Source organism: Sphingomonas cannabina (assembly GCF_021391395.1).
GTDB classification, from domain to species: Bacteria; Pseudomonadota; Alphaproteobacteria; order Sphingomonadales; family Sphingomonadaceae; genus Sphingomonas; species Sphingomonas cannabina.
This window is the reverse complement of the sequence record NZ_CP090059.1, coordinates 4,081,952-4,197,294: the sequence shown is the minus strand read 5'-3', so window position 1 is coordinate 4,197,294 and position 115,343 is coordinate 4,081,952. Positions and strand designations below refer to the sequence as shown.

Below are 115,343 nucleotides of genomic sequence, written 5' to 3'. Positions count from 1 at the left end.
CTGCGTCACGTCGCGGGGGCCGTAGGTGCGCCGGGGGTCGGGGTGCCAGTTGACGATATGGCGGATGCCGCGGACGCCGGGATGCTTGGCATGGGCCGCGAGCAGCGTGTCCACATCCGGGTCGTCGAGCGCAGCGAAGGCGACGATGCCGCTCGGCATCCCGCGCTCATCGCGCATCGCCTGGAGCCATTCGGTCTCGGCGAGCGCCGCTGCCGGTTCGGCGCCCGCATCGACATGCACCATGCCGACCACGTTCCAGCGCGCCGCGTCGGCGAGATAGTCGTCGAGCAGATAGTTCCGGGCGATCGGCTCGACGCTGCCGTTGGGGCCGTCGTCGGAGAAGGGGCCCGTCAGCCACGGATAATGGATGCGTGACAGGTCCCACAGATGGACATGGGCGTCGACGAACGGAATCTCCGGCACTCGATTCTCTCCCCAGATGGCGGGCGCCGCCTCTTGCGGGCGGCTGCCGCCTAAACGTCAGAAGGTGGTGCGCCCCCCGGAGGTGTCGAAGGTCGACGCGGTGGTGAAGCTGCACTCCTCGCTCGCCATGAAGCAGACCATGGCGGCCGATTCCTCGACCTCACCGAGCCGGCCCATCGGGATCTTCGAGCGCATATAGTCGACCTGGCTCTGCGGGAGCTGGGCGAGGATCGGGCTCTCGAAGGTGGCGGGCGTCAGGCTGTTGGCGATCACGCCCTTCCCGGCGAGCTCCTTGCCGAGGCTCTTGGTGAAGCCGATCACGCCCGCCTTGGACGCCGAATAGGCGGAGGCGTTGGGATTGCCTTCCTTGCCGGCGACCGAGGCGATGTTGACGATGCGGCCATAGCCGTTCGCCAGCATGAACGGCACCACGGCGCGGTTGCAGTAGAACAGGCCGTTCAGGTTGATGTCGATCACCCGCTGCCAGCTGTCGATCGGATATTCGTGGACGGTGGCGGTGGCGCCGGTGATGCCCGCCGAGCAGACCAGGATGTCGACCTTGCCGAGCGCGGCGGCGCTGGCCTTGGCCGCGGCCTCGACCGCGGCCGGATCGGAGACGTCGAGCGCCTGGATGTCGGCGGCGCCGACCTCCTCCTTCGCGGCGGCGAGCGCCTCGGGGTTGAGGTCCCACAGCGCGACGGTGCCGCCCTCGGCGACGATGCGCCGCGCCACCGCCTTGCCGAGGCCCGACGCGCCGCCGGTGACGATCGCGCTGCGCTGGAAGAAGCGGCCGGGATAGAGCGTCACGCGAACGCCCCCAGGTCGAACGCGACCACCTTCTGCCGCTGCTGCCCGAGCTTCTCGATGGTCAGCGCCATCTCGTCGCCGGGCTTGAGGAAGATCTTCTCGGGCTTCTTGCCCTCGCCGACACCCGGCGGGGTGCCGGTGATGATGAGGTCGCCCGGCAGCAGCGTGACATAGCGGCTGACGTAGGAGATGATCTCGGCGACGTTGAAGATCATCGTCTTCGTATTGCCGGTCTGCATCCGCTCGCCGTTGACGTCGAGGCTCATCGCCAGGTTCTGCGGGTCGCCAACCTCGTCGGGCGTCACCAGCCACGGGCCGACTGGGCAGAAGGTGTCGTGGCCCTTGCCCTTCGACCATTGCGAGCCGCGCTCCTTCTGGTTGAAGCGCTCCGACACGTCGTTCGCCAGCACATAGCCCGCGACATGGCCCAGCGCGTCGGCCTCCTCGACGTAGCGGCAGGTCTTGCCGATCACCACGCCCAGCTCGACCTCCCAGTCGCTGTGGGTCGAATCCTTGGGCAGCACGACGTCGTCGTTCGGGCCCGACAGGCTCGACAGCGCCTTCATGAACATGACCGGCTCGGTCGGGATCGGCAGGCCCGATTCATGCGCGTGGTCGGCATAGTTGAGGCCGATCGCGACGATCTTGCTGATGCCGGTCACCGGCACGCCGTAGCGCGGCTCGCCCTCGACCAGCGGCAGCGACGCCGGATCGACGCCCGCCAGCCCGGCGAGCGCATCGACGGTGATGTCGCTCACCTTGCCCGACAGGTCGCGGATGCGGCCGTCGGCGTCGATCAGACCGGGCTTCTCGGCGCCCTTCGCGCCATAGCGGCAAAACTTCATGGGGGTTCCTCAGTTCGGGTAGGGACGGTGGAGGGCGATATCGCGGTTGAGCTCGACGCCAAAGCCCGGCTTGTCGAGCGCCGACGCCCGGATGCGGCCGTTCTCGGGCACCGGCTCGCCGAGCAGCTGCGGCGCGAACATCGGCACCACCTCGGTCGGGCCGGGGTGCATCATCAGGAACTCGGCGAACGGCGAGTTGTGGCGGGTGATCACGAAATGATAGCTGTAGACCGACGAGCCGTGCGGCACGACCAGCTTGCCGCGCGCGTCCGCCAGCGCGGAGATCTTGAGCAGCTCGGTGACGCCGCCGCACCAGCCGACGTCCGGCTGGATGATGTCGCAGCACTCCATCTCCAGCAGCATCCGGAAGCCCCAGCGCGTCGCCTCATGCTCGCCGGTGGTGACCAGCATGCCCTTCGGCACGTTGCGGCGGAGCTCGGCATAGCCCCAGTAATCGTCGGGCGAGAGCGCCTCCTCGATCCACTTGAGGCCGAGCTCGTGACAGGCGATGGCGAGGCGCGTCGCATAGTCGACGTCGAGCGCCATCCAGCAATCGTACATCAGCCAGAAATCGTCGCCGACCTTGGACCGCATGTCGGCGAGCAGCGCGACGTTCTTCTTGAGTCCCTCGATCCCCTCAGCCGGCCCATGGTGGAGCGGGAGCTTGCCGCCGATGAAGCCGAGCTGTTTCGCGACGTCCGGCCGCGCGCCGGTCGCATAGAACTGGAGCTCGTCGCGCACCGCGCCGCCGAGCAGCTGGTACACCGGCTCGCCGCGCAGCTTGCCGAGCAGGTCCCAGAGGGCAAGGTCGACCCCGGAGATGGCGTTCACCACCAGCCCCTTGCGCCCGTAATATTGCGTCGAGAAGTACATCTGGTCCCAGATCTTCTCATATTCGGCCGGATCGCGGCCGATCAGGAAGCGGGAGAGGTGCTTCTCGACGATGAACGCCGCCGGCTCGCCGCCGGTCGTCACCGCGAAGCCGACGGTGCCATCCTCGGCCTCCAGCTCGACCACCAGCGTGCCGAGCACGTTGATGCCGAAGCTCTGCCGTGAGCTGCGATATTCGGGATAACGCGCCATCGGGGTGGCGATATGGTCGTCGATCCAATGGCCCGCGCCCTGGTCGTGATAATCGGCGCCTCCGCCGCGCACCGTGAAGGCGCGAACATGCTTGATCCTCGATAGCGCCACCGCCGAACCTCCCCTCTCAACCATATGGATATAATATTAGTATTACGTTTTGGTCGTTCGGTCCATATGTTGAAACGCTGCGTGGATCCAATTTCCGATGAAGCGAGCCTTAGCCTCATTCGGGCCAGCCTGTCTATAATAGTAATATTATATCGAACTGGAAATCAGTCTCTAGCCCCTCCCCTTCAGGGGAGGGGTTGGGGGTGGGGCAGTGCGGCAGGCCATATCGCTTGGGGCCAGGCCCCACCCCAACCCCTCCCCTGAAGGGGAGGGGCTTCGTTCCGGCTCAGCGCTCCGCCAGAATCGACCGGTCGATCTTGGCAACCGCATTGACCCCGGTCAGCGTCATCGCGACGCGCATCTCCTTCTCGATCAGTTCGAGCAGCTGCACGACGCCGGCCTCGCCCCGTGCCGCCAGCGCATAGAGCCAGGCGCGGCCGAGCAGCACGCCGTGCGCGCCGAGCGCCAGCATCCGCACCACGTCGAGCCCCGAACGGATGCCCGAATCGGCCAGCACCGTCACCCGGTCGCGCACAGCGTCGGCGATCGCCGGCAGCGCCCGCGCGCTCGACAGCACCCCGTCGAGCTGACGGCCGCCGTGGTTGGAGACGACGATCCCGTTCGCGCCGATGTCGGCGGCGGCGAGCGCGTCCTCGGGGTCGAGGATGCCCTTGATGATCAGCGGGCCGTCCCACGCCGCGCGGATCCAGTCGAGGTCGCGCCAGGTGATCGACGGATCGAAGTTGGCGCCGAGCCAGCCCATATAGTCGTTCATCCCGCTGGCGTTGCCGAGCACCGGCTCGAGGTTGCCGAGCCGGTGCGGCCGCCCGCGGATGCCGACGTCCCACGCCCAGCCGGGCTTGCCGATCGCCTGCAGCACGCGGCGCAGCGGCGCGTTCGGCCCCGACATGCCCGAATGCGCGTCGCGATAGCGCGCGCCGGGCACCGGCATGTCGACGGTGAACACCAGCGCCTCCGCTCCGGCTTCCTTCGCAGCGGCGATCAGGTCGCCCATGAAGCCGCGGTCGCGGATCACGTAGAGCTGGAACCACAAAGGTCCGCGGCTGGCCCGCGCGATCTCGCCGATCGAGCAGAGCGCGACGGTCGAGACGGTGAACGGCAGCCCGCGCGCATTGGCGGCGCGCGCCGCCTGCGTCTCGCCGCGGCGGCGGTACATGCCGCCGATGCCGATCGGCCCCAGCGCGACCGGCAGCGGCTGCGCGCGTCCGAATAAGGTCGTCGACAGGTCGATCTCGGCGACATCGCCCAGCACGCGCTGGCGCAGCGCCACCGCCTGGAGGTCGGCGACGTTGCTCGCCAGCGTCGCCTCGGCATAGGCGCCGCCGTCGGCGTAATCGAACAGGAACCGCGGCAGCCGCCGCTTCGCCGCCGTGCGGAAGTCGAGCGTCGAGGCGATCGTCGTCACTGCAGGTTCACGAACATGCCGCCGTCGACCAGCAGCGCCGCGCCGGTGACGTATTGCGCGAGATCGGAGGCGAGGAAGACGGTCGGCCCGACCATGTCCTCGGGCTGGCCCAGGCGGCCGAGCGGCACGCGGCTTTCCATGTACCGGCGCTTCTCCACGTCGGCGAGGTCGTCCTTGTTGATGTCGGTCAGGATGGTGCCGGGCAGCAGCGCGTTGCAGCGGATGCCGTGCTTGCCGAGCGCGATCGCGGTCGACTGCATCAGCGACAGCACGCCCGCCTTGGTCGGGGTATAGTGCGTCTGATATTCGCCGCCGACCAGCGCGGAGATCGAAGACATGGCGATGATCGAGCCGCCGTCGCCCTGCGCCACCATCTGCCTGGCCGCCGCCTGCACCATGAAATAGGCGCCGTGCAGGTTGACCCGCATCGTGCGCTCCAGCGTCTCCACCGGCATGTCGAGGAAGGCATGGAACGGGCAGATGCCGGCATTGTTGACGAACACGTCGACGCGGCCCAGCGCCGCGGTCGCGCGCGCGACGAAGTCGGTCGCGGTCTGCGGATCGGCGACGTCGCCCTGGATCGCGACGCCCTTGCGGCCCAGCGCCTCGATCTCGGCCACCGCCGCCTCGGCGCCCGCGGTGTCGCGCGCGAAGTTGATCGCGACGTTCGCGCCATGCTTCGCGCAGCCCACCGCCACCGCGCGGCCGATCCCCGCCGAGGCGCCCGTCACCAGAACCGTCTTGTTCTCCAGCAGCATGTCACAATCCCTTAGTGTCGAGTTCAGATCAGTTGAAGCGAGCCTGTACCCCGGCGAAGGCCGGGGCCCAGCATCGGGCCGGCCAAAGCGGCGCGAACCATCGCCACCGCCCGGCGACTGGGCCCCGGCCTCCGCCGGGGAACGGAGTCGGTTTCACTGAAGACCATCCTAGTTCAAACGATCCTGGAGCACGGCGACGCCCTCGGGCTCGAGCGCGACGCTGCCGACCTTGCCCCCTGCCAGCACATCGCCCATCGCGCGCGGCAATGCCACGGTGCGGCGCTCGCGGCCATGGTTGATGAGGATGACGATCCTGCGGCCGCCGCCCTCGCGGGTCATCAGCTCGACGTCCTCGGGCACCGCGAAGTCGCGGATGACGCCGGCACTGGCGAGCGCCCGGTCGATCAGCCCCTTCATCACCGCGTCGTCGACCAATGCGCCGACATAGGTAATCGTGCCCTTGCCGACCTTCCGCGTGATCGCGGCGGGGTGGCCGTCGAGCCAGCCGTTGGCCTTGCCGTAGCGCAGCAGCACCTCGGTATCGGGCGCCTTGGTCGACAGGTCCTCGGCCCAGATCGTCGCCTTGCCGCCTTCCACCGCGACCGTCTCGTCGAGCGCGTAGAATTGCTCGACCTGCCCGCCGAGCAACTCGGCGAGCGCTCCCGGCTGGCGAACCGGCTCGAGACGATTGAACTCGTCCTTCATCCCCGATCGCGGACCGAGGATCAGGTGGCCGCCGCCCTTCACATAGGCGGCGAGCTTCGCCGCCGTCTCGTCGGTGATGATGTTGAGACTAGGCGCCACCACCAGCCTGTAGTCGCCCAGCGGCCCCGCCGCCTCGACGATGTCGACCGCGCCGAGGGCATCCTTGAGCGGCCGGTAATAGTCGAGCAGCACCGCGATCTGGTCATAGTCCTTGTGGTGCAGCTGGAAGTCGATCGCCCAGCGGCTCGGATAGTCCTGCAGGATGGCGACCGGCGACACCGGATGCGTGCCGGCGATCACCGGCGAAGCCTTCGCCATCTCGCGCCCGATCCGCGTCACCTCGGGGTAGATCGGCAGCGGCTTGCCGTCAGGGCCGATGATCGATCCGTGCATCGTCTCCTGGCCGTTCAGCGCGTTGCGCCATTGCCAGTAGAGCACGCCGTCGGCGCCGTGCCCGACCGCCTGCCACGCCATCGCCCGCGTCTCGCCAGGGTAGAGCATGTTGCTGACCGGCGCCCAGTTCACGAAGCCGGGCTGGATTTCCATCACCCAGAAATTCCTGCGCTTCCATCCGCGCACCAGGTCGTGCGTCGCGCCGTTGCGATAGGGCTGGAGATGGCCGGTACCGACGTAATTGTCCCACGACGCGAAATCGAGGTCGCGATTGATCGCATAGCGGTCGAACTTGTTCGCCCAGCCGAGCCCGCCCAAGTTGGTGGTGATGAACTGCGCCGGCACTGCCTTGGCCCGGATCGCGTCGAGCTGGTTCTTCTGGAACTCGACCCACTGGCTGGTGATGAAGCGCTTCTGCTCCAGCATCAGCCCGGGATTGCCCTTCTCGGTGTTGAACGGCACCTGATCCCAGCCGGTATAGGTCTGCGACCAATAGGCGGTCGTCCACACCTCGTTCAATTTGTCGAGCGTGCCGTAGCGCTGCTTCAGCCACGCGACCCACGCCGCCTTGGCATCGGGATCGTAGCTCTCGTCGGTATATTCGTTGCCGATCTGCCAGCCGATGACGTTGGGCTCGTGCCCCAGCGCCTCGGCCATACGACCCACGATGTCACGGCAGAACGCGCGGTAACGCTGCGACGAGATCGAGAACTGCCGCCGCCCACCGTGGCCCAGCCTTTTGCCCTCGCCGTCGATGCGCAGCACCTCGGGATATTTCTGCGTGAGCCAGGCCGGCGGCGTGTCGGTCGGCGTGCCGATCACGACCTTGATGTCGTACCTGGCGGCGAGCCGGACGGCGCGGACCAGCCAGCTCATGTCGTATGCGCCTTCGGTCGGCTCCATCCGGCTCCAGGCGAACTCGCCGATCCGCACGACGTTGGCGCCGTGCGCCTTCATCAGGCGCAGGTCCTCTTCCCAGCGCTCCTCGGGCCATTGTTCGGGATACCAGGCGGAGCCGAGCCACAGCTTGTCGAACTGCTGCTGCCCGGCGGGTGCGACCGTATCGGCCGCCGCCGGCAACGGCGTCGCAAGCAAGGCCGCCGCAGCCAGCGCGATCTTGAGCCGAACCGATCCGCCAGTGTTCCCCGGCGAAGGCCGGGGCCCAGTTTCGAGCCGCTCGTTGGAGAGCGATGCGCGCTGCTTCGACGGCGTCGCGACTGGGCCCCGGCCTTCGCCGGGGAAGCGATTCATCGCGTATCGCTCCGGAACCAATCGCCTCATATCGACCAGCCGCCGTCGATGTTGTGGATCTGCCCGGTCGTGTAGGTCGCCCCGGCGAGATAGACGACCAGGTCGGCGATCTCCTCCGGCGTGCCGATGCGCCCGATCGGCTGGCGCGCGACGAAGGCGGCGCGGGTGGTCTCATAATCGCCCTGCGCGGACAGGCGCTGCTGCAGCGACGGTGTCTCGACCGTGCCCGGGCAGATCGCGTTGCAGCGGACGCCCTGGCCGACATAGTCGGCGGCGAGCGCCTTGGTGAGGCCGATCACCGCCGCCTTGGTCGTGCCGTAGACGAAGCGGTTGGGCACGCCCTTCACGCTCGAGGCGACCGACGACATGTTGATGATCGCCCCGTCGCCCTTGGCCAGCATCCCCGGCAGCACCGCGCGGCATGTCCGCACCATCGCCTTGACGTTGAGCTCATAGGCGAAGTCGAGGTCGGCGTCGGTCGACTCGAGCAGCGCGCCGCCGTGAACGACGCCCGCACAGTTGAACAGGATGTCGACCGTGCCCGCGCCGCCGACCACCGCCGCGATGTCGTTCGGGTCGAGCACGTCCAGCCGGGTGGCGGTGATGCGCTCGCCGGCCAGGCCCTCCAGCGCCGCCTCGTTGATATCGGTCGCGATTACGCGCGCGCCGGCCGCGGCGAGCGCAAGCACCGAGGCGCGGCCGATGCCCTGCGCAGCGGCGGTGACGAGGGCGGTCTTGCCGGAAAGATCGGTCACGGGAGGTCCTTCTTCATTCTGTGGGAATCGGAAACGCGGGTGCGGCGGCGGCGCGATAGCAGGCTTCGACCAATGCCATGGTTCTCCACGCGTCCTCGACATTGGTGGCGAGATGGTCGTCCTCGCCCGCCGCGAAGCGCTGGAGATTGGCCATCGGGCCGATGAATGCGTCAGGGAACCATGCGCCTTCAAGCGCGATCTGCTGCCACGGCCCGCCCTTGCGCGCGAACCAGAGCTCGTCGGGCTCGCCGGTCGGATAGTCGAGCAGCAGCCCGAGCTTCACCATCGCCGCGCCCTCGGTCCCCTCGATGCGGAATGAGGCGTCCTGGAAGCGGCGGCCGAAATCATGGTGATGGTTGATCGACAGCGTCGCGCGCAGCGTCCCGCCATAGTCGAGGATCGCGGTGGTGCGCGTGTCGGCGAGCCGGCTCGACGGATGCGCGTAGCTGCGCGCGAACACGCCCGCGGGATCGCCGGCGAGCGCGCGGATCGTGTCGAGATAGTGGATCGAATGCGACACGATCTCGACCCGCGGATTGGGGATGAGATGCGGGAACAGCTGCCAGGGCGTGACGAGGTTGAGGTGCACCTCGATCTCGACCAGCTCGCCGAGCCGCCCCTGCGCGATCGCGTCCGCCACCGCCAGCATCATCGCCGAATAACGCAGCTGGAAGTTGACCGACGCCGTCAGCCGGCGCTCCCGGCACACCTGCCGGATCGCGGTGGCGGCGGCGAGGTCGAGCCCCATCGGCTTCTGCAGCAGCACCGCCGCGCCCTCGGACAGTGCGGACAGGATCGCGGCATGGGCGACCGGCGGCGCGGCGACGTCGAACACCGCATCGGCGGCCGCCGCCTCCTCCAGCGAGCCGAACACGGTGGCGATGCCCCATTCCGCCGCCAGCGCCTCGGCCCGCGCGCGGTCGGTGTCGTAGAGCCCGGCGACGGTGAAGCCCGCCTTGCGATAGGCGGGCAGATGCGCGTCCTTCACGATCCCGCCGGTGCCGACGATCACGATCGGCCGCGGGTCGGACGGCATCGGCCAGTGCTGCCGGAGCGCGCTCACAGGACCGCCTCCGCCCTGGCCTGGGCGGCGGCGAGCAGCTCGCCGGTCGGCACGTCGCTCGTCACCGCCGCGGCCATCAGGTCGTCGACGACGTGCGAGATGTCGGCCAGCTTCGGCGTCAGCGGCATCTGCCGGGCATGCTCGTGCAGCCAGTCGAGCCGGTGGTAATAGGGGATCAGCGCGTTGACCTGCGGGTCGGCCCAGGTCGACCGGCGCACGCCGATCGCGCCTTCGGTGGTGGTGAGCTTGTCCATCGGCGCGGTGGCGCAGTGGCGGAGGAATTCCCAGGCGAGATCCTTGCGGGCCGATCCGCTGCCGATCGTCAGCACCCAGAACACGTTGAGCGATACGCTGCGCCCGCCCGGCCCGGCGGGCAGGGGAGCGATGTCGACCAGCCCCTTCACCCGGCTGTCGGCGGCGGTGTCGGCATAGGCGGCGAAGCCGAACCAATTGGCCATCAGCGCCACCTTGCCCTCGGCGAACAGCAGTCCCGCCTTGACGCTGTCGAGCTCCCGCGCACCCGGCGCCATCGCCTTCGCGTCCCCAGCGAGCGTACGCAGGAAATCGAGCGCCGCGTGGGCCTGGGGCGAGGTGAAGGCAGGACGGCCGGCCGTATCGAACGGCTCGCCGCCTCGCGACCAGATATGGATGCAGAAATCGTAGAAGCCGTTGTGCCCATCGGGGAACAACGCGAGCACCGTGCCATATTGCTCTTGGCTCGGCCGGTGCAGCGCCCGGGCGGCGGCGTGGAACGCGTCCCAGGTCGTCGGCACTGCGATGCCTGCGGCGGCGAGCAGGTCCTTGCGGTAGACGAGACACTCGGGACCGTCGTGGTACGGCATGCCCCAATAGCCACCGGCGAAGCGCTGCATCGTCGTCAGCGAAGGGCTCCAGGCATCGGGGAAATCGGCGATCGGCGCCCGCGCCATGTGCGGCGCCAAGTCCTCGAGCAGGCCGTCCGCCTGCGCCTCGGCCAGCCAGTCGGTCGCCATGAAGGCGATGTCCCATTCGCCGTTCGCGAGCCCGCGCTTGCCGATCACCGCCTCGTGCAGCGGATTGAGGTCCATCGCCACTGCCTCCAGTGAGACATCGGCACCCGTCGCGGAGACGAAATCGGCGAACTGCTTGGCGATGGCGCTTTCGAACGGGCCGAACTTGCGCACTGCGATGCGGAGCGTCTCGGTCATGCCGCAGCCTCCTCCGCGGCTGCGGGCCGCGCGCGGCGGCGGTCCGCGCCGATCGTGTAGATCGCGGCCGCCGCCACGACCACGATGCCCTCGATCAGTCCCTGATAGTTGGCGCCGAGATTGAGCACGTTGAACCCGTTGGTGAGCGTGAACAACAGCAGCGCGCCGACCACCGTCTTCACTACACTCCCCGCCCCGCCGAACAGCGACGTGCCGCCCAGGATCGCGGCGGCGATCACGGTCAGCTCGGCACCCTGCAGCGCGGTCGGGTTGATCGCGCCGAGACGGCAGCCGAACAATATGCCGGCGAAGCCCGCCGCCACGCTCGACAGCACGAAGGCGCCGAGCCGATAGACATGGACGTTGATGCCGGACAGCCGCGCCGCCTCGGCATTGCCGCCGACGGCATAGAGGCGGCGGCCGGCCACGGTGAAGCGGAGCACGAACCAGACCAGCGCGGTAAAGACCGCGAGATAGACCACCGGCGCCGCGACGGTGAAGCCGGTGCCGGCGAGCAGCGCCAGCGCGCCGACCACTACGCCGCCCGCGATCGTCAGCGGCAGCCGCCTGGCCGCCCCCAAGGCGATGAGCCCCGCCGCCAGCGCCAGCAGCGGCCAGAACAGCGGCACGCGCGCGCTCTCGAACGCCAGCATCTCGCTGAGCACCTGCGGCTGCTCGACCATCAGCGAGCGGCCGTCGGTGAGGATCAGCACCAGCCCGCGCACCGCCGTCAGCGTGCCGAGCGTCACGATGAAGGCGTTGATCCCGACGAACTGGACGATCGCGCCGTTGAGCAGCCCGATCGACGCAGCGACGCACAGCGCCGCGACCGCCGCCGGTACGAAGCCGACCTGCCCGGCCAGCCCGATCAGCACCGCCGCCGCCAGCGCTGCCACCGAGGCGACCGACAGGTCGAACGCGCCGGTGATCAGCATCACCGTCATCGCCACGCCCATGATCCCGACCAGCGATGCCTGATAGGCGATGTTGCCGAGGTTCTGGCTCGACAGATAGGGCGGCAGACCGCGCGACGCCGCCAGCGCCGCGAGCACGCCGAGCAGCAGGAGCAGCGCATAATAGACGCCCGCCTCCCTGAGCCCAAAGGTTCGTCGCCAGTCGATCATGCAGCGGCTCCCACGGGCGCGCGTCCGCCCCCGGCCATGAGGATGAGGTCGGATTCGGTGCTCGCCGCCGGATCGGCCTCGCCGACCATCGCGCCGTCGCGCAGCACCAGCAGGCGGTCGCATACCGCGAGCAGCTCCTCGAACTCGGAGGAGACCAGGATCACCGGCAGGCCCCCGTCGGCCAGCGCACGGATCAGCCGGAGGATGTCCGTGCGCGCGCCGATGTCGATGCCGGCGGTCGGCTCGTCGAGCAGCAGCACGCGCGTCGCGGGCGACAGCCATTTGGCGATCACCACCTTCTGCGCGTTGCCGCCCGACAGCTCGCCGGGAACGGCGTCGGGGCCGGGAGCCTTGATCGCCAGCCGCCGGATCGCATCGTCCGCGGCCGCGCGATCGGCATCGGCGTTCAGCAGCCATCGCTTGCCATGCGGAAGGGCGATGTTCTCGGCCAGCGTCAGCGCCGGGACATAGCCCTGCGCCGCGCGGTCCTCGGGCACCAGCGCGATGCCGGCGGCGACCGCCTCGTCCGGCCAGCGCCCGACCGGCGAACCGTCGAGCAGCACGGTCCCGCTCGCCCGCCGGTCGGCACCGAAGATCGCGTGGAGCAGCTCGCTCCGGCCCGAGCCGAGCGTGCCCGCCAGTCCCAGTATCTCGCCCGCCCGCAGCGTGAAGCTGGTCGGCGCGAGCTCGCCGGGCGAGGCGAGGTCGCGGACCTCCAGCACCAGCGCGCCCAGCGCACGCGGTTCGGCCGTGCGCTCGAGTGCAGTCACCGATCGCCCGGCGATGGCGGCGGCGATCGCGTGCGGCTGGAGCCCGGCGGTCTCCGCATGAAGCACGGTGCGGCCGTCGCGCAGCACCGTCACCTCGTCGGTCAGCGCCATGATCTCGTCGATGAAGTGCGACACGAACAGCACCGCCTTGCCCTCGCCGGCGAGGCGGCGGATCGTCTCGTAGACGCGCGTCCGCTCATGGCCGGCGAGCGAGGCGGTCGGCTCGTCCATCACCACCACCCCGGCGCCCGCGGCGAGTGCCTGCGCGATCGCTACCATCTGCCGCGCGCCGATCGGCAGGTCGGCGACGAGCGCATCGAGCGGGAAGGGATCGCCGAGCGATGCCACCAGCGTGGCGATGCGTGCGCGATCGGCCGGGCGGTCTCGCCGCCAGCCGCCCTCGTCGAGCAGGATGTTCTCGATCGCGCTCAAGGTCGGCACCAGCGGGATGTGCTGGTAGATGGTGGCGACGCCGGCCGCCTTGGCGCCGCGCGGGGTCGACCAGCGCACCGTCTCGCCGTCGCGGCGGATCGTGCCGGCGGTGGGCGCCAGCGCGCCGGCCAGGATCTTGATCAGCGTCGACTTGCCCGCGCCGTTGGCGCCGAGCAGGCCGTGCACCCTCCCCGGCGCCAGCGTCAGATCGACGCCGCGCAGGGCAACGGTGCCGTTGGGAAAAGTCTTGGCGATGCCTTCGAGGCTGAGCGTCACCATTGGCCGACGCACTCCCCGACGTTGGCGCGGGTGACGGCCGGAATCGGATAGGTGCGGAAGCGCGGACCCCCCGCCTGCGGATCGTGCAGCGCCTGGAAGGCGAGCGCGCCCAGCGCCTCGGGCTTGAAGCAGACCGTGCCGTCGACCGCCCCCGCCTTGATCGAGGCGACCGCGAGCTTCGACCCGCCGACGCCGACCAGCCGCGCCTCCGAGCCCGCAGCGCGCACCGCGCGGGCGCAGCCGATCACCATGTCGTCGGCCTCGTTGAAGAACAGGTCGATGCCCGGCTGCGCGGCGAGGATGTTCTGGCACGCCGCCTCGCCGCCTTCCGACGTCCAGTTGCCCGGCTGCGAGGCGACGATCGCGTAACGGACGCCTGCCTTGGCAAGGCCCTGGCGGAAGCCGCGGGCGCGCTGCTCGACCTCCGGGAAGCCGGCGGCGCCCTCGATCACCGCGATCCGCGCGATACGGTCCTTCGGCAGCAGCCGTGCCGCGAGCGTACCGGCCGCCTCGCCGGCGGCGACCTCGTCCTGGGAAGCGAGCGCGACCAGCCCGGGATAGACGTCCTCGATCCTGCGCGTCCGGGGATCGCCGACCAGCGCCGCGACCGCCGCCACCGGCACGCCGGCGCGGCCCGCGCGGTCGACCCAGCCCTGCGCCACCACCGAATCGAGCGGCATGATCGCGATGCCCTTCACGCGCTGGGCGATCAGGTCGTCGATGTCGTTGGCCTGTTTCTGCACCTCGCCCTGCGCGTCGAGCACCACCGCGGTGGCGCCGGCCCGCGCGGCGGCATCGCCGAAGCCCTTGGCGATGGCGGCGGCGAAGGGATAGCTCAGCCCCACCGTCGACAGCCCGTAGCGCGGGCCGCCGCCGACGGTCGCGGTCACGGGAGCGCTCGCCCGCGCCGCCTGCCGCAGCGACGCCAGCGATGCGATCGCGATCACTACGACGCACGCCCAGATCAGCAGCGGGACCGGACGCCAGCGCATGGCTCAGGCCAGCGGCTCGCGGCGCAGCACGAGGTAGAGGTGCTCGCACGCCAGCACCGTCTCGCCGCGCTGGTTGCGGATGTCGACCGCCTCGGTGACGACGCCGTGCGTGGTGCGCTTGGGATGGTCGCGCTTGTCGGCGATGCGGGTGACCGTCTTGATCGTGTCGCCGATGTGCACCGGGCGGATGAAGCGCAGCCGGTCGTAGCCGTAGGACATCGCGTGCGGGTTGATGGTGGTGGCGGTGAGCCCGATGCCCACCGAGAACACCAGCGTCCCGTGCGCGATGCGCTGGCCGAAATCCTGCGTCGCGCACCATTCCGCATCCATGTGGTGCGGGAAGAAGTCGCCGGTGTGGCCGGCGTGGACGACGAAGTCGGTCTCGGTGATCGTGCGGCCGAAGCTGGTGCGCTCGGTGCCGATCTCATAGTCCTCGAAATATTGCTCGACGATCATGGGGCGGTGTCCATCAATGCGGTGTCGGCGCCGAGCCGCGGTGCCGCCCGGCCGTTGGCGAGGATGCGGCCGTCGATGCGGATCGGGCAGCGGGTGAGGGTGAGCCTGTCCCCGTCCGGCGACGTCACCTGCTGCGTCGCCTCCAGCGCGGCGAAGGCGGGGTCGGCGGTGAAGCCCGGCCAGTCGTTGACCGGCGCCGCCCAGATGCCGGCCGGCTCCAGCCGGTCGAGCCAGTGCCTGCTCGGCCGGGCCGCGAGATGATCGCGCAGCACCGCCTTGATCGCATCGCGCTCGGCGAACCAGCGGTCGGCCGGGAAGGCCGCGAGCGCAAGGCAATCGATCACCTCGGCCAGCCGGTCGACCGGGCACATCGCGATGGCGAGATGGCCGTCGGCGGTGGCATAGATGCCGTAGGGCGCGGCGAGATAGAGGTTGGCGTTGGCGACCTTGCTCCGCGCGGGCATCGCGCCGCCGCGATTGAGGTAGACCGCGAGATGCTCGAACTGCAGGTCGATCGCCGCCTCGATCAGGCTGACGTCGACGCGCCCGCCCTTGCCGGTGACGCCGCGCCGTACCAGCAGCGCGAGGATGCCCTGCGCGAGCTGCGCGCCCGCCATCATGTCGGTGATCGCCAGCCCCGCCGGCACCGGCGGCCCATCCGCGTTGCCGGAGAGCCAGGCGATCCCCGACAGCGACTGGACGAGCAGGTCCTGCCCCGGCCGGTCGCGCCACGGCCCCGTCGGCCCATAGCCGCTGACGCCGGCATAGATCAGCCGCGGGTTGAGCGCCGCCACCGCCTCCCAGCCGAGCCCGAGCCGTTCCATGATGCCCGGCCGGAAATTGTGGATCAGCACGTCGGCGCGCGCGACCAGCGCCTTCACCTTGGCGAGGTCGCCGGCATCCTTGAGGTCCGCCGCGACCGAGAGCTTGCCGCGGTTGATCGCGTGGAACAGCGCGCTGTCCCGGTCGAAGGCGAGGTCGGCGAGATAGAGTTTGCGGCCGGCGTCGCCGCCGTCGGGCCGCTCGACCTTGATCACCCGCGCGCCGAGATCGCCGAGCCGCAGCGCTGCCGAGGGGCCGGCGAGGAACTGGCTGAAGTCGAGCACCGTCACGCCGTCCAGCGGCATGCCGAGGTCGCTGTCCTGCTGGGCGGCGGCCATGATGGTGTCGATCCCCTCGATTAGTATGTTTATATGATATTTCCTTCCCAAGCGCTATGCGGCGCGTTAGGAGGCGAGTCAACCGGGTTTTGGGCCGGGTCTCGGAAGCGAGGGGAGAGGGCAATGCGCGGAATGACGTGGGACCATCCACGCGGGTTCGATCCGCTGGTCACCGCAACGCGCGAATGGGTGGCGAACGGCGGCGACCCGATCGACTGGGACCGCCGCTCGCTCCAGGATTTCGAGAGCTTTTCCGTGGAGGAGCTGGCGCGCCGCTACGACCTCATCGTGATCGATCACCCGCACGTCGGCCAGGTCGCCGATACGGGCTGCCTGGCCCCTCTCGACGAGCTCTGCGACCCCGATGCGCTCCGGGGAATCGCGGCGGGATCGGTCGGCGGCTCTTACGAGAGCTACAACTGGTCCGGCCATCAATGGGCGCTGCCGATCGACGCGGCCGCGCAGGTGCAGGCCTGGGTGCCCGGCCGGATCGGCGCGCCGCTGCGCGACTGGGATGCGGTGATCGCGTTGGGGAAGGAGGGGCGGCTGACGATCCCGCTCCGCCCGCCGCATTCGCTGATGTCGCTGTTCTCGCTGTGCGGGCTCCTCGGCGTGACCCTGCCGGTAGAGGGCGAGGCGCTGTTCCCGGAAGAGGCGCGGGCCGCCTATGACCGGTTCGCCGAGCTGGCGACAGTCATCGATCCGGCAGCCTATGACCAAGACCCGATCGCCGTGCTCGAGGCGATGGCCGAGCCAGACGCCCGGATCGCGGCCGCGCCGCTGATTTACGGCTATGTGAGCTATGCCCAGCAGGGCTTCCGTCCGACGCGGATCGCCTTCGCCGACCTGCCCGCATCCGATCCGCGCGGATCGACCCTCGGCGGCACCGGCATCGCGGTGTCGGCGTTCGGCGCCGCGCCCGCCGAAGCCGCCCGCTTCGCGCAATGGGTCGCGAGCGGCGCGGTGCAGCGCACCCTCTACGCCACCGCCGGCGGACAGCCCGCCCATGCCGGCGCCTGGGGCGACGAAGCGGTCAACGCGCCGGTCGCCGGCTTCTATGCCCAGACGCGCGCCACGCTCGACCGCTCCTGGATCCGGCCGCGCCACGACGGCTACATGGCCTTCCAACAGGCCGCCTCCGATCGGCTCAACCAGGCGCTGCGCTCGGGCGAGGACGCCACTTCCGCGCTCGCCGCGCTCAACGCCCTCTACCGGGACAGCCGATGAGCGCCGCCCGCCCGCTCGACGGGCTGCTCGTCATCGACATGGCGCAGTTCCTGTCCGGCCCCTCGGCGGCGCTCCGGCTCGGCGACCTCGGCGCGCGCGTGATCAAGGTCGAGCGGCCGGGGGCGGGCGACATCTGCCGCACCCTCTATCTCTCCGACACCGACATCGGCGGCGCCTCGACGCTGTTCCACGCGATCAACCGCGGCAAGGAAAGCATCGCGCTCGACTACAAGCAGCCCGCCGACCGCGCCGCGCTGCTCCGCCTCGCGACCCGCGCGGACGTGGTGATCCAGAATTTCCGCCCCGGCGTCGCCGGACGGCTCGGCGTCGGCCCGGAGCAGCTCCGCGCCGCCAACCCGCGGCTCGTGGTCGGCTCGATCAGCGGCTACGGCGAGGACGGGCCCTGGGCCGACCTTCCCGGCCAGGACCTGCTCGCGCAGGCGCTGTCCGGCGTGACGTGGCTCAACGGCAGCGCCGCCGACGGGCCGGTGCCGGTCGGCCTGTCGATCGCCGACATGCTCGCGGGCCATGTGCTGGTCGAGGGCATCCTGGCGGCGCTCGTCCGCCGCGGCATCGGCGGCGAGGGCGCGCATGTCGCGACCAGCCTGCTCGAGGTGCTGGTCGACTTCCAGTTCGAGGTGCTGACTACGCACCTCGGCGACGGCGGCCGGCTGCCGCGGCGCGCGGCGGTCGACAACGCCCACGCCTACCTCGCCGCGCCCTACGGCGTGTACCGCACCGCCGACGGCTGGCTCGCATTGGCGATGACGCCGCTCGCCAGGCTCGCGCCGCTGCTCGATCTCGACCTCACGGGCGATCCCTTCGCCGACCGCGACGCGATCAAAGCCCGGATCGCCGGCCGCCTCGGCGAGGACACCACCGACGCCTGGATGGCCAGGCTGCGCCCGCACGACATCTGGTGCGCGCCGGTGCTCGACTGGCCGGCGCTGCTCGCCTCGGAGGCGTTCCGCCGTCTCGACCTGCTCCAGCAGGCCGGCGGGATCACGACCACCCGCGCCCCGCTCCGCATCGACGGCGCGCGCGCGAGCAACCCCGCGGGCGCGCCCGCGATCGACCAGCACGGCGCCGCGATCCGGCGCGAGTTCGGTCTGTAAGAAGCCAAAAGGAGAAGGACATGGCGGGCACGGCACGATGGGCGATGGGCAGCGCGCTGGCGGCGCTGGCCGCGGCGGCCGCGCCCGCGCAGGATCGCGCGCCCGACCCCGAGACCTTTCGCAACCCGCCGGCCGAGACGCGGCCCGACACGCTCTATTTCTGGATGAACGGCAACGTCACCCGCGAAGGCATCGACGCCGACCTGACGGCGATGCGCGACATCGGCCTCGGCGGCGCGATGATGTTCGACGGCAGCAGCGACGTGCCGAAGGGGCCGGTCGACTACATGAGCCCGCACTGGCTCGACCTGATGACGCACATGGCGGCGAAGGCCGACCAGCTCGGCCTCAAGGTCGGCCTGCACAACGCGCCGGGCTGGTCGTCGAGCGGCGGCCCGTGGATCACCCCGGCGCAGTCGATGCAGCAGATCGTGTGGACGGAGACCACCGTCCCCGGCGGCAAGCCGCTGACCGTCAAGCTCGCCCGCCCCTATGCCAAGCGCGACTATTACCGCGACGCCGCGGTGGTCGCCTTTCCCGCCTCGGACGGCGACGAGAGCCATTATCGCGACGCCGTCGCGGCGATGCGCACCGGCGCCGCGGTGCCGGCGTCGACGCTCACCGACCGCGACCTCGCTACCGGCGTCGAGGTCACGCCGGACGCGCCGCTGATCGTCACGATGAAGGCGCCGTTCACCGCGCAGGCGGTGACGCTCTACGGCGACAAGGACGCGGTGTTCTCCGCGACAATAGAGGCGTCCGACGACGGTAAGGACTGGACGCGGATCGGCAAGGTCTCGGTCGGTCCCGCGCGCGGGATCGAATCCCCGGGCACGCTCAACTTCGCCGGCGTCACCGCCCGGCAGTTCCGCATCACGCCCGCCGCCAAGACCCGGATCGCCGAAGCGCTGTTCTACGCGACCCCCCGCATCGACGATTGGGACATGAAGGGCGAGCACGACTTCCAGATGCAGGGCGCCGTCGAGCATCATCCGACCGACCTGCTCGCCCGCTACGCAATCGATCGGGCCAAGGTGATCGACATCACCGGCAAGCTCGATCCCGACGGCACGCTCAGGTGGACGCCCCCGAAAGGCCGCTGGACGGTGCTGCGCTTCGGCCACACCACCACCGGCCACCTCAACGTCGCCGCGTCGGATTCGGGCCGCGGGCTGGAGGTCGACAAGCTCAGCGCCGCCGCCGTCGACCATCAGTTCGACAGCAGCGTCGCCCGGTTGGTGAAGGCGGCCGGCCCGCTCGCCGGCAAGTCGTTCGACATGATCGAGATCGACAGCTTCGAGGCCGGCCTCCAGAACTGGACGCCCAACCTCCCCGCCGACTTCGCCAAACGCAACGGCTACGACATTCTGCCCTATCTGCCGGCGCTGACCGGCCGCATCGTCGGCGACCTCGACGCGTCGAACCGCTTCCTGTTCGACTTCCGCCGCACGCTCGCCGACCTGATGGCCGACAACTACTACGGCCGGATGCAGCAGCACGCCAACGCCGCCGGGCTGCGCTTCCACGTCGAGGGTTACGGCCCCGGCGCGTTCGATGCGCTCCAGGTCTCGGGACGCGCCCAGGTGCCGATGACCGAATTCTGGTCGCGCACGCCCTGGACCGACAACCGCACGGTCAAGATGGTCGCCTCCGCCGGCCACGTCTACGGCAAGGACGTCATCGCCGCCGAGGCCTTCACCGGCGAGGCGGAGACCAGTCGCTGGCAGGACTTCCCCTATGCGATGAAGACTTTGGGCGACCAGATGTTCGCGCAGGGGTTCAACCAGATCTACTTCCACCGCTACGCGCACCAGCCCAACCCGAATGCGGCGCCGGGCATGGTGATGGGGCCGTGGGGCATCAACCTCGACCGCTCGAACACCTGGTTCGCCCAGGCGAAGCCGTGGATGGATTACCTCGCCCGCGCCCAGTACCTGCTGCGCCAGGGCACCTATGTCGCCGACATCCTCTATTTCGTCGGCGAGGATAGCCCCAACCAGGCCGAATATGTCCGTCCCCAGGTGTCGCCGGACACCAACCCGAAGATCGGCCAGTATTTCGACCCGCAGGTGCCGCCCGGCTACCAGTACGACCTCGTCAACGCCGAGGTGCTGCTGACCCGCGCGCGGATCGAGGACGGCCGCATCGTGCTGCCCAACGGCGCCAGCTATCGCCTGCTCGTCCTGCCGGCGACCCTCTCCAGCATGACGCCCGCGCTCGCCGCCAAGCTCAAGGAGCTCGTCGAGCAGGGCATGACGATCCTCGGCCCGCGCCCGGTGCATCCGATGACGCTGGCGGGCAAGCAGGAGGGCGACGCCGGCTTCCGCGCCGCGACCGACGCGATCTGGGGCGACGGCGCCGCCGCCCGCCGGGTGGGCAAGGGGCGCGTGTTCGCCTCCGGCACCGTCGGCGACGCGCTGGCGGCGATCGGCGTCGCGCCCGACGCGCAGTGCCGCACCGCCGCGTCCGACGGGCAGGTGGTGTGGCTCCATCGCCGGCTGGCCGCGAGCGACATGTATTTCGTCGCCAACCGCCAGCGCCGGCCGGAGCAGGTCTCCTGCACCTTCCGCGTCGGCGGCGCGGCGCCCGCGCTGTGGGATGCGGAAACCGGCACCGTCACCCGGCCCGCGCTGTTCGAGAGCGGCCGCGACACGACGCGCGTGACGTTCGACCTGTCTCCGGCCGGCTCGACCTTCGTGATGCTGGATCCCGCGAGCAATGCTCGGGGCATCGACTGGGTGGCGAAGGACGGTACGCGCTTTGCCGACCTCGACGCCGCGCCGGCGAAAGCGCCCGCCTCACCGCAGGACAGCTTCACCATATCGCTCTGGGCCAAGCCCGACATCGACCTGCGCCTGATGCCGGAGGAGAAGGTCGAAGGCCGCATCAACGAGACCGGCAAGAACTATCTCATCCCCGCCCGCTCCGGCCGCGACATGCATGGCGAGGGAACCGCGGTGGCCGGCCTCGCGCTCGGCCGCAACGGCGCCTTCGTCATCGAGCGGGTGTCGCCGGACAGCGTGCCGGCCGTGCTGGTCAGCCATCAGCCGGTCGCCGGCTGGACGCATGTCGCACTGGTCTACGACAAGGGCACGCCGAGCCTCTACCTCAACGGCAAGCTCGTCCGCACCGGCCTCCGGAGCGGCCGCACCGTCTTCGCCGGCGGCGGCGATCCGCCCTCGCCCAACGGCGTCACCTATTTCTTCGAGGGCAATTTCACGCCCGCACACACCGTCGCCCGCGTGCTGACCCCGGCGGAGATCGCCGCTGAGGCGGCCGCCGGCCCGCCCGCGCCGACAATCTCGCCGACGCCCGCCGAGCTCAGCTGTACCGCGGACGGCGAGCTCCAGGCGCTGGCGTGGGAGAGCGGCCGCTACACCACCAGCGGCGGCGGCAAGTTCAAGGCCGATGTCCCCGCGCCGCTTGCGGTCGAAGGACCCTGGACGGTCCGCTTCCAGCCCGGCCGCGGCGCGCCGGACCAGACCGTGCTGCCGAAGCTCGAAAGCCTCAGCCGCAACGCCGACGACGGCATCCGCCACTTCTCCGGCACCGCCACCTACACCCGCACGATCGACGTGCCGGCGTCGCTGCTGCGCAGGGGCCGGCGCGTCTATCTCGACCTCGGCCGGGTCGAGGTGCTGTCGGGCGTCACCGTCAACGGCAAGGACCTGGGCGTCGCCTGGAAGGAACCCTATCGCGTCGACATCACCGACGTCGTCCGTCCCGGCGCCAACAGCGTGTCGCTGGCCGTCACCAACCTCTGGGCCAACCGCATGATCGCCGACGCGGCGCTGCCCGAGGAGGGCAGGTTCGTCGACGCCGAATGGCCGATCGGCGAGCGTTTCTCAGCCGAAGGCAGGAAGACCGGCGACATCATGGCCCGCAAGATCACCGAGCTTCCTGAGTGGTACCGGGACGGCAAGCCCAAGCCGCCGGGCGGCCGCGTCGCCTTCACGCCGTGGCTGTTCTACGCCAAGGACGAGCCGCTGCTCGATTCCGGCCTGCTCGGGCCGGTTCGGGTGGTGTTCGCGGACGAGGTGGCGGTGCAATAACAGATCCTCCCCGCTTGCGGGGAGGGGGACCGCCGAAGGCGGTGGAGGGGGCTCACCGCACGCGAATCGCCTGAGGCCTACCCCCTCCACCAGCTTCGCTGGTCCCCCTCCCCGTTCCGGAGAGGATTCATTGGACTCCTCTTGGTTCCGGCTTCGCAGCGGCATCCTGCTTGCAATGTAGGATTTCGCCTGCTTGGCTCGCGAGCACCCGGCGCTGCTGCGGTGCTGGTCAGCTCTTTGAATCCGTCCATCTCGTCCACGCCGCGTCGGTGTCGCGTCGGTGTTACCCTAGTGTCGCGTCGCCGTTACCTCGGTGTCGCGTCGGCGTTACCTTGGTGTTACCTCGATGTCGCCTCGGCGTTACCTCGGTGTCGCGTCGGTGTTACCTCCGTGTCTCGTCCCTCTCGTGTCGGCGCTACACCTGCTCGCAAACACGCGCCGCGCGTCAATTTAGTCAACCTTTCAACCAGTGCTCCTGCGAAGGCAGGAGCCCGGGCCGCAAGGCGCGACGTCCGTCAGGGTCTCCGTTTCACCGCGGCATCGTCCAGCACCAGCACCCAGTCGTTGCCGGGCCGCGGCGTCCCCGGCGGCGTGAAGCGGCGCTCGCCGGCATTGGCGACGACGCCGATCGCTTGGCTCTCCCCGGTGCGGGGCGAATACCATGCGGCCCGCACCCGCTTGCCCGCGATGACGCCGAGCCGCATCCGGAACGGCTCGCCGGTGTAGCTGTAGGCCATCGCATAGTCGCGACCGCGCGTCGCCAGCACGCGGTCATAGCGCTCGCCGTTGCCCGGGATCAGGCTCTGGTCCGGCACCCGCTCGAAGAACGGCCGCGACAGCATCAGCGCCTTGAGGTGCCGCATCTGCCCCGCCCCCGGCAGCTCGAGCGCCGCGTCCCAGCGCAGCGTCGCGCCATAGGCTGGCTTGTCGCGCCCCGGCACGTACATCTGCATCACGCTGTTCTCGCCATAGGTGTGGCCGAACGCGCCCGCGAACACCGCCCACCAGGCGTAGCGGCGCACATCGTCGGCGCCCCAGCGCGGCTGGGTGACGTCGTGGAGGCCGCGCGGAATGGTCTCGTAGGAGGGCTCGCCGTCGATGGTCGGCTTGGTCGGCGTGCGCGCCCAGTCCTCGGCGACGAATCGCCAATTGTCCTCGCTGCGCGCGCCCGGCTCCTCCTGGGCATAGCTGCGGTGGCCCGACTGGAACATGTTGAAGTCGAGCCACGCCGCCTGGTGGAAGGTCCAGGACGAATCGGTGCGGCCAAAGGGGTGGAAAGTCATCAGGTGGCGCCGGTCGACCGCCTTGATCGCCGTCCCCAGCGCCTGCCAGGTCGCCGTGTTCTTGTCTCCGGGCGTGTCGCCGCCGTTCAGCCAGACGATGTTGGGCTTGTCGCGATAGCGCTCCCCGAGGAAGCGGCCATAGGCGGCGGCGGTCTCCGGCGTCAGCTTGCCGGCGTCGGCGAGCGATCCCCAGGACGGCACCAGCGCGAGGTAGATGCCGTGCGCCGCGGCACGGTCGACCGCCCAGTCGAGATGGTCCCAATAGTCGTATTCGCCGGGCCTGGCCGGATCGGCGCCGGGGGTGGTCCGCGGCCGCGACGGATCGCCGTTCTCCAGCGCCGGCGCGTCATAGCGGCTGGTCATGGCGGGGCTGTGCAGCACCATCACCTGGATGACGTTGAACCCCTGCGCCGCGCGCTTGGCGAGATAGCGTTCAGTCTCCTCGCGGTTCAGGCGGCCGAGCATCAGCCAGCCGGTGTCGCCGAGCCAGAAGAAGGGCCTGCCGCTGGCTTCGAGGAAATGGCCGTTGGCGGAAACATGGAGCCACGGCGTCTTGTCCGCGGCCATCGCGGCGGGGGAAGCGATCAGGGCGGTTGCCAGCAGGAATCGACGGAGCATCGGCATCTCCATGGTCCTCAGAACGAAAAATTCCCCGCGGCCGAAGCCGCGGGGGAGTGGAGGAGAGTGGATGACGAAGCGGACACCGGCCGGAACCCGATGTCGTCGCCTCGGATCAGAGCTTGAACCGGACGCCGGCCATGATCTGGATGTCGTCGATCGAGTAGTTGCTGGGCCGCGTCTCGACGTCGTAGTAGGTGAATTCCTTGCGCCGCAGCAGGTTGCTGCCCTCCAGCGTGACGGTCACGTTCTTGGTGATGTCGTAGTTGATCGACGCGTCGAGCCAGCCGTAGCCCTTGGTGTAGACGGGCAGCAGCTCGCTGCCGCCGCCCGCGAGCGGGAGGCCGTAGATGCTGCCGAGATACTTGGTGCGGTAGTTGTAGGCGACGCGGACCGACAGGCCGTTCTTCTCGTAGAGGCCGCTCAGGTTGAAGCTGTGCTTCGACAGGTTGGTCAGCGGCGTGCGGTAGCCCGGGATCGCGCTCGGCGTGTTGCTGTCGACGAAGGTGTAGTTCGCCTGGATGCCGAAGCCGTCGAACGGCGCGGGCAGGAAGTCGAAGAAGGTCTGCCCGCCGACCTCGAGGCCCTTGATCTTGCCGTCCTCGCCGTTGGTCGGCTGGGTGATGACATAGTCGATGCCATCGATGATCTGACGGTTGGCCATGGTGAAGATGAAGCCCTTCACCTTGCGGTAGAAGCCGGCCAGATAGACCGAGCCGGTGCGCGAGAAATAATATTCGAGCGAGGCGTCGAGCTGGTCGGCGCGCAGCGGCTCCAGATTGGGATTGCCGCCCGAGCCCTGACCCTGCGCCGGAACCAGCGTCAGCGCGGGCGACAGCTGGCTGAACGACGGCCGCGTCAGCGTCTGCGAGGCCGCGAGGCGCAGCTGGAGCTGGTCGGTGAAGCGGAAGCGGACGTTCGCGCTCGGCAGCACGCTCGTATAGTTGTTGTTGACCACCGCCGGCGAAATCACGCCGTTGACGCGCTGGCGGCCGTCGACGTTGAGGTCGGTCGTCACCACGCGCACGCCGACGTTGCCGTCGATGCGGATCGGGCCGTCGACGTTGAACAGCATCTCGGCATAGCCGGCGATGGTCTTCTCCGAGATATCGAACACCGAAAGCTGATCGACCGCCGGCTGGGCGGTGATGCCGATCTGCTGCCGGATCGCGTCGAAGTCGCTGTGCAGCGGCGATGCGATCGCGGTCAGATAGTCATGCTCCAGGCCCGGATCGCCGCTGAAATAGTCGGTGAACGGCATCGGCTCGAACAGGTCGGCGAGCGCGCTGGCCGATGTGCCGGCCGGCGGGTTCTGGAAGAAGCGGATCGGCGTGAACTTGGTGCTCATCTTCTGATAGCGCACGCCGGTCTTGAAGCCCGACAGGAATGGGCTCTCGATCTTGAACTCCGCGTCGAGGCGGCCGGCGTACATGTCGCCGCGATAATGGTTCTCGCTCCGGGTCAGCGCGCCGACCTGGTAGCTGTTGATATCGGTCAGATCGACGCCCTCGAACAGCATCGACGGCCGGCTGCCGCTGAGGTCGAGCGTCGCCCGCGGCGCCACGGCCTTGAGATCGAGCTCCGAATAATAGAGGTCGTTGCGCGACTTCTGGTAGGTGAAGTCGCCCGAGAGGATGGCCTCGCCATTGTCCCAGCGGCCGCCGATCGAATATTGCTGGTTCTTGTCCTCGGTGTTGCGCTGGACGCCGTAGGTGGAGATCGGCAGGTTCACGAACGTGCCGCTCTGGAAATCGTCGGTCCCTTCGAAGGTGGTGACCGATCCGGGCACCACCGCGATTCCGTTGGTCGGGTTGTTGAGGCCGCGCTGCTGCTGGCGCGAGCGGAAGGCCTGGTAGCTCGCCTGGGCATAGAATTCGAGCTCCGCGCTCGGCTTCCACTGGAAGGTGCCGTCGAGGCCGATGCGGCGGCGCTTGCCGTTGATCAGCGGCTCATAATCGCCATTGGGCGTGTAGATGGTACGGCCGGCGATGACGTCGGTGCGCTTGTTGGGCGCGCCGGCCGAGATCAGGTCGGAGCGGAAGGCGCGCTCCTGGTACGAGCCGCTGAGCAGCAGGCCCATCTCGCCGATGCCGGTATCCCATTTCTTCGACACCAGCAGCGAGCCGAGCGGCGAGATCTTGTCGGCGAGGTCGGAATAGCGGCCGCGCAGCGTGCCGGTGACGGTGAAATCCTCGAGGTCGAGCGGCTTGCGCGTGCGCAGGTCGATGATGCCGCCGATGCCGCCCTCGATCAGGTCGGCGCTCGGCGTCTTGTAGACGTCGATGCCGGCGAGCAGCTCGGAGGGGAAGTCCTGCAGGTTGTAGTTGCGCCCGCCGTCGGCGGTGAAGACCGCGCGGCCGTTGAGCGTGGTCAGCACCTGGGTGAGGCCGCGGATGGCGACGCTGCCGCCTTCGCCGCGATCACGGGCGACCTGGATGCCCGACACGCGCTGCAGCGCTTCGGCGGTGTTGGCGTCGGGCAGCTTGCCGATGTCGTCGGCGACGATCGAATCGACGATGGCGTTTGCGTTGCGCTTGCGGCCCTGCGCCGACTCGAGACTGGCGCGGATGCCGGTGACGACGATGTCCTGCTCCGCTTCGGGCTGGCCCGTCGCCGTCTGGTCGGCAGGAGCCTGAGGCTGCGCGTCCTGCGCAAAGGCGGCGACAGGCAGGCCGACGATGGCCAGGGTCGCGACGCCGGTCAGGGCACGGGTGATCACTCGCATACAATCCTCCCCAGGAGTTTCTGGTTTCGCATATAATACTATTTAACCAGATATATAATACTATTTTTGTGATCAAGCCCTGTTTTGCGCTCGGCGATCTGGTTGAGTTGCAACGGAAAACGTCGACAGCGGCTGGCGTGGTTGCCCCTCTTGGACGGCGACTCGGCACCTTCATGACCGCGATGCGTTCCGCCGCCATCAGTCTGGAGTGGTCATGGCCAAGCCCCGTCCCCTTGCCGGCTTCGTTGCCGGGGCGTTTGCCGGAATCATCGCCTCGGCGGCGATGGCGTTCTTTCAGGTCAAGGCTTCTCCGCTAGTCGACGCCGGGGGCGATCCGGCCGACTCGACGACTGCCAGAGCAGCCGACAAGGCGGTATCGGCGGCAACGGACAAGCATCTCCCCAAGGCTTACCGCGCCGCCGGTGGGCACCTCGTTCACTACGCCGTCGGCGCGGTGTTGGGCGGGGTTTATGGCGTCGTTACCGAATATCGCCCCGATGCCAGCGCCGGCTTCGGTACCGCCTATGGCATTGCCACCGCGGCGCTGCTCGACGAGGCGGCGGTGCCGGCGCTCGGGTTGAGCGAGCCGGTCGATGAGACGCCGCTTGCCGTCCATGCCTACGGGCTCGCGTCGCATCTGGTCTACGGCGTGGTGCTGGAGGGCGCGCGGGTGATGCTGGTGGGAAGGCGTTAGTGGCCGCCTCCTCTGCCGGACCAGCTAAAGCCGCTCCGCCCCGCTCACCGCATCGGTCGCGCGCAGTGCTGCCAGCAGCTTGGTGAGGTGCGCGGCGTTGCGCACCTCGAGGTCGATCGTGTTGGTGTGGTAGGTGGTGTCGCGGTTGTCGAGGCGCAGGCCGAGGATGTTGGCCTTGTGGGCGCCGATCACCGTCGCGACCGCGCCGAGCGCACCGGGCTCGTTCTTGAGCGTGACGGCGATGCGCGCGACGCCGCCCTCGGCCTTGTCGCCCCAGGCGAGGTCGACCCAGTCGCCCTCCTCGCTCTTCTCGAGTTCCGGGCAGGCGATCGAGTGGACCAGGATGCCCTCGCCCGGCCGGCGGATGCCGACGATGCGGTCGCCCGGCACCGGCCGGCAGCATTCGGCGAGCTGATAGGCGACGCCGGGCGTCAGACCTGTGATCGAGATGGCATGATGCTGCGGCGGCGCGACATGCTCGTCGCCCGCCGACCCCGGCATCAGCGCCTCCATCACCTGCGCGTCGGAGAGCTTGCGGAGCGCGATCGCCTCCATCAGCGCGTCCTCGTCGGCGAGCTTCAGGCGCTTGACCGCCTCCTGCACCGCCTCCTCGTTCACTGGCGCGGGCAGGCGGGCGACGATGTCTTCGTAGAGCTTGCGGCCGAGCGCCTGCGTTTCCTCGCGCTGCTTGTGGCGCTGGTGGCGGCGGATCGCCGCGCGCGCCTTGCCGGTGATCGCGAAGTTGAGCCAGTTGGGCTGCGGCTCCTGGCCCTTGGAGCGCAGGATCTGCACCGAATCGCCATTGGCGATTTCGGTGCGCAGCGGCACGACGCGGCCGTTGATCTTGGCGCCGACCGCCTGGTCGCCGAGGTCGGTGTGCACCGCATAGGCGAAGTCGATCGGCGTCGCGCCCTTGGGCAGCTGGATCAGCTCGCCGCGCGGGGTGAAGGCGAAGATGCGGTCGGCGTACATCGCCATCCGCGTATGCTCCAGCAGCTCCTCGGGGCTGGCGGCGTTCTCCAGGATCTCGAGCAGGTCGCTGATCCACGGCACCTGCGTGTCCGGGCGGACCACGTCCTGCTTGTAGGCCCAGTGGGCGGCGATGCCGAACTCGGCCTGATGGTGCATCGCGTTCGTGCGGACCTGGATCTCGATGCGGGTATTGTCGCCGTAGAAGACGCTGGTGTGGAGCGAGCGATAGCCATTGCGCTTGGGCGTCGAGATGAAGTCCTTGAACCGCCCCGGCACCATCGGCCACTTGCGGTGGATCACGCCGAGCGCGCGGTAGCACTCCTCCTCATTCTCGACGATCGCGCGGAACGCCATCAGGTCGCTGAGCTGCTCCAGGCTGACGTGGCGCTCGCTCATCTTGCGCCAGATCGAATAGGGATGCTTCTCGCGGCCCGACACCTCCGCCTCGATCCCTGCGCGGGAGAGCTGGGTCTTGATGCCCTGGGCGATCTTGACGATGCGGTCGTCGCCGCCCTGCTTCAGCGCCTCCAGGCGCCGGGTGATCGACTCATAGGCCTCGGGCTCCAGCTCGCGGAAGGCGAGCGTCTGCATCTCCTTCATGAACTCGTACATGCCGATCCGCTCGGCGAGCGGGGCGTAGATGTCGAGCGTCTCGCGGGCGATGCGGCGGCGCTTCTCCTCCGACTTGATGTGGTGGAGCGTGCGCATGTTGTGGAGCCGGTCGGCGAGCTTGACCAGCAGCACGCGGATGTCGTCGGACATCGCGAGCAGGAACTTGCGCAGGTTCTCCGCCGCCCGCTCGTTCTCGGTCTGCGCCTCGATCTTGCTGAGCTTGGTGACGCCGTCGACCATGCGGGCGACGTTGGATCCGAACAGCTTGTGGATCTCGTCGGGCGTCGCGACCGTATCCTCGATCGTGTCGTGGAGGATCGCGGTCGCGATCGTCTCATCGTCGAGATGCAGGTCGGTGAGGATGCCCGCCACCTCGATCGGATGGCTGAAATAGGGGTCCCCGGATGCGCGCAGCTGGCTGCCGTGCGCTTTCATCGAGAAGACATAGGCGCGGTTCAGCAGAGCCTCGTCGGCTTGCGGGTCATAGCCCAGGACCCGGTCGACCAGTTCATACTGACGCAGCATGCTTCCTAGATGGGGCGGGCTGCTGCTGCTTTGCAATAAATTTCGGCGGTTTCGCGGACTTCTGCAGCCCGCCGGCCGTCCCTCCGCTCGTCAGCGGCGGAGGGACGGCGCGATGCGGGATCAGCTCAGCTCGCCGCGGCGTTGCACTTGTCGAGCGCCTCGGCGTCGAACGCGGTGCCGTTGACGGTGAAGGCCGAGAGCTGGCCGACGCGCTGAGCGACCATCACGCACAGGGTGGCGTCGCGGTCGGGCGCCTTGGCCGCGGTGCACACCGTGTCCTTGCACTTCCAGATGGTGTTGCGGGTGACGATGCTGGTCTTCTTCACCGCATTGGCGGCGGTGGCGCTGTAGTAGGCGCTCTGGGCAGCGGCCGGAACCGCGGCGACAAGCATCAGCGATGCGGCGGCAGCCGCCGTGGTGGACAGGAAACGAACCATCACTTCCTCCTGGGGATTGCAACTAGGTTGCGATTCGCTACCTATATGATTCGGTAGTAAGTTGCAACTGAAAACTTTTGCTGCATTGCGATAGCACGATCGGTTTCAATGAGAAGACTTTTTCGATAGGATGGCAGCCATGGGCACGAACCGCCTGAGAGAGCCGCTGCGGGACCTGGCATGCAGCCTGCCCGCCGCGCTCGAAGCGATGGGGGAACGCTGGTCGTTTCTGATCCTGCGGGCGTCGTTCAACGGCCTCTATCATTTCGAGGAGTTCCAGTCGGAGCTCGGCATCGCCCGCAACATCCTGGCCAACCGGCTGGCGCGGCTGGTGAGCCACGGCATCCTCGAGCGCCGCGCGCTGCCCGACGATCGCCGCAAGATCGAATACCGCCTGACCGAGAAGGGCATGGCGCTGCTGCCGACGATGGTGGCGCTCAGGCAATGGGGCGAGCGCTGGGAGACGGGGGTGCCCGCCTCGCCGATCCTGGTCGACGCGCGCGACCATCGCCCGATCCGCCAGGTGCATGTCCTGTCGCACGACGGGCGGGAGCTGGCGAAGACGGACCTGTTGTGGGCGTTGCCGGAGGAGATCGCCGGCGAGGACCCGCAGCTCAAGGCGGCGGAATAGGCGCCGGTCGCAGGGGTTCGGAACCCCGCGGAAATCCGTCGAAGGTCACGAAAGTCATAGGTAGAACGACCCTCATCCGGATGAGGCCTTCCGGTGTCGGCGTCCTCCGAAATGTTGACTAAATTGACGCGCCGCGCGTGTTTGCGGGTAGATATGGCACCGACACGAGAGAGACGCGGCGCCGACGCGGCAGGCGCGCGACACCGACGCGACACTGACGCGGCAGGATCGCGACACCAACGCGACACTGACGCGGCAGGATCGCGACGCTAACGCGACATCGGCGCATCACGGACGCGTCACCGCCGCGACACAGGCGCGACAGCGACGCGGCATGAGCGAGATCGACAGGATCAAAGAGCGGACCGGCGCTTGTGCTGCTCGGGACGGGCGAACCAAGCAGGCGAAATCCTACATTGCAAGGGCGGCGACGCGGCGAAGCGGAGATGAGAGGAGTTCAATAAGATCCTCCCCCGCCAGGGGGAGGTGTCAGCCGCAGGCTGACGGAGGGGGAGGAGGGCGACGCACTATCGATGTGCTTCCTCCCCCTCCGTCACGCTTCGCGTGCCACCTCCCCCTGGCGGGGGAGGATTGAAAGGCACCGCGACCTCGGGCCTATCCTGCTTGGAAGCCGTCTTAGGGCTCCTGCCTTCGCAGGAGCACGATGCCGCTTTGTCTGGGCGAGAACCCTAGAACAACAGCCGGATACCGACGATGCCGAGGATCGTCGCCAGCGCCGGGCCGAGCACGCGGTCCGACACGCGCGACGCGATCAGGCTGCCGACGATGATGCCCGGGATCGATCCGATCAGCAGCGATCCGAGCAGCCCGAAGTCGACCGATCCCAGCAGCCAGTGACCGATCCCTGCGAGCAGCGTCAGCGGCACGGCATGGGCGATGTCCGACCCGACCAGCCGGTTGATCGGCGCGCGCGGATAAAGGGCGAGCAGCGCGGTCATGCCGAGCGCGCCGGCGCCGACGGAGGTCAGCGAGACCAGCACGCCCAGCACGGCGCCGAGCAGGATCGTCAGGCGGGCGAGCCAGGCCTGCGAAAGCGTGCCGAAGCGCCGCTGCATCCGCTCGACCAGCGGCGCCCGGAACAATGTCGCGATCGCCGACAGGATCAGCGCGGCGCCCAGCACCACCGCGATGACATGGCCGGTGTCCTCGTCGCGGGCGCCGGCCAGGCTCAATGCCGCCAGCGTGACGAGCGTCGCGGGGACGCTGCCGCTGGCGAGACGGGCCACCACCCGCCAGTCGACCGTCCCGCGCCAGCCGTGGACGGCAGTCCCGACCGTCTTGGTCGCCGACGCATAGAGCAGGTCGGTGCCGACCGCCGTCACCGGATGGAAGCCGAACAGCAGCACCAGGAGCGGCGTCATCAGCGAGCCGCCGCCGACCCCGGTCAGGCCGACGGCCAGCCCGACCAGCACCCCGGCCAGCGGATAGAGCAGGTTCACGTCCACCGCAGTGGCGATCGGCGGCGTCAGCTCGCCTGCGCGTTGGGGACGTTGACGCCCATCGACTGGAGGTAGCGCTTCACGTTGCGCGCCGCCTGGCGTAGCCGCTGCTCGTTCTCGACCATCGCGATGCGCACGTAGCCTTCTCCCTTCTCGCCGTAGCCCACCCCTGGCGCAACCGCGACCTTGGCGTGAGTCAGCAATTGTTTGGAGAACTCAAGGCTGCCTAGATGCGCCAGCGCCGGCGGCAGCGGCGCCCAGGCGAACATGCTGGCGCGCGGAGCCGGGATGTCCCAGCCGGCACGCGCGAAGCTCTCGACCAGCACGTCGCGGCGCTTGTGGTAGAGCTGGCGGTTCTTCTCGACGATGTCCTGCGGCCCGTTGAGCGCGGCGCAGGCGGCCGCCTGGATCGGGGTGAAGGCGCCATAGTCGAGATAGGACTTCACCCGCGTCATCGCCGCGATCAGCTTCTTGTTGCCGACCGCGAAGCCGATGCGCCAGCCGGCCATCGAATAGGTCTTGCTGAGCGAGGTGAACTCGACCGCGACGTCCTTGGCGCCCTTGACCTGCAGGATCGAAGGCGTCGGCTTGCCGTCGTAGTAGAGCTCCGAATAGGCGAGGTCGCTGAGCACCCACACCTGGTTCTCGCGCGCCCAGGCGACGAGCCGCTCGTAGAAGGCGAGGTCGACGGTCTCCGCTGTCGGGTTCGACGGATAGTTGACGACCAGCACGCTCGGCCGCGGCACGGTGAAGTTCATCGCGCGCTCGAGGCTCTCGAAATAGGCGTCGTCCGGCGTCGTCGGCACTGCGCGGATGGTGGCGCCGGCGATGATGAACCCGAAGGTGTGGATCGGATAGCTGGGATTGGGCGCCAGCACCACGTCGCCCGGCGCGGTGATCGCGGTGGCGAGGCTGGCGAGTCCTTCCTTCGAGCCCATCGTCACGACGACCTCGCTCTCGGGGTCGAGATCGACCCCGAAACGGCGGGCGTAATAGTTCGCCTGGGCGCGGCGCAGGCCCGGAATGCCCTTCGACTGCGAATAGCCGTGCGCGGACGGCTTCTGCGCGACCTCGCACAGCTTGTCGATGACGTGCTGGGGCGGCGGCAAATCGGGGTTGCCCATGCCGAGGTCGATGATGTCCTCGCCCGCCGCACGCGCGGCTGCCCGCATCGCGTTGACTTCGGCGATGACATAGGGGGGCAGGCGGCGGATGCGGTAGAACTCTTCGGACACGATCATTCCTTTCGGCTGACGTCGCGCGTGGCGCGACGTTGCGCTATGATAGCGCGATATGCGGTGCACGAACACCGCGGAACGGAGGGGAAGATGTTGGAGATGTTGCTGATCGGGGCGTCGCTCGCCGCGGCCCCGGCCGATGTGCCCGTCTGCCGGCGCGAGACGCTGACCCGCGCGGTCGACCGCTATGCCAATGCCCAGCTCGTCCAGGATAATGCCAGCCTGGCGACGGTGTACGGCACCGACGGCGTGCTGGTCGCACCCGACAAGAGCCAGATCGTCGGCTCGGAGAAGGTGATGGCCTATTTCGACCGCTTCAACAATTGGCAGATCGACGACGCGACGATGACGGTCGCCAGCTCGACCAAGCAGGGCGATGCCTGGCAGGTCGACGGCCGCTTCACCCAGTCGGGCAAGGACGACAAGGGCAAGCCGTTCAAGACCGCCGGCCGCTTCACCTCGACCTGGGCATGCGTTACGGCTGGCGAGATCACGAGCTGGCGCATCAAACGCATGGAAACCATTCCGGGCGGTTGAGCGCTGATCCCGCGTCAGCCGCCGGAGACCCGAGCACGCATGAGCGATACCGAAACGTCCCCGACCGCGCCGAGCCTCGAGGACATGCAGCATTGGACATGGGTGCTCGGCCGTGCGCAGCAGATGATGCTGGAGGCGGGCGTCGCTGCGACCGAGCAGGCGCCAGCGCTGCCCGCGCCGTTCGATCCGACGCCGATGCTGCGCGCCTCCGCCGATTTCTGGGCGGACACGATGAAGCTGTGGCAGCGCTTCCTCGATCCCGCCCATGCCGAGCCGTTCCACGAAACGCCCGAGCAGGCGCGGGACAAGCGCTTCAAGGCGCCCGAATGGCGCGAGCAGCCGGTGTTCGACTTCATCCGCCAGAGCTATTTCACCATCGCCGAGCATCTGGTGAAGGGGGTGGATGCGCTCGAAGGCGTCGACGCCAGGCAGAAGGAGCAGATCCGTTTCGCGACCAGGGGCTTCATCGACGCGATGAGCCCGACCAACTTCCCGGCGACCAATCCGGAGGTGCTGAAGAAGATCGCTGAGACGCGCGGCGAAAGCCTGCTCAAGGGGCTGCAGAACATGCTGGCCGATCTCGGCAAGGGCCAGCTCACCCACACCGATCCGGAAGCGTTCGAGGTCGGACGCAACATCGCGGTGACGCCGGGCAAGGTGGTGAAGCGCACCCCGCTCTATGAGCTGATCCAATATTCGCCGACCACGGAGACGGTGCTGAAGACGCCGCTCGTCATCTTTCCGCCCTGGATCAACCGCTTCTACATCCTCGACCTCTCGCCCGAGAAGAGCTTCATCGCCTGGGCGGTGGCGCAGGGGCTCACCGTGTTCATGGTGTCGTGGAAGTCGGCCGACGCGTCGATGAAGGACGTGATCTGGGACAATTACGTCGAGGACGGCCAGATCGACGCGATCGACACGATCCGCGACCTGCTGGACGTGCCGAGCGTCCATGCGATCGGCTATTGCGTCGCCGGCACCACGCTGGCCGCGACCTTGGCGGTGCTCGCCGCGCGCGGACAGCTCGACAAGGTCAAGAGCGCGACCTTCTTCACCGCGCAGGTCGATTTCAGCGAGGCGGGCGACCTCAACCTGTTCGTCGACGACGACCAGATGGCGCTGATCAAGAGCCTCGCCAGCGACGGCTTTCTCGACGGGCGCTACATGGCGGCGACCTTCAACCTGCTGCGCGGCCGTGACCTCATCTGGAACTACGTCACCAACAATTATCTGATGGGGCAGGATTATCTGCCGTTCGACCTGCTCTACTGGAATGGCGACGTCACCAACCTGCCGGCGCTGTGGCACCAGAGCTATCTGACCGATCTCTATCGCGACAACCGGCTGGTGCTGCCGGGCAGCCTGTCGATCGCCGGCACGCCGATCGACCTCGGCAAGGTGACGGTGCCGACCTATGTCCAGGCCGGGCGCGAGGATCACATCGCGCCGGCCAGGAGCGTGTGGAAGATCACCCACCATTTCTCCGGCCCGCTGCGGTTCGTGCTTGCCGGGTCGGGCCATATCGCCGGGGTGGTGAACCCGCCCGCGGCGGGCAAGTACCAGTATTGGACCAACGACAGGCCCGCGGCGACTCTCGAGGAGTTCCTCGCTGGCGCCGCCGAGACCAAGGGAAGCTGGTGGCCCGACTGGATCGCGTGGCTGCGCGGACTCGAAAGCGACGAAGTGCCCGCAAAAGGCGCCAGGATACCGGGACGCGGCAAGCTCGAGCCGTTGGCCGATGCCCCCGGGGAGTATGTGCGAATCCGCTGAAATCCGTCACTTCCGGGCGGTCGTTACGGCTATGTTGCACTGCACAAAATCATCTTGATTTCTGGCCGGAAATGCGTATTTGTGCACCGCAGCAACAACCGGGACTCGGAAGAAGACGATGGCCAGCAAGGGTCCGAAGAGCGGCGTCAAGGCGCCGGCCGCTGACACCCCCAAGCCCCGAGCCACCCGTGCGAAGGCACCGGCTGCGAAGCCTGTCGCCAAGGCACCGGCGACCGTGATCGACGCTGTCCAGGCCCCGGTGGCCGAGCCGGCGCCGATCGAGGCCGCCAAGGTCGAAGAGACTATCGTCGAAGCCGCTCCCGTTATCGAAACGGCGCAAGCCGCCATCACCACCGCGGGGGAAACCGCGGAACCCGCGCAGAAGGAAACCACCGTAATGGCTACCCAGTTCGAAGCTCCGAAGGTGTTCGCCGACTTCAACGACCGCGCCAAGGCGGCCGTCGAGAAGGGCACCAAGCTCGTCGAGGAGTTCAACGACTTTGCCAAGGGCAACGTCGAGGCGCTCGTCGAGTCGAGCCGCATCACCGCCAAGGGCTTCGAGGCCTTGAGCCAGGATGCCGCCGAGTATGGCCGCAAGTCGTTCGAGGGCTTCACCGCGACCCTCAAGAGCCTCGCCGCCGCCAAGTCGCCCGCCGACTTCTTCAAGCTGCAGAGCGATTACCTCCGCACCTCGTTCGACTCGGCCGTCGCCGAGGCGTCGAAGGGCACCGAGGCCGTGATCAAGCTCGCCGGCGATGCCGCGCAGCCGATCTCCAACCGCTTCGCGGTCGCCGCCGAAAAGGTGAAGACCGCCGCCTGAGCGCCTGTGCGCCAGTAAGCGTACCGAAGGGGCGGCCGCCGCTGGGTGGCCGCCCTTTCTTTTTATCGGCGGATTGATCCCCACTTCCGTTCGCCCCGAGCTTGTCGACCCGAAGGGTGAGCGAAGCTCAGGGCGAACGGGGATGGTTAGTGGTCATCTCGAGTGTGTCGATCCGTCGCGATTCCCGATTTCGCCAGATCGACGGCGCGAGCGGACAGGCGTCGTCTCGCCCCTTGCCCTTGGACTGGCGAATGCCATATTTTTATGCCGTGACCCTGATCCCTGACATTCTGATGGCCGACGAGAGCGAAGGCGACGACGGCGACGCCGGCACGTCGCTGGGCGTCGCTACCCGCACGCGGACGCGGACCAAGAAGCCGACGCCCTATCGCGTGCTGATGCTCAACGACGATTACACCCCGATGGAATTCGTGGTGCTGGTGCTCCAGCGCTTCTTCCGCATGAGCATGGAGGAGGCGACGCAGGTGATGCTCCACGTCCACCAGAAGGGCGTCGGCGTGTGCGGCGTGTTCAGCTACGAGGTCGCCGAGACCAAGGTCGGTCAGGTGATGGACTTCGCCCGGCAGAACCAGCATCCGCTCCAGTGCACGCTGGAGAAGGCGTGATCCTCTGGAGTTTGATCCATCAGGCTTGAAACAGCTGTTCCCCGGCGAAGGCCGGGGCCCAGTATCTAAACCGCTCGCAACTGGGCCCCGGCCTTCGCCGGGGAACAGATTCAAACTAGCCGAATCCGACTCCGATCAGCGCGCCGGCGGCAGCCAGCCGAGCTCCAGTCCTTCGTAGCGGTTCACGTAATTGGCCGCGCGCGTCAGCGAGCGCTCGTCGAGGATGGTGACGCGGCCGAGCTCGCGCTTGATCAGCCCTTCCTCCTCGAGCTGGCGGAGCATGCGGTTGACATGGACGGCGGTGAGACCGGTCGCGTCGCCGATCTCCTCCTGGGTCAGCCCCAGCGTGAAGGTGGCGCCGACCGGCTTGTCGGTGATGGCGAGCCGGTTGCGGAGGTCGAGGATCAACGCCGCCACCCGTGCCTTGGCCGAGGTGCGGCCGAGCGCGGCAAGCCGGTCGGTAAGCGCGACGCGCTCGATCTGGTTGAACACCAGGATCAGCGCCGCCAATCGCGGATGATCGACGAAGATCTGGCTGAGCGCGTGCCGGTCGAACGGGCAGACCGTACAATCGCTGAGCGCCGCCAGCGTCTCGGGCGATTCGCGATAGATGACGCCGCCGACGCCGATCACGTCGCCGGGAAACAGGAAGCGCAGGATCTGCCGGCTGCCGTCGTCGAGCAGCACATAGCTCATCATCAGCCCGCGGCGGAGCACGTAGAGCTCACCGCCGGGCTCGTTCTCCCGCTGCAGCACGGCACCGCGGCGTACGTCGCGGCGACGCTCCTCCAACTTGGCGAGCGCTTCCCGCTCGGCCTCCGTCAGATCGACGTGCTCGCCCAATACGTCGGCGAAACAACTCGATAACACGTACGCTCCCCCCGTTCGGGTCATGCAAAGCAGCCCCGTGGAATCAATGCATTAAAGTCGATCAAGCGGAAGTTGGCGAGGGGTGCTTGCGCGGGGGGCCGCGCACGATAGAAGCTCCGGCATGGACCGTATCCTGATCCGCGGCGGCAACCGGCTCGAAGGCCGCATCTTCATCTCGGGCGCCAAGAACGCGGCGCTCACCTTGATGCCCTGCGCGCTGCTCACCGACGAGCCGCTGACGCTGCGCAACCTGCCGCGCCTCGCCGACGTCGACAGTTTCGGCCATCTGCTCAACCAACTCGGCGCGTCGACCGCGATCGAGGGATCGCGGCCCGAGGATTTCGGCCGGGTGATGACGATCCGCGCCGGCCGCCTCACCTCGAGCGAGGCGCCCTATGACATGGTCCGCAAGATGCGCGCCTCGATCCTGGTGCTCGGTCCGCTGGTCGGCCGCGCGGGCGTGGCGACGGTGTCGCAGCCCGGCGGCTGCTCGATCGGCAACCGCCCGATCGACCTCCACCTCAAGGCGCTGGAGGCGCTGGGCGCCGAGATCGAGCTCGCCGCCGGCTATGTGAAGGCGACGGCCCCGGGCGGGCGGCTGCCGGGCGGGCGCGTCACCTTCCCGATCGTGTCGGTGGGTGCGACCGAGAACGCGGTGATGGCGGCGGTGACCGCCAAGGGCGGCTCGATCATCGAGAACGCCGCGCGCGAGCCCGAGATCGTCGACCTCTGCAACTGCCTGGTTGCGATGGGCGCGAGCATCTCCGGCATCGGCACCGAGACGCTGGAGATCGAGGGCCGCGACCGGCTGCACGGCGCGACCTATGCGGTGATGCCCGACCGGATCGAGGCGGGCAGCTATGCCTGCGCCGCGGCGATCACCGGCGGCGCGGTCGAGCTGGTCGGCGCCAACCCGCACGACATGCGCGCGACCGTCGCCGCGCTGGTGGATGCGGGCGTGACGGTCGAGGAAACGCGCGAGGGATTGAAGGTCGAGGCGAAGAACGGCCTCCGCCCGCTGACGCTGTCGACCGCGCCGTTTCCGGGCTTCGCCACCGACATGCAGGCGCAGTTCATGGCGATGCTGTGCAAGGCCGATGGCGCCAGCGTGCTGACCGAGACGATCTTCGAGAACCGCTACATGCATGTGCCCGAGCTGGCGCGCATGGGGGCGGACATCACCGTCAAGGGCCGCTCGGCGGTGGTGCGCGGGGTCGATCGGCTGGTGGGTGCGCAGGTGATGGCGACGGACCTGCGCGCGTCGATGAGCCTGATCATCGCCGGCCTCGCCGCCGAGGGCGAGACGCAGGTGAACCGCGTCTATCACCTCGATCGGGGCTATGAGCGGCTGGAGGAGAAGCTGTCCGCGGTCGGCGCGGATATCGAGCGGGTGGGGGACGGCTGATCCTAAGCTCCTCCCCGGCACGGGGAGGGGGACCAGCCGAAGGCTGGTGGAGGGGGAGTGCGGCAGGCGAGTCGTTCGCGGTGAGCCCCCTCCACCACGCACTTCGTGCGCGGTCCCCCTCCCCGTGCCGGGGAGGAGCTGGGATCAGCTCAGCCGGTAGACCGCACCCGCGCCCGCATCGCGGTAGAGGTCGACCCGTTCGCCGTCCCAGTGGTAGTCGAGATGGCGCCCCTGCAGCGGGTGCTTCCCGAGATCGGGGTAGAACAGCGCCACGCATTCCCCGTCCGGATAGCGCACGCTCGGGTAGATGAGGCCGTCCGATCCATCTGCCCGCAGCGATCGCGCCAGTCGCTGCCCGGCCTCGTAGCAATCGGGATCGAGTTCCGCCGCATGACCGCCACCGCGTAGGTCATGCAGGTCGCCTGTCACGTCCAGCACGATCTCCCGGAATTGCGAGGTCCAGCCCGGCGCTTCCTGCGTCCGCGCCATGAAGCGGGCATGGTGGTGCATCGTCTCGAACAACGCCACCTCGAAGCTGTCGCCGGCATAGAGCACCCCCGGCACGCCGTCCGAAAAGCGGCTCGGCCGGTCGGGGCTGGCGTGGGTGAAGGGCGCCATCAGATAGCTCGCGCCGGGACCGCCGACGCGGCGCGCGGGCGGCACTAGGTCGAGATTGCCGATCGAGGTGGCGAGGCGCGGGTTGGTCTTCTGCTCGGCCGAGATCAGCAGCGGCCAGTCGGCGGGGTCGGCGATGTCCTCGAACAGGTCGATCGGCGGGAAGTGCGTGCGGATGATCCGGCGCGCGCCGCGCCAGGCGACCTCCGCCACCGGCGGCGTTGCGGCGCTCACCAGCCGCCGCGCTCGGCGTCGAGATAGCGGCGCACGCGCATCAGGTCGGTCAGCTCGCCGCCGAGCATCACGTCGAGCGCCGAGGCGCCGGCGAAGGCGTCGTTGCGCGCCTTGATCCAGCGATAGCCGCGCGCGGGATCGTTGAAGATCAGCCGCAGCGCCTTGTGGATGCCGACCAGGTTGGCGAGCCGCGCCTTGAGGTCGCGCCCGGCCTGGCCGAGCTGCCCCGCCTTCCAGCGGCGGAAGGTCCTGAGCGGCATGTCGAGCAGCGTCGCCGCCTGCGGATCGGTCACGCCCCACAATGCGAACAGCCGCACCGCCGCACGGAACAGCGCGCCCGCCTCCTCGTCGGTGATGGGCTCCGCGACGAAGGCGGGAGCGCGGGTATCGATGAGCTCGGCGTGGGCCATGTGGCATCAAATAGGCGATTCAGTGCCATAAGGCAAGGCTCCTAAGCCTCTCCCCTATAGGGGAGGGGCTTAGGGCGGAATGGAATTGATTGGAATCGACAGTCACCCTCACCCTTCCCACCGCCTTCGGCGTGTTCGAGCGAGATCGCGCCCCCAGCGCGATCTTGACCTGCCGGGGGCAGGTCAAAGCTCGAACACCCCTTCCCTCTCCCAACGGGAGAGGGAGGGAGCGGCGAAGCCGCGGAAGGGTGAGGGGTGACACGCGGTTCCGTTTGAATTCATCCCGCTCTAATTTGCGCCCCTACAGCGCCTGCCCCGCCGCCCAGCCGCTGGCCCAGGCCCATTGGAAATTATAGCCGCCGAGCCAGCCGGTGACGTCGACCGCCTCGCCGATCGCGTACAGGCCGGGCAGGTGGCGTGCCGCCATCGTCTTCGACGACAAGCCGTCGGTGGCGATCCCGCCGATGGTGACCTCGGCCTTGGCGAAGCCTTCGCTGCCGTTGGGATGGAACGTCCAGTGCGCGAGCTGCTGCTCGATACCGCCAAGGCGGGCATCGGTGAGCGTGCCCAGCTCGCCGTCGACGCCGAGTCGCTCCGTCAGCGCTTCGGCAAGACGGTCGGGCAGCGGCAGGATCGTCTTGAGCGACGCACGCGGGCGAGCCCGCTTGGCCTCGACCAGCCATCCTTTCGGGCGCCCGGGCAGGAAGTCGACCGCAATCGGCTGGCCGTGCCGCCAATAGCTCGATATCTGGAGGATCGCCGGCCCCGACAGCCCGCGATGGGTGAACAGCGCGGCTTCGGGGAAAGCTGCCTTTCCGCACCGTGCCACCACCGGCGCCGAGACGCCCGACAGCGACCGGAACAGCGCTTCCTCGCCCGACAACGTCAGCGGCACCAGCGCGGGGCGCGGTTCGACCACCTTGAGGGCGAACCTGCGCGCGAGATCATAGGCGAAGCCGGTCGCGCCGAGCTTGGGGATCGACGGGCCGCCGGTCGCGATCACCAGCGCCGGCGCGGTCGACGTGCGGTCGCCATGGGTGACGCGGAATCCGCCATCGCCATGCGCGACGTCGCGGATCGCCTCGCCGATCGCCAGCGTGACGCCGCCGGCACGACACTCGTCGAGCAGCATCGCCACGATCTGCCGCGCCGATCCGTCGCAGAACAGCTGGCCGAGCGTCTTCTCGTGCCAGGCGATGCCATGGCGCTCGACCAGCGCGAGGAAATCCTGCGCGCCGTATCGCCCCAGCGCCGATTTGGCGAAATGCGGGTTCGCCGACAGGTAGCGGTCGGGCGCGACGCCGAGATTGGTGAAGTTGCAGCGTCCGCCGCCTGAGATCAGGATCTTCTTGCCGGGCTCGTCGGCGTGATCGATCACCAGCACCCGCCGGCCGCGCTGACCGGCGACGGCCGCGGCCATCAGTCCTGCGCCGCCGGCACCGAGGATGATCGCGTCATAAGATCCGGCGGCCTTCATGGCGTTCCTCTACCCTGGCGTGGGCGGGGGTAAAGCCGTTGGGTGACGATCGGTGCTCAGCCCGTGAAACGCGGGCCCTCTTCAATCCTCCCCCGCCAGGGGGAGGTGTCAGCTGCAGGCTGACGGAGGGGAGGGCGGCGACTCATTATCGGCGTGCTTCCGCCCCCTCCGTCACGCTTCGCGTGCCACCTCCCCCTGGCGGGGGAGGATTTGAAGGTCGACCCGCTCTAAACCGCTTCCAGCGCCGCCTCGAAGTCGGCGATCAGGTCGTCGGCATCCTCGACGCCGATCGAGATGCGCACGAGATTGTCGGTGATGCCGAGCGCCGCCTTGCGCGCATCGGGCACCGACAGATGCGTCATCGCCGCCGGATGCGAGGCGAGCGTCTCGGTGCCGCCGAGGCTGACCGCGAGCTTGGCGATCCTGAGCGCGTCGAGGAAGGCGAACGCCTCCTTCTCGCCGCCCTTGAGGTACAGCGAGAAGGTCGAGCCGGCGCCGGTGCAGTGGCGCTTGTAGATGTCGGCCTGCCGCGCGTCGCTGCCGCGTTCGAGGAAGCCGAGATAGCCGACCTTCTCGACCTTGGGGTGCTGGGCGAGGAATTCGCAGACCTTGGCGGCGTTCTCGCCCGCCCGGCTCATGCGCAGCTCGAGCGTCTCCAGCGAGCGCAGCAGCATCCAGGCGGTGTTGGGATCGCAGATCGTGCCGATGGTGTTGCGCATCAGCCGGATGGTGTTGATGTGCGCCTTCGACCCGAGCACGCCGCCCGCGACCAGGTCCGAATGGCCGCCGGCATATTTGGTCAGCGAGTAGACGACGATGTCGGCGCCCTGCTTGAGCGGTTGCGCCCAGAGCGGGCCGAGGAAAGTGTTGTCAATCGCGATCGGCGGCTTCACGGCCGCATTGGCGAAGATCGCGTCGCGGCTCGCCGCCACCGCCTCGACGTCGACCAGCGCGTTGGTCGGGTTGGCGGGGCTTTCGAGATAGATGAGGGCGACGTTGCCGCTCGCCGCCTTGCCCAGCACCGCGTCGATCTCCTCGCGCGTCGCGCCGGCGGGGAAGTCGAGCCAATGCACCCCGAACCGGCCGAGGATGCGCGCGATCAGCGTCTCGGTCGCGGCATAGAGCGGGCCCGAGTGGACGATGGTGTCGCCGGGCTTGACCATCGACAGGAACAGCGTGGCGATCGCCGACATGCCCGAGGAGAAGGCGAGCGCGTCCTCGGCATCCTCCCACACGCCGAGGCGATCCTCCAGGATTTCCTGGTTGGGGCCGTTGAAGCGCGAATAGACCAGGCCCTCGGCGCCGCCCGGGCGCTTGCCGGTGACGCCCTCGAAATGGCGCTTGCCCGCCGCCGCATTGGGGAAGACGAAGGTGGAGGTGAGGAAGATCGGAGGCTTCAGCGATCCTTCCGACAGCATCGGATCATAGCCGTGGCCCATCATCAGCGTCGACGGCTTGAGCCTGCGCTCGCCGATGGAATGCGCCGATGCCTTGGGCTTGCGCTGCGACTGAGCTCCGGTCAGCTCGGCTTCGGTCTTGTCCGTCATTCGTCCCTCCGATCTGACCTTGGCCCTAGCCGAAACAAGTAACAGTGGAAACTATGTCAGGCCGATCAGGCTGATCTCCCGCCCATAGTCCGGCTCGCCGCGGTGGGTGGCGCGGCGATAGCTGAAGAAACGCGCGGGATCGGCATAGGTGTCGAGGCCCAGAAGCTCGACGCGACGGATGCCGGCGGCGGCGAGGCGGTGCGCGACATAGCCTTCGAGGTCGAAGCGGGCATGGCCGGCGCGGCCGTCGACGAAGAAGCGTTCGTTCGCAGGATCGTCAGCGACGAAGCGGTCGCGGAAGGCGAGGTCGACCTCGTAGCTCGCCTGGGCGATGCAGGGGCCGACCGCGGCGGCGATCCGCTCGCGCCGCGCGCCGAGCCGCTCCATCGCAGCGATCGTCGCGTCGGTGACGCCGCCGATCGCGCCCTTCCATCCGGCATGGGCGGCGCCGATCACGCCCGCTTGCGGATCGGCGAACAGGACCGGGGCGCAGTCGGCAGTGAGAATGCCGAGCAGCAGGCCCGGCCGGTCGGTGACCATCGCATCGGCATGCGGCCGGGCATCGTCCGGGAAGGGGGCGGTGACCGCGACCGCGTCGGGCGAATGGACCTGATGGACGGTGACGAGCCTCGCGCCCGGCGACACCGCTGCCACGGCGCGGCGGCGGTTCTCGGCGATCGCCTCCCTGTCGTCGCTCGATCCCCAGCCGACGTTGAGTCCCGCGAGCACCCCAATCGAAACTCCGCCGCGGCGGCCGAGGAAGCCGTGCGCCACGTCCGCCAGCGCATCGGTGCGGATCACCTCGACCTCGTTCACAGCGCCAGCCGCATGATGTTGTCGGTGTCGATCTGATCGCCGACCGGGAAGGCATAGTCGCCGATATGGACGAAGCCGCGCTTCTCGTAGAAGCGGCGGGCGCGGTGGTTCTCCTCCCACACCGTCAGCAGCAGCGCGGCGGCGCCCTCGGCCCGCGCGGTGTCGATCGTCCAGTCCATCAGCGTGTGCGCGATGCCGGCGCCGTGGAAGTCGCGCACGACATAGAGCTGGCTGAGCTGCATCGCCCCCGGCTCGGCATCGGGCAGCCACGGCGGGTTGAGCTTGGCGTAGCCGACGATCCGCCCGCCCGCGAGCGCCAGGCGGAAGCGCGCCTTGCCACCGTTGAGGTCGCGCAGCAGTGCGCCGTGCGGGCCGTAGGCGGTGGCGAGATAGGCCTCGGCATCCTCGGCCGAGCAGCTGTGGCCGAAGGTCTCGACCCAGATCGCCCGCGCCATCGCGTCGAGCGCGGGGCCGTCGGCTGGCGTGGCGTCACGATAGTCGATCATGCGAAACCCTCCGGTACCGGCCAGTCCGGATGGACGATCGCCAGCACCCGGAACAGCTCACCCATCGCCTCGGCCCCGACCAGCCGGTCGCGCGCCGTCGTCACCTCCGGGCCCCCGCCGAGCGCCGCCGCGCGCGCGTCGATGCCGAGCGCGGTCAGGAACGCGCCCTGGCCGACGGGGCCGTAGGTCCTCGCACCCTCCGCCCGCGCTGCCTCGGCCAGCGTGGCGAAATCGACGTGGGCGGTGAGATCGGCCTCGCCGGGCTGTTCGAACGGGTTGGCGAAACGGTGCGCCTTCACCGCCTGGAAGGTGTCGCCGATCGCCGGGCCCTCATAGCCATAGTCGATCACCAACGCCGCGCCGCCACGCTCGGCGACCGCGCGGGCGAGCTGGCGCACCGCGGCGACGCTGGCCGGTGAGGTCTCGAGCACCGACCCGTCGGGCACATCCTTGAGCGCGGGCGGGATGATGGCGTCGAACACGGTGTTGCCGACCACCGGCAGGAACAGCGTGTCCTGGCAGGCGACCAGCCGTTCGCGCCAGCCCTCGGCGGTCTTGACGAGCTGGCGGATCGGCAGCGCGTCGAAGAACTCGTTGGCGACGACCAGCAGCGCGCCGTCGTCGGGCACGCCGACCAGGTCGACGCACCATTCCGCCTGCGGCAGCCGCTCGGCCTGTCGCGCGCGGAGCGCGGGGCTGAACTCGACGAGATGCACCGGCGGGGCGAGGCCGGTCTTGCCCATTGCCCGCAGCGCGTCGCTCGCCAGCGTGCCGCGGCCGGGGCCGAACTCGACGTAGCGCGCCGCCGGCCGGCCGGCGCGGCTCCACAGGTCGGTGAGCCACAGGCCGATCAGCTCGCCGAACATCTGGCTGATCTCCGGCGCGGTGGTGAAGTCGCCCGCGGCCCCGAGCGGATCGCGCGTCGCGTAATAATGCGCGTTCGCCGCCGCCATATACTGCGAGAGCGGGATCGGCCCGGCCAGAGTGATCGCGCGGGCGAGGCGTTCGGGGAGCAGGTCTTCGGTCACTTCGGCTACTTCGTCACCCCGGACTTGTTCCGGGGTCCACGGCGCCCCGATGTCTTCGATCGCGGTTCTTGCGGCACGGTGGATGCCGGAACAAGTCCGGCATGACGATGAGAGGCTGTCAGGCCACGCTCTCCAGCCCCACCGTCGCCTCGACCCGCAGGCGGCGGCGCTTGGCGGTGACGATCAGATAGATGCCGCCGGCGATCATCGGCAGCGTCAGCAGCTGTCCCATGTGCAGCCCGGCATGGGCGAAGATCGTGCCGGCGAACTGCTCGTCGGGCTCGCGGAAGAACTCGACGACGAAGCGCGACAGGCCATAGCCGAGCAGGAAGGTGCCGACGAGCTTGCCCGGCTGGTAGCGTGCGTCGGTACGCCAGAACAGGAACCATAGCACGGCGAACAGCACGATGCCCTCCAGCCCCGCCTCGTAGAGCTGGCTCGGATGGCGGGCGACGTCGTCGCCGGTGCGCGGGAAGATGATCGCCCAGGGCACGTCCGCGGGCTTGCCCCACAGCTCGCCGTTCACGAAATTGGCGAGCCGGCCGAAGAACAGCCCGAACGGCGCGCAGCAGGCGACATAGTCGTGGATGCGCAGCCAGTTGAGCTTGTGCTGCCGCGCCATCACGATGATCGCGATCGTCGTGCCGATCACGCCGCCGTGGAACGACATGCCGCCGTCCCATAATCTCAGGATGCTGAGCGAGGTCAGCAGCTGCGGCGCATAGAAGATCGCATAGCCGAGCCGCCCGCCGAGGATGATGCCGAGCGTCGCATAGAAGACGAGGTCATCGGCATGGCGCCGCGCCATCGGCGCGCCCGGCTGGGCGAGCAGGCGCAGCAGATACCACCAGCCGATCAGGATGCCGGCGATATAGGCCAGCGAATACCATTTGAGATCGAAGAAGCCGAGGGGCAGCGCGACCGGATCGAGGTGCAGATCCTCGTAGCGGATGTGCCGGCCGGCGGCGGCGAGTATCGACAGCAAGACAGGCTCTCCGAGAACGGTGACGCGCTCTCACTAGGGTCCAGACCCATAACCGGCAATGCCCTGGCGACCGCTTCGCGGCGGGCGGATTTTGGCGCATGGCGTCGTCGTTCGTCAGTCACGATGCTATCAGCATCGCTCCTTCCTCGCTCCTAGCCCTGCACCAAAATCCGCTCCGTCCAGGCCGTTGCCGGTTATGGGTCTGGACCCTAGCGGCCGGCGCGGCGTCGCGATAGAGCGGAGCGGATGAAGGCGAGCATCCCATGGACCGACGGACGCTGCTGATCGGCGGCGGCGCCGCGGCCGGGCTGGTGGTCGCCTATGCGCTATGGCCGCGCATGCATGTCGTCGGCCTGCCGGCGGCCGAGGGCGAGACGGTGTTCGCCGGCTGGATCAAGATCGGCGCCGACGGCCATGTCACCGTCGCCGTGCCGCAATGCGAGCATGGGCAGGGCGTCTATACCGCGCTGCCTCAGATCGTCGCGGACGAGCTGGGAGCCGATTGGCGGACGGTGGGAGTCGAGGCGGCGCCCGAGAACGGCCTCTACGCCAATCCGCTTGCCGCCGAGGCGCTGTTCGGGCCCGATACCGGCTGGCGGCACCTGCTCGACGGCGAGGCGCCGATGCTGACCGCCGGGTCGAGCTCGGTCCGCCAGTTCGAGGCGCCGCTCCGCCGGGCCGGGGCCGTCGCGCGCGCGCTGCTGATGAAGGCGGCGGCGCGGCGCTGGGACGCCGACTGGCGGACGCTGCGCACTGAAGCGGGCTTCGTCGTACACGGCAAGGAGCGGCTGCGGTTCGGTGAGCTGGCGGCGGAGGCTGCGCGCGAAAGCCTGCCGGGTGACATCCCGTCCCGCGACGGCCAGGCCCGGCTCGCCGGCACGCCCGCCCCCCGGCTCGACGCGCCGGCCAAGGTCGACGGCTCGGCCAATTTCGCCGGCGACGTCCGCCTGCCCGGCATGGTGTTCGCCGCCGTCCGCCACGGGCCGGTCGGCGGCAGCCGGCTGGTGCGCGTCGATCGCAAGGGCGCCGAGCGTGTGCCGGGGATGCTCCACATCGTCGAGCATGAGCGCTGGGCGGCGGCGGTCGCGAACACCTGGTGGGCGGCCAATCGCGCGCTGGAGGCGATCGATCCGCGCTTCGAGACGCCGATGCCGCTCGTCGATGACGCCGCGATCGACCGCGCGCTGGCAGAGGCGCTGGCCCGTCCCGGCGAGCGCGTCGCGCGCGAGGGCGATCTCGCTGCCGTGTTCAGCAACGCGCATGTGGTGAGCGCCGAATACCACGTCGGCACCGGCCTCCACGCCGCGATCGAGCCGGTCACCGCCACCGCCAGTTATGAGGACGGCAAGCTGATCCTCTATGCCGCCACCCAGGCGCCGCAGGCGACGCGCGCGGCGGCGGCGCGGGCGATCGGCATCTCCCCCGAGCGCGTGGTGCTGCACCCGATGATGGCCGGCGGCTCGTTCGGCGCGAACCTGGAGAGCGAGGCGGCGGCGCAGGCGGCGCTGCTCACCCGCCGGCTCGGCAAGCCGGTCCAGCTCACCTGGTCGCGCGCGGAGAGCCTGATGCGCCCGCCGCCGCGCCCGCCCGCGCGCCTCAGGATGCTGGCGCGGCTGGGGGCGGAGGGCAGCATCCTCGGCTGGCAGGCGGCGGTCGCGACCCCTTCGCTCGGCCATGAGCTGGCGGAGCGGCTCGACGGCGCCGGTTCGGTCGCGCGGGCGCTGCACGAGCCCGGCGATACGGTCGCGGTGGACGGGGCGTCGCCCGCCTACCGGATCGGCGCCTGGGCGGTCGATCACCACCCGGCCGAGACCGGCGTCCCCGCCGGCTGGTGGCGCTCCGGCGCGCATTTCGCGACCTGCTTCGCGACCGAGAGCTTCATCGACGAGCTCGCCGACGCCGCCGGCACCGAGCCGCTGTCCTACCGCATCTCGATGCTCGGGGCGGAGCCGCGGCTGGCGCGGTGCCTCACCACCATCGCTTCGCTGGGCGGCTGGCAGGGCGGGGTGCCGGGCAGCGGGCAGGGCGTCGCCTGCCACCGTTTCCGCGGCAGCCGCATCGCGCTGATGGTCGAGGCGGGGATGGACGGCGGCCGGCCGCGCGTCGACCGCATGGTTGCGGCGGTCGACTGCGGGCGGGTGATCAATCCCGAGCTGGTGCTGCAGGCGATCGAGGGCGGGCTGATCTTCGGCCTCGCGGCCGCGACCGGCGCGTCCACCGGCTACACCGAAGGCCGCGCCGATGCGCGCAGCTTCCGCGACCTCGACCTGCCGCGGCTCGCCGACACGCCCGACATCACCGTCGAGCTGATCGAGAGCGACGCCGAGCCGGGCGGGGTGAGCGAGCTCGGCGTGCCGGTGGTGGCGCCGGCGCTGGCCAATGCGATCGCGTCGCTTTCCGGCAACCGGCGCAGAAGGCTGCCGCTGTGACGTCGCGTGCCAAGGTCGGTGTGCTGCTGATCAATCTCGGCACGCCCGACGCCGCCGAGGCCGGGGCGGTGCGGCGCTATCTCGCCGAGTTCCTGTCGGATCCGCGCGTGATCGAGATCCCCATGCCGCTGTGGCGGCCGATCCTGCACGGCGTGATTCTGCGCACCCGCCCGCGCAAGTCCGCCCATGCCTATGCCCAGGTGTGGACCGAGGCGGGCTCGCCGCTTGCCGCGATCACGGCGGAGCAGGCGGCGGCGCTCGCAGGAGCCTTCGGCGAGGAGGTGATCGTCGACTGGGCGATGCGCTACGGCCGCCCGGCGATCGCCGAGCGCGTGAAGGCGCTCAAGGCGGCGGGATGCGAGCGTATCCTGCTCGCGCCGCTCTATCCGCAATATTGCGCGGCGACGACCGCCACCGCCAACGACCGGGCGTTCGCCGCGCTGGCGGCGATGCGCTGGCAGCCGGCGGTGCGCACGCTGCCGCCCTATTACGACGATCCCGCCTATATCGATGCGCTCAAGACGTCGGTCGAGGCATCGCTGGCGGGCCTCGATTTCGTGCCCGACGCGATCGTCGCCAGCTTTCACGGCATGCCGCAGCGCACGCGCGAGCTCGGTGATCCCTATCATGATCACTGCCGGGAAACGGCGCGCCTGTTGTCGGAGGCGCTCGGCCGTGAGCTGATCGTCGCCTTCCAGTCCCGCTTCGGTCGCGCGAAATGGCTGGAGCCGGCCACCGACGCGACGCTTGCCGCGCTCCCGGGCAAAGGCATGCGCAGGGTCGCGGTGGTCGCGCCAGGCTTTGCCGCCGATTGCATCGAGACGCTGGAGGAGCTGGCGATCCGCGGGCGCGAGACTTTCCTCGCCGCGGGCGGAACCGACTTCGCCTATCTGCCTTGTCTCAATGCCGGCCGCGAAGGTGTCGCAATGCTGCGCCATCTGCTCGCGCGCGAGCTTGCGGGGTGGATCGACGCCGCCTAGCGTCGGGGTCCGTCGGTAAGGAGAGGAATGCATGGCACGGGTAGCGATCGTCACGGGTGGCACGCGCGGAATTGGCGAGGCGATCAGCATCGCGCTCAAGGATCAGGGCATGACCGTCGCCGCCAACTATGCCGGTAACGAGCAGCGCGCGCGGGAGTTCAGCGATCGCACCGGCATCGCCGCATTCAAATGGGACGTCGCCGACCACGAGGCGTGCCAGGAGGGCGTGAAGCGGATCGAGGCCGAGCTCGGCCCGGTCGACGTAGTGGTCAACAATGCCGGCATCACCCGCGACGCGACCATCCTCAAGATGACCTACGAGATGTGGGACGAGGTGATGCGCACCAACCTCGGCGGCTGCTTCAACATGGCGAAGGCGGTGTTCCCCGGCATGCGCGAGCGGAAGTGGGGGCGCATCGTCAACATCGGCTCGATCAACGGCCAGGCCGGGCAGTATGGCCAGGTCAACTATGCCGCCGCCAAGTCGGGCATCCACGGCTTCACCAAGGCGCTGGCGCAGGAGGGCGCGCGCTTCGGCGTGACGGTGAACGCGATCGCGCCGGGCTATATCGACACCGACATGGTCGCGGCGGTGCCGGCCGACGTGCTAGAGAAGATCGTGGCGAAGATTCCGGTCGGGCGCCTCGGCCAGGCGCACGAGATCGCACGGGGCGTCACCTTCCTGTGCTCGGAGGATGGCGGATTCGTGACCGGATCGACGCTGAGTATCAATGGCGGGCAGCATATGTACTGACCGGCGCGCTCGCTTTGGCGAGGCGTGAAGAAGAAAAAGAAGATTTGGTTCACGCGGAGACGCGGAGGACGCGGAGGTGTCTCGCCTGTGACCTCCGTCTCGCGTCAGCGAGACCTTTCAACCTGTAGCAAGCGACAAGCGTGAAAGCCGCTGGCGCGGCTGAGCGCGCGGAAAGCGACGTAACCTCCGCGTCCTCCGCGTCTCCGCGTGAACCAAATCTCCTTCTTCACGCCATCGCGTGAACCAAACGAACTGAGGGGCCGGCTCCCTGGAGGAAGCCGGCCCCTCGCCCCGATACGCTACGCGGGGGTACTGACTACCGATTAACGGCAGTAATGCGGGCGATCCGAGCGATCGATCGCGCGGCCGGCCACGGCACCGACACCCGCGCCAAGGATGGTGCCGAGCGTCCGGTCGCCGCCGCGGCCGGCGAGGGCGTTGCCCGCCAGGCCGCCGGCGATCGCGCCGACGATGGTGCCGCCGTCACCGTCGCGGCACTTCTCGCGCGCCCGGTAGGAACGGTAGTTGTAGTCGCGGCCGCGATAGTTGCGGTAGCCGCGGTCATAGCCATAGCCATCGTAATGGCGGCCGTATCCGTAGCCGCGGTCGTAGCGCTGCGCCATCGCGGGCGCCGGGACCAGGCTCACGGCACCCATCGCGAACGCGGCGCCGGCGAGCATCAGCTTGTTGAACATCGTTTATCTCCTCGCGCTTTGGTGCCGGCGCCGGTGCGATTCGAACCGCCGTCGACAAACACGTGATTCGCACAACCGGCTTGAGCCGTTCCTGAATCCGTTGGTTATCCGGCGTTCAGCCGGGCCCTTCCGCTCGGGCTCCGCTTCGGGCACAGCGGCAGGTGTGCGCTTCCTCCGCGTGATCCTCGCCGTGCTGCTGCTCTGCCCGACCTGGTCGGGGGAGGAGCGTCTGCCGCTCTATCGCGGCACTCCGACAGTGAGGACGCGGCCGGTGACGCTCGGGCCCGGCGACCCGCAGCGGGTGGGCGCGCTGACCTTCCTCGGCGGGCTCCAGTTCCTGAGCGGCGATCCTGCGTTCGGCGGCTTCTCGTCGATGACGGTCGAGGGCGATCGCTTCACCCTGCTGTCGGACGGCGGCCTGGTGTTCGGCTTCCGCATGGCATCGCCGATGCGGCCGCACGATCCCCGGTTCGGTGCGCTGCCGGACGGGCCCCGCACCGGCTGGCGCAAGCTCGACCGCGACAGCGAATCGATGGTGCGCGATCCCGCGACCGGACGCATCTGGGTGGGATTCGAGCGCTTCAACATGATCTGGCGCTACGCTCCCGGCTTCGCGCGGGCGGACGGCTCCGCCGCGCCGCCGGCGATGCGCGACTGGCCGCTCAACAGCGGTGCCGAGGCGATGGTGCGGCTGCGCGAGGGCGGTTTCCTGGTCTTCTCCGAAGGCGAGAAGGCGCCCGGCGGCGGCAAGGTGGTGCTGCGCTTCCTCGGCGATCCGGTGGAGGCGCCGCGGCATGGCTTCGCCTTCGCCTACCTGCCGCCCGAACGGTACAAGCCGGTCGATGCCGCCGAACTGCCCGACGGCCGGCTGCTGGTGCTCAATCGGCGGTTCACGCTCGGGACCGGCTTCGTCAACAAGCTGACGCTCGTCGATACGCGTGGGGTCAAGCCGGGCCAGCGGGTGCAGGGGCAGGTGATCGCGTCGCTCGAATCGCCGCTGATCCACGACAATTTCGAAGGGATCGCCCTCACCCGCGAAGGCGGCGCGACGATCGTCTGGCTGGTGTCCGACGACAACACGTCGTGGTTCCAGCGTACGCTGCTGCTCAAATTCCGGCTTGATCTCCCCATACGCGAACGGCCCGCCTCCCCGGAGGGAAGCAGGCCGGTCTCGCCACAGGCGAAAGCGGATTAGGCCGCGGCGGTCTCGCCCAGCTTCTTGCGGACGTCGCGCTTCAGGCGGCGGGCGCGCAGCGACAGGTCCTCGTCGCGGGTCTTGAGCAGCCAGTTGTCGAGGCCGCCGACATGCTCGACCGAGCGCAGGCCATGCGTCGACACGCGCAGCCGCACGCTGGTGCCCAGCGCGTCGCTGATCAGCGTCACATTCTGCAGATTGGGCAGAAAGGTGCGCTTGGTCTTGTTGTTGGCGTGGGAAACATTGTTGCCCACCTGCCGGCCCTTGCCGGTCAGCTCGCAAATGCGCGACATTGTGCTCGTTCCTGAGTTTCGGCCCGACCCCAGAGGATCATGCCCGGAAAGGCGGCGCACGTAGCGGGAGACGGCCCGCCAGTCAACCGATTCAGCCGGTCGCCGCCGATTCAGCGTGCAACCTCATCCGCCGCCCAGGCGTTATTACGCGAACGAACCGAATTTCGGGAGACTAAGGATGCGGACGCTTCTCGCCCTGATCGGCCTCGCCGTGGTGGTGCTGATCGTGCTGATGGCGCTGGGGCTGGTCAGCATCGACCAGACCCGTCAGGCGAGCCTGCCCAAAATCAACGTCGAGGGCGGCCAGGCGCCCGAGTTCAAGGCCGACGTCGGCAGCGTCAACGTCGGCACCGTCAACAAGACGGTCGCGCTGCCGACGATCAATGTCGAGAAGGCGGGCAACACCGCCGCGGCGCAGTGAGCGCGGGCCGGATCGTCGCCGCGCTGCTGCTGCCGCCGCTCGGCGTCTATCTTGCACGCGGGGGCGGCGGCCACTTCTTGATCGCCTGTGGGCTGACCCTGCTCGGCTTCGTGCCCGGCGTGATCTTCGCGCTGTGGACGGTGCTGCGATTCGACCCGGCGATCGGCGAACCTTCGACAAGCGCCGCCTGAAGCGGCTAGGGGAAGCGGGTGTTTCCGCTCCCCGACCCGATGCGCGCCGCGTTGGATGCCGCGCACGACACCGCCGCCGCGGGCGAGGTGCCGGTCGGCGCCGCGCTGGTCCTGGACGGCCGCGTGATCGCGGTCGCCGGCAATGCGCCGCGCGGGCTCCACGATCCCACCGCCCATGCCGAGATGCGGGTGATTCGCGAGGCGGCGGCGGCGCTCGGCCGCGAGCGGCTCGAGGACTGCGACTTGTGGGTGACGCTGGAGCCCTGCGCTATGTGCGCCGGCGCGATCGCCCATGCGAGGATCGCGCGACTCTATTACGGCGCGAGCGATCCCAAGGGCGGCGCGATCGAACACGGTCCGCGCCTGTTCACCCAGCCGACGCTGCACCACCGGCCGGAGGTCTACGCCGGCATCGGCGAGGCCGAGGCGGCGGCGCTCCTGCGGGAGTTCTTCGCGGTGCGGCGTTAGGGCGGGTTCCCTTTCAATCCTCCCCCGCCAGGGGGAGGTGTCAGCTGAAGGCTGACGGAGGGGGAGGATGGCGATCCGCTATCGGTGTGCTTCCTCCCCCTCCGTCGCCTTCGGCGCCACCTCCCCCTGGCGGGGGAGGATTTGATGTCGATCGTCCCGGCCCTTACCCCTCCCGCGTGATCGGCACGATCTTGATCTCGACCCGGCGGTTGGCGGCGCGGCCCTCCTCGGTGTCGTTGGACGCGACCGGCTGGGTCTTGCCGAAGCCGCGCGTGCCGATCCGGGCGGGCTGCACGCCATGGGCCGCCAGATAGTCGGCCACCGACCGCGCACGGCGCTCCGACAGGCCCATGTTGTACGAATCGCTGCCGGTCGAATCGGTGTGGCCGTAGACGTCGACATAGGTGCGGTCATACTGGTGCAGCACGTCCGCGACCTGGTCGAGCGTCGCGCGGAACTGCGGCTGCACTGCGTCGCTGTCATAGGCGAAGGTGATGCCCGACGGCATGTTGAGCACCAGGTCGTCGCCCTGGCGGATCACCTGCACGTCGGTGCCGGCGGTGCGGCGGCGCAGCTCGCGCTCCTGATTGTCCATATAGGCGCCGACGCCCGCGCCCGCGATCGCGCCGATGCCGGCGCCTACGATCTTCTCGGTGCGGTCGCGCCGCCCGCCGACCAGGTCGCCGAGCAGATAGCCGCCCACCGCGCCCACCGCGGCGCCCAGGCCAGCCTTGGCCGGCCGCCGCTCGCCCGTCTCTGGATCGGTCACGCAGGCACTGGCAAGCGTCAGCGACGCGAGCGCGGCGCCCAGCAGAATCTTGGATCGGATCATGTCAAAACCTCCCGTTTCCGTGACGTTGGAACCCCATATTGCCGCACATTGTTCCGCCTGCGCACTGAACCCGTGCTGACGTGACGGTTGTGAAACCGTAAGCTTCGCGGCTATGGAATGAGGGAACGTCAATGCACGCGCTCCCCCCTTTTCCCTGGATCGACGTCGCGATCATCCTCGCGCTCGTCCTTCTGAACGGCGTGTTCGCAATGAGCGAGCTCGCGATCGTCTCCGCACGCAAGGCGCGGCTGGAGGCGATGGTGCGCACCGGACGCAGCGGCGCCGCCACCGCGATCCAGCTCGCCGCCGATCCCGGCCGCTTCCTGTCGACGGTGCAGATCGGCATCACGCTGATCGGCATCGTCGCCGGCGCCTATTCGGGCGCGAGCCTGGGCGAGCCCACGGCTGCCCGGATCGAGGCGCTGGGCCTCAGCCGCGAGACCGCCGCGACGATCGCCTATATCGTCGTCATCGGCCTCACCACCTTCGCCTCGCTGATCATCGGCGAGCTGGTGCCCAAGCAGTTCGCGCTCCGCTCGCCCGAGCCGATCGCGGTGCTGGTGGCGGTGCCGATGCTGTGGCTGGCGCGGGCAACGGCGCCGGTGGTGTGGCTGCTCGACAAGACCAGCGCGCTCGTCTTCCGCCTGCTCGGTCTGCGCCGCGAATCCGAGGATCATGTGACCGCCGAGGAGCTTCATCTGATCGTCGCCGAGGCGTCGCGCTCGGGCGTGATCGAGGAGCATGAGCGCTCGATCATCTCGGGCGTCGTCCGCCTCGCCGACCGGCCGGTGCGGGAGGTGATGACGCCGCGCACCGATGTCGACTGGCTCGACGTCGACCTGGACGAGATCGGCGTGCGCAACGCGCTGCTGGCGACGCCGCGCACGCGCCTGCCGGTGGCGGAGGGCTCGATCGACGCGGTGATCGGCGTGGTCGAGGCGCGCTCGGTCGCGGTGGCGCTGATCGAGGGCAGGCCGCTCGACCTGCGCGTGCTGATGAAGCCGGCGCCGGTGCTGCCCGATCAGGTCGACGCGATGGACGCGCTCGGCGTGCTGCGCCGCGCCGAGGTGCCGATGGGCCTCGTCCACGACGAATACGGCCATTTCGAGGGCGTGGTGACGCCCAACGACCTGCTCGCCGCGATCGCCGGCGGCTTCGCCTCGGACGTCGAGCCGGGCGAGGAGCCGGCAGTGGTGGTGCGCGAGGACGGCTCGTTCCTGATCGCCGGTAGCGTCTCCGCCGACCGCCTCGCCGAGCGGCTCGACATGACGCTCGACGAGGACCGCGACTATGCGACCGTCGCCGGCCTGGCGCTGGCGGTGCTCAAGCATCTGCCCAAGGAAGGCGAGAGCTTCGTCGAGCAGGGCTGGCGCTTCGAGATCGTCGACATGGACGGCCACAAGATCGACAAGCTGCTGGTGAGCCGGGTGGAGTGAGGGCGTCGACCCTAGATCGACCGTTGGGTGGTCATCTTGAAATGGCGCCGGTTATCTCGCGCATATTTTATCCCGTTCCTCCCAAGGGTTCCGCGGCTCGCGATCGGTGGGATAGGGAAGGAGTGGAGGGAAAGGCTCTATTTCAGCGATCTTCGATACAACATGAAACCGCCTGTAGTTGCCTTTGATGCCGGCAGGAGAAACATATCTCACTTCCCCGCAGACAGTGTTCGTTCCTTCGGGGACTCTCACGTTCCGGAACTCCGGTCTGTTTTCTTCCCCCACCAGGTGTCTGATCCGCTGCTCCGCCTTGCGGATCCTCTCGGAGTCAGCATTGCAGGCGTGTAGCAGGAGCGAGGCGAGAAAGAGAAGCTGAACGCGGGTCCGCATGGAATAGTCGGCCTCCGCTACGGTCGCTGATGGAGGTGAAGGGGCCGCTCTGGCTCAAAGCTTCCCGAACGCCGCTTCGAATCCGTCGCGGTCGTCTCGCGCCAGATAGCCTGCCTGCTCGATCCACCGATCGCGCACCAGCCTGCCCTTGAACGTGCCGAGCTGCGCGTCGAGGTCGGCCGCCTGTTCGGGCGTGAGCGCGGCGATCTGCGCATAGCTGGTGATGCCGAGCTCGTTCAGCCGCGCCGCCAGCTTCGGACCTACGCCCTTCATCCGCGTGAAGTCATCCGCGCCCGCAGGCGGCGGCGGAACCGCCGGTGCCGGCGGGGGAGGGGGTGTCGCGAGGTCGGTCGCCATCGCCGCCGGCGCCGCTTCGAACGGCGCCGCGGCGGCGACCGGCGTGTCGGCCAGCGGCGGTGGCGGCGGCGCGACCGGAGGCGGCGCCGTCTCGGTCGCCTGGCCGGGCTCGGGATGGACCGTCTGCCGGCTCCTGGCGAGTTCGGCCTCGATGCGCTTGCGCTGGAGGCGGAGCTTGCGGCCCCACCAGATCGCCGCGAGCACGGTGACTATTGCGATCGCGACGAGGACGAGCGTGGTGATCGTCATCCCCTGCATCTTGTCCGCCGCGCCCGCGACCGGCGTGCCCTTTTCTTCCATGACGTCCACTCCCGAACGATTGGCGCGGAGCCTAATCGTTCGGGAGCGGCGCCGTCCAGCCGCTTCAGTTGCGGCTTGAGACCGCCTGCCCGCCCTTGTCGGCGAGTTCGGCGAGTTTCACGAACTCCTGCCGCCAATAGCCGCCGCTGTCACCGGCGAGCCGTCGGATGTCGGCATAGCCGTAGCTGCCGAGATACTTGTCGCCCCTGAGCTTCTGCCCAAAGGCGGCGACCGCGGTCGCGAACGCCATGTCGCCGGACGGCTCGCCGGCGGTGCGCAGCAGCGACGCCGGCACCGGCCGGCTGATCTCGCGCGAGGTGGTCCCGTCCGGCGCCTTGTAGCGCAGCTTGACGTAACAGAGCTCGCTGCCGGTCGAGGCGCCGGGCGCCCGCCGGTTGGCCTCGTAGCGCCGCTCCGGCGTCCAGCCCTTCGCCCCCGCCGGTACGATCTCGTAGAGCGCGGTCACCTGATGCCCGGCGCCGATGTCGCCGGCATCGACCGCGTCGTTGGTGAAGTCCTCTTCGGCCAGCGCGCGGTTCTCGTAGCCGATCAGCCTATACTGGCTGACCTGGGCGGGATTGAACTCGACCTGCACCTTCACGTCCTTGGCGATGGTGACGAGCGTGGCGCTGAGCTCCTCGTCCAGCACCTTCCGTGCCTCCATCGCGCTGTCGATATAAGCATAGTTGCCGTTGCCGACGTCGGCGATGCGCTCCATCATCGCCTCGTTGTAGTTGCCTTCGCCGAAGCCGAGCGTGGTGAGGGTGATGCCGTCGTCGCGGTTTGTCTTGACCAGGGCCTCGAGCTGCTTGTTGTCGCTGACGCCGACGTTGAAGTCGCCGTCGGTGGCGAGGAAGATGCGGTTGATGCCGCCCTTGCGGAAGTTCGCCCGCGCGATGTTGTAGGCGAGCTGGATGCCCTCCGCTCCCGCGGTCGAGCCGCCGGCCGAGAGGCAGTCGATCGCGGCCTTGACGTAATCCTTGCTGCTGGTCGGCTCGAGCACCACGCCGGCGGCACCGGCATAGACCACGATCGCGACGCGGTCATCGGGCCGGAGCTGGTCGGCGAGTCCTGCGAGCGCGGTCTTGACCAGCGGCAGCTTGTCCGGCTGGTCCATCGATCCCGACACGTCGACCAGGAACACCAGGTTCGCCGGCGGCCGCGTGGTCATGTCGACGTCATAGCCGCGAAGGCCGATCCTCAGCAGCCGCGTGTCCGCGTTCCACGGCGTGCGCGCGACGTCGGTGGTGACGCTGAACGGCGCGGCGCGGTCGCCCGGCCGGGGATAGTCGTAACGGAAATAGTTGATCATCTCCTCGGTCCGGACCGCCTCGGCCGGCACCGGCTGGCCCTGCGTCAGGAAACGGCGGATATTCGCATAGGCGCCGGTATCGACGTCGACCGAGAAGGTCGAGACGGGCGCCTGCGCGACATCCTGGATCGAGGCGACGGCGCGGCCGTCGTAGCGTTCGGTGTTGCCGTAGGCGCCATAGGGCGGCGGTGCGTAGCTTGGATTACGCTTGCCGACCCGCGCCTGCTGCCGACGCGAATGCGTCGCCACCAACACTAGCTCCCCGGCATCCTCCGCTACGATCGAGTCGACCGCCACCGGCGAGGCGGGAGGAGGCGGTGGCGGCGGTGGAGGTGGAGGAGGCGCGACGGTGCCGCGCGGCTGCGGCGCATAGACCGGGACCGGATGAGGCACGGTGCGATCGCCCATCCGACAGCGCACCGGCGAGGGCTGGGGCGGCAGCGGCAGGATCCGCTTCTCCAGCGGAGACTGCGGAACCGGCGACGGCGCGGCGGAGGTGAGGAGGACGGCGCAGAGCGCCAGCGAGGACACGGCTTGGACACGCATCGGCATCACTCCCTCAGTGATGATGATATGTTGTCACCTGACCAACATGCGTGCAAGCGTGCCATTCGCGCGATGAGCGGTGGATGAATGGGACACTCAAGCTCCTCCCCGGCACGGGGAGGGGGGCCGCGCCCGAAGGGCGTGGTGGAGGGGCCCTCGCCGAGCGAATCCGTGGCGGTGGCCCCCCTCCACCAAGCCGCTTCGCGTCTTGGTCCCCCTCCCCGTGCCAGGGAGGAGCTTGGGAGGTTATTCCCCCTTTTCCCGCGCCACTTCGCGCCAGCCGATGTCACGGCGGCAGAAGCCGGTGGGGAAGTCGATCGCGTCGACCGCGCGATAGGCGGCCGCCTGCGCCTCGGCGACGCTCGAACCGAGCGCCGTCACCGCCAGCACACGGCCCCCGGCCGCGGTGAGCTTGCCGCCCGCCAGCCTGGTGCCGGCGTGGAAGACCTTGGCCCCCTCCGCCTCGGCCGCGTCGATCCCGCCGATCGTTCCGCCGGTCTCGGGCGTGCCGGGATAGCCCTGCGCCGCCAACACCACCGTCATCGCCACCTCGTCACGCCACCTCGCCTCATGCTCGGCCAGGGTGCCGTCGTCGGCGGCGATCATCAGCTCGAGCAGGTCGCTCTCCAGCCGCAGCATCAGCGCCTCGCACTCGGGATCGCCGAAGCGGACGTTGTATTCGATCAGCTTGGGCCCCTCGGCCGTCAGCATCAGCCCGGCATAGAGCACGCCCTGGAACGGCGTCCCCACCCGCGTCAGCGCGGTGATCGTCGGCCGCACGATCTCCTCGATCGCGCGCGCCTCCAGCTCGGGCGTCAGCACCCGCGCCGGCGAATAGGCGCCCATGCCGCCGGTGTTCGGCCCGACGTCGCCGTCGCCGACGCGCTTGTGGTCCTGGGCATTGCCGAACGGCATCAGATGGGCGCCGTCGGTCAGCACGAACAGGCTCGCCTCCTCGCCGGTCAGGAACTCCTCGATCACCGCTTCGGCGCCCGGTCCGGTGAACAGCCCGGCCAGCGCGGCATCGGCCTCCTCGGCGGTGGTGGCGATGGTCACGCCCTTGCCCGCCGCGAGCCCGTCCGCCTTGATCACCACCGGCAGCCCGAACTCGCCCACCACCGCGCGTGCGCCGTCGAGCGCATGGACCCGCTCGTAGCGCGCGGTCGGGATGCCCTCGCGCGCGCACAGGTCCTTGGTGAAGCCCTTCGACCCTTCGAGCTGCGCCGCCGCCTTGCTCGGCCCGAACACGCCGACGCCGATCGTGCGCAGGTTGTCGGCGAGCCCGTCGACCAGCGGCGCCTCCGGCCCGATCACGACGAAGCCGATATGCTCGCGTCGGCAGAAGTCGATCACGGCGCGGTGGTCGGCTATGTTGAGCTCGACCAGCTCGGCGTGTTCGGCGATCCCCGGATTGCCGGGCGCGGCGAACAGTTTCGTGAGCCGCGGCGATTGCGCCAGCTTCCACGCGAGCGCATGTTCGCGGCCTCCCGAGCCGACCAGCAGGACATTCATGGCCGACCCTTTCGACGACGACTTCAACACCGGCCGGCTGGTAGCCGAGCCCGCGCCCGGCAGCAACGCGCCTGAACTCACCGTCAGCGAATTGTCGGGCCGGCTGAAGCGCGTGGTCGAGGGTGAGTTCGGCCATGTCCGCCTGCGCGGCGAGATCTCGGGCTACAAGCGCGCCTCGTCGGGCCACGTCTATCTCTGCCTCAAGGACGAGAGCGCGGTGATCGACGGCGTGATGTGGCGCGGCTCGGCGGCGGCGCTGCCCTTCACGCCCGCCGACGGCGTCGAGGTGGTCGCGACCGGCAAGCTCACGACCTATCCCGGCCGCTCCAAATATCAGATCGTGATCGAGCGGATGGAGCTCGCCGGCGAAGGCGCGCTGATGCAGCTGCTCGAGAAGCTCAAGGCGAAGCTGGCCGGGGAGGGGCTGTTCGATCCGGCACGCAAGCAGCCGCTGCCGTTCATGCCGCGCGTGATCGGCGTCGTCACCTCGCCGACCGGCGCGGTGATCCGCGACATCCTCCACCGGCTCGAGGACCGCTGCCCGACCCATGTCGTGGTGTGGCCGGTCAAGGTGCAGGGCGAGGGCGCCGCGGCCGAGGTGGCGGCGGCGGTGCGCGGCTTCGACGCGCTGGCGCCGGGCGGGGCGGTGCCGCGCCCCGACCTGGTCATCGTCGCGCGCGGCGGCGGCTCGATCGAGGACCTCTGGGCGTTCAACGAGGAGGTGGTGGTGCGCGCCATCGCCGCCTGCTCGATCCCGATCATCTCCGCGGTCGGGCACGAGACCGACACCAGCCTGTCCGACCATGCCGCGGATCTGCGCGCGCCCACACCGACCGCCGCCGCCGAGATCGCGGTGCCGGTCAAGGCCGAGCTCGCGCATGGCATCGCCACGCTGGGCCTGCGTGCGGAGCGCTGTGCGCGGCGCTATCACGAGCGCGCGGGCGAGCGGCTCCAGGCGCTGGTCCGCGTGCTGCCGCGCCGCGACGCGCTGCTCGGCCCGCAGCGGCAGAAGGCCGACGATCTCGGTGCGCGTCTTGACCTTGCCCTCGAACGCCGCCTGGTCCGCGCCCGCCGCGAGCTCGATCGCGCCGGCGGGGCGCTGCGCCCGTCGATGCTGGCCAACCGCCTCTCCGCCGCCAGGGCGCGACTGGAGGCCGCAAGCCGTCTTCTCGACGCCGCGCATCCCGACAAGCCGCTCGAACGCGGCTATGCCTGGGTCGCGGCGCGGCCCAGCGGCAAGGTGGTGACGAGCGCCGAAGCCGCGCGCGGGGCCGGCGCGCTCACGCTCCATTTCAAGGACGGCACCGTCGACGCGCGGGTTGAGCGCGCGGGCGCGAAACCCTATCCTGCCGCCAAACCCGAGCAGCCGAACCTGCTCTGAATTGAACAAGGCGAACCGATGCTGATGTCCAACACCGCGCGCACGGCGCGGCTCCACTATATGGCCAATGGCTTCCGCGTGCTGGCCCCCGGCGACCATGTGATCTGCGCGGTCAGCGGCGCCAAGATTCCGCTCGATGAGCTGCGCTACTGGAGCGTCGCGCGGCAGGAGCCCTACGCCAGCGCCAAAATCGCCAGCGAGACGCTCGCTCCGTGAGGCGAACCGCGGGCGGGGGAGGGGCGGTCGCTGCGCTGATCGCGCTCGCAGGCTGCGTCTCGCCGCCGGCGCCTGCACCCTCCCCGGCTCCGTCGGTCGCGCCGCCTGCGGCAAACACGACGCCTCGTGCGCGCCCTTTGCCGCCGGGCGATTTCGCCCTCGACGGCGCGATGATTCAGGGCGGCATCCTGCGCGGCACCGTGCCGACGGGCACGACCGCACTGCGTTTCGACGGCATGCCGGTCCCGTTCGCGCCGGACGGCAGGTTCCTGATCGCCTTCGACCGCGATGCGGGCCCGAGCGCCGCGCTCACCGCGACCCGCTCCGATGGCTCGGTCGTCACCCGCGCCCTCTCCGTCGCGCCGCGCGACTGGCAGATCGAGCGGCTGAATCGCCTCCCGCGCTTCCCCCAGCCGAGCCCCGAGTTCGCCCGCCGCCGCCCCGCCGAGCTCGCCCAGATCGCCGCGGCGCGCGACAGGCAGACCGATGCCCAGGGCTGGCGCCAGCAATTCATCTGGCCGGCGACCGGCCGCATCTCCGGCCGCTTCGGCAGCCAGCGCATCTACAAGGGCGAACCCGGCGCTTATCATTCCGGCGTCGACGTCGCGAAGCCAGAGGGTGCGGTGGTGGCGGCGCCCGCCGACGGCGTGGTGATCCTGGCTGCGGATCATCCCTTCACGCTGGAGGGCAACCTGTTGATGATCGACCACGGCATGGGCCTCAACAGCGCTTTCCTGCACCTCAGCCGCATCGACGTGCGTGTCGGCGACCACGTCCGCCAGGGCCAGCCGATCGGCCGCGTCGGCCACACCGGCCGTGCCACCGGTCCGCATCTCCATTGGGGGATGAAGTGGCGGGACGCGCGGATTGACCCGCTGCTGGTCGCGGGGCCGATGCCGGCCGGAAACTGACTCGGCGTAATATTACTGCTGTCGCCGGCGCTTGCACGACACAATGATGCAGTGCGGAAACCCTGGTGCGATTCTCTGTGTTATTTTGGCTACAGTCCCCTTGAAAAGGCGCAGTTTTGCGTGCGTCTCAGCTTTACAGCGGATGAACGAAGTTTAGACCTCCGCGCATGTCCTTCGCGCAGCTGCGTTGTGCGCCGCGCGAAAGATCACAATCGGCCTTGGGGGCGGCACAGCCGAACGGGCCAAGATGCGAGGGATAATTTCGTGACCAGCAACACCTATTTCAAGCGCAAGTCGCTGTTCGGCGGCGCTGCCCTGCCGGCGCTCGCCTTGCTCGGCGCCGGCATGTATGCGGTGCCGGCATTCGCTCAGGATACCGCTGCGAGCACCACGGTCGCACAAGACCAGGCCGAGCAGTCGACCGGCGAGGACATCGTCATCACCGGCTCGATCCTGTCGAATGCCGTCCCGTCGCCGGTGACCAGCCTCACCATCGAGAACCTCGATCAGCGCGGCATCAGCACGATCCAGGAGAGCATCCAGCGTCTCGCGGCCAACAACGGTCCGGCGCTGACCAACTCCTTCACCGCCAACGGCGCGTTCGCGGCCGGCGCTTCGGCCGTGTCGCTGCGCGGCCTCACCACCAACTCGACGCTGGTGCTGTTCGACGGCATGCGCGCGGCCTATTATCCGCTGGCTGACGACGGCACCCGCAACTTCGTCGACCTGAACACGATTCCCGACGACATCGTCGAGAAGATCGACATCCTGCGCGACGGCGCGTCCTCGACCTACGGCGCCGACGCGATCGCGGGCGTGGTCAACATCATCACCAAGAAGAACGTCCAGGGCATCAGCGGCCGCGCGGAAGCGGGCATCTCCGATCGCGGCGACGCGGCGCAGTACCGCCTGTCGCTGACCGCCGGCTTCGGCGATCTCGATAAGAACGGCATCAACGCCTATGTCAGCGGCTTCTACTACAAGCAGGAGATGCTGAAGAACGCCGATCGTCCGTATCCGTTCGACACGGACGATTTCTCGCGAGTCTGTCACGACGATACCTGCGGCGTTAACGGCATCATCAACGGTGTTCAGTCCGACGGCGTGATGAGCGGCTTCGGCATCGCGACGCCGTTCATCGTCCGTCCGCGCAATCCGGTCACCGGCGGCGCCATTCCCGGCGTTTCCTCGCGCTATCAGCTGCTGAACGGCTGCCAGGGTCTGCCGACCTACACCCTCAGCCCGGCGGAACTGGCGCTTCCGGGTAATGCGGCGGCGCCCGCCAACGGCGTGGTCTGTCAGGAGGATCTGACCAAGCAGTATGGCGTGATCACCCCGGAGGTTGAGCGCTTCGGCTTCTCGGCTCGCGTCACCGCCCGGGTGGGCGAGAGCAGCGAGGCCTATGCCGCGTTCAACTTCGTCCAGTCGTCGTCGTTCGACAGCTACATCCCCGCGACGATCCGCGCTAACGCGCCGGCGCCGTTCTACTATCCGCGCTACAGCACCTCGGCGAACGTTGCTTATTACGGCAACAACACGGTCCTGCAGCTGCCGGTCTATGTCTGCCCGCGCGGCACGACGGCCGCCTGCACCGCGGCCAACGGCACGCTGAACCCGAACAATCCGTTCGCGGCGCAGGGCTATACGGCGGCGATCGCCGGCCGTATCCCGAACCTGTTCGAGGAGAATTACAGCCGCACGCGGACCTATCGCGGTGCCCTCGGCATCCGCGGCCCGATCTCCGACAACTGGGATTACAACGTCAGCGCCACCGCGATGCACGTCGACCTGCTTCGTCGGTACAACGGCTATGTCTACATCCAGCACCTGCTCGATGTGATCGCCGATGGCAGCTACAACTTCGTCAATCCGTCGGCCAACAGCCAGGACGTGCTTGACTATCTCGCGCCGGAAGCGCGGGCGACCTCGACGTCGGACCTGTTCCAGGCCGACGCCAGCGTGTCGGGCAAGCTCGCCGAGCTGCCGGGCGGTCCGCTGCAGCTCGCGTTCGGCGCATCGGTCCGCTACGAAGCGGTGGATTCGCCGAGCATCAACTCGGACTTCAACGGCGGCACGGAGCGGTACTTCCGCCTCAACGGCTTCGCCATCAAGGGTGATCGTACCGTCTACTCGCTCTACAGCGAGCTCAACGCTCCGATCGTCGACATGCTGACGGTCAACCTGGCTGGCCGCTACGACCGCTATCCGAACGGCATCGACAACTTCTCGCCGAAGGCGGGCGTTATCCTCAAGCCGTTCGATCGCTTCCTGACGCTGCGCGGCACCTACTCGCGCGGCTTCCGGATCCCGAGCTTCGGCGAGGCCAATGCGACCTTCCCGACCACGGGTTACGTCACGGCCAACCCCGCCATCTATACCGACTATGTCCTGAATCAGTATGGGTGCTCGCTGGCAACGTACACGAGCTGCCCGACCTACATCACGGGCGCGTCCTACGGCGCAACGTCGATTTCCAATCCGGATCTGAAGCCGGAGAAGTCGCGGAGCTTCACCGGCGGTATCGAGATCGAGCCGGTTCGCGGCGTCAGGCTTTCGGTCGATTACTACAACATCCGGAAGACCAACGTCATCACGACCGCGAGCAACGCGGCGGCGATCGAAGCCTATTATTCCGGCCAGCCGATCCCGGAAGGCTTCGTGGTCGTCCCCGACGCGCCTGACGTCAACAACGAGACCGCCCTGCCGCGCATCGCTTTCGTGCAGTCGCCCTTCATCAATGCCAACACGATGAAGACCTCGGGTCTCGACTTCGGGCTGGATGCGGACGTGGCGCTCACGGACAACATCCGCTTCATGACCAATGCCCAGGCAACCTACATCCTCAAGCTTGAGATGAAGTTCCCGGACGGTCACGTCGAGCGCTACGACGGCACGCTCGGCAACTTCAACCTGACGGCGGGCTCCGGCACGCCGAAGTGGAAGGGCACCTGGACCTCGGCGGTCGAGATCAACCGCAACTTCACGCTGGCCGGTACGCTCAACTATTACGACGGCTATGACCTGTCGGCGATGGACCAGGGCACCGACTACAAGGACTGCGGCCTGAACGACGGTTCGCTGCCCTGCCGCGTGAAGAGCTACATCACCTTCGACCTCAACGCGCAGGTCAAGGTGAACGATCAGTTCACCCTCTACGCGAACGTCCAGAACCTGTTCGACCGGATGCCGCCGATCGACACCGTCACCTACGGTGCGCACGGCTACAACCCGATCCAGGGCGGCGAGGGCATCTACGGCCGTTACTTCAAGGCGGGCGTGAAGTTCGGCTTCTGAGCCGGACCTCAGGTCAGAATATCGGGGCGGCTCGGCAACGAGCCGCCCTTTTTTTAGCAATCCGTTCGGTGGTCCCCTCGGGACTGTCCTGTTCGGATTCAGTCAGTGCTCCTGCGAAGGCAGGAGCTCAGGCCGCAAGTGACGCGGGACGTGATCCAGGGCTCCTGCTTTCGCAGGAGCACGCCTCCACTTCATTCGGACGTTTGATCCCGCCCGTGCTGCACCGCATCGCCGGTGCGGGCGTCAGCTCACGCTCAACTCGAGCTTTCCATCGCCATCGTCCACTTTCACAGTCGACCCGTCCTTTACCTCGCCCTTGAGGATCAGCTCCGCGAGCGGATCCTGCAGATACCTCTGCACCGCGCGCCGTAGCGGCCGTGCGCCATAGACCGGATCGTAGCCGACCCGGCCTAGCCACGCCCGCGCGCCGTCGCTGAGGTCGATCGCGATCTTGCGGTCCGCCAGCAGCTTGGCCAGCCGCGCGACCTGGATGTCGACGATCGGCCCCATATGCTCCGCGGCGAGGCGGTGGAACAGGATGATCTCGTCGAGCCGGTTCAGGAACTCGGGCCGGAAATGCGCGCGCACCACCTCCATCACCTGCGGCTCGACGCTCTCGACGGTCTCGCCGTCGGGCAGGTTGGCGAGGAACTGCGAACCGAGGTTAGAGGTCAGGATGATCAGCGTGTTGGAGAAGTCGACCGTGCGTCCCTGGCCGTCGGTCAGCCGCCCGTCGTCGAGCACCTGCAGCAGCACGTTGAACACATCGCCATGCGCCTTCTCGACCTCGTCGAACAGCACCACCTGATAGGGCCGCCGGCGAACCGCTTCGGTGAGAACACCGCCTTCCTCATAACCGACATAGCCGGGAGGCGCGCCGATCAGCCGTGCGACCGCGTGCTTCTCCATGAACTCGCTCATGTCGATGCGGACCATCGCGGCGGGATCGTCGAACAGGAACTCCGCGAGCGCCTTGGTCAGCTCGGTCTTGCCGACGCCGGTCGGGCCCAGGAACAGGAACGAACCGAGCGGACGGTTCGGGTCCTGCAGGCCCGCCCGCGCGCGCCGCACCGCGGTCGACACCGCGCGCACCGCCTGGTCCTGGCCGATCACGCGCTTGCCCAGCTGCTCCTCCATGTGGAGCAGCTTCTCGCGCTCGCCCTCCAGCATCCGGTCGACGGGGATGCCGGTCCAGCGGCTCACCACCGCGGCGATGTCGTCGGCGTTGACCTCCTCGCGCAGCATCGCGCCCTTGGACGCGCCTTCGGCTTCCTCGAGCTGCTTGGTCAGGGCGGGAATGGTGCCGTAGGAGAGCTCGCTCATCTTGGCGAGGTCGCCCGCGCGCTGCGCCTGCTCCAGCTCGAGCCGGGCGGCGTCGAGCTGCTCCTTGATCTTGGCCTCCGACGCGATCTTGTCGCGCTCGGCCTGCCAGCGCTGCGTCAGCTCCGCCGACTGCTGCTCCAGATTGGCGAGCTCGCCCTCCAGGTTGGCCAGCCGCTCCTTCGACGCGGCGTCGCTCTCCTTCTTCAGCGCCTCGCGCTCGATCTTGAGTTGGATGATGCGCCGGTCGAGGTTTTCGATCTCCTCGGGCTTGGACTCCACCTCCATGCGGATGCGGCTCGCCGCCTCGTCCATCAGGTCGATCGCCTTGTCGGGCAGGAAGCGGTCGGTGATGTAGCGGTTGGAGAGCGTCGCCGCGGCGACGATCGCGCCGTCGGTGATGCGCACGCCATGGTGCAGCTCGTATTTCTCCTTGAGGCCGCGCAGAATCGAGATGGTGTCCTCGACCGTCGGCTCGTCGGCATAGACCGGCTGGAAGCGCCGCTGCAGCGCCGGGTCCTTCTCGACGTACTTGCGATATTCGTCGAGCGTGGTCGCGCCGATGCAGTGGAGCTCGCCGCGCGCGAGCGCAGGCTTCAGCAGGTTGGAGGCGTCCATCGCCCCCTCGGTCTTGCCGGCGCCGACCAGCGTGTGCATCTCGTCGATGAACAGGATGATGTCGCCCTCGGCGGCGCGCACCTCGTCGAGCACGCCCTTCAGCCGCTCCTCGAACTCGCCGCGATATTTGGCGCCCGCGATCAGGCTGCCCATGTCGAGCGCCATCAGCCGCCGGTCCTTGAGCGTCTCCGGCACGTCGCCGTTGGCGATGCGCAGCGCGAGGCCTTCCGCGATCGCGGTCTTGCCGACGCCCGGCTCGCCGATCAGCACGGGGTTGTTCTTGGTGCGCCGGGCGAGGATCTGGATGGTGCGCCGGATCTCCTCGTCGCGGCCGATCACCGGATCGAGCTTGCCGTCCCTGGCGGCCTCGGTCAGGTCGCGCGCGAACTTCTTGAGCGCGTCGTAGCGGTCCTCGGCACCCGCCGTGTCGGCGGTACGGCCGCCGCGCAGCTGGTTGATCGCGGCGTTGATGCCTTCCGGCGTCGCGCCCGATGCCTTGATCGCCTTGCCCGCCGCGGTGTTGAGGCTCAGCGCCAGCGCGACCAGCAGCCGCTCGACGGTGACGTAGCTGTCGCCGGCCTTGGTCGCGATCTGCTCGGCCTGGTCGAGCACGCGCACGGCATCGTTGTCGAGCCCCGGCGTCGCCTGCGCACCGCTGCCCGATACGGCCGGAATCTTGGACAGGGCGAGATCGGTCTCGCTCGCCGCGCGTTTGGGATCGCCGCCCGCGGCCTGGATCAGCCCGGCGGCCATGCCCTGCTCGTCCTCCAGCAGTGCCTTCAGGAGGTGCTCGGGGGCGATCCGCTGGTGGGACATGCGGATGGCGACGGTCTGCGCCGACTGGAGGAAGCCCTTGGCGCGGTCGGTGAATTTCTCGAGGTTCATGAACCTTCCCTGTTGTTCGTCAGGCGCTCAGATGGTGTTGCATATCGGCAACACAAGGGCGGCTGGCTGTCTTTCTTGACCCTGCTTGTGAACTCCATCCGTCCCGGATCGGCACCGGCTGGAAGACGTGCCGCCACGGTTCGCGAGGTTGCAACAATTCCGCAAAGGAAACGACATCGATCTCTCTCCGCACTGCAACATAGCGCGATTAGCGGCGCGCCAGCACGGGCATTGCGCTCGTGCGACTTCGGAGAAACCCCCAGATGCGCCATTTCGCCGCGTGCCTGCTCGCCGGCTCGTCCCTGTTCGTCGCTGTCGCCGCTCACGCGGCCGCGCCGGACGATTCCACAGCCGCAAACCCGCCCGTGGCCGAGGAGCCGACCGCCGAAGCCGACATCGTCGTGATCGGCAAGGGCGAGACCCGCCAGGTCCAGCAGATCGGCGCGCAGGACATCGCCGAGCTCGTCCCCGGCACCAGCCCGCTCAAGGCGATCGAGAAGCTGCCCAGCGTCAACGTCACCGGCGCCGATCCGTTCGGCGCCTATGAATGGGCGCAGCGCGTGTCGATCCGCGGCTTCAACCAGAACCAGCTCGGCTTCACGCTCGACGGCATCCCGCTCGGCGACGCGAGCTACGGCAACGTCAACGGCCTCCACATCAGCCGCGCGATCATCAGCGAGAACATCGCCGAGACCCGCGTGTCGCAGGGCTCGGGCTCGATCGGCACGCAGGCGACCAACAATCTCGGCGGCACGCTGGAGTTCACCTCGCGCGATCCGGCGCGCGAGTTCGGCCTCGACGCCAACGCCACGGTCGGCAGCGACAACATGTGGCGGACCTTCTTCCGGCTCGAGACCGGCGAGCTCGGCGAGGGCGGGCCCAGCGCCTATGTCTCCTACGTCCATTCGGACACCGACAAGTGGAAGGGCTGGGGCTCGCAGCGGGTCAACCAGGTCAACGTCAAGGCGGTCGCGCCCCTGGTCGCGGGCCTGCGCGCGGTCGGCACCTTCGACTTCTCCGACCGGCGCGAGAACGACTATCAGGACCTGTCGCTGGGGATGATCTCGCGGCTTGGCTACAAGTGGGACAATATCTCGAACGATTACGCCACCGCGATCCGGCTGGCCGACATCGCCAACAACATCGACCGGTTCAACAACGCCACCGGCGCGGCCGGCCCGGACGGCCGGTCGGACATCACCGGCAACGCGCCGAGCAATCCGGCAGCGGGCACGGTCTTCCCGGCGCCGTTCCAGACGCTCGACGACGCCTATTTCAACGCCGCCGGCCTGCGGCAGGACTATCTCGCCTCGGTGGGGCTCGAGACGACCGGCGACTCCGCCGTCCACGGCCAGCTCAAGGGCTATTATCATTCGAACCATGGCCAGGGCATCTGGTACACGCCCTATGTCAACTCGCCCTCGGGCGTGCCGATGTCGATCCGCACCACCGAATACGACATCCGCCGCAAGGGCGTGTTCGGCGACGTCGGCACGCGGCTGGGCTTCAACGACCTGACCGTCGGCGCCTGGTACGAGCGCAACGACTTCCGCCAGGCGCGCCGCTTCTACGGCCTCGACAGCCGCACCGAGCCGACCCGCGACAGCTTGGATTTCCAGCACGGCGCCTTCGCGACCCAGTGGGACTGGCAGTACCGGACCGACACCTTCCAATATTACGTCCAGGACAAGCTCGGCTTCGGTCCGCTGACGGTGAACCTCGGCTGGAAGGGCTTCGCCGTCACCGACAAGGCCAATCCGATCGTCGGCGGCGGCCTCGCCGGCGGCCGGATCAAGGTGACCGACTGGTTCCAGCCGCACGCGGGCGTCGCCTATCGGCTCGGCGATGGCGCCGAGCTGTTCGCGGGGTTCACGCAGGTGACGCGCGCCTTCGTCGCCTCGGCAACCACCGGGCCGTTCGCCACCACCCAGACCGGCTTCGACGCGCTGCTGAGCGGCGAGACCAAGCTCAAGCCCGAGCAGTCGGACACCTATGAGCTGGGCGGCCGCGTCCGCGCGGGGCCGTTCACCGGCTCGCTGGCGGGCTATTACGTCAATTTCCGCAACCGCCTGCTCGGCGTCACCACCGGCGCCGGCATCGTCGGCAATCCGGTGATCCTGCAGAACGTCGGCGACGTCCGCTCGCTCGGCTTCGAGGCGACCGGCGACCTCAGGCTCGGCGCCGGCTTCGGGCTGTTCGCGTCCTACAGCTACAATGACTCGACCTATCGCGACGACGTCCACACCACCGCGTCGGTGGGCGGCGTGGCGACGCCGGTGACGATCCCGACCGCGGGCAAGACCGTCGTCGACGCGCCCAAGCACATGCTGAAGGGCGAGGTCACCTACGACCATGCCGGCATCCTGGCGCGGGTCGGCGCCAACTACATGAGCAAGCGCTACTTCACCTACACCAACGACCAGTCGGTCGACGGCCGCGTGGTGGTCGACGCGACGCTTGGCTACCGGTTCGACCTCGGCGGCCGCAGCCTGGAGATCCAGGGTAACGTCACCAACCTGTTCGACAAGAAATACGTCTCGACGATCGGCACCAACGGCTTCGGCAATTCGGGCGACAACCAGACGCTGATGGTCGGCGCGCCGCAGCAGTTCTTCCTGACGCTGAAGGCTGGGCTCTGATTGACAAAAGCGGTGTAGCTGTACCCCGGCGCAGGCCGGGGCCCAGTTGCGATCCTTTTCGATTCTGGGCCCCGGCCTGCGCCGGGGCGGCGAAGGTGCCTACTGCACCTTCGCCGCCTTCGCCCGGTCCTTCGCGAACAGGTCGCCGAAATAATCCCCCTTGAACCACATCGGCGCCTGATCCGCGTCGGCCATCGCCATCGTGATCCGATAGTTGGCCTCGGCGAAGCGCGCGCCGGCGACCCAGTCGATCGGCTGGTTCATGTCGTCGCCCGGATGGTGGTAGTTGCCCGACAGGAACTTGCCCCACTGCTCCTCGCCGCCGTTGGCATAGCCGGTCGCCAGGAACACCGCGGGCACGCCCTGCTTCACGAACATATAATGGTCGGAGCGCGTGAAGATGCTCTCGGCCGGCATCGGATCGGGCGACAGCGTGACGCCCATCGGCTTCACCGCCTGGGCGACCAGCGGCCCCAGCGTCGAATGATCGGCGCCGAACGCGGTCACGTCGGTGAAGCGGTAGAGCAGCAGCGGCATGTCGAGGTCGACGTTGCCGACGATACGGTCGATCGGCACGCTCGGGTGGCGCGCGAAATAGTCGGCGCCGAGCAGCCCCTTCTCCTCGCCGGTCGAGGCGACGAAGATGATCGAGCGCCTGGGCTTGTCCGGCGCCTCAGCGATCGCCCGCGCCACCTCCAGCATCGTCGCGATGCCCGCGGCATTGTCGAGCGCGCCGTTGTTGATCCGGTCCTTGTCGGCCGCGTCGCCGGGCTTGGCGGGGGTGACGCCGATATGATCGAGGTGCGCCGACAGCACGACATATTCGTCGGCGAGCTTCGGGTCGGAGCCCGGCAGGATCGCCGCGACATTGGGGCTGGTCACGCGCTCAGCGGTGCTGGTCGCCTCGATCCGCGCGCTGGTCCTGAGCGCGAAGCCCTTGGGTCGCCCGCCCGCCTTGTCCGCCTCGTCGAGCACCGCCGCCAGCGTCCGCGGCGCACCCGCGAACGCCGCCTCCGCCGCCGGGGTGTTGAGAGAGCCGCTCGCGCGGATGCCCGGCGCCTCGACGAACGGCTCGCCTTCGGGCGAGACCCAGGTGAAGCGCGGCGCATCGCCGCGACGCTTGAGCTGCTCCCACGGCCGCGTCTTGGCGGATTCGCGGGTGGCGATCGTGATCACCCCGATCGCGCCATGCGCTTCGGCGGTCTGGCCCTTCGTCGAGCCGAGGTGCGCGCCGACCTCGCTCGGCATCCCCTTGGGGAAGCCGGCGAGCACGACGACGATCTTCCCCTTGACGTCGAGCCCCTTGTAGTCGTCGATCTTCAGCGTCGGATCGGTGATGCCGTAGCCGACGAACACCAGCGGCGCCGACACGTCGAGACTGCGCTCGCGCACCGGCAGGCCGACCAGCACGTCGGTCCCCTGCGCCCAGCTCTGGGCGCCCTTGGGCCCGGTGACGGTGAGCCTGGCTGGCGTCGCGCCGGGCGAGGTCTTCTGGAAGGTGATGCGCTGGTACCAGCTGCCGTTGTCGCCCGCAGGCTTGAGGCCGAGCGCGTCGAACTCGCTGGCGACGTAGCGCGCTGCGATCTCATGCCCACGGCTGCCGGTGTCGCGGCCTTCGAGCAGGTCGTCGGCCAGGAATTCGACGTGCGCGCGCACGGCCTCCGGCGTGAAGACGGGGACGGCTGCATCCTGAGCGACCGCGACCGTTGCGGTGCAGGCGAGCAGGACGGCGACGAGACGTTTCATGAAATACCCCTCCGGTCGGTCAAGGGCGCACGGTGTAGCGCCCGCGCCGAGCCTGACAATGGCGCGGTCGGGAGAGCTGGCAGGAATGCTACGAACGACAGGGAACCGTCACGGATCGGCGAACCACTATCGCCGCACCGGAGACCGCTGCGGCGTCGATGCCGTGTCGTCGAGGATCGCACCGACCGGCGCGACCGGCTCGATCGCGCCGAGGCTGGCCGGGGCCGTGACGGATCGGACGGTCAGTGCGGCGATCGCCCCGGTCTCCGTCGTTTCGCCGCAACGCCGCGCGTGGCATTCGGCGGCGGGCCGCGGGCAGGGCTGGGCAAAGCCCGCCCGGCATCTCGTCGGCGAGTCCGCGCCGTCTTTCGCTCGCGAGATGGTTGAGGACAGGGCCGGGCCGAGATTGCCCATCGCGTACGGCAGCACCACGGGTTCGACCGGACCGGGCGTCGCCGCCTTGCTGCCCTCCTGCATGCCCTGACGCGCCTCCTGCCCGGTGGCGACCGTCGCGGCGCGCATGTCGAGCAGCACCTGCAGCTGTCCGCGCCATTCGGCGCTGTTGAGCCCGGCGGCAGGAGCTTGTCCGGCGGCTGCAGGCGCGAGCAGGCCGATCAACCGGGTGACGGCGTCGGCACCGAGGAGCGGAACCGCCGGCCGCGTCTGCGGACCATTGCCGATGCCTGGCGTCGTTTGGCCGGCGGTCTGCGCGGCGAGGACGGTGGATGCGACTTCGACAAGCATGGTCCTGATCGCCACCGGATCGCCACTGCCGGCGGCGCGCGCCAGATCGGCGTGGAGCGTACGATCGGCCGGGTCGGGGCTTGTGCGCAGCGCCTCGATCGACCGGCTCGCGCCGACCGGTTCGGCGGACGCGTTGGGGGCGTCCCTGGCGGGCAGAGGCTCCGCCGCCTGCTCGGCGCGGCTGAGGCCGGCGCTGTCGACCGGGCGCAGCTGGGCCGAGACCTCCGCGCGAAGGTCGGCGGCGAAGGCCGGATCGTGCGTGGCCAGCTCGGCGAGCTGCCCGTTGATCGCGGCGGTGTCGGGGACGTTGTTCGGCGAGTGCCGCGCGATCAGCCCCTCGGCGAGCTGCGGGAGTGTCTTGCCCGCCAGCACATTGGCCGCGACGCCCGAGGCGCCTTTCATCGCGCCCTTCGAGATGCCCTCCAGCGCCTGCACCAGGCCCATCGCCGACTCCCTTGGTGGCCCGCACCACAGGATAGCGGATCGCGGCGAAGGGGAAAGCTCGCCGACGCGGCGAGTGCCTCAACGAATCGTCGATTGACAGGGCGCCGACTCGCCTGGTCGCCGTTAAGCTTGCGTGGCGCGGCCCGTGACATTCCCGCCATGCCCGATTGCGGTCGGCCCGCCGCTTGCGGTAGCCAAGCCCATCCGGCCGGTCCGGCCATCAAATGTCTTGCGGGGGAACTCGATGAAATTGTCCCATATGCTGAGCGGCGTCGCGCTGCTCGCGCTCTCGGCCCCGGCGATGGCGCAGGAGGCGAAGCCGGTGCCGGTCGCCGAGCTCGTGCGCGAGGTCAACATCCCCTACGAGCAGTTCACCCTTCCCAACGGTCTCCGCGTCATCGTCCATACCGATCGCAAGGCGCCGATCGTCGCGGTCAGCGTGTGGTACGACATCGGCTCCAAGAACGAGCCCAAGGGCAAGACCGGCTTCGCGCACCTGTTCGAGCATCTGATGTTCAACGGGTCGGAGAACTCGCCGGGCGACTTCTTCGTGCCGCTGCAGGAAGTGGGCGCGACCGACTTCAACGGCACCACCTGGTTCGACCGCACCAATTATTTCGAGACGGTGCCGACCCCGGCGCTCGAGCGCGCGCTCTATCTCGAGAGCGACCGCATGGGTCACCTGCTGGGCGCCGTCACCCAGGACAAGCTCGATAACCAGCGCGGCGTCGTCCAGAACGAGAAGCGCCAGGGCGACAACGAGCCCTACGGCCTGGTCGAATATGCCCAGATCGAGGGGCTGCTGCCTCCCGACCATCCCTATGGCCACACCACGATCGGCTCGATGGCCGATCTCGACGCCGCCAGCCTCGCCGATGTGAAGAAGTGGTTCCGCGACCATTACGGCCCCAACAACGCGGTGCTGGTGCTCGCGGGCGACATCGACGCCGCCGCCGCCAGGCCGCTGGTGGCCAAATATTTCGGCGACATCCCCGCCGGCCCCAAGACGGCACCCGTCCCCACCACCATCCCGACGCTGCCCGGGCCCAAGGCGGTGACGATGAAGGACCGCGTCGCCAACGTCCGGCTCTACCGCTACTGGACGGTGCCGGGGCTCAACGACAAGGATTCGGTGCCGCTCAACGTGTTCGCCTCGGTGCTCGGCGGCCTCGCCAGCTCGCGGCTCGACAACACGCTGGTGCGCAAGGACCAGCTCGCCGTCTCCGCCTCCGCCAGCGTGCAGGATTTCGCGCAGCTCGGCTTCTTCGAGATCCAGGTCAATGTGAAGCCCGGCGTCGACCCGGCGCTGGTCAACAAGCGGCTCGACGAGATCTTCGCCGATCTCCTCAAGAACGGCCCCACCGCCGACGAGGTCCAGCGCGTCGCGATGCGCGAGGTCTCCAGCACGATCGAGGGGCTGGAGCAGGTCGGCGACTTCGGCGGCAAGGCGGTCGCGCTCGCCGAGGGGGCGCTCTATTCGAACGATCCCGGCTTCTACAAGAAGCAGCTCGCCGCCTATGCGTCGGCGACGCCGGAGAGCGTCAGGGCGGCGGCGCAGAAGTGGCTGAGCCGCCCGGTGTTCGCGCTCACCGTCGAGCCCGGCCCCCGCGCGGCCTATACCGAGGCGGCGGTTGCCGCCAAGCCTGCCGAGGCGGCACCGGAGGCGCCGGTCAAGGGCACTCGTGGCCCGCTCCCGGCGGTCGGCGAGATCAGCAACCTCGCCTTCCCCAAGGTCGAGCGCACCAAGCTCTCGAACGGCATCGAGCTCGTCTACGCCCAGCGTACCGCCGTGCCGATCACCCGCGCGGCGCTGAGCTTCGACGCCGGCATTGCCGCCGATGTGCCGGGCAAGCTCGGCACTCAGTCGCTGATGCTCGCGTCGCTGGAGGAAGGCGGCACGAAGAGCCTCGACCCGATCGCGCTCGCCGAGGCGCAGGAGCGGCTGGGCATGGAGATCACCTCCGCCAGCACGCCCGACCGCACGACCGTCGCGTTCGAGGCGCCGAGCGCCAACCTCAGCCCCGCGCTCGGCGTGCTGTCGGACGTGGTGCGCACGCCTGCCTTCGCCGCGCCGGAGGTGACGCGCGTCCGCAACCAGCTGCTCGCGCAGATCGCGGCCGAGCTCACCAATCCCAGCGGCCTCGCCTCGCGCACCTCGCCGCCGCTGCTCTACGGCACGGCGTCGCCTTATGCGAAGGCAGCCGCCGGCAGCGGCGATCCCAAGGCGGTGGCGACGCTCGCCCCGGCCGACCTCAGGGCGTTCCACGACGCGTGGCTCAGGCCCGAGAAGCTCAAGGTCTTCATCGTCAGCGACCGCCCGCTCGCCGAGGTCAGGCAGGCGTTCGAGAGCCGCTTCGGCGACTGGCGCGGCACGGGGGCGCCGGGGACCAAGGACTTCGCCGCCGCCGCGCAGCAGTCCGCGCCCAAGGTCGTGCTGGTCGACCGCCCCGATTCGCCGCAGTCGATGATCGTCGCGGGCCAGCTCACCCGGCTCAAGGGCACCGACGAGCTGCTGCCCTACACCACCGCCAACGACGTGCTCAGCGGCAACTTCCTGTCGCGCGTCAACATGGACCTGCGCGAGACCAAGGGCTGGACCTACGGCAGCTACGGCACCTTCCGGCGGCTCGAGAATGCGGTGCCCTTCACCATCACCACGCCGGTCCAGGCCGACCGCACCGGCGATTCGATCAAGGCGATCCAACTCGACGTGCGCGAGTTCCTGACGACGAAGGGCGTCACCCCCGAGGAGTTCGGCCGCACCATCGCCGGATTCGTCCGCGAGCTGTCGGGCAGCTTCGAGACGTCGAGCGCGGTGCTCTCGGCGATGCAGATGAACGACCTCGCCAAGCGCCCGGACGATTATTATTCGACCATCGCGCAAAAATATCGCGCGCTCACCGCACCCCAGCTTGACGCTGCGGCACGCGAGGCTTTGGACCCGAATCGCTTCGTCTGGGTGGTCGTCGGCGACGCCGCCAAGGTCCGCCCCCAGCTTGACTCGGTCGGATTGCCGGTTGAGGTGGTCCCGGCGCCGGGCGCCCAGCCCGCCGCCGCGGCAAGCAACTGAGCGAGAGAGGAGCAAGCGATATGGCCGGCATCGACGGCACCTGGGATACCGTCATCAAGTCGCCGATGGGCGACCAGAAGGCGACCGTGACCTTCCAGTCGAACGGCGACGCGCTCACCGGCACCTTCTCGGGTGCGATGGGCTCGACCGAGGTCAAGAACGGCAAGGTCGACGGCGACAAGGCGAGCTGGGCGGTGGACATCACCGTGCCGATGCCGATGACGCTGACGATGGAAGCGACGGTAGACGGCGACGCCCTCAACGGCATGGTCACCGCAGGTGCGTTCGGCAGCTTCCCGATCACTGGTACGCGGGCGGGGTGAGTCCAAATTTCCCTCTCCCGTTGGGAGAGGGAGGGGCCCGCTCGACGTAGTCGAGTGGGAGGGTGAGGGTGCCCTCGCTGGCGGTGGCGGCCTCACCCTCCCGCCGCTTCGCGGCTCCTTCCCTCTCCCAATGGGAGAGGGACGGTAGAAGCTACCGCATCACCCGCGTCACATGCCCCATCTTGCGCCCCGGCCGCGCATCGCGCTTGCCGTAGAGGTGGAGATGGGCGTCGCCCTCGCCGAGAAGCTCGGCCCAGCGCTCGACGTCGTCGCCGATCAGGTTCTCCATCACTACGCCCCGTCCGGTCAGCCCGGTATCCCCGAGCGGCAGGCCCGCGATCGCGCGGATGTGGTTCTCGAACTGCGAGGTCACCGCGCCCTCGATCGTCCAATGCCCCGAATTGTGGACGCGCGGCGCCATCTCGTTGAACACCGGGCCGTCCGCGGTCGCGAAGAACTCCAACGTCAGCACCCCGACATGCTCCAGCGCCTCGGCCACCCGCCCGGCGAGCGCCGCCGCCTCGGTCCATTGCACCGCGATCTCCGCCGGGGCCGGCACGGTCGAGCGCGACAGGATACCGTCCCGATGCTCGTTGAGCGGCGGCGGATAGCTGGCGATACTGCCATCGGCGCCGCGCGCCAGCAGGATCGAGAATTCGTGCGCGAAGGTGACGAATCCCTCCAGCACCGCCGGCGCGCCCGCGATCGCTTCCCAGGCGGCGTCGGCATCGGCGGGGGAGGCGAGCCGCACTTGCCCTTTGCCGTCATAGCCGAGCGTCGCGGTCTTGAGGATCGCCGGGCAGCCGATCGCTGCTATGGCCTCGTCCAGCGTCTCGCGGCTTTCGACCCGTCGCCATGGCGCCGCGCGGCCGCCGAGCGCCTCGACGAATTCCTTCTCCTCGGCGCGATGCTGCGCCACCGCCAGCGAGCGCGGCGAGGGATGCACCGGCACGAACGTCGCCAGCGCCTCGATCGGCCCCGCGGCGATATTCTCGAACTCGTAGGTGACGACGTCGACGCCCCGCGCGAACCGCGCCAGCTCGCCGGCATCGTAATAGCCGCCGCGCGTGTAGCCGCCGCTGACGTCGTTCGCCGGCCCGGTCTCCGGAGCGTAGATATGGGTACGATAGCCGAGCTGCGCCGCCGCGACCGCCAGCATCCGGCCGAGCTGGCCGGACCCGAGGATGCCGATCGTCGATCCGGGCGGAAGCACTAGTCGGTCGGCTCCTCGGCGACGCCGTGCGTCTGCGCCTCGCGCCACTCGATCAGCCGCTTGGCCAGCGCGTCGTCGGCGGTGGCGAGGATCGCGGCGGCGAGCAGGCCCGCATTGGTCGCCCCCGCCTTGCCGATCGCCAGCGTCCCGACCGGCACGCCGCCCGGCATCTGCACGATCGACAACAGGCTATCGAGGCCCTTCAGCGCCTTGCTCTCCACTGGCACGCCCAGCACCGGCAGGTGCGTCATCGCCGCCGCCATGCCCGGCAGGTGCGCCGCCCCGCCCGCGCCGGCGACGATCACCTTGAGCCCGCGGTCCGCAGCGGACGTGGCATAGTCGTAGAGCCGCTGCGGCGTACGGTGCGCGGACACGACCTTGGTCTCGTGCGCGATGCCGAGCTCGTCCAGCACGCTCGCGGCATGCCGCATCGTCTCCCAATCGGACGACGACCCCATGATGATGCCGACCAGCGTCATGCCGAGCGGTTAGCGGGGCAGGGCGAGGAGGGCAACCGTCACGATGCCGCCGGGCAGAACCCATCGCTTCGGTATCCCAGCTTCATCACAAAAGCCTAATCCAGATTAGATGTGGCGAGCGGCATCCGTTCGTGATGAACTGACCGCATAGTATCAGAGCGTCGCACGATGGCTTCGAATTGTCCTGGGAGGGGCGGTCGGGATGAAGGTCGTTCTATTCTGCGGCGGATTTGGGATGCGCATGCGCGGCGCGTCCGGAAACTTGCCGAAACCTTTGGTATCCGTAGGCGGCATTTCCCTGTTGGACTCGATCATGCGCTATTACGCGCATTATGGACATACCGATTTCGTCCTGTGCCTGGGCTATGGTGCGGAGGCGATCACCGAACATTTCCGGCGCATGGGCGGGGAGTTCCTGCCCACCCTCTCGCCGGAGATGCAGGCGGTCCGCCTGCGCCAGGACGGCGGCACCTGGTGGAACGTCGCGCTCGTCGACACCGGCCTCCGGACCAGCATCGGCCAGCGCCTCCGGCTGGTCGAGCGCTATGTCGAGGGCGAGGAGCTGTTCCTGGCCAATTATGCCGACGGCGTCACCGACCTGCGCCTGCCGGAGGTGATCGCCGCCATGTCCGCGCGCCCGGCGATGGTGGCCGCGATGACCGCGGTCAGGCCGAGCCAGAGCTTCCACTACCTCCGCTACGGCCGTGACGGCGCGGTCTCCGCGATCGACGACTCGCCGACCGCGGACCTCAGGATCAACGGCGGCTTTTTCGTCTTCCGGCAAGCCATCTTCCGCTATCTCGAGGATGGCGAGGATCTGGTCGACGGGTCCTTTCCGCGCCTCGTCGACGAGGGGCGGCTGCTCGCCTACGCCCATGACGGCTTCTGGCGCGCGTGCGACACGCCCAAGGACCTGGAGGTGCTGGAGGCGGCGCATGCGGCAGGGAACGCGCAGTGGGAAGTGTGGCGCGATGCCCCGCTCGCGCCGGCGGCCCTGCTCCAGACCTCCTATCGATGATCCCGCTGACCCTGCCGAATGCGCGCACGGAGCCGCTGCGCGTCCTCTGCCTTGGCGCCCACGCCGACGACATCGAGATCGGGTGCGGCGGGCTGCTCCTCGACCTGCTCGCGTCGGTCGAGGCGGCGGTACATTGGGTCGTGTTCAGCGGCGACGACATCCGCGCCGACGAGGCGGAGCGGAGCGCGCAACGGTTCGCCGGCAACAAGGCCGCGCTGGAAGTGGAGGTCCACCATTTCCAGGACGGTCTCCTCCCCCACCAGCTCCCCGCGATCAAGGCGGTGTTCGAGGCGATCAAGCGGCGGTCGCGGCCCGACCTGATCCTCACCCATGTCGCCAATGATTCGCACCAGGATCACCGCGTGATCGCCGAGCTCAGCGCGAACACGTTCCGCGACCATCTGCTGCTCGGCTACGAAATCCCCAAGTACGACGGCGACCTTGGCCGGCCCAACCTCTACGCACACCTGTCCGCGGATGTCGCCCGGCGAAAGGCCGGCGCTATCTGCGAGGGCTTCCCCAGCCAGCGCCACCGGCAATGGTTCAGCCCCGACACCTTCCTCGCACTCGCCCGCCTGCGCGGCATCGAATGCAATGCGCCGGAGGGCTATGCCGAGGGCTTTTACGCGCCCAAGGTGGTGCTGGCGTTTTGAGTCCGCTTCGGGATCGTCCGCTCCGCTCGCAAGCCTGATCGCGTTGCGCAATGGGGCGGCCCCTTCCCCGCGCTTGGTTCCTTGCCCACGAAGTGCGGATCGGTTCCGAACGTGAGCGACAGCCGCCGTGCCAGCCGCATGAAGCTCCGGCCGCGTTCGGTCAGGCACAGCTTGCCGTGATCGACGACGACGTTGCCGGAGCGGCGCTGCTCCTCGATCCGGCGGTCGATCTGGGACATGGCTATGACATAGTCGTCGACGAATGCCGCCCTCAGGCCTCTGGCGTCGAGCGGGTGCTCGGTCTCGGCCGCTTCGATCCGGCTCAGCAGGAAGACGCTGATCGAGCGGTCGATGGTCACTGGCAGGATGATCAGGAACGCCATGTTGAAGCTCAACGATGTCGCCACCGCCGCGATGACGGTCACGGGGTCGGCGCCGCGGCGGCGCAACAGCAGGAGGAGCGCGATCGCCATGATCACGGCGTCGACCGCGCACATCAGCAGGCCGCGGTAGAACAGGATCGAGCCATCCCGCAGCAGCGGCGAGCGCATGAGGCCGATGTAGAGCAGGAACCCCGCCAGCGTGGTGGAGCCCATGATCGCGAAGGATGTCAGGAGGCGTTTCATGGACTGGGGCTCCCGATCTCGGCGATGCAGACCCGTGGGTCCCGGTAGGCGCATCGCAGCCCTGGCGGAGGGGCGCCGTTTTGTCGCCACACCGGATCCCGCGCCGAGAAGAGGATCGCATCGATGCCCTCGCGACGGGCGATCGCCGCGATCTCGCCCGGCGGTAGCGCGCGCTCGAAAATCGGGCGCAGGCGGCTGATCCTGTCGATGACCTGCCGACGCGGCGCGCCGAACAGATTGGCCTCGCCGTCGGCGACGGCCGTGCCGTTGCGGCCATAGAGGCCGAAGTTGAACACCCGCCTGGTCGCGCCGGGATTCGCCTGCAGCACGGCATCCGCAGGGAGGTGCCGTTCGGCCCAGCGATAGGCCTGTCGTTCCGAATAATCGACCGCGGGCGCGGCGTTGATCTGCTCCCAGCTCGCTCGGAACTCAGGCGGGATGGATCTCAGGCCGAAAAGGTCCCACGCATTGGCGAGCACGCCAACCGCTATGAGCATTCGCAGCATCAACGGAACCACGGCGATCTCCGTCAGGATCGCGCCGGTCCAGATGATGGCGGGCAGCTGCGCGAACCAGATCGAGCGCCAGCCGAAATCATTGTTGATGATCGTTGAGCGCACAAAGCTGGCTTCGACCAGGCCGATCGCCGCCGAGATAAGGAGCAGGACCGCGAGCGGATTGTCGGGCGCCGGGCGGCGGATGCGAGCGGCGAGGAAGGCGATCGCGCCATAGGCGAAGGCGCCGAACTCGATCATGTACCCGACCGGCAGCAGGAGGATCAGAATCAGCGCAGAGCCGAATCCCCCGCCCGCATCGATCCCGCCATAGGGCCGCAGATAAGGGGCAAGCGGAAAACCCTCCTGCGCGCGACCCGAGATGAGGTCGCCGATCTGGGGCGCGGCGACCAGGAGCGCGACCGTCACGGCAAGGATGAAGGCGAGCAACGGCGCACGGCCCTTGCCGAGGAGCGCGAGCTGCCAGGCGGCCAGAATCGGAACGGCGGCGACGGCGATCCAGACCGACATGCCGAAACCGGAGGCGAAGGCGAGCCCCGCACCGGCGCCGAGCATCCCGAAACGAGCACCCTTCTCGACGCGGGCCCGCTCCAGCAGATCCGCGCCTATCCAGATAGCGAGGAGCGCGCTCAGATGGTGCGGCACCCACAGAACGGTCCCGAAGGCGAAGCTGACCGCCTCGCTCCACCAGTCGACCTGCGGATACCATAGGCCCGTCTGCATCGTGCGGAGCAGGGCGAAGGGAAGATCGGCGCCGCCGACGAAGCAGAGCGCCGTCATCACGATGAAAGCGCGTGCGCGCCGACCGGACGCGATCAGCCCGGCATCGACGGCGATGCGCCAAAGCGCCGCCGGGAGTGCTATCCCGGTCCAGAACGCCGATCCTGCAAAGGCCATGCGACTGTCGACGAGGCCGTGCCCCAGCCACCGCACCATCGCCGGCCCGAGATAGTAATAATAGTAATATCCAGCGGCCGCGGGCCGAGCGAAGAACGCGTCGCGCAGGGGGAGGCCGTGCTGCGCCAGCGATTCTATGACGGACGCGTGTTTGACCAGGTCGAGGACTATCAGGCTCTGGTTCAGGCGCCCGGCCCGGTCGACGTCGACGAAGGCGAAGGCGACCGCGAGCCACCACAATGGCAGCAGCGCGAACAGCGGATGAGGGCCGATCCGGCGGGACCGCAGAAGCGCAATGACGGCCCCAGCGCCGACGACCGCCAGGGCCAGGTGGATGATGCTCGTGACCGCGAGACCGACCAGCCGGATGCACAGCGCGTCGATCGCGGGCTGGACCGCCAGCGACAGCAGCAGCGCCCATCCGCATCGCGTCCAGCCGCGACCTGGATCCAATCCCAGCATCCGCTCGCAACCGACGACGAGCGCGAGACCGGGCAGCCAGGCGATGAACGGCATGAGCATCGTTGCGGCTGCCAGCCCGCTCAGGTCCTGGGCCAGCGCCGTCATCGGGGAATGACCGCGGACGTGCTTGTCGACGCACGCGATCCGCACCGAGCGGCAACCGGAAGTACAATCATTGCGCGCCCATCCCCCTCCCTTCGCAATCGGCGGGATAGGAGAGGAAGGTTAACAACGCCTTTGCCACGCCGGCGCCTGTCGCCGGACCGCGGCTTCGCTCACTGCCGGTAGAGGGCGTCCAGCCGTGCCCCATAAACCTCGCGCAGCACGTGGCGGCGGATCTTGAGGCTCGGCGTCAGCTGTTCGTTCTCGATGGTGAAGGGCTCGTCGGCCAGAATGAAGCGCCGGATGCGCTCGATCTGCGACAGCTCCCTGTTGACCCGCTCGACCGCGTGGCCGATCGCCGCCTTGAAGTCGTGGTCGCCTCCCAGCCTGACGAAGTCGCACGGCGTACCGCTGTGCGCGCACCATTCCTGCGTCCATTCGGGATCGGGCACGATCACCGCCACCATGTACGGCTTGCGGTCGCCCGAGATCATCGCCTGCAGTATCTCGGGCTGCAGCGTCAGCATCCCCTCCACCTTCTGCGGCGCGACATTGTCGCCCTTGTCGTTGACGATGATGTCCTTCTTGCGGTCGGTGATCTTGATGCGACCCTTCTCGTCGATCAGGCCGATGTCGCCGGTGTGGAGCCAGCCGTCCTTCAGCACGCGCTCGGTCTCGGCCTCGTTGCGCCAATAGCCCTTCATCACCAGCTCGCCCTTGACCAGGATCTCGCCGTCCTCGGCGATCCGGACCTCGGTGTTCTTGAGCGGCGGGCCGACCGTGTCGTGCTTGAGGCCGACGCTCGGCCGGTTGCACGAGATCACCGGCGCCGCCTCGGTCTGGCCATAGCCCTGGAGGAAGGTGAGGCCGATCGATTCGAAGAACTGCCCGACCTCGGGATTGAGCGGCGCCCCGCCCGAGACCATCGCCTTGATCCGCCCGCCGAAGCGCTTGCCGATCTTGGGCTTGAACAGCGCGTTGACCAGCAGCTTCGCCGGCTGATCGGCGATGCCGATGCGCCCGCCGGCCGCCTTCTTGCCGCCGAGCCGCACCGCCTGGTCGAGCAGGAAGGTGGAGATGCGGCCCTGCTTCTCGATCGCCTTGGTGATGCGGGTGCGCAGCACCTCGAACAGGCGCGGCACGACGACCATGATCGTCGGCCGCGTCTCCTCGATGTTGGAGGCGAGCTTGTCGAGCCCCTCGGCATAATAGATCTGCGCCCCGAGCCCGATCGGGAAATGCTGCCCGCCGGTATGCTCATAGGCGTGGGAGAGCGGGAGGAAGGACAGGAATATCTCGTCGTCGTCCCAGCCGAAATCCTCGGAGATGACCGCGGAGGCGCCCTCGACATTGTGCAGGATCGCGCCGTGGTGCTGCATCACCCCGCGCGGGGCGCCGCCGGTGCCGCTGGTGTAGATGATGCAGGCGAGGTCGCCGCGCTCGGCGGTGACGCTCGCGGCGACCGCCTCGACGTCGCCGGGATGGGCGGCGATCAGCGCCCGCCAGTCGTGATAGTCGACCTGTCCGGTCTGGCCGGGCCGCATCTCGTCGATCCCGATCACCACCCGCGCCGAGGAGCGCAGCACCGCGGGCATCAGCACGCGCGCGAGCTTGGAGGTCGAGACGATCACCGCGCAGGCGCCCGAATTCTCCAGGATATGCGCATGGTCGCGCTCGGTGTTGGTGGTGTAGGTGGGGACGGTCACGCAGCCCGCCGCCATGATCGCAAGGTCGCTGATGCACCATTCCGGCCGGTTCTCGCTGACCAGCATCACCCGCTCGCCGGGCCTCAGCCCGATCGCCTTCAGCGCGGTGGCGAGGCTCGCCACCTGCCGCGCCGCCTCCGCCCAGCTCGTCGGCACCCACTGGCCGCCCTGCTTGGCCCACAGGAACGGTGCTTCGCCCTTCTCCCGCGCACGGGTGAAGAACATGGTGACGAGGTTGGGGAAATGTTCGAGCGTCCGTGTCATTCAGCCTCTCTCCCCCATTTTTTTTTGGCCTTACTCGCTCAACGCCACTCCCACGCTGCGCGGATCGGCGGCGCCGACCCAGCCGTTCGCGGTCTTCTCGGCGGCATTGGCCTTGAGGCCGAGCTTGCCGATCGTGACGGTATGGCCGAGCCGCTCCAATGCCGGCTTCAACGCTTCGCGGCCGGTGCCCTGTTCCAGGATCAGCCCGGCGTCGTTGAAATAGATGAGGCCCTCGCCGATCGCATCGCGCGCGCTCTCGCCCCAGTCGAGGTGGGCGATCAGCGCCTTGGCGACCTGCATGATGATCGTCTTGCCGCCGGCCGCGCCGACGGTGAAGATCGGCTTGCCCGACGCGTCGTAGACGATCGTCGGCGCCATTGACGACAGCGGCCGCTTGCCGCCCTCGACCCGGTTGGCGACCGGCGCGCCGTCCTTCTCGGGTGCGGCGGTGAAGTCGGTGAGCTCGTTGTTGAGGACGTAGCCGCCCGCGACCAGCTGGCTGCCGAATGGCCCCTCGACGGTCGAGGTCATCGTCACCACGTCGCCGTTCCTGTCGACCGCGATGAAGTGGGTGGTGCCCGGCACCTCCTTCTGCACCGCGGCGGTGCGCGGCTCGGCGCCCGGCGGGGTTCCTGCCTCATAGGTGCCGAGGCTCTTCGTCTCGGAGATCAGCCGCGAGCGCGCGGCGATGTAGCCCTTGTCGAGCAGCCCGGCGACCGGCACCTTCACGAAGTCGGGATCGCCGAGATACTTCTCCCGATCGGCATAGGCGAGCTGCATCGCCTCGGCGATCAGGTGCCAGGCGACCGGCGAATCCTTGCCCAGCGCCTTCATGTCGAAGCGCTCGACCATTCCCAGGATCTGGAACACGGTGGTCGCGCCCGAGGAGGGCGGGCCCATGCCGCACAGCTTGTACTGGCGATAGGTGGTGCACACCGCCGGCTGTTCCTTGGCCTGATAGGCGGCGAGGTCGGCGAGCGTCATGTCGCTCGGCGCGACCTTGGACCCGGTGACGGTGTCGACCAGCAGCTTGGCGTTGGCGCCCGAATAGAAGGCGTCGGGACCCTCGTCGGCGATCTTGCGCAGCGTCGCGGCGAGCGCGGGGTTGCGGACCGTCATCCCCTCGGTCAGCGGCTTGCCGCCCGGCGCATAGAGCGCCGCGACAGCGGGGAAATTGTCGGACGTCGGCACGATCCGCGCCGAATCGTCGCCTGCGACCGGCTGCGCGTCCGGTGCGGCGGGCGTCGAAGCGCCCTTCTTCCGTCCGAACCACAAGGGCGACAGGTTTGCCGACGAGTTCGCGAGCGGCCGCGTCACCTGATAGCCCTGCTCGGCAAGGCGGATCGCCGGCTGGAACAGCGCCTTCCACGGCAGCTTGCCCCATTTCCGGTGCGCCATCGCCGCTAGCCGGACGTTGCCCGGCACGCCCACCGACTTGCCGCCGGGAAACAGCTCGACGAACGGCCTGGGCTTGCTGTCGGGACCGAGGAAGCGATCGGGCGTCGCGGCGGCCGGCGCCTTCTCGCGCCCGTTGATGGTGTCGGTCACGCCCGACTTGGCGTCGTAGTGCATCAGGAAGCCGCCGCCGCCGATGCCGGACGACTGCGGCTCGACCACGGTCAGCGCCAGCATCATCGCCATCGCCGCGTCGGTGGCGCTGCCGCCCTGCCGCAGGATTTCCCTCCCGGCCTCGCTCGCGCGCGGATCGGCGGAGGTGACGATGCCCTGTGCGAAGGCGGTATGCGGGACGAGCAGAGCGATGAACGCGACAAACAGCTTCTTCATGGGCCCGGACCCTAGTCCCGGGTGCCGCCGCGTCAACCGCCGTAAGGTTCCAGTTCCTCCCCGGCACGGGGAGGGGGACCGCCGACCGCTGGTCGGGGGTGGAGGGGGCCTCGCGGCAAGCGAGTCTGTAGAGGCAGGCCCCCTCCACCATCCGCTGCGCGGATGGTCCCCCTCCTCGTGCCGGGGAGGACCTAAGGTTTCGAAGTCCCCACCGCATCGGCGACGTTGGCAAACCCGTCGCGCTCCAGCAGCTTCGCCAGCCCTTTCGCAATCCGCCGCGCCAGCCCCGGCCCTTCGTAGACCAGCGCCGTATAGAGCTGCACCAGGCTCGCCCCGGCGCGGATGCGGGCATAGGCCTCTTCCGCGCTGTCGATCCCGCCGACCGACACCAGGGTCAGCTCGCCCCCGGTCGCCGCCCGGAAGTCCGCCAGCCGCTGCCGCGCCAGCGCCTTGAGCGGCGCACCCGACAGCCCGCCTGCCTCCCCCGCGTGCTTCGATCGAAGCGACGGCCGCGACACGGTGGTGTTGGACACGATCAGCGCATCGATCCGGTGCTCCACCGCCGCGCGCGCGATGCCGTCGATGTCGGCCGACTCCAGGTCCGGCGCCACCTTGAGGAACAGCGGCGTGAGGCCGCGTGCCTCGTCCGCCGCGGCCAGCAGCTCGGCCAGCGCCGCTCCGTGCTGCAGGTCGCGCAACCCCGGCGTGTTCGGCGAGCTCACGTTGATCGTCACATAGTCCGCCACTTTCGCCGCCATGCTGACGCCGGTCGCATAGTCGGCGATCCGGTCCGCCGCGTCCTTGTTCGCGCCGACGTTGACCCCCAGCACTCCCGGCCGCTTCGCATCGGCGATCCGCGGCAGCGCCGCCTCGATCCCGCCGTTGTTGAAGCCCATGCGGTTGATCACCGCCCGGTCCTCGGTCAACCGGAACAGCCGTGGCCGCGGATTGCCCGGCTGCGGCCTGGGCGTCAGCGTCCCCACCTCGACGCTGCCGAAGCCCATCCCGAAGAAGCCGGCGATCGCCTCCCCATCCTTGTCGACGCCCGCGGCGAGCCCGACCGGATTGGGAAACACCAACCCCGCCACCTTGGTCTCCAGCCGCCGGTCGCGCTCGACGCCTTTCAGCGGCAGCGGCGCCGCCAGCGCCCGGATGGTGAGCCGATGCGCCCGCTCGGCCTCGAGCGCGAAGAGGAAGGGGTGGTAAAGAGCCATGCGCGGCCCCATAGCGGCATTCGCCCGCGCGCCCAAAATCCTTGCCCTCGGCGGTTGACTCAGGGCGCCCACGCGCCCATCTGCCCAATCGGAACGAATCAATCCGATTTGAGAATCGCTCGCAAATGCGCCTCACCGCCCAAGCCGACTATGCGGTCGTGATGATGTCCGCCGCCGCGCGCCATTGCGGGCTGAGCGGCCGGCTCAACGCGACCCTGCTCGCCGACGAGACCGGCCTGCCGCTGCCGACGGTGCAGAAGCTGGTGAGCCGCCTCTCAGCCGCCGGCCTCATCGAATCGGCGCGCGGCACCGGCGGCGGCTTCCGCCTCGCCCGCCCGCCTGCGACGATCAGCCTCGCCGACATCATCGAGGCGATCGAGGGACCCATCGCCATGACGGCCTGCGTCGAGAACGGCCGCCACGACTGCTGCATCGAGGAGAATTGCCGCGTGAAGCCCCATTGGAACGCCGTCAACGGCGCAGTGAAGGGCGCGCTCGCCGGCGTCACGCTCGCCAGCCTGACCGGGGAGGCACGCTGATGGCCACGAAGAACGCCGAGGCGCTCGCCGCCGCCAACAAGAAGTACGAATGGGGCTTCGCCTCCGACGTCGAGCAGGAGTTCGCGCCCAAGGGGCTGAGCGAGGACACGATCCGCTACATCTCCGCCAAGAAGCGCGAGCCCGAGTGGATGCTCGACTGGCGGCTGAAGGCGTTCCGGACCTGGCAGACGATGACCTTGCCGGAATGGGCGAAGCTCGCGATCCCGCCGATCGACTATCAGGACGCCTATTACTACGCCGAGCCCAAGGCCAAGGCGACGATCGCCAGCCTGGACGAGCTCGACCCGGAGATCCGCCGCACCTACGAGAAGCTCGGCATCCCGATCGAGGAGCAGAAGGTCCTTGCCGGCGTCGAGGGCGCGCGCAAGGTCGCCGTCGACGCGGTGTTCGACAGCGTCTCGGTCGCCACCACCTTCCGCGAGGAGTTGAAGGCCGCCGGCGTCATCTTCCTGTCGATCAGCGAGGCGATCCGCGAATACCCCGATCTCGTGCGGAAATATCTCGGCAAGGTCGTGCCTGTCCGCGACAATTTCTATTCGGCACTCAACAGCGCGGTCTTCTCCGACGGCACCTTCGTCTATGTGCCGGAGGGCGTGCGTTGCCCGATGGAGCTGTCGACCTATTTCCGCATCAACGCCGAGAACACCGGCCAGTTCGAGCGCACGCTGATCGTCGCCGACAAGGGCAGCTACGTCAGCTACCTCGAGGGCTGCACCGCCCCGATGCGCGACGAGAACCAGCTCCATGCCGCGGTGGTCGAGCTCTACGCCCACGACGACGCCGAGATTAAGTACAGCACCGTCCAGAACTGGTATCCCGGCGATGAGCAGGGGAAGGGCGGCATCTACAATTTCGTGACCAAGCGCGCGCTGTGCGCCGGCACGAACTCGAAGGTGTCGTGGACCCAGGTCGAGACCGGCTCCGCGATCACCTGGAAATACCCGAGCTGCATCCTCCAGGGCGACGGCTCGGTCGGCGAGTTCTACTCGGTCGCGGTCACCAACAACCACCAGCAGGCCGATACCGGCACCAAGATGCTGCACATCGGCAAGAACACCCGCTCGACGATCGTGTCGAAGGGCATCTCGGCCGGCAAGTCCAACAACACCTACCGCGGCAAGGTGCTGGTCAACGCGCTGGCGGAGAATGTCCGCAACTTCACCCAGTGCGACAGCCTGCTGCTCGGCGACCAGTGCGGCGCCCACACCGTCCCCTACATCGAAGTCAAGAACCCGAGCGCCCAGATCGAGCACGAGGCGACAACCTCGAAGATCAGCGAGGACCAGCTGTTCTACGCTATGCAGCGCGGGCTCGACCAGGAGGCGGCGGTGGCGCTGATCGTCAACGGCTTCGCCCGCGAGGTGCTGCAGCAGCTGCCGATGGAATTCGCGGTCGAGGCGCAGAAGCTGCTCGGCATCTCGCTGGAGGGCTCGGTCGGATGAGCGGCGTCACGGTGCGTCCGGTCACCTCGGCGGATGCCGCCGAGCTGGCCGAGCTGCTCAACGCGATCATCGCGCGCGGCGGCACCACCGCGCTCGAGACGCCGTTCACGCCGGAGCGGCTCGACGCCGCCTATCTCACCGGTCCCGACGTGCTGTGCTGCCACGTCGCGGTCGGGCCGGACGGGCGGCTCGAAGGCTTCCAGACGCTGATCCGCGAGCACGACATCCCGGCCGACTGGGGCGACATCGGCACCTTCACTCGCGTCGACGGCATCCAGAAGGGCGTCGGCACCGCCCTGTTCGCCGCGACCCGTGCCCGAGCGCGAGCGATCGGCCTCAAGGGCATCAACGCCACCATCCGCGCCGACAACGCCGGCGGCCTCGCCTTCTACGCGAAGATGGGCCTGGAGGATTACGCCGTCGACCGCGCCCGACCGCTCAAGGACGGCACCCCGGTCGATCGCATCCGCAAGCGTTACCTGCTCACGGAAGGACGCGCCGGATGATGCTCGTCCTCGCTCTCCTCCTCCAAGCTGCCGCTCCGGCGCAGGCCGCGCCCGATGCGGACATCACCGTCATCGGCAACAAGCTGCGCAAGCTCCAGCTCGGGCTAGCGATGGACGACGGTAAGCTGACGGGCTGCACCGTCAAGGTCTCGAGCGGCGACCGCTTCATCGACGACGTCGCCTGTACGTCGGCCCGGACCTGCGTCGGCAGCGGCGTCGTGGAGAGTTCGCAGCTGCTCGGCTGCATCAACCAGCGGATCGTGATCGCCGTCGCGCAGCAGCGCGCCAAGGACAGAGAAGGCTAACAGTGCTCAGTATCGAAAACCTCCACGCCGAAGTCGACGGCAAGGAAATCCTCAAGGGCCTTTCGCTCACCGTGAACGCGGGCGAAGTCCATGCGATCATGGGCCCCAACGGCGCCGGCAAGTCGACGCTGGGCTACGTCCTCGGCGGCCGCCCGGGCTATGAGGTGACCGCCGGCTCGGTCACCTTCGACGGCCAGGACCTGCTGGAGATGGAGCCGCACGAGCGCGCCGCCGCCGGCCTGTTCCTCGGCTTCCAGTATCCGGTCGAGATCCCCGGCGTCTCCAACGTCCAGTTCCTGCGCGAGGCGCTCAACGCCCAGCGCCGCGCCCGCGACGAGAAGCCGCTGTCCGGCGGCGAGTTCCTGAAGCTCGCCCGCGCCGAGGCCGATGCGCTGAGCCTCGACCCGGAGATGCTGAAGCGCCCGGTCAACGTCGGCTTCTCGGGCGGCGAGAAGAAGCGCAACGAGATGGTGCAGATGGGGATCATCGATCCCCGTTTCGCGATCCTCGACGAGACCGATAGCGGCCTCGACATCGACGCGCTGCGCATCGTCGCCGACGGCATCAACCGCATCATGCGCGGCCCCGGCAAGGCGGTGCTGCTCATCACCCACTACCAGCGCCTGCTCGAATATGTGGAGCCCGACGCGGTCCACGTCCTCGCCGACGGCCGCATCGTGCGCTCGGGCGGACCCGAACTCGCCCGCGAGCTCGAGGCGCAGGGCTATGGAGCTGTGGCGGCATGATCACGCGAAGGCGCGAAGGCGCGAAGAAGAAGAAAGAATTTGTTCGCGCGGAGACGCGGAGACGCGGAGATGCGTCGCCCGTCGCACTGTCAGCCGCGCCAGCGGCCTTCATGCTTGTCGCTCGCAACAGGTTGAAAGGTCTCGCTGACGCGAGACGATCGCCGGCGGCGAGGCACCTCCGCGTCTCCGCGTCTCCGCGTGAACCAAAAATCTTCGCGCCTTCGCGCCTTCGCGTGAACCAATTCATCTCAAGGACGCCTGCATGACCGCCGTCCTCGATCTTCCCTCGACCCGCCAGGAGGATTGGCGTTGGTCCGATCCGCAGGCGATCGCCGCCGCGGCCACTTTGCCGCACGGCACCACGGTGGTCCCGCCGTTCCTCGACCTCGACGGCCCGCGCCTCGTCTTCATCGACGGCGTGCTCGACCGCACCCGCAGCGCTCCCGGCCCGGTGGCGATCGAGCCGCTGGAGTCCGCGACCGAGCATCCCCTCGGCCGCCGCACCGCCGGCACCGGCTGGTCGCTGGCGCTCGGCCCCGAGCATGCGGTGACCAACCTCCAGATCGTCCACGTCGCGACCGGCGGCGACAATCATCTCCCTGCGCGCATCATGCTCGCCGAGGATGCGGTCGCCTCGATCGTCGAGACCTATGTCGGCGCCGGCTGGTCGAACCGGCTGACGCAGGTCGAGCTCGCCCGCTCGGCCCGTCTCCAGCGCTCGATCCGCCTGCTTCAGGACGACGGTTTCGTCTCGCTCCGCGACGAGGCGGAGATCGGCCAGGGCGCGAGCTACGTCACGGTGGTCCTCGGCGCCGGCGGGATGGGCAGCCGCCTCGATGCCGCGCTGACCTTGGCCGGGGATGGCGCCTATGCCGAGATGGGCGGAGCGCTGCTCACCCGCGGCAGGCAGCATCAGGAATGCGCGGTCGTCGTCCGCCACGCCGCGCCCGACGGTGTCAGCCGTCAGTTGTGGCGCGCGGTCGCCGCCGACAAGAGCCAGGCGAGCCTCGCCGCCCGCGTCGAGGTCGCCCGCCATGCCCAAAAGACCGACGGCGAGCAGTCGTTGCGCGGCCTTCTCCTCCAGCGTTCGGCGGCGGTGAACCTCAAGCCTGAGCTGGAGATCTTCGCCGACGACGTGAAATGCGCCCATGGCGCCACTGTCGGCGAGCTCGATGCCCGCGCCCTCTTCTACCTCGAAAGCCGCGGCATCGATCCGGCCCGCGCCAAGGCGCTGCTCACCCGCGCCTTCGTGGCGGATTCGCTGGATCGCATCGGCGACGAGACGGTGCGCGCGGCCTTCGCCGCCGATGCCGATGCCTGGCTGGAGGCGACGCTGTGAACGGTACGGCCCTGCGCACCCTCTCCGAAGCGGCACCGCTCGATCTGGTGTCGGATTTCCCGGCGATCCCCACCGGTTGGGCCTATCTCGACACCGCCGCCACCGCGCAGAAGCCAGCTCAAGTGATCGACGCGATCACCCGCGCCTATGCCGAGACCTATGCGACGGTGCATCGCGGCGTCTACCAGCGCTCGGCCGACATGACGCTGGCGTACGAGGCCGCCCGCAGGCGCGTCGCCGGTTTCATCGGCGGCCAGCCGGAGGAAGTGGTGTTCGTCCGCGGCGCGACCGAGGCGATCAACCTCGTCGCAGAGTGCTGGGCCGGCACGCAGCTCAAGGCGGGCGACCGCATCCTGCTGTCGACGCTCGAGCACCACTCCAATATCGTCCCCTGGCAGCTCGTCGCCGAGCGGATCGGCGCGCACATCGACGTGGTGCCGCTGACCGCGGACCACCGCATCGACCTCGACGCGATGGCGGCGATGCTGACCGAGCAGCACAAGCTGGTCGCGCTCGCCCATGTCTCCAATGTGCTGGGCTCGGTGCTCGACGCCCGCCGCGCCGCCGACCTCGCCCATCGGCAAGGCGCCAAGCTGTTGCTCGACGGCTGTCAGGCGGTGCCGCGCATGGCCGTCGACGTCGCCGCGATCGGCGCCGATTTCTATGCCTTCTCCGGCCACAAGCTCTATGGCCCGACCGGTATCGGCGTGTTGTGGGGCCGGACCGAGCTGCTCGACGCGATGCCGCCGTACCAGGGCGGCGGATCGATGATCGACCGCGTCACCTTCGCGCGCACCACCTACGCCCCGCCGCCCGCACGGTTCGAGGCGGGAACGCCGCATATCGTCGGCGCGCTCGGGCTCGCCGCGGCGATCGACTATGTCGAGGGCATCGGGCTCGACCGCATCCACGCGCACGAGACCGCGCTGGTGCGCGAGGCGCGCGAGGCGCTCAAGCAGATCAACAGCGTCCGCCTGTTCGGCCCCGAGGATTCGGCCGGAATCGTGAGTTTCGCCGTCGAGGGGGTGCATCCGCACGACATCGGCACCATCTTGGATGAGGGAAATGTGGCGATCCGCGCCGGCCATCACTGCGCACAGCCCTTGATGGACGCGCTGGGGGTGCCGGCGACGGCGCGGGCGAGCTTCGGGGTCTACAACGGGCCGGCGGACATCGAAGCGCTGGCGCGGGGTATCGAGCGAGTGACGAGGATCTTCGGATGAGCGATCGGATTGCGGTCGAGGAAGTGGACAGCGTGACGCCGCCGCCCAAGGCGCGCGTCGAGGACGCGGGCGAGAGCACGCGCGAGACGTTCGAGCGCAAGCGCGACTATCTGTCCGGCTTCCTCGCGGAGAAGCCGCAGGGCCTGTCGCCGGTCGAGCCGGGCGGCGAGACCTATGAGGCAGTGATCGAGGCGCTCAAGGAAATCTTCGATCCCGAGATCCCGGTGAACATCTATGAGCTCGGCCTGATCTACAACGTCGAGGTGACGCCGGAGGGCCACGCCGCGGTGACGATGACGCTGACCACGCCGCACTGCCCGGTCGCGGAATCGATGCCGGGCGAGGTCGAGCTGCGCGTCGGCGCGGTGCCGGGGATCGGCACGGTCGACGTCAACCTCGTCTGGGACCCGCCGTGGGACCCGTCAAAGATGTCCGACGAGGCGCGGCTCGAGCTGGGGATGCTGTGATGACGACCACCACCCGCGCACGCCCCGCCGTGCTCAACCTCACCCCTCGCGCCGAGGCGCGGATCGCCGAGCTGATGGCGAAGGCGCCGGAGGGCGCAGTCGGGGTCAAGCTGTCGACCCCGCGACGCGGCTGCTCGGGCCTCGCCTATTCGGTCGATTACGTGACCGATGCCAAGCCCTTCGACGAGGCGGTGGTGACGCCGGGCGGCACGCTCTACGTCGACGGCGCGTCGGTGCTCTACCTGGTCGGCTCGACGATGGACTGGGTCGAGGACGATTTCACCGCCGGCTTCGTGTTCGACAACCCCAATGCCAAGGGCGCCTGCGGCTGCGGCGAGAGCTTCACCGTCTGACGCCGGCGACGTCGGCCGCGTCCCACCCGCCGCCCATCGCCTGGTAGAGCGAGACATAGGCGGTGAGCCGGTCTGCCTCGGCCTGGACCAGGGTCAGTTCGGCATTGAGCAGCCCGCGCTGTGCGTCGAGCTGGTCGAGATAGGAGGAATAGCCCGCCCGATAGCGGTTCGAGGCATTGCGCAGCGCCGCGGCGAGCGCGTCTCGCTGGGCGGTGAGGGCGACGGCCTGCTCCCCCGAGCGCCGCACGCCGACGAGGCCGTCCTCGACCTCGCGGAACGCCTGCAGCGCTGCCTTGCGATAGCCGAACGCCGCCTGGTCCCGCCGTGCCGCCGCCGCATCGGCTTGCGCCCGGGTCCTGCCGGCGTCGAAGATCGGCCCGAGGATCGACCCGCCGAGTGAGAACACGCCTACGGGATCGGACAGCGCGGTCGACAGCACCAGCCCGGCCGACCCGGTCAGGCTGACGTTAGGCAGCATCGCCGCCCTTGCGCTGTCGAGGCTGCGGTCGGCGGCGACCAAAGTCTGCTCGGCCTGGAACAGGTCCGGCCGGCGGCGCAGCAGGTCGGCAGGCAGCCCGTCGGGGATCGCCGGGAAGGAGAGCCGCTCCAGCGCCGCCCCGCGGGCCACGGCGGCGGGCGGATCGCCGACCAGGATGCTGAGCGCATTCTCCTGCCGGGCGATGGCGAGCTCGGTCTGCGGCACGATCTGCTCGGTGGCATGGTACTCGCCCTCGGCCTGGTGCAGCTCGAGGTTCGAGGTATAGCCGGTGGTCGCCCGCCGCCGGGCGATGCGCAGCGCCTCGGCCCGCGAGGCCAGCGTCTCCCGCGCCACCGCCAGCCGGGCGTCGAGCGCACGCAGCGTGATGTACCCGCTCGCCACACTGCTGGCGATCGCCAGCCGCACCGCGTCCCGGGCCCCCTCGCTGGCGAGCAGCTGCGCCCGCGCCGCCGCGTCGGCGCTGCGCAGCCGCCCGAACAGGTCGAGGTCATAGCTCGCCGAGACCGCCGGCTGCCCGCCGAGATTGGTCGCCGCCGTCCCGAACGCATTGAGCGCCCGGGCCTCGGACACCGGCGCCGCCCCGCTGACGTTCGGCGCGAGCTGGGCACGGGCGAGCCGCTCCTGCGCCCGCGCTTCCTCCACCCGCGCCGCCGCGGTGACGATGTCCGGATTGTTGACGAGCGCACGCTCGACCAGAGCGGTGAGCACCGGATCGCCGAACGCCTGCCACCAGTCTGCCCGGATCGGCGCCCCCGGCCCGAGCGCGCCACGCCACGCCGGCGGCGGCACCACGGCTGCGCCCGGCGGCGCCTCCGGACGCGGACCGATGCAGCCGCTCGCCGCCAGCGCCGCCAGCAGGACGAGTCCGCGTCTCACCGGATGCGCGGCCCGCTGCTGGTGTCGACCCGCGCCTGCACCGACATGCCGGGCCTGAGCCGCGCCGCGAGCGGCTGGCCGGGGTCGACGCGGATGCGGACCGCGATCCGCTGCGGCACCTTGGTGAAGTTGCCGGTGGCGTTGTCCGCCTTCAGCACCGCGAACTCCGATCCGGCGGCGGGCGAGATGCGCTCGACCCGCCCGGTCAGCCGTGCGTTGGCGAGCGCATCGACGGTGAAGCTCGCCGGCTGGCCGACCGCCATCCGCGCGGTCTGCGCCTCCTTGAAGTTGGCGATCACCCATGTCTCCGCCGGCACCAGGAACATGAGCTGCGACCCCGCCGTCACATATTGCCCCAGCCGCACGCCGACCTCGCTCAGCCGCCCCGCCTCGGGCGCGCGGATCACCGTGTTGGCGAAGTCGATCTCGGCCGCTCGCCGCGCCGCCTCCGCACCCGCGACGCCGGCCTGCTGTCCGCCGCGCCCGACCTCGACCGTGCGGATGTCCTGCCGCGCGATCTCCCGCGCCGCGATCGCCTGCCGCAGCCCCGCCTGCGCCTGGCGCAGCGCCGCCAGCGTCTGGTCACGCTCGCGCAGGCTCACCGATCCGTCGGTGACGAGGTCGTTGACGCGCGCCATGTCCGCCTCTGCCCGCAGCAGCTGCGCACGGGCATTGGCGACCGCCGCTTCCTGCGCGGCGAAGCTTGCGGCACGCGAGCGCGCGGCCTGGTCGGCGTTGGCGAGCGTCGCCTGGCTCGACGCCACCTGCGCTTCCGCCTGCTGGACGCGCTGGCGGTAGATGCGGTCGTCGATCACCACAAGCGGCTGGCCTGCGCGCACCTCCTCGAAGTCGCGCACCGTCACCTGCGTCACGTAACCGCTCACCTGCGGGCTGATCACTGTGGTGCGCCCGCGCACATAGGCGTTGTCGGTCGACTCATAGGCGGTCGCGAACGGCGGCAGCCGCCACGCCGCCAGGATCGCGGCGATGCCGGCCAGCGCGATCAGCGCCAGCACGATCAGCATCGTCCGGCTATTACGCGGTGGCCGCCAGCCCGATCCTGCGGGCGGCGGAGCTGCCGCCTGGGTCTCGGCCGCGCGCTCCTCCGTCACCGGGGCGGCACTGGCGGCGGTATCGGTCATGCGGCGGCCTCCCCTCCAGCCATGCGTCGCGCGCGCCACGCACGGCGGATCAGCAGGAACATCAGATACAGGGTGGTCGCCGCCGCCAGCCATGCGATCAAGCGGAAAGTGTCGTTGTAGGCGAGCACGTTGGCCTCGCGCGTCGCGGTCTGGGAGAGCAGGGCGCCGCCTTCCGCGCTGCGCAGCGCGGGATCGCCGACCACCCGTCCCACCGCCGCACCACCCGCCTGGAGCCGCGCAGCGACGATCGGATCGGTGGGATCGACGGTCTGCACGATCGCGGCGCTCTCAGCCTTCTCCCGGATCGTCTGGTACGAGCCGAGCAGCGCCGATCCGCCGAGGCTGCCGATCGAGTTGATGATCCCGAACAGCGCGATGAAGGTGATGATGTGGCCCGATCCCTCGCGTAGCGCCCGCGTCATGCCGAACAGCAGCGAGGGGCCGAGGAAGAAGGTCGCCGAGAAGGCGATCAGCGCCTGCGTCGCATACATCTGCGGCGCGCGGGTGAGGCTGGTCGAGTGCGAGTCGGTAAAGGCGGCGACCGCCACCAGCCCGATCGACAGCATCACCGGATGGGCCAGCTTCTCGACGTTGAGCGTCACCGCGCTCGCGACCACCCCGGCGACCGAAGCAATGAAGATGATCGTAAACAACGTCCCGAACTGGTCATTGTTCTGCCCCAGCACGGTCAGCAGCCCGACCGCGGCATAGGTCTGCTCGGACAGCACGATCCGCGCCATGATCGTGACGATGGTGAAGCGCAGGATGTCGGAGCTCGCCAGCCAGCGCGTGTTGAGCAGCGGGTTGGCGCGATGATGCTCGATCGCGATCGCGGCGAGGAACATCGGCAGTGCAATAATCAGCGCCCAGGCGATCCAGTTCGCGTTGGTCCACCACACGATCCGCCCGAGCCCTAGCACCGCCGCGACCAGCGCCATCGAGATGCCGAACAGCAGGAAGGTGACGAAATCGAGCGGCTCGAACGCCTTGCGCCGGATGGTCGGCGGCAGCCGCAGCCATGCGACGCCGGCGAGCGACAGCAGCGCCAGCCCCAGCTCGAACAGATAGAGCATCCGCCACTGCGACATCGCCAGCAGGTCGGGCGAGAACAGCCGGGCGAGCGGCAGCGTGCATTGCGGGATGCCGATCCCGATCACCACCGCCTTCAGCCGCCACTTCGCCGGCAGCGCCTGCATCATGTAGTAGAGACACAGGCTGCTGACCGCCGCGCCCGCCATGCCGCTGGCGGCCCGCACGACGATCGCCGACCAGAAATCACGCACGAACAGATGCCCGAGCGTCAGCGCCGCATAGATGCCGAGGAAGATGATCGCGAAGGGCCTGAGGCCGAACTGCTGCCGGAACTTGATCAGCAGCAGGTTGATCGACGTGTTGGTCATCACATAGACCGTCGGCAGCCACGCGATCTCGGCCGGATCGAGCCCCAGCGATCCCTGCAGCGTCGTGGTGTTGGCCGAGATCAGCGCGCTGCCGAAACCGCCGGTCAGCCCCAGCAGCACCGCGATGATGCCATAGGCGATCCGCCGGCGGTTCGGATGCTCGGGCGATCCCGGCGATCCGGGCATCGCCGGCATCTCGTGCGGCGCGAACTCCCAGCGTTCTTCCGAAAGGAACCGACGAAGGCGCGTGGCGGGCATGGCCCCAATACGCGCGAGAACCGCCGAGGCTTCAAGCCCCTAGGGTCTGGACCCTAGCCTGAAAGCCTCGGCGCGCCCGCCGACGAAAGCTGTCCTCCCGGCGTCAGGCGCCGCGCCAGAACCGGCGAGCGAGGGAGGTCGTTTGTGCGGGATAACCCTGGAGTTCGGCCACCTTCGGCTCGGTGATCGTGCCGTTCAGCACGCCGTCGAGCAGCTGGCCGAGACGGCGCTCGCCATCGGTCTCGGCGCCCTGCCCCGCCGCCACCAGCGCGAGCGCGGAGGCATGGACGAACCGGCTGCCCCAATTGGTTGCGAGCGTCGCGGCCTGCGCGCCCGCCTCGGCCGTATCGGCGTCGGTGTAGAGGAGTGAAGGGAACGGCAGCGGCGTGCTCGGCGCCGAGAAGGATTTGAGCCCGACTGAGGGCTTCGCCGCGCCGGTGCCGAGCGGATCGAGCAGCAGCGCGCCCGCCACGTCGGCGACATAGGCGGTCGGCGACAGCCGCGCCCACCAGGCGACGGCGAAGCAGCTGACCGATTCGGCGATCAGCACGACCTTGCCGCGCGTCCGCCGCACCGCCTCGTCGAGCCTTGCCGCCCACACGTTGCGCCGACCCAGCCCATGCACGCCGAGCTCGACCTTCGGCCCGTCGAGGGCATGGAGCCAGCGCGACGAATCGCTCCGATCGGACACCGCAATGATCGCCGGAAACTCTTCGAACGCAGCGGAAACGGGCATCGCCACCTCTCCTGCAGCGGTCAGGATGTCATGGGATGAGCCCCATGCGACTCCGGGCCGGAATGCGCGAAGCTATTCCCACCTATCCGCTATGCAATAGCCTTTGCGACGAGGCGAAGCTGAAGGTGAGATGAACGCTTGGGCACGGGATCTTGAGAGTCGGAGGCCGACATCTCAACTCTCCTCGGCGTCACCCCGGACTTGTTCCGGGGTCCACTGCGTCTCGCGGGTTGCGCTCGAACCTCTTGTCCGGTCCTTGCCTCCCGGTGGACCCCGGAACAAGTCCGGGGTGACGACTGGAAATCAGGCTACGGGAGACCTTTTCCCGTCTCTAATGCCGCGTAGCCGAATCGCGCGCGACGGTCGCGTGGCCGACCCTGCGATAGGCTTTGGGCGTCATCCCGAACCGCCGGTGGAACAATTCGCCGAAGTGCGAGGGCGTCGCGAAGCCCAGCCGATAGGCGATCTCGGCGATGCTCTGTTCGCTTTCGAGCAGATAGCGGCTGGCGAGGTGCAGCCGGTGCGTGCGGACATAATCGCTCCAGGCGAGGCCGATCTGCTGGCGGAACCGCCGGCTGAAATAGGCCGGCGACAGCGAACAGAGCGCCGCCGCTTCTTCCAATGAAGGTGCAAGAGCCGGATCGCGGCGCAGGCGGTCGAGCGCGGGACGCAGCCGGTCGATCCCGGTGCGGTCGGCGGCCAGCGGCTCGCCGTCGATGGCGGGCGACCGCACGACCCCGCGCAGCAGCAGCTCGGCGATCGGCAGCGCCAGCGCATCGGCCGCCGACAGCTCGGTCAGCCAATCGGCGAGCATGTCGAGGCGGCCCTGCTGGATCGAATCGGGCTTGGCGCAGAAGGGCGCGGAGAGCCGCTCGAGCCCCGGCGCCTGCCCCAGCGCTTCCCCGGCGATCGCATCGATCTGGACCAGCACCCAGTCGCGCGGGCCCGGGCCCAGCGCAAAGTCGTGCTGGCACATCGACGGCACGAACACGACGCAGCCCGGCGCCAGCGCATAGCGGCGCCCCTCGGCGGTGAAATGGCCGGAGACGCGGCCGAACAGCACCAGCTCATGCACGTCGTGGAAGTGCGGGAACGGCGTGCTCGGCGGCGAGCCCGGCCCCTGGCGCACGCGCTCGACGCGCAGCCCCGCGCCGGGGCGCAGCTCCACCGGCTCGCAGATCGGGCGGTCGAGGTCGGACGTGGCCATCCGCCTGCTCTCCGCCCGGTACTGCACCATCGTCAAGGGGTGCCGAGGATCCGCACCTCCAGCGGCCTGAGCCTGAGGGCCGACGGATCGGCGGCCGCGCTGCGGTCGATCAGGTCGACCCAGCCCGAACCGAGCCCGGCAGGATGCGCCTCGGCGTCACCCTTGCCGAGATTGACCATCAGCAGCGTCCGGCGGCCGCCCGCCTCGCGCACCACGCACAGCACCGGCGATCCGTCGTCGCAGGCCAGGCGCTGGGTCCCTTCACGCAGCTCCGACCGATCGCGGCGCAGCGCGAGCAGCGTGCGATACCAGTTGAGGAGCGAATCCGGCCGGCCAGCCTCCTCTTCGATCGAGACGCCGTCGTGCGATCGGTTGGCGCGCTCGATCCACCACGGGCGGTCGTCGCCCTTGTACCAGGTCGCCGACCCCGCCGCGTCGAGATCGGCCGACCAGCGGAACGCCTCGCGCAGCGGGATGTGCGCGGCGTCCGACATGGTGCCCTTGCGCGTCACGCCGCGCATGCCGAGCTCCTGGCCATAGTAGAGCAGCGGCTCGCCCTTCAGCATCAGCGCGATCGCCGCCGCGGCGCGCGCGCGGGCCGGGTCGTTGTCGACCAGCGACATCAGCCGGTCGGTGTCGTGGTTCTCGAGGAAAGTGATCTGGCCCTTGCCGGCTGGGGTCTTCGCCTCGGTCTCGCGGATCGCGGCGACGATCGCCGGCTTGTCGAGCTTGGTCATCGCGCCGCGCAGCGGGAAGGCGAAGACGAGATCGGCGTTGCCGCGGTTCAGCCAGTCCTCGCCATATCCCCAGTCGGCCTGCTCGGCGAGGATGCGGAAGCCGGGCCTCCGCGCCTTCACCTTCGCGATGATCGGCGTCCAGAAATCGGCGAACAGGTTCTTGAGCAGATGCTTGTTGTCGAGATCGTCCATCATGTGGTCGATCCGGTAGCCGTCGACGCCGTCGCGGCCGCTGCCGTCGCCGTGCGGGTCGGCCCAGAACAGGAACAGCCGCTCGAAATAGCGCTTCACCGCCGGCTGGCGCATGTCGACCATCGCGATGCCGATGTAGCGGCCGTCATAGCTCTGCCAGGCGGGCTGGTTGAGGAACGGCTCCGGCTCTTGATGGCCCGGGCGGCGCCACAGGATATGGTCGCCGAGCGGCGCGTTCGGCCGCCCCCGCGATTGCTCCAGCCACGGATGTCCGTCCGCGACATACTGGATCTCCTGGTCGAGATAGACCTTGAGGCCAAGGCCGTGCGCGGCGCGGACGAAGGCGAAATAATCGTCCATCGTGCCATAGGCCGGGTCGATGCCCTCGAAGTCGGTCGCGAAATAATTGTGGTAGAAGGGCGAGGGCTGGAGCGGCGTCAGCAGGATCGAGGTCACGCCGAGCTGCTTCAGATAGCCGAGCTTCTCGGTCAGCCCCTTAAGGTCGCCGATGCGGTCGCCGTTGGAATCGCGGAAGCTGCGCATGAAGATGTGATAGAAGACCTCCTCGCCCGCCGGCGCGAGCGGCGGCGGCGCAGGGGATTGCGCCGGCGCGGCGGCGGCGAGCGCCGCGGCCATGGCCAATCCGGCAAGCGTGCGGGCGATCCTCATCCGTTCCTCTCCATGACCGTCCTGTCGCCGCACAGCACGCGGCCGAAGAAGCGCAGCGTCTCCTCGATCGCGCTCGACCAGTAGCGCCAGTCGTGCCCGCCGGGTCGCTCGGCATAGACGTGCGGAACCCCGCGCTGCTCCAGCGCGAAATGCAGCGCCCGGTTCGCCGCCAGGAAGGGGTCGTCGAGCCCGCAGTCGAACCGGATCGGCGGCAGTGGCCCAGGCGCTTCGGTGAGCGCCGCCAGCACGCTGGTGTCGCAGTCCGCGATGCTCCACCATTCGCGGCTTTCCTCGATCAGCGCGTCGAGCTGCTGCGCTTCGGTGACCGCGGAATGGGCCGATGCGGCAGCGAAGCGGTCCGGATATTTGCCGGCAAGGCACAGCGCCCCGAACCCACCCATGCTGAGTCCTCCGACGAGCAGCGGCGAATCGGCGGTGCAGCCCTCGACGACATGGGCGGCGAGCGCGGGCACCTCCTTGACGATCCATTGCTCGAAATCGAGCCGGGCGTGCGGGACATAGCCCGATCCGTCGCCCCACAGGCCGTCCGACGGCATCACCAGCGCCACCGGCGGCAGCGAACCCTCCGCCATCAGCCGTGCGGCGGTGAGATGGGCGCCGCCTTTCAGCGCCCAGGCCCAGTGCGAGCTGTAAACCCCGTGGAGCAGCATCACGATCGGCAGGTCGCGGACGCCCCTGAACTCGGGCGGGACATACAGCGTCACGTCGGCACGCTGGCTCAGCGCCCGGCTCTTGACGGTGAGGAATTCGAGATCGTCGGCCGGGATCGCCGGGTCCGAGCGCTCGATCGTGCGGAACGGGCTTCCGCGGCTCATGCGAACATCAGCACGCTTTTGGTGCTCCTTCCTTCGAGCATGTCGGCAAAGGCACGGTCGAGCGCCTCGAGCGGGTAGCGGTGGCTGATCAGCGAGGCGAGCTCGAGGCTGCCGTCCGCCGCCCAGCCGAACAGGCGGGGAAAATCGCGTTCCGGCACGCAGCCGCCGTAGAGCGGGGCGAGATAGCGCTTGTTCCAGAAGAAATCGATCAGCGCGACGCTGCCGGTGCCATGCGCGCCGCTCACCTGCAACGCATTGCCGCCGTTCCGGACCAGGCGCAGCGGCAGGAAGGCGAGGGCGGGGACGCCCGTTGCCTCGAAGGCGTGATCGGCCCCGCGCCCGCCGGTCAGCGCGCGAACTTCCGTTACCAGCCGCTCGCCGTCATCGTCGCCCGCGCCCAGCAGATGGGTGGCACCTAACGCTCGGGCATGATCGAGCCGCGCCTGGACTCGGTCGATCGCGATGATGGTCGCAGCTCCGGCGATGCGGGCGCCCTGGATCACGTTCAGTCCCACGCCGCCGCACCCGACCACCGCCACGCTGTCCCCCGGCGCGACCTCCGCCACATTCACCACCGACCCGACGCCGGTCATCACCGCGCAGCCGAGGATGCAGGCGATCTCGGCCGGCAATTCCGGGGGCAGCGGCGTCACCGCCTCGGCCCGGACCAGCGCATGACGCGAGAAGGTGCCGAGGTGAAAGGCACGCTCGACCGACTTGCCGTCGAGGCGTGTCCCGCCGGCATGGGCGCGGCTGGTGCCGAGCGCCGACGGGTCGATCTCATGGGTGCGCTCGCACAGCGCCTCGGCGCCGCGGTCGCACTGGAAACAGGCGCCGCAGGGGATCGCCCAGTTGAGCAGGACGGGCTGCCCGACCTCGAGGCCGGTGACGCCGTCGCCGATCGCCTCGACATGGCCGGCACCTTCATGCCCCATCACCAGCGGCCCCGGCCAGCGCAGCGAGGCATGGTCGGTATGGCACACGCCCGCCGCCGCGATCGTCACCCGGACCTCGCCGGGACCGGGCGGGTCGACGTCGATCGTCTCGATCGTGAAGCCGCCCCGGCCGTCGGCGATCGCCGCCGGACCGACGGCCACGCCTGCGCTCACGCGGCGCGCTCGAACAGCACGGGGTTGAGCCGCGTGTCGATCACCTTGCCGACCTCGGCGCCCGGGCACCAGCGTTCCCAGTCGTGCCGCTGCATGTCGTTGCTCGGCGCCTTCAGCACCATGTCGCGGTCCATGTAGATCACGGTCATCACCGAGCGCGGCCGCTGCGACCGGTTCGGCCCGGCGCGGTGGAAGGTCCAGCCGAGGTGGAAGCTCACCTCGCCGAGGTCGAACGGCGCGTCGACCACCGGGAAGCCATGCGCCTCCATGTTGCGCGTGATCTCGCGCTCGCTCTCGTCGGAGATGCCGAGGTCGCGGCCGAACTCGATATGCTGGCTGCCGGCGAAGAAGGCGAGCGGCCCCATGTCCTGCGGCACCGCCTGCAGCGGCACCCAGGCGGTGATGGTGCGGTCGCTGGAGACCGGCCAGTAATATTGGTCCGCGTGGGCCGGGGTGATGCCGCCGCCCGGCTCCTTGTAGAGCGATTGGTCGTGATAGAGCCGCACGCCCTCCACCTCGAGCAGCGCCGCGGCGATTCCGGCGAGCCGCTTGCCGAACACGAACTCGCGTGCGACCGAACTCTCCTCCCACAGGTTCATGATCTGCAGGAAGGCGCGGTCATAGGTGCTGCGCTCCTCGAGCGGCAGCGTCTGCGTGTTGAGCGCGATGGTGAGCAGCGTGATCTCTTCGCCGTAATAGCGAAGCTCCTCGGCCGAGAACACGTGCTTGAGCTTGATGAACCCGTCGTTGCGGAACTGCGCGACCTGCTCGGGTGAAATCGGATAGGGGCGATCGAGGTCGATCGGCATCCTGGCATCTCCTGCGTCTGTTCTTGGAGGCCAGCATAATCTCACACAGATGCGGCCGCAGCCGTCGCGGCTATCGGGCGGCAGGCCAAAAACTATCGGATCGATGACCTTTGGAACGGGTTGCGGAATGTGACCCACTTACTCGTCACCCCGGACTTGTTCCGGGGTCCACCGGGCGCACAACTAAAGGTTTCGAGATTCCAGCTGGAACCTCGCCGCCTGCCTTCGTGGAGAAGTGGATGCCGGACCAAGTCCGGCATGACAATCCAGGTCTAGCCGCGCCCGCTCGACTGCCGCTCCACCAGCCGCGCGGGCAGCACCGTCGTGTCGGCCGGCTCGCGATTGATCTGGCGGATCAGCGAGTCGACCAGCAGCTCGCCGGCGCGGGCATAGTCCTGCGCGATGGTGGTCAGCGCCGGCTGGGTCAGCCGCGCGGCGGGAATGTCGTCGAAGCCGACGATCGCGACGTCGCGCGGAACCTCGAGGCCGTGCTCGGCCAATGCCTGCATCGCCCCGATCGCGATCAGGTCCGAGCCGGCGAAGATCGCGTCGAAGGGAATGCCGCGCCCGATCAGCTGTCGGGCGGCGGCATAGCCCGCCTCCTCGGTGGTGATCGAATCGACCTGCAGCCCGATGTCCGGGATCAGTCCGGCGTCGCGCTGCGCATCGCAGAGTCCGAGATAGCGATTGCGGAATTCGGGATAACGCTTGTTCGCTTCGCCGAGAAAGGCGATGTGCCGTCGTCCGCCCGCGATCAGATGCTCTCCCGCCAGCCGCCCGCCGCCGCGATTGTCGCAGCCGATCGTGGTGCCCGCGCTGCCCGGCTCGACCGAGCCCCAGCGCACGAAATGGGTACCATGCTCGACGAGATGGTCGAGCCGGGCGCGGTAGAGCTCGTAGTCGCCATAGCCGAGCAGGATGATGCCGTCGGCGCGATGGCTGTCCTCGTAATCGACGTGCCAGTCGGCGGAGAGCTGCTGGAACGAGGTGAGCAGGTCGTAGCCCCTCAGCGCACAGGTCCGCGTGATCGAGCCCAGCATCGACAGGAAGAAGGGATTGATCAGCGTCTCGTCGGGCGTCGGGTCCTGGAAGAACAGCAGCGCCAGCGTGTTGCTCTGCCCGCGCCTCAGGTTCGAAGCGTTCTTGTCGACCTTGTAGTTGAGCTGGCGCGCGATCGCCTCGACGCGCTTGCGGGTCGCCTCGCTCACGGTCCGGTCGCCGCGCAGCGCGCGGGACACGGTCGGCTGGGAGACGCCGGCAAGCGCGGCGATGTCGAACGAAGTGGGCTTGGCGTGCACCGAACGCATTCTGCTCTGCAAGGGACCCATAGTCCTTGCAACTCATCCTAGTCGCGCCCGCAGACAAGCGGAAGCTGAGGCTGAATACGTATGCCGGAATCTTGGAATTGAGTGGCCGCGGCGACACACACGACCTTCAGATACCAGCCGAGCGGACATTTGAGAGGCCGCCGGCAGATCGGGAGGGGACTGATGACCAAGCTCAATTCTTCCATGGCGGCCCGGCTTTCGGTCGGCGCGAGCGCGCTGGCGATGGCGCTGGCGGCGGCGCCGTCCTTCGCCCAGTCGGCCGATACCGCGGTGCCGGACACCCAGGTGCCGGACCAGCCGGATCAACAGGACATCGTCGTCACCGGCTTCCGCGCGGCGCTCGAGAGCGCGGTGGCGGAGAAGAAGAACCGCGACCAGGTCGTCGAATCGATCTCGGCGGAGGACATCGGCAAGCTCCCCGACGCCTCGATCGCCGAATCGATCGCGCGCCTGCCGGGCCTCACCTCGCAGCGCGTGTCGGGCCGCTCGAACGTCATCTCGATCCGCGGCTTCGCGCCGGACTTCTCGACCACGCTGCTCAACGGCCGCGAGCAGACCTCGACCGGCGACAACCGCGCGGTCGAGTACGACCAGTATCCGTCCGAGGTGATCAGCCAGGTCAACGTCTACAAGACGCCGATGGCGAGCCTGGTCGGCCAGGGCCTCGCCGGCACGGTCGACCTGCGCACCATCCGCCCGCTCGACTATGGCAAGCGTGTCATCTCGGTCGGCGCGCGCGGCATCTATTCCGATCTCGGCAAGCTCAACGCCGGGTCGAAGGAATATGGCTACCGCGTCAACGGCACCTATGTCGACAAGTTCGCCAATGACACGATCGGCGTCGCGCTGTCGGCGAGCTATGTCGACGAGCCGTACCAGATCCAGGAGTTCAACAGCTGGGGCTATGCCGATACCCCGGCCGGCCCGGTGATCGGCGGCTCCAAGTCCTACAACACCTCGACTACGCTCAAGCGGCTCGGTCTCCAGGGCACGGTCCAGTGGCGGCCCGCGCCGGAATTCACCACCACCTTCGACGCCTTCTATTCGGACTTCAAGGACGACCAGATCAAGCGCGGCGTCGAGATGCCGCTGCTGTGGGGCGGCGTGCCGCTCACCAATGCGCAGGCGACCGGCGGCCTCGTCACCTCGGGCACCTATACCGGGGTCAAGGGCGTCGTCCGCAACGATGCCTTCCAGCGCCATGCCAAGCTCTATTCGTTCGGCTGGAACGGCAAGTACGAGGGCGACGACGGGTGGAAGGCGACGTTCGACGTCAGCCATTCGCGCACCGACCGCAACGAGCTGACGCTGGAGACCTATGCCGGCACCGGCCGCGTCGGATCGGGCGCGACCGACACGGTCAATTTCCGCTCGTCGGGCAGCGGCACGACCTTCGATCATGTGCTCGACTATGGCGACTGGAACACCATCCTGCTCACCAGCCCGCAAGGGTGGGGCGGCACGCTGATCGGCCTGAATGGCGACGCCATCCGCGGCGGCCAGGACGGCTATTACAACAACCGCGTCATCAAGGACCGGCTGTGGCAGTATCGCGCGGAGGTGGAGAAGGAGATCGACAACGGTTTCCTGCGCAGCGTCCAGTTCGGCCTGAACTATACCGATCGCAGCAAGTCGCTGACGCCGAACGAGGCGTTCGTCGGCCTCGTCGCCAACACCGACGGGACGGTGAGCGTGCCGGTGCCGCCGGAGTTCCGGCTCGGCACCACCAACCTGTCCTATCTCGGGCTGGGGCCGGTCATCAGCTACGATCCGGTCGCGCTGCTCAATTCGGGCATCTACCACCTGATCGCCAACCCCTATGGCGACGTCGTGGTGAAGGGCTATGACGTCTCCGAAAAGGTGATGACCGCCTATCTCCAGGCGAACATCAAGTCGCACGTCGGATCGGCCGAGCTGACCGGCAACGTCGGCGTCCAGTTCGCCGCCACCTCGCAGCATTCGAACGGCGCGTCGGCGATATTCGCGGGCTTCAACCCCAACGGATCGCCCAACATCCTGGGCATCGCGCGGCACGAGGGCGCGACCTTCGACGACTGGCTGCCCAGCCTCAACCTGTCGCTGCGCTTCCCGAGCGACTTCGTGATCCGCTTCGGCGCGGCGCGCGAGATCATCCGGCCCAAGCTCGACGACATGAAGGCGTCGACCAGCTACGGCTTCAATATGGGCGCCGGCGGCGATCCCACCGTCGCCCGTGTCGACGGCAGCTCGGGCAACCCGGTGCTGCGGCCGTGGCGCGCCTGGGCCGCCGACCTCACCTTCGAGAAATATTTCGGCACGCGCGGCTATCTCGCGGCGCAGTTCTTCTGGAAGGACCTCGAAAGCTACGTCTACAACGCGACCATCCCGTTCGACTTCACCGGCTATCCGGTCGGCGATCCGGGCACCTATCTTCCCGATCCCAACGATCCGAGCGTCCAACTGCCGCGCACGATCAACTACAACGGCTTCATGACCGTGCCGATCAACGGCAAGGGCGGCAAGCTCTACGGCGTCGAGCTGGCCGGCACGCTCCCGCTCGGCGGCGTCGTCAGTGCGCTCGACGGCTTCGGCCTGACCGGCGGCGGCTCCTATACGATCACCAAGATCCATCCGCGGCCCGGCGATCCCACCGACAACCTGCCCGGCTATTCGAAGTGGGTGGTGAACGGCACCGCCTTCTTCGAGAAATGGGGCTTCTCGGCGCGCGGCAGCGTCCGTTACCGCTCGACCTTCATCGGCGACGTCTCCGCGTTCGGCGCCACCCCCGTCCGCCGCCGCGCCGCGCCGGAGACGATCGTCGATGCGCAGATCGGCTATGATTTCTCGGACGGCGCGTTCAAGGGCCTGTCGCTGTACCTCCAGGGCCAGAACCTCACCGACGAGCCGTTCAAGACCTACAATCCCGGTCATCCCGAGCAGGTGATCGACTACCAGACCTATGGCCGCCGCTTCCTGGCGGGGTTCACCTACAAGTTCTGAGCAATTGCATCGCCTGCCCGCTCTTCGGCGGGCAGGCGACGCGCGTCGGAGTAGAGTGCGATGACGGTTTCGAGGGCTGCGGCCCTGCTGATCTCCGCGCTGGCGATGGCGGGCGCGCCGGTGCCGGTCGCGGCGCAGTCGCAGGCAGGTTTCCGCGATCGGCTGCCCGAGGACGAGGTCATCTACTTCCTGCTGCCCGACCGGTTCGAGAACGGCGATCCGGCGAACGATCGCGGCGGGCTTTCCGGGGATCGCCTGAAGACGGGCTTCGACCCCGCCGCCAAGGGGTTCTACCACGGCGGCGACCTCAAGGGCGTGACCCAGCGGCTCGACTATCTCCAAGGGCTCGGCATCACCGCGATCTGGGTGGCGCCGATCTTCAAGAACAAGCCGGTGCAGGGCCCGCCGGGGCAGGAATCGGCCGGCTATCACGGCTATTGGATCACCGATTTCACTCAGGTCGATCCGCATTTCGGCACCAATGCCGACTTCAAGGCGCTGGTCGACGCCGCGCACGCGCGCGGGATCAAGGTCTATATGGACATCGTCGCCAACCACACCGCTGACGTGATCCAGTTCCGCGAGTGCCAAGGGCGGGACTGCCCCTATCGCAGCCGCGCCGACTATCCCTATCAGGCACGCGGCGGGACCGGCGGAGCGGCGATCAATCCCGGCTTCGCGGGCGACGGCGTGCAGACGGCGGAGAATTTCGCCAGGCTCACCGACCCGACCTATGCCTATCCCCCGATCATCCCGCCGGCCGAAGCGCGGGTGAAGGTGCCGGACTGGCTCAACGACCCGATCTATTACCACAATCGCGGCAACGCGATGTTCGGCGAAAGCGCGCTTCTGGGCGACTTCGCGGGGCTCGACGATCTGATGACCGAGAATCCGCGGGTCGTCGCCGGCATGATCGACATCTTCGGCAGTTGGATCGACCGGTTCGGCGTCGACGGCTTCCGCATCGACACCGCGCGGCATGTGAATCCGGAATTCTGGCAAGCGTTCGTGCCCGCGATGCTCGAGCGGGCGAAGGCGAGGGGCATCCCCAATTTCCATATCTTCGGCGAGGTGGCGGACCCCGATCCCGCCGTGCTCGCGCGCCATACTCACGTCGACCGGCTGCCGACAGTGCTCGACTTCGCCTTTTCCGCCGCGGTCAACGAAGCCAGCGCGGGCAAGGGCGGCACCGATCAGCTGGCGCGCGTCTTCGCCGCCGATCCGCTCTACGAGGGTGGCGAGGCGACCGCGCGGCGGCTGCCGACCTTCGTCAGCAATCACGATGCCGGGCGCACCGCCACGACCGACGCGGCGATCAATCCCAAGGCGACCCCCGACGAGCTGCTGAAGCGCGATCTGCTCGCCCATGCGATGCTGCTGACGCTGCGCGGCGTGCCGACGATCTATTCGGGCGACGAGCAGGGGTTCGTCGGCGACGGCGGCGACCAGGACGCGCGCGAGGACATGTTCCCGTCGAAGGTGGCGAGCTACAACGACAACCGGCTGCTCGGCACGACCAGGACCACGGCCGATTCCAACTTCGATTCCGATCATCCGCTCTACCGCGAGATCGCCACGCTCGCGCGCATCCGCACCGGACATGCGGCGCTCCGGCGCGGGCGTCAGGTCGTGCGCTTCGCCGGCGACAAGCCGGGGCTGTTCGCGGTGTCGCGCTTCGAACCCGACAATGGAAGGGAAATGCTGCTGCTCTACAACACTTCCACCGCACCGATTGCGGCCAATGTCGAAGTCGACGTGAGGTCCGCGAGTTTCACGGCGCTCGCGGGCGTGTGCCCGGCGCAGGCGACGCGGCCCGGCAGCGTGGCCGTCAGGCTGCCGGCGCTCGGCTATGCCGTCTGCGCGGCCGGGGAGGCGAAATGAGCGAAGCGAACCCGAAGCCGGCGCCGCGCGCGACGCGCGAATGGTGGCGGGGCGCGTCGATCTACCAGATCTATCCGCGCAGCTTCGCCGATTCGAACGGCGACGGGGTGGGGGACCTTCCCGGCATCACCGCGCATCTCGATCATGTCGCGTCGCTCGGGGTAGACGCGATCTGGCTGTCGCCCTTCTTCCCCTCGCCGATGAAGGACTTCGGCTATGACGTCGCCGACTATTGCGACGTCGACCCCATCTTCGGGACGCTGGACGATTTCGACGCGCTTGTCCAACGCGCGCACGCGCTCGGTCTGAAGGTGATCGTCGACCAAGTCTACTCTCACACCTCGGATGTCCACGGCTGGTTTCTCGAAAGCCGCTCCGACCGCACCAACCCCAAGGCCGATTGGTACGTCTGGGCAGACGCCAAGTCCGACGGCGGCCCGCCCAACAACTGGCAATCGGTGTTCGGCGGCCCGGCCTGGACCTGGGACGCGCGGCGCCGGCAATACTATCTCCACAACTTCCTGAGCTCCCAGCCGCAGCTCAACGTGCGCAACCCGGCGGTGCAGCAGGCGCTGATCGAGGTCGGCTGCTTTTGGCTCGACCGCGGCGTCGACGGCTTCCGGCTCGATGCGATCAACTTCACGATGCACAATCCGGCGCTGACCGACAATCCGCCCGCGCCCGACGACGGCAGCCCACGCACGCGCTCGTTCGACTATCAGCTCCACATCCACAACCAGTCGCAGCCGGAGATCCCCGACTTCCTCGCCCGCGTCCGCGCCAACCTCGACGCCTATGGCGACCGCTTCACCGTGGCCGAGGTCGGCGGCGCCGACAGCGACCGCGAGATGAAGCTGTTCACGCATCGCGAGCGCGGGCTCAACACCGCCTATGGCTTCGACTTCCTCTATGCGTCGGAGCTGACGCCGCGCATCATCCGCGACGCGGTCGAGCGCTGGCCGTCCGGTCCCGACATGAGCTGGCCGAGCTGGGCGTTCGAGAACCACGACGCGCCGCGCGCCTTATCGCGCTGGGCGGACCCTGCCGACTACGGCCGCTTCGCGCGGATGAAGATGCTGCTGCTGGCGACGCTGCGCGGCAACATCTTCCTCTATTACGGCGAGGAGCTGGGGCTGACCCAGGTCGAGGTCGGCTACGACGACCTCCAGGACCCGGAGGCGATCAGCAACTGGCCGCTCACCCTGTCGCGCGACGGCGCACGCACGCCGATGCCGTGGCGGCACGACGCCCATGCGCTGGGCTTCACCTCGGGCAAGCCGTGGCTGCCGGTCGGTCCGGATCACGCCGGCCTGGCGGTGGACGTGCAGGCGGCGGACCCTGGCTCGATGCTCGCTTTCACCCGCGAAGTGCTGGCGCTGCGCAAGGCGTATGACGCGCTGCTGATCGGCGACATGACGGTGATCGAGGCTTCGGATAAGCTGCTCGTCTTCGAGCGCACCTATGATGGCGAGCACATGATCTGCGCCTTCAACTTCGCCCATGAGGACAGCGGCTGGGAGCCGCCGCAGCCGGCCCGCTGGCAGGTCGTTGCGCGCAGCCGGGATGGTGAAGGCTGGAGCCTGCCGGCGCTGTCGGGCTTCGTCGCGCGGCGGATCGGGTGAGGAGTGTGACGGCTGCCTCACCAATCCGTCATGCCGGACTTGATCCGGCATACAGAGCCAAGAGCCGCGTCGCCTGCGACCCTGGATCCCGGGTCATGCCCGGGATGACGCCGGGATTGATCTGGCGATCCGTCCTCCTCCTGCTAGGCCTAATCCTCGCCTTCACCTCTCCCGCCGTCGCCCAGGACAACGGCCGCTTCGTCGAGGTCGCGGCGATGCCCTCGGCCAATA

96 protein-coding genes (2 of these 96 running past the window's edge) are annotated in these 115,343 nt (G+C 68.8%); 40 read left to right on the top strand and 56 right to left on the bottom strand.

What is annotated here, in order from left to right:
• The 15 genes from LZK98_RS19670 to LZK98_RS19600 form a co-directional block, all read right to left on the bottom strand.
• On the bottom strand, positions 1–423 hold the 5' end (the start) of the coding sequence (locus LZK98_RS19670; RefSeq protein WP_233784200.1) for an amidohydrolase family protein. The gene continues 486 nt to the left of window position 1, outside the view; 423 of the gene's 909 nt are visible here — the first part of the coding sequence; the start codon lies at positions 421–423; the stop codon falls past the left edge of the window.
• A gap of 57 nt (positions 424–480) precedes the next feature.
• Positions 481–1,230, bottom strand: coding sequence for an SDR family NAD(P)-dependent oxidoreductase (locus tag LZK98_RS19665; RefSeq protein ID WP_233784199.1), 750 nt, complete (start codon positions 1,228–1,230; stop codon positions 481–483).
• Positions 1,227–2,075 (bottom strand): fumarylacetoacetate hydrolase family protein, encoded by an 849-nt coding sequence (locus LZK98_RS19660; RefSeq protein ID WP_233784198.1) that lies wholly within the window; start codon positions 2,073–2,075, stop codon positions 1,227–1,229. Before LZK98_RS19660 ends, LZK98_RS19665 begins: the two co-directional genes overlap by 4 nt.
• Positions 2,076–2,084: 9 nt before the next feature.
• The gene (gene rhmD / locus LZK98_RS19655) at positions 2,085–3,269 is read right to left on the bottom strand and encodes an L-rhamnonate dehydratase (protein WP_406693561.1); all 1,185 of its coding nucleotides are present in this window, start codon (positions 3,267–3,269) and stop codon (positions 2,085–2,087) included.
• 286 nt (positions 3,270–3,555) lie between these two features.
• A complete protein-coding gene (gene lldD, locus LZK98_RS19650) occupies positions 3,556–4,695 on the bottom strand; it encodes an FMN-dependent L-lactate dehydrogenase LldD (RefSeq protein WP_233784196.1) in 1,140 nt (379 codons plus the stop codon).
• On the bottom strand, positions 4,692–5,453 hold the full coding sequence (locus LZK98_RS19645) for an SDR family NAD(P)-dependent oxidoreductase (RefSeq protein WP_233784195.1): 762 nt from the start codon (positions 5,451–5,453) through the stop codon (positions 4,692–4,694). The genes lldD and LZK98_RS19645 overlap by 4 nt, the downstream gene beginning before the upstream one ends.
• Positions 5,454–5,621: 168 nt before the next feature.
• On the bottom strand, positions 5,622–7,802 hold the full coding sequence (locus LZK98_RS19640) for a beta-galactosidase (RefSeq protein ID WP_233784194.1): 2,181 nt from the start codon (positions 7,800–7,802) through the stop codon (positions 5,622–5,624).
• A 26-nt stretch (positions 7,803–7,828) separates the two neighbouring features.
• Entirely contained in the window at positions 7,829–8,557 is a 729-nt protein-coding gene (locus LZK98_RS19635) for an SDR family oxidoreductase (protein WP_233784193.1), read from the bottom strand.
• 13 nt (positions 8,558–8,570) lie between these two features.
• Positions 8,571–9,620: a Gfo/Idh/MocA family protein gene (locus tag LZK98_RS19630; RefSeq protein ID WP_233784192.1), complete on the bottom strand. Its 1,050-nt coding sequence runs from the start codon at positions 9,618–9,620 to the stop codon at positions 8,571–8,573.
• Positions 9,617–10,807 (bottom strand): extracellular solute-binding protein, encoded by a 1,191-nt coding sequence (locus LZK98_RS19625; RefSeq protein WP_233784191.1) that lies wholly within the window; start codon positions 10,805–10,807, stop codon positions 9,617–9,619. Before LZK98_RS19625 ends, LZK98_RS19630 begins: the two co-directional genes overlap by 4 nt.
• Complete coding sequence (locus tag LZK98_RS19620) at positions 10,804–11,931, bottom strand: ABC transporter permease (RefSeq protein ID WP_233784190.1); 1,128 nt, start codon at positions 11,929–11,931, stop codon at positions 10,804–10,806. Before LZK98_RS19620 ends, LZK98_RS19625 begins: the two co-directional genes overlap by 4 nt.
• Positions 11,928–13,412 carry a sugar ABC transporter ATP-binding protein gene (locus LZK98_RS19615; RefSeq protein ID WP_233784189.1) on the bottom strand — a complete coding sequence of 495 codons (1,485 nt, stop codon included), beginning with the start codon at positions 13,410–13,412 and terminating at the stop codon, positions 11,928–11,930. Before LZK98_RS19615 ends, LZK98_RS19620 begins: the two co-directional genes overlap by 4 nt.
• The gene (locus LZK98_RS19610; RefSeq protein ID WP_233784188.1) at positions 13,406–14,404 is read right to left on the bottom strand and encodes a sugar ABC transporter substrate-binding protein; all 999 of its coding nucleotides are present in this window, start codon (positions 14,402–14,404) and stop codon (positions 13,406–13,408) included. The genes LZK98_RS19615 and LZK98_RS19610 overlap by 7 nt, the downstream gene beginning before the upstream one ends.
• Positions 14,405–14,407: 3 nt before the next feature.
• The gene (locus tag LZK98_RS19605; protein ID WP_233784187.1) at positions 14,408–14,860 is read right to left on the bottom strand and encodes a MaoC/PaaZ C-terminal domain-containing protein; all 453 of its coding nucleotides are present in this window, start codon (positions 14,858–14,860) and stop codon (positions 14,408–14,410) included.
• A complete protein-coding gene (locus LZK98_RS19600; RefSeq protein WP_233784186.1) occupies positions 14,857–16,020 on the bottom strand; it encodes a CaiB/BaiF CoA transferase family protein in 1,164 nt (387 codons plus the stop codon). Before LZK98_RS19600 ends, LZK98_RS19605 begins: the two co-directional genes overlap by 4 nt.
• Before the next feature lie 123 nt (positions 16,021–16,143).
• On the opposite strand from LZK98_RS19600, the gene LZK98_RS19595 reads away from it, so the two are divergent.
• The 3 genes from LZK98_RS19595 to LZK98_RS19585 are packed head-to-tail and all read left to right on the top strand — an operon-like array spanning position 16,144 to position 22,414.
• Complete coding sequence (locus tag LZK98_RS19595) at positions 16,144–17,247, top strand: extracellular solute-binding protein (RefSeq protein ID WP_233784185.1); 1,104 nt, start codon at positions 16,144–16,146, stop codon at positions 17,245–17,247.
• Entirely contained in the window at positions 17,244–18,362 is a 1,119-nt protein-coding gene (locus tag LZK98_RS19590) for a CaiB/BaiF CoA transferase family protein (protein ID WP_233784184.1), read from the top strand. The genes LZK98_RS19595 and LZK98_RS19590 overlap by 4 nt, the downstream gene beginning before the upstream one ends.
• A gap of 20 nt (positions 18,363–18,382) precedes the next feature.
• The gene (locus LZK98_RS19585) at positions 18,383–22,414 is read left to right on the top strand and encodes a glycosyl hydrolase (protein ID WP_233784183.1); all 4,032 of its coding nucleotides are present in this window, start codon (positions 18,383–18,385) and stop codon (positions 22,412–22,414) included.
• A gap of 515 nt (positions 22,415–22,929) precedes the next feature.
• Here LZK98_RS19585 and LZK98_RS19580 read toward each other — a convergent pair.
• Both LZK98_RS19580 and LZK98_RS19575 read right to left on the bottom strand, forming a co-directional pair.
• Positions 22,930–24,315 carry a glycoside hydrolase family 140 protein gene (locus tag LZK98_RS19580; protein WP_233784182.1) on the bottom strand — a complete coding sequence of 462 codons (1,386 nt, stop codon included), beginning with the start codon at positions 24,313–24,315 and terminating at the stop codon, positions 22,930–22,932.
• A gap of 115 nt (positions 24,316–24,430) precedes the next feature.
• The gene (locus tag LZK98_RS19575) at positions 24,431–27,040 is read right to left on the bottom strand and encodes a TonB-dependent receptor (RefSeq protein WP_233784181.1); all 2,610 of its coding nucleotides are present in this window, start codon (positions 27,038–27,040) and stop codon (positions 24,431–24,433) included.
• Between the two features lie 214 nt (positions 27,041–27,254).
• Between LZK98_RS19575 and LZK98_RS19570 the strand changes: the two genes are divergently transcribed.
• Positions 27,255–27,734: a DUF1440 domain-containing protein gene (locus tag LZK98_RS19570; RefSeq protein WP_233784180.1), complete on the top strand. Its 480-nt coding sequence runs from the start codon at positions 27,255–27,257 to the stop codon at positions 27,732–27,734.
• A gap of 24 nt (positions 27,735–27,758) precedes the next feature.
• Here the strand turns inward: LZK98_RS19570 and LZK98_RS19565 are convergent, their stop codons facing one another.
• Positions 27,759–29,843, bottom strand: coding sequence for a RelA/SpoT family protein (locus LZK98_RS19565; protein WP_233784179.1), 2,085 nt, complete (start codon positions 29,841–29,843; stop codon positions 27,759–27,761).
• 125 nt (positions 29,844–29,968) lie between these two features.
• Complete coding sequence (locus tag LZK98_RS19560; RefSeq protein WP_233784178.1) at positions 29,969–30,280, bottom strand: CC_3452 family protein; 312 nt, start codon at positions 30,278–30,280, stop codon at positions 29,969–29,971.
• A gap of 139 nt (positions 30,281–30,419) precedes the next feature.
• Between LZK98_RS19560 and LZK98_RS19555 the strand changes: the two genes are divergently transcribed.
• The gene (locus LZK98_RS19555; RefSeq protein ID WP_233784177.1) at positions 30,420–30,911 is read left to right on the top strand and encodes a winged helix-turn-helix transcriptional regulator; all 492 of its coding nucleotides are present in this window, start codon (positions 30,420–30,422) and stop codon (positions 30,909–30,911) included.
• A gap of 689 nt (positions 30,912–31,600) precedes the next feature.
• On the opposite strand, the gene LZK98_RS19550 is transcribed toward LZK98_RS19555, so the two are convergent.
• Together LZK98_RS19550 and LZK98_RS19545 are read right to left on the bottom strand one after the other, a co-directional pair.
• Positions 31,601–32,377, bottom strand: coding sequence for a sulfite exporter TauE/SafE family protein (locus tag LZK98_RS19550; protein WP_233784176.1), 777 nt, complete (start codon positions 32,375–32,377; stop codon positions 31,601–31,603).
• Between the two features lie 20 nt (positions 32,378–32,397).
• Complete coding sequence (locus LZK98_RS19545; protein ID WP_233784175.1) at positions 32,398–33,606, bottom strand: LL-diaminopimelate aminotransferase; 1,209 nt, start codon at positions 33,604–33,606, stop codon at positions 32,398–32,400.
• A 93-nt stretch (positions 33,607–33,699) separates the two neighbouring features.
• On the opposite strand from LZK98_RS19545, the gene LZK98_RS19540 reads away from it, so the two are divergent.
• The 4 genes from LZK98_RS19540 to clpS all read left to right on the top strand — a co-directional run bounded on the left by LZK98_RS19540 (position 33,700) and on the right by clpS (position 37,362).
• A complete protein-coding gene (locus tag LZK98_RS19540) occupies positions 33,700–34,146 on the top strand; it encodes a YybH family protein (protein ID WP_233784174.1) in 447 nt (148 codons plus the stop codon).
• Positions 34,147–34,185: 39 nt separating this feature from the next.
• Positions 34,186–35,916 carry a PHA/PHB synthase family protein gene (locus LZK98_RS19535; protein WP_233784173.1) on the top strand — a complete coding sequence of 577 codons (1,731 nt, stop codon included), beginning with the start codon at positions 34,186–34,188 and terminating at the stop codon, positions 35,914–35,916.
• Positions 35,917–36,034: 118 nt separating this feature from the next.
• The gene (locus LZK98_RS19530) at positions 36,035–36,736 is read left to right on the top strand and encodes a phasin family protein (protein ID WP_233784172.1); all 702 of its coding nucleotides are present in this window, start codon (positions 36,035–36,037) and stop codon (positions 36,734–36,736) included.
• Between the two features lie 293 nt (positions 36,737–37,029).
• Complete coding sequence (gene clpS, locus LZK98_RS19525) at positions 37,030–37,362, top strand: ATP-dependent Clp protease adapter ClpS (protein WP_233786648.1); 333 nt, start codon at positions 37,030–37,032, stop codon at positions 37,360–37,362.
• 135 nt (positions 37,363–37,497) lie between these two features.
• Here clpS and LZK98_RS19520 read toward each other — a convergent pair whose 3' ends face one another.
• On the bottom strand, positions 37,498–38,232 hold the full coding sequence (locus LZK98_RS19520) for a Crp/Fnr family transcriptional regulator (RefSeq protein WP_233784171.1): 735 nt from the start codon (positions 38,230–38,232) through the stop codon (positions 37,498–37,500).
• A gap of 121 nt (positions 38,233–38,353) precedes the next feature.
• Here LZK98_RS19520 and murA point away from each other — a divergent pair, with 121 nt between their 5' ends.
• On the top strand, positions 38,354–39,637 hold the full coding sequence (gene murA / locus LZK98_RS19515) for a UDP-N-acetylglucosamine 1-carboxyvinyltransferase (protein ID WP_233784170.1): 1,284 nt from the start codon (positions 38,354–38,356) through the stop codon (positions 39,635–39,637).
• 144 nt (positions 39,638–39,781) lie between these two features.
• Here murA and LZK98_RS19510 read toward each other — a convergent pair whose 3' ends face one another.
• The 8 genes from LZK98_RS19510 to lgt form a co-directional block, all read right to left on the bottom strand.
• A complete protein-coding gene (locus LZK98_RS19510) occupies positions 39,782–40,486 on the bottom strand; it encodes an RES family NAD+ phosphorylase (RefSeq protein ID WP_406693552.1) in 705 nt (234 codons plus the stop codon).
• Complete coding sequence (locus tag LZK98_RS19505) at positions 40,483–40,896, bottom strand: MbcA/ParS/Xre antitoxin family protein (RefSeq protein WP_233784169.1); 414 nt, start codon at positions 40,894–40,896, stop codon at positions 40,483–40,485. Before LZK98_RS19505 ends, LZK98_RS19510 begins: the two co-directional genes overlap by 4 nt.
• Before the next feature lie 301 nt (positions 40,897–41,197).
• Positions 41,198–42,373 carry a BaiN/RdsA family NAD(P)/FAD-dependent oxidoreductase gene (locus tag LZK98_RS19500; protein ID WP_233784168.1) on the bottom strand — a complete coding sequence of 392 codons (1,176 nt, stop codon included), beginning with the start codon at positions 42,371–42,373 and terminating at the stop codon, positions 41,198–41,200.
• Between the two features lie 227 nt (positions 42,374–42,600).
• Positions 42,601–43,920, bottom strand: coding sequence for a cystathionine gamma-synthase family protein (locus LZK98_RS19495; protein ID WP_233784167.1), 1,320 nt, complete (start codon positions 43,918–43,920; stop codon positions 42,601–42,603).
• 51 nt (positions 43,921–43,971) lie between these two features.
• Positions 43,972–44,736, bottom strand: a complete 765-nt coding sequence (gene pgeF, locus LZK98_RS19490) for a peptidoglycan editing factor PgeF (protein WP_233784166.1) — start codon at positions 44,734–44,736, stop codon at positions 43,972–43,974.
• Positions 44,733–45,242 (bottom strand): GNAT family N-acetyltransferase, encoded by a 510-nt coding sequence (locus tag LZK98_RS19485; RefSeq protein WP_233784165.1) that lies wholly within the window; start codon positions 45,240–45,242, stop codon positions 44,733–44,735. Before LZK98_RS19485 ends, pgeF begins: the two co-directional genes overlap by 4 nt.
• The gene (locus tag LZK98_RS19480) at positions 45,239–46,270 is read right to left on the bottom strand and encodes a class I SAM-dependent methyltransferase (RefSeq protein WP_406693549.1); all 1,032 of its coding nucleotides are present in this window, start codon (positions 46,268–46,270) and stop codon (positions 45,239–45,241) included. The genes LZK98_RS19485 and LZK98_RS19480 overlap by 4 nt, the downstream gene beginning before the upstream one ends.
• A 118-nt stretch (positions 46,271–46,388) precedes the next feature.
• Positions 46,389–47,255, bottom strand: a complete 867-nt coding sequence (gene lgt, locus LZK98_RS19475) for a prolipoprotein diacylglyceryl transferase (RefSeq protein WP_233784164.1) — start codon at positions 47,253–47,255, stop codon at positions 46,389–46,391.
• A gap of 263 nt (positions 47,256–47,518) precedes the next feature.
• Between lgt and LZK98_RS19470 the strand changes: the two genes are divergently transcribed.
• Genes LZK98_RS19470 through phbB form a run of 3 tightly spaced genes read left to right on the top strand, consistent with a single transcriptional unit; the run spans position 47,519 to position 51,418 of the window.
• Positions 47,519–49,684 carry a xanthine dehydrogenase family protein molybdopterin-binding subunit gene (locus LZK98_RS19470; RefSeq protein ID WP_233784163.1) on the top strand — a complete coding sequence of 722 codons (2,166 nt, stop codon included), beginning with the start codon at positions 47,519–47,521 and terminating at the stop codon, positions 49,682–49,684.
• Positions 49,681–50,664 (top strand): ferrochelatase, encoded by a 984-nt coding sequence (gene hemH, locus LZK98_RS19465; RefSeq protein WP_233784162.1) that lies wholly within the window; start codon positions 49,681–49,683, stop codon positions 50,662–50,664. Before LZK98_RS19470 ends, hemH begins: the two co-directional genes overlap by 4 nt.
• A 31-nt stretch (positions 50,665–50,695) precedes the next feature.
• Entirely contained in the window at positions 50,696–51,418 is a 723-nt protein-coding gene (gene phbB / locus LZK98_RS19460) for an acetoacetyl-CoA reductase (RefSeq protein WP_233784161.1), read from the top strand.
• 323 nt (positions 51,419–51,741) lie between these two features.
• Here the strand turns inward: phbB and LZK98_RS19455 are convergent, their stop codons facing one another.
• Positions 51,742–52,113, bottom strand: coding sequence for a glycine zipper 2TM domain-containing protein (locus LZK98_RS19455; protein WP_233784160.1), 372 nt, complete (start codon positions 52,111–52,113; stop codon positions 51,742–51,744).
• Positions 52,114–52,276: 163 nt separating this feature from the next.
• Here LZK98_RS19455 and LZK98_RS19450 point away from each other — a divergent pair, with 163 nt between their 5' ends.
• Positions 52,277–53,308 (top strand): esterase-like activity of phytase family protein, encoded by a 1,032-nt coding sequence (locus LZK98_RS19450; protein ID WP_233784159.1) that lies wholly within the window; start codon positions 52,277–52,279, stop codon positions 53,306–53,308.
• On the opposite strand, the gene rpmB is transcribed toward LZK98_RS19450, so the two are convergent.
• Complete coding sequence (gene rpmB / locus LZK98_RS19445; RefSeq protein WP_233784158.1) at positions 53,305–53,601, bottom strand: 50S ribosomal protein L28; 297 nt, start codon at positions 53,599–53,601, stop codon at positions 53,305–53,307. The two genes, LZK98_RS19450 and rpmB, sit on opposite strands and share 4 nt — an antisense overlap.
• Before the next feature lie 178 nt (positions 53,602–53,779).
• On the opposite strand from rpmB, the gene LZK98_RS19440 reads away from it, so the two are divergent.
• The 3 genes from LZK98_RS19440 to LZK98_RS19430 are packed head-to-tail and all read left to right on the top strand — an operon-like array spanning position 53,780 to position 54,681.
• On the top strand, positions 53,780–54,022 hold the full coding sequence (locus LZK98_RS19440) for a hypothetical protein (RefSeq protein WP_233784157.1): 243 nt from the start codon (positions 53,780–53,782) through the stop codon (positions 54,020–54,022).
• Complete coding sequence (locus LZK98_RS19435; RefSeq protein WP_233784156.1) at positions 54,019–54,213, top strand: YqaE/Pmp3 family membrane protein; 195 nt, start codon at positions 54,019–54,021, stop codon at positions 54,211–54,213. The genes LZK98_RS19440 and LZK98_RS19435 overlap by 4 nt, the downstream gene beginning before the upstream one ends.
• A gap of 39 nt (positions 54,214–54,252) precedes the next feature.
• Positions 54,253–54,681, top strand: coding sequence for a nucleoside deaminase (locus tag LZK98_RS19430; RefSeq protein WP_233786645.1), 429 nt, complete (start codon positions 54,253–54,255; stop codon positions 54,679–54,681).
• Positions 54,682–54,844: 163 nt separating this feature from the next.
• On the opposite strand, the gene LZK98_RS19425 is transcribed toward LZK98_RS19430, so the two are convergent.
• On the bottom strand, positions 54,845–55,513 hold the full coding sequence (locus tag LZK98_RS19425) for an OmpA family protein (protein WP_233784155.1): 669 nt from the start codon (positions 55,511–55,513) through the stop codon (positions 54,845–54,847).
• Between the two features lie 131 nt (positions 55,514–55,644).
• Between LZK98_RS19425 and LZK98_RS19420 the strand changes: the two genes are divergently transcribed.
• Positions 55,645–56,949 (top strand): hemolysin family protein, encoded by a 1,305-nt coding sequence (locus LZK98_RS19420; RefSeq protein ID WP_233784154.1) that lies wholly within the window; start codon positions 55,645–55,647, stop codon positions 56,947–56,949.
• A 444-nt stretch (positions 56,950–57,393) separates the two neighbouring features.
• Here the strand turns inward: LZK98_RS19420 and LZK98_RS19415 are convergent, their stop codons facing one another.
• The 3 genes from LZK98_RS19415 to purD form a co-directional block, all read right to left on the bottom strand.
• Positions 57,394–57,996 (bottom strand): hypothetical protein, encoded by a 603-nt coding sequence (locus LZK98_RS19415; protein WP_233784153.1) that lies wholly within the window; start codon positions 57,994–57,996, stop codon positions 57,394–57,396.
• A gap of 64 nt (positions 57,997–58,060) precedes the next feature.
• Positions 58,061–59,854 carry a vWA domain-containing protein gene (locus tag LZK98_RS19410; RefSeq protein WP_233784152.1) on the bottom strand — a complete coding sequence of 598 codons (1,794 nt, stop codon included), beginning with the start codon at positions 59,852–59,854 and terminating at the stop codon, positions 58,061–58,063.
• Between the two features lie 246 nt (positions 59,855–60,100).
• Entirely contained in the window at positions 60,101–61,366 is a 1,266-nt protein-coding gene (gene purD, locus LZK98_RS19405) for a phosphoribosylamine--glycine ligase (protein WP_233784151.1), read from the bottom strand.
• On the opposite strand from purD, the gene xseA reads away from it, so the two are divergent.
• The 4 genes from xseA to LZK98_RS19385 all read left to right on the top strand — a co-directional run bounded on the left by xseA (position 61,365) and on the right by LZK98_RS19385 (position 67,168).
• Positions 61,365–62,747: an exodeoxyribonuclease VII large subunit gene (gene xseA, locus LZK98_RS19400; RefSeq protein WP_233784150.1), complete on the top strand. Its 1,383-nt coding sequence runs from the start codon at positions 61,365–61,367 to the stop codon at positions 62,745–62,747. The two genes, purD and xseA, sit on opposite strands and share 2 nt — an antisense overlap.
• An 18-nt stretch (positions 62,748–62,765) precedes the next feature.
• On the top strand, positions 62,766–62,963 hold the full coding sequence (locus LZK98_RS19395) for a DUF2093 domain-containing protein (RefSeq protein WP_233784149.1): 198 nt from the start codon (positions 62,766–62,768) through the stop codon (positions 62,961–62,963).
• Entirely contained in the window at positions 62,960–63,874 is a 915-nt protein-coding gene (locus LZK98_RS19390; protein WP_233784148.1) for a M23 family metallopeptidase, read from the top strand. Before LZK98_RS19395 ends, LZK98_RS19390 begins: the two co-directional genes overlap by 4 nt.
• A 345-nt stretch (positions 63,875–64,219) precedes the next feature.
• Positions 64,220–67,168 carry a TonB-dependent receptor domain-containing protein gene (locus LZK98_RS19385; RefSeq protein ID WP_406694229.1) on the top strand — a complete coding sequence of 983 codons (2,949 nt, stop codon included), beginning with the start codon at positions 64,220–64,222 and terminating at the stop codon, positions 67,166–67,168.
• 243 nt (positions 67,169–67,411) lie between these two features.
• On the opposite strand, the gene clpB is transcribed toward LZK98_RS19385, so the two are convergent.
• A complete protein-coding gene (gene clpB / locus LZK98_RS19380; protein ID WP_233784146.1) occupies positions 67,412–69,991 on the bottom strand; it encodes an ATP-dependent chaperone ClpB in 2,580 nt (859 codons plus the stop codon).
• Positions 69,992–70,254: 263 nt separating this feature from the next.
• Here clpB and LZK98_RS19375 point away from each other — a divergent pair, with 263 nt between their 5' ends.
• Positions 70,255–72,630: a TonB-dependent receptor gene (locus tag LZK98_RS19375; protein ID WP_233784145.1), complete on the top strand. Its 2,376-nt coding sequence runs from the start codon at positions 70,255–70,257 to the stop codon at positions 72,628–72,630.
• Positions 72,631–72,729: 99 nt separating this feature from the next.
• On the opposite strand, the gene LZK98_RS19370 is transcribed toward LZK98_RS19375, so the two are convergent.
• Together LZK98_RS19370 and LZK98_RS19365 are read right to left on the bottom strand one after the other, a co-directional pair.
• Complete coding sequence (locus LZK98_RS19370; protein ID WP_233784144.1) at positions 72,730–74,376, bottom strand: M28 family metallopeptidase; 1,647 nt, start codon at positions 74,374–74,376, stop codon at positions 72,730–72,732.
• Positions 74,377–74,502: 126 nt separating this feature from the next.
• Positions 74,503–75,564 (bottom strand): hypothetical protein, encoded by a 1,062-nt coding sequence (locus LZK98_RS19365; RefSeq protein WP_233784143.1) that lies wholly within the window; start codon positions 75,562–75,564, stop codon positions 74,503–74,505.
• A 244-nt stretch (positions 75,565–75,808) separates the two neighbouring features.
• Here LZK98_RS19365 and LZK98_RS19360 point away from each other — a divergent pair, with 244 nt between their 5' ends.
• Positions 75,809–78,634 carry a M16 family metallopeptidase gene (locus tag LZK98_RS19360; protein ID WP_233784142.1) on the top strand — a complete coding sequence of 942 codons (2,826 nt, stop codon included), beginning with the start codon at positions 75,809–75,811 and terminating at the stop codon, positions 78,632–78,634.
• A gap of 20 nt (positions 78,635–78,654) precedes the next feature.
• Positions 78,655–78,957 (top strand): hypothetical protein, encoded by a 303-nt coding sequence (locus tag LZK98_RS19355; protein ID WP_233784141.1) that lies wholly within the window; start codon positions 78,655–78,657, stop codon positions 78,955–78,957.
• 151 nt (positions 78,958–79,108) lie between these two features.
• Here the strand turns inward: LZK98_RS19355 and LZK98_RS19350 are convergent, their stop codons facing one another.
• Both LZK98_RS19350 and purE read right to left on the bottom strand, forming a co-directional pair.
• Complete coding sequence (locus LZK98_RS19350; RefSeq protein WP_233786644.1) at positions 79,109–80,116, bottom strand: 5-(carboxyamino)imidazole ribonucleotide synthase; 1,008 nt, start codon at positions 80,114–80,116, stop codon at positions 79,109–79,111.
• A 53-nt stretch (positions 80,117–80,169) separates the two neighbouring features.
• Positions 80,170–80,649, bottom strand: coding sequence for a 5-(carboxyamino)imidazole ribonucleotide mutase (purE, locus tag LZK98_RS19345; protein ID WP_233784140.1), 480 nt, complete (start codon positions 80,647–80,649; stop codon positions 80,170–80,172).
• Between the two features lie 202 nt (positions 80,650–80,851).
• Between purE and LZK98_RS19340 the strand changes: the two genes are divergently transcribed.
• Together LZK98_RS19340 and LZK98_RS19335 are read left to right on the top strand one after the other, a co-directional pair.
• On the top strand, positions 80,852–81,667 hold the full coding sequence (locus LZK98_RS19340) for a sugar phosphate nucleotidyltransferase (protein ID WP_319937518.1): 816 nt from the start codon (positions 80,852–80,854) through the stop codon (positions 81,665–81,667).
• On the top strand, positions 81,664–82,320 hold the full coding sequence (locus LZK98_RS19335) for a PIG-L deacetylase family protein (protein ID WP_233784138.1): 657 nt from the start codon (positions 81,664–81,666) through the stop codon (positions 82,318–82,320). The genes LZK98_RS19340 and LZK98_RS19335 overlap by 4 nt, the downstream gene beginning before the upstream one ends.
• Here the strand turns inward: LZK98_RS19335 and LZK98_RS19330 are convergent.
• The 5 genes from LZK98_RS19330 to LZK98_RS19310 form a co-directional block, all read right to left on the bottom strand.
• A complete protein-coding gene (locus tag LZK98_RS19330) occupies positions 82,290–82,946 on the bottom strand; it encodes a hypothetical protein (RefSeq protein WP_233784137.1) in 657 nt (218 codons plus the stop codon). The two genes, LZK98_RS19335 and LZK98_RS19330, sit on opposite strands and share 31 nt — an antisense overlap.
• Positions 82,943–84,925: a hypothetical protein gene (locus LZK98_RS19325; RefSeq protein WP_233784136.1), complete on the bottom strand. Its 1,983-nt coding sequence runs from the start codon at positions 84,923–84,925 to the stop codon at positions 82,943–82,945. Before LZK98_RS19325 ends, LZK98_RS19330 begins: the two co-directional genes overlap by 4 nt.
• A 170-nt stretch (positions 84,926–85,095) precedes the next feature.
• Positions 85,096–86,892 (bottom strand): AMP-dependent synthetase/ligase, encoded by a 1,797-nt coding sequence (locus LZK98_RS19320; RefSeq protein ID WP_233784135.1) that lies wholly within the window; start codon positions 86,890–86,892, stop codon positions 85,096–85,098.
• Positions 86,893–86,922: 30 nt separating this feature from the next.
• On the bottom strand, positions 86,923–88,677 hold the full coding sequence (locus LZK98_RS19315) for a gamma-glutamyltransferase family protein (RefSeq protein WP_233784134.1): 1,755 nt from the start codon (positions 88,675–88,677) through the stop codon (positions 86,923–86,925).
• Between the two features lie 191 nt (positions 88,678–88,868).
• A complete protein-coding gene (locus LZK98_RS19310; RefSeq protein WP_233784133.1) occupies positions 88,869–89,891 on the bottom strand; it encodes a quinone-dependent dihydroorotate dehydrogenase in 1,023 nt (340 codons plus the stop codon).
• Between the two features lie 125 nt (positions 89,892–90,016).
• Between LZK98_RS19310 and LZK98_RS19305 the strand changes: the two genes are divergently transcribed.
• The 9 genes from LZK98_RS19305 to LZK98_RS19265 all read left to right on the top strand — a co-directional run bounded on the left by LZK98_RS19305 (position 90,017) and on the right by LZK98_RS19265 (position 96,832).
• Positions 90,017–90,430: an SUF system Fe-S cluster assembly regulator gene (locus LZK98_RS19305; RefSeq protein ID WP_233784132.1), complete on the top strand. Its 414-nt coding sequence runs from the start codon at positions 90,017–90,019 to the stop codon at positions 90,428–90,430.
• Entirely contained in the window at positions 90,430–91,893 is a 1,464-nt protein-coding gene (gene sufB / locus LZK98_RS19300; protein WP_233784131.1) for a Fe-S cluster assembly protein SufB, read from the top strand. The genes LZK98_RS19305 and sufB overlap by 1 nt, the downstream gene beginning before the upstream one ends.
• Complete coding sequence (locus LZK98_RS19295; RefSeq protein ID WP_233784130.1) at positions 91,890–92,399, top strand: GNAT family N-acetyltransferase; 510 nt, start codon at positions 91,890–91,892, stop codon at positions 92,397–92,399. The genes sufB and LZK98_RS19295 overlap by 4 nt, the downstream gene beginning before the upstream one ends.
• A complete protein-coding gene (locus LZK98_RS19290) occupies positions 92,396–92,704 on the top strand; it encodes a hypothetical protein (protein WP_233784129.1) in 309 nt (102 codons plus the stop codon). The genes LZK98_RS19295 and LZK98_RS19290 overlap by 4 nt, the downstream gene beginning before the upstream one ends.
• Before the next feature lie 2 nt (positions 92,705–92,706).
• Positions 92,707–93,450, top strand: coding sequence for a Fe-S cluster assembly ATPase SufC (sufC, locus tag LZK98_RS19285; RefSeq protein WP_233784128.1), 744 nt, complete (start codon positions 92,707–92,709; stop codon positions 93,448–93,450).
• 262 nt (positions 93,451–93,712) lie between these two features.
• On the top strand, positions 93,713–94,789 hold the full coding sequence (locus LZK98_RS19280; protein ID WP_233784127.1) for a SufB/SufD family protein: 1,077 nt from the start codon (positions 93,713–93,715) through the stop codon (positions 94,787–94,789).
• The gene (locus LZK98_RS19275; protein WP_406693539.1) at positions 94,786–96,012 is read left to right on the top strand and encodes a cysteine desulfurase; all 1,227 of its coding nucleotides are present in this window, start codon (positions 94,786–94,788) and stop codon (positions 96,010–96,012) included. Before LZK98_RS19280 ends, LZK98_RS19275 begins: the two co-directional genes overlap by 4 nt.
• The gene (locus tag LZK98_RS19270) at positions 96,009–96,479 is read left to right on the top strand and encodes an SUF system Fe-S cluster assembly protein (protein ID WP_233784126.1); all 471 of its coding nucleotides are present in this window, start codon (positions 96,009–96,011) and stop codon (positions 96,477–96,479) included. The genes LZK98_RS19275 and LZK98_RS19270 overlap by 4 nt, the downstream gene beginning before the upstream one ends.
• Positions 96,479–96,832 carry a HesB/IscA family protein gene (locus LZK98_RS19265; RefSeq protein ID WP_233784125.1) on the top strand — a complete coding sequence of 118 codons (354 nt, stop codon included), beginning with the start codon at positions 96,479–96,481 and terminating at the stop codon, positions 96,830–96,832. The genes LZK98_RS19270 and LZK98_RS19265 overlap by 1 nt, the downstream gene beginning before the upstream one ends.
• On the opposite strand, the gene LZK98_RS19260 is transcribed toward LZK98_RS19265, so the two are convergent.
• The 10 genes from LZK98_RS19260 to LZK98_RS19215 form a co-directional block, all read right to left on the bottom strand.
• A complete protein-coding gene (locus LZK98_RS19260) occupies positions 96,822–98,207 on the bottom strand; it encodes an efflux transporter outer membrane subunit (RefSeq protein ID WP_233784124.1) in 1,386 nt (461 codons plus the stop codon). The two genes, LZK98_RS19265 and LZK98_RS19260, sit on opposite strands and share 11 nt — an antisense overlap.
• A complete protein-coding gene (locus tag LZK98_RS19255) occupies positions 98,204–99,349 on the bottom strand; it encodes an HlyD family secretion protein (protein WP_233784123.1) in 1,146 nt (381 codons plus the stop codon). The genes LZK98_RS19260 and LZK98_RS19255 overlap by 4 nt, the downstream gene beginning before the upstream one ends.
• Positions 99,346–101,007, bottom strand: coding sequence for an MFS transporter (locus tag LZK98_RS19250; RefSeq protein WP_233784122.1), 1,662 nt, complete (start codon positions 101,005–101,007; stop codon positions 99,346–99,348). The genes LZK98_RS19255 and LZK98_RS19250 overlap by 4 nt, the downstream gene beginning before the upstream one ends.
• A 103-nt stretch (positions 101,008–101,110) precedes the next feature.
• Complete coding sequence (locus LZK98_RS19245) at positions 101,111–101,743, bottom strand: alpha/beta hydrolase (RefSeq protein ID WP_233784121.1); 633 nt, start codon at positions 101,741–101,743, stop codon at positions 101,111–101,113.
• Positions 101,744–102,074: 331 nt separating this feature from the next.
• A complete protein-coding gene (locus LZK98_RS19240; protein ID WP_233784120.1) occupies positions 102,075–102,950 on the bottom strand; it encodes a helix-turn-helix transcriptional regulator in 876 nt (291 codons plus the stop codon).
• A 32-nt stretch (positions 102,951–102,982) separates the two neighbouring features.
• A complete protein-coding gene (locus LZK98_RS19235; protein WP_233784119.1) occupies positions 102,983–104,548 on the bottom strand; it encodes an alpha-amylase family glycosyl hydrolase in 1,566 nt (521 codons plus the stop codon).
• On the bottom strand, positions 104,545–105,384 hold the full coding sequence (locus LZK98_RS19230; RefSeq protein WP_233784118.1) for an alpha/beta hydrolase: 840 nt from the start codon (positions 105,382–105,384) through the stop codon (positions 104,545–104,547). The genes LZK98_RS19235 and LZK98_RS19230 overlap by 4 nt, the downstream gene beginning before the upstream one ends.
• Complete coding sequence (locus LZK98_RS19225) at positions 105,381–106,481, bottom strand: alcohol dehydrogenase catalytic domain-containing protein (RefSeq protein ID WP_233784117.1); 1,101 nt, start codon at positions 106,479–106,481, stop codon at positions 105,381–105,383. The genes LZK98_RS19230 and LZK98_RS19225 overlap by 4 nt, the downstream gene beginning before the upstream one ends.
• An 8-nt stretch (positions 106,482–106,489) precedes the next feature.
• Positions 106,490–107,302 (bottom strand): phytanoyl-CoA dioxygenase family protein, encoded by an 813-nt coding sequence (locus LZK98_RS19220; RefSeq protein WP_233784116.1) that lies wholly within the window; start codon positions 107,300–107,302, stop codon positions 106,490–106,492.
• Positions 107,303–107,574: 272 nt separating this feature from the next.
• Positions 107,575–108,609: a LacI family DNA-binding transcriptional regulator gene (locus LZK98_RS19215; RefSeq protein ID WP_233784115.1), complete on the bottom strand. Its 1,035-nt coding sequence runs from the start codon at positions 108,607–108,609 to the stop codon at positions 107,575–107,577.
• A gap of 183 nt (positions 108,610–108,792) precedes the next feature.
• On the opposite strand from LZK98_RS19215, the gene LZK98_RS19210 reads away from it, so the two are divergent.
• The 4 genes from LZK98_RS19210 to LZK98_RS19195 all read left to right on the top strand — a co-directional run.
• The gene (locus LZK98_RS19210; RefSeq protein ID WP_233784114.1) at positions 108,793–111,609 is read left to right on the top strand and encodes a TonB-dependent receptor; all 2,817 of its coding nucleotides are present in this window, start codon (positions 108,793–108,795) and stop codon (positions 111,607–111,609) included.
• Between the two features lie 60 nt (positions 111,610–111,669).
• The gene (locus LZK98_RS19205) at positions 111,670–113,490 is read left to right on the top strand and encodes an alpha-amylase family glycosyl hydrolase (RefSeq protein WP_233784113.1); all 1,821 of its coding nucleotides are present in this window, start codon (positions 111,670–111,672) and stop codon (positions 113,488–113,490) included.
• On the top strand, positions 113,487–115,112 hold the full coding sequence (locus LZK98_RS19200) for an alpha-glucosidase family protein (RefSeq protein ID WP_233784112.1): 1,626 nt from the start codon (positions 113,487–113,489) through the stop codon (positions 115,110–115,112). The genes LZK98_RS19205 and LZK98_RS19200 overlap by 4 nt, the downstream gene beginning before the upstream one ends.
• A gap of 95 nt (positions 115,113–115,207) precedes the next feature.
• A protein-coding gene (locus tag LZK98_RS19195) for an alpha/beta hydrolase (protein WP_233784111.1) crosses the window boundary here: on the top strand, positions 115,208–115,343 show its start. Its footprint extends 800 nt past the window's final position; 136 of the gene's 936 nt are visible here — the first part of the coding sequence; it begins with the start codon at positions 115,208–115,210; the stop codon falls past the right edge of the window.

Excerpts from the sequence above, each read along its gene's own strand:
- LZK98_RS19660 (WP_233784198.1), bottom strand. The coding sequence starts at position 2,075 with ATGAAGTTTTGCCGCTATGGCGCGAAGGGCGCCGAGAAGCCCGGTCTG.
- LZK98_RS19645 (WP_233784195.1), bottom strand. The coding sequence starts at position 5,453 with ATGCTGCTGGAGAACAAGACGGTTCTGGTGACGGGCGCCTCGGCGGGG.
- LZK98_RS19640 (WP_233784194.1), bottom strand. The coding sequence starts at position 7,802 with ATGAATCGCTTCCCCGGCGAAGGCCGGGGCCCAGTCGCGACGCCGTCG.
- LZK98_RS19625 (WP_233784191.1), bottom strand. The coding sequence starts at position 10,807 with ATGACCGAGACGCTCCGCATCGCAGTGCGCAAGTTCGGCCCGTTCGAA.
- LZK98_RS19620 (WP_233784190.1), bottom strand. The coding sequence starts at position 11,931 with ATGATCGACTGGCGACGAACCTTTGGGCTCAGGGAGGCGGGCGTCTAT.
- LZK98_RS19615 (WP_233784189.1), bottom strand. The coding sequence starts at position 13,412 with ATGGTGACGCTCAGCCTCGAAGGCATCGCCAAGACTTTTCCCAACGGC.
- LZK98_RS19610 (WP_233784188.1), bottom strand. The coding sequence starts at position 14,404 with ATGCGCTGGCGTCCGGTCCCGCTGCTGATCTGGGCGTGCGTCGTAGTG.
- LZK98_RS19605 (WP_233784187.1), bottom strand. The coding sequence starts at position 14,860 with ATGATCGTCGAGCAATATTTCGAGGACTATGAGATCGGCACCGAGCGC.
- LZK98_RS19600 (WP_233784186.1), bottom strand. The coding sequence starts at position 16,020 with ATGGCCGCCGCCCAGCAGGACAGCGACCTCGGCATGCCGCTGGACGGC.
- LZK98_RS19595 (WP_233784185.1), top strand. The coding sequence starts at position 16,144 with ATGCGCGGAATGACGTGGGACCATCCACGCGGGTTCGATCCGCTGGTC.
- LZK98_RS19590 (WP_233784184.1), top strand. The coding sequence starts at position 17,244 with ATGAGCGCCGCCCGCCCGCTCGACGGGCTGCTCGTCATCGACATGGCG.
- LZK98_RS19585 (WP_233784183.1), top strand. The coding sequence starts at position 18,383 with ATGGCGGGCACGGCACGATGGGCGATGGGCAGCGCGCTGGCGGCGCTG.
- LZK98_RS19580 (WP_233784182.1), bottom strand. The coding sequence starts at position 24,315 with ATGCTCCGTCGATTCCTGCTGGCAACCGCCCTGATCGCTTCCCCCGCC.
- LZK98_RS19575 (WP_233784181.1), bottom strand. The coding sequence starts at position 27,040 with ATGCGAGTGATCACCCGTGCCCTGACCGGCGTCGCGACCCTGGCCATC.
- LZK98_RS19570 (WP_233784180.1), top strand. The coding sequence starts at position 27,255 with ATGGCCAAGCCCCGTCCCCTTGCCGGCTTCGTTGCCGGGGCGTTTGCC.
- LZK98_RS19565 (WP_233784179.1), bottom strand. The coding sequence starts at position 29,843 with ATGCTGCGTCAGTATGAACTGGTCGACCGGGTCCTGGGCTATGACCCG.
- LZK98_RS19560 (WP_233784178.1), bottom strand. The coding sequence starts at position 30,280 with ATGGTTCGTTTCCTGTCCACCACGGCGGCTGCCGCCGCATCGCTGATG.
- LZK98_RS19555 (WP_233784177.1), top strand. The coding sequence starts at position 30,420 with ATGGGCACGAACCGCCTGAGAGAGCCGCTGCGGGACCTGGCATGCAGC.
- LZK98_RS19540 (WP_233784174.1), top strand. The coding sequence starts at position 33,700 with ATGTTGGAGATGTTGCTGATCGGGGCGTCGCTCGCCGCGGCCCCGGCC.
- LZK98_RS19535 (WP_233784173.1), top strand. The coding sequence starts at position 34,186 with ATGAGCGATACCGAAACGTCCCCGACCGCGCCGAGCCTCGAGGACATG.
- LZK98_RS19530 (WP_233784172.1), top strand. The coding sequence starts at position 36,035 with ATGGCCAGCAAGGGTCCGAAGAGCGGCGTCAAGGCGCCGGCCGCTGAC.
- clpS (WP_233786648.1), top strand. The coding sequence starts at position 37,030 with ATGGCCGACGAGAGCGAAGGCGACGACGGCGACGCCGGCACGTCGCTG.
- murA (WP_233784170.1), top strand. The coding sequence starts at position 38,354 with ATGGACCGTATCCTGATCCGCGGCGGCAACCGGCTCGAAGGCCGCATC.
- LZK98_RS19505 (WP_233784169.1), bottom strand. The coding sequence starts at position 40,896 with ATGGCCCACGCCGAGCTCATCGATACCCGCGCTCCCGCCTTCGTCGCG.
- LZK98_RS19500 (WP_233784168.1), bottom strand. The coding sequence starts at position 42,373 with ATGAAGGCCGCCGGATCTTATGACGCGATCATCCTCGGTGCCGGCGGC.
- LZK98_RS19495 (WP_233784167.1), bottom strand. The coding sequence starts at position 43,920 with ATGACGGACAAGACCGAAGCCGAGCTGACCGGAGCTCAGTCGCAGCGC.
- LZK98_RS19485 (WP_233784165.1), bottom strand. The coding sequence starts at position 45,242 with ATGATCGACTATCGTGACGCCACGCCAGCCGACGGCCCCGCGCTCGAC.
- LZK98_RS19470 (WP_233784163.1), top strand. The coding sequence starts at position 47,519 with ATGGACCGACGGACGCTGCTGATCGGCGGCGGCGCCGCGGCCGGGCTG.
- phbB (WP_233784161.1), top strand. The coding sequence starts at position 50,696 with ATGGCACGGGTAGCGATCGTCACGGGTGGCACGCGCGGAATTGGCGAG.
- LZK98_RS19455 (WP_233784160.1), bottom strand. The coding sequence starts at position 52,113 with ATGTTCAACAAGCTGATGCTCGCCGGCGCCGCGTTCGCGATGGGTGCC.
- rpmB (WP_233784158.1), bottom strand. The coding sequence starts at position 53,601 with ATGTCGCGCATTTGCGAGCTGACCGGCAAGGGCCGGCAGGTGGGCAAC.
- LZK98_RS19440 (WP_233784157.1), top strand. The coding sequence starts at position 53,780 with ATGCGGACGCTTCTCGCCCTGATCGGCCTCGCCGTGGTGGTGCTGATC.
- LZK98_RS19430 (WP_233786645.1), top strand. The coding sequence starts at position 54,253 with ATGCGCGCCGCGTTGGATGCCGCGCACGACACCGCCGCCGCGGGCGAG.
- LZK98_RS19425 (WP_233784155.1), bottom strand. The coding sequence starts at position 55,513 with ATGATCCGATCCAAGATTCTGCTGGGCGCCGCGCTCGCGTCGCTGACG.
- LZK98_RS19420 (WP_233784154.1), top strand. The coding sequence starts at position 55,645 with ATGCACGCGCTCCCCCCTTTTCCCTGGATCGACGTCGCGATCATCCTC.
- LZK98_RS19415 (WP_233784153.1), bottom strand. The coding sequence starts at position 57,996 with ATGGAAGAAAAGGGCACGCCGGTCGCGGGCGCGGCGGACAAGATGCAG.
- LZK98_RS19410 (WP_233784152.1), bottom strand. The coding sequence starts at position 59,854 with ATGCGTGTCCAAGCCGTGTCCTCGCTGGCGCTCTGCGCCGTCCTCCTC.
- xseA (WP_233784150.1), top strand. The coding sequence starts at position 61,365 with ATGGCCGACCCTTTCGACGACGACTTCAACACCGGCCGGCTGGTAGCC.
- purD (WP_233784151.1), bottom strand. The coding sequence starts at position 61,366 with ATGAATGTCCTGCTGGTCGGCTCGGGAGGCCGCGAACATGCGCTCGCG.
- LZK98_RS19395 (WP_233784149.1), top strand. The coding sequence starts at position 62,766 with ATGCTGATGTCCAACACCGCGCGCACGGCGCGGCTCCACTATATGGCC.
- LZK98_RS19385 (WP_406694229.1), top strand. The coding sequence starts at position 64,220 with ATGTATGCGGTGCCGGCATTCGCTCAGGATACCGCTGCGAGCACCACG.
- clpB (WP_233784146.1), bottom strand. The coding sequence starts at position 69,991 with ATGAACCTCGAGAAATTCACCGACCGCGCCAAGGGCTTCCTCCAGTCG.
- LZK98_RS19375 (WP_233784145.1), top strand. The coding sequence starts at position 70,255 with ATGCGCCATTTCGCCGCGTGCCTGCTCGCCGGCTCGTCCCTGTTCGTC.
- LZK98_RS19370 (WP_233784144.1), bottom strand. The coding sequence starts at position 74,376 with ATGAAACGTCTCGTCGCCGTCCTGCTCGCCTGCACCGCAACGGTCGCG.
- LZK98_RS19365 (WP_233784143.1), bottom strand. The coding sequence starts at position 75,564 with ATGGGCCTGGTGCAGGCGCTGGAGGGCATCTCGAAGGGCGCGATGAAA.
- LZK98_RS19360 (WP_233784142.1), top strand. The coding sequence starts at position 75,809 with ATGAAATTGTCCCATATGCTGAGCGGCGTCGCGCTGCTCGCGCTCTCG.
- LZK98_RS19355 (WP_233784141.1), top strand. The coding sequence starts at position 78,655 with ATGGCCGGCATCGACGGCACCTGGGATACCGTCATCAAGTCGCCGATG.
- LZK98_RS19350 (WP_233786644.1), bottom strand. The coding sequence starts at position 80,116 with ATGCTGGCGGTCGCGGCGGCGCAGCTCGGCTATCGTACCCATATCTAC.
- purE (WP_233784140.1), bottom strand. The coding sequence starts at position 80,649 with ATGACGCTGGTCGGCATCATCATGGGGTCGTCGTCCGATTGGGAGACG.
- LZK98_RS19340 (WP_319937518.1), top strand. The coding sequence starts at position 80,852 with ATGAAGGTCGTTCTATTCTGCGGCGGATTTGGGATGCGCATGCGCGGC.
- LZK98_RS19335 (WP_233784138.1), top strand. The coding sequence starts at position 81,664 with ATGATCCCGCTGACCCTGCCGAATGCGCGCACGGAGCCGCTGCGCGTC.
- LZK98_RS19330 (WP_233784137.1), bottom strand. The coding sequence starts at position 82,946 with ATGAAACGCCTCCTGACATCCTTCGCGATCATGGGCTCCACCACGCTG.
- LZK98_RS19325 (WP_233784136.1), bottom strand. The coding sequence starts at position 84,925 with ATGACGGCGCTGGCCCAGGACCTGAGCGGGCTGGCAGCCGCAACGATG.
- LZK98_RS19320 (WP_233784135.1), bottom strand. The coding sequence starts at position 86,892 with ATGACACGGACGCTCGAACATTTCCCCAACCTCGTCACCATGTTCTTC.
- LZK98_RS19315 (WP_233784134.1), bottom strand. The coding sequence starts at position 88,677 with ATGAAGAAGCTGTTTGTCGCGTTCATCGCTCTGCTCGTCCCGCATACC.
- LZK98_RS19310 (WP_233784133.1), bottom strand. The coding sequence starts at position 89,891 with ATGGCTCTTTACCACCCCTTCCTCTTCGCGCTCGAGGCCGAGCGGGCG.
- LZK98_RS19305 (WP_233784132.1), top strand. The coding sequence starts at position 90,017 with ATGCGCCTCACCGCCCAAGCCGACTATGCGGTCGTGATGATGTCCGCC.
- sufB (WP_233784131.1), top strand. The coding sequence starts at position 90,430 with ATGGCCACGAAGAACGCCGAGGCGCTCGCCGCCGCCAACAAGAAGTAC.
- LZK98_RS19295 (WP_233784130.1), top strand. The coding sequence starts at position 91,890 with ATGAGCGGCGTCACGGTGCGTCCGGTCACCTCGGCGGATGCCGCCGAG.
- LZK98_RS19290 (WP_233784129.1), top strand. The coding sequence starts at position 92,396 with ATGATGCTCGTCCTCGCTCTCCTCCTCCAAGCTGCCGCTCCGGCGCAG.
- LZK98_RS19280 (WP_233784127.1), top strand. The coding sequence starts at position 93,713 with ATGACCGCCGTCCTCGATCTTCCCTCGACCCGCCAGGAGGATTGGCGT.
- LZK98_RS19270 (WP_233784126.1), top strand. The coding sequence starts at position 96,009 with ATGAGCGATCGGATTGCGGTCGAGGAAGTGGACAGCGTGACGCCGCCG.
- LZK98_RS19265 (WP_233784125.1), top strand. The coding sequence starts at position 96,479 with ATGACGACCACCACCCGCGCACGCCCCGCCGTGCTCAACCTCACCCCT.
- LZK98_RS19255 (WP_233784123.1), bottom strand. The coding sequence starts at position 99,349 with ATGACCGATACCGCCGCCAGTGCCGCCCCGGTGACGGAGGAGCGCGCG.
- LZK98_RS19250 (WP_233784122.1), bottom strand. The coding sequence starts at position 101,007 with ATGCCCGCCACGCGCCTTCGTCGGTTCCTTTCGGAAGAACGCTGGGAG.
- LZK98_RS19245 (WP_233784121.1), bottom strand. The coding sequence starts at position 101,743 with ATGCCCGTTTCCGCTGCGTTCGAAGAGTTTCCGGCGATCATTGCGGTG.
- LZK98_RS19240 (WP_233784120.1), bottom strand. The coding sequence starts at position 102,950 with ATGGCCACGTCCGACCTCGACCGCCCGATCTGCGAGCCGGTGGAGCTG.
- LZK98_RS19235 (WP_233784119.1), bottom strand. The coding sequence starts at position 104,548 with ATGAGGATCGCCCGCACGCTTGCCGGATTGGCCATGGCCGCGGCGCTC.
- LZK98_RS19230 (WP_233784118.1), bottom strand. The coding sequence starts at position 105,384 with ATGAGCCGCGGAAGCCCGTTCCGCACGATCGAGCGCTCGGACCCGGCG.
- LZK98_RS19220 (WP_233784116.1), bottom strand. The coding sequence starts at position 107,302 with ATGCCGATCGACCTCGATCGCCCCTATCCGATTTCACCCGAGCAGGTC.
- LZK98_RS19215 (WP_233784115.1), bottom strand. The coding sequence starts at position 108,609 with ATGCGTTCGGTGCACGCCAAGCCCACTTCGTTCGACATCGCCGCGCTT.
- LZK98_RS19210 (WP_233784114.1), top strand. The coding sequence starts at position 108,793 with ATGACCAAGCTCAATTCTTCCATGGCGGCCCGGCTTTCGGTCGGCGCG.
- LZK98_RS19205 (WP_233784113.1), top strand. The coding sequence starts at position 111,670 with ATGACGGTTTCGAGGGCTGCGGCCCTGCTGATCTCCGCGCTGGCGATG.
- LZK98_RS19200 (WP_233784112.1), top strand. The coding sequence starts at position 113,487 with ATGAGCGAAGCGAACCCGAAGCCGGCGCCGCGCGCGACGCGCGAATGG.